Here is a 115,343-nt window from a genome sequence, read left to right as displayed (position 1 = left end):
TTTAAGCTTTTGCCGCTGTTTTTGATTGTGGTTGTTTATAGGCCCAAATAAGTAAGCCTAACCCGCCAATTATCATTGGTAACGATAGAATTTGCCCCATAGAGATAAAGTCGGCAAATAACCCCAATTGCGCATCTGGTTGGCGAAAATATTCAATACAAAATCTAAATACGCCGTAACCCAGTAAAAACAAACCCGACACACTTCCCGCAGGACGTGGACGCTTAATAAACCACAGTAATATGACAAACAATACAAGCCCTTCAAAAAAAGCTTCGTAAAGTTGTGAAGGGTGGCGTGCAAGCGGGCCTCCAGTTGGAAACACCATTGCCCACGGAACATCAGTGGTACGCCCCCATAATTCGCCATTAATAAAGTTACCTATACGCCCAGCCAGTAAACCAACAGGCACTAAAGGTGCTACAAAATCACCGACTTGTAATAACGATTTTTTACGCTTGTAAGCAAAAATAGCAATTGCAGTGATCACCCCCAGTGTTCCACCATGAAACGACATGCCTCCTTGGTCTATTCTAAACAAATATAAGGGGTTTTCGATAAAATAGCTAAATTGATAAAACAGAACATAACCAATACGCCCACCTAATATAACGCCCAGCATGCCGTAAAAGAGTAAATCGCTGACTTCGTCTTTAGTCCAACCTGAACCGGACTTACTAGCTTGGCGATTAGCAAACCACATCGCAAACGCAAAACCAATTAAGTACATTAATCCATACCAACGAACGCTAAGTGGTCCAATAGAAAAAATTATTGGATCAATTTGAGGAAACTCCAGTGCCATAAAAATAAACCTTTAGCTAAAAACCATTTTAATAGCGATGATAACAAGTAACATCGCGAAAACTTTCTTAATTGTATTTACAGGTAAGTAATGTGTTGCTTTGGCGCCTATTGGCGCTATAAACCATGAGGTAACAACAATCCCTAACAATGCAGGTAAATAAACAAATCCCATAAAACCATGCGCTAAGTCTGTTACTCGCCAACCGGCGCTGATATAACCAATAGAGCCAAAAAAGGCGATTACAATACCACATGCAGCAGCGCAACCAATTGCCTTTTTAATATCAACCGAAAAATAGTGCAGCATAGGCACAAGTAATGCGCCACCGCCAATCCCAATCAACCCAGATAGTGCCCCCATTATCGCACTAATACTTCCTAGCACGGGGCCTGCAGGCATCCGGTGACCTACGCTCACTTTATTACGGGCAGAAAGCACCATTCTCATAGCAATAAAAACCACACTCACCGCAAACACGGTTCGTAACATTTTCTCAGGTATAAAGCTGGCAGCAAAGCCGCTAATCAAGGCACCAATGGCCACACCCGACATTACCCAAGGGGCAATTTTCCAAGGCACATTATCATTTTTATGATGAGCTAACGCTGAAGAGGTCGAGGTAAATAAAATAGAGGCTAAAGATGTCGCAATAGCGATAACTAATACATGATCGGCAGCGGCCACATTAAAACCCAGTAACAAGCTCGTTAGCACCGGCACAATGATTAAACCACCGCCTATGCCTAGAAGTCCTGCTAAAAAACCAACAATGCAACCTAATAACGCACAACTTGCAACTAGAAGTCCTAGTTCATACATAGTTATCTCTAATACATTTAAGAATATGTATATTTTAATTGATTATATAAACAATAACAGCTCTATCATTTATAACAGCCCTATCATTTAGGTGTATAAAATAAATTACCTAGCTGATGCTCTATCATAAAATTACGGGTTAAACGCAACACTTGTTTAGCATTGGGCTGTGCTAAACACTCGCTCAGTAATTGTTCCATATCACTAACATTTAAGCGCCTAAGCACCCATTTCACTTTATTTAACGACGATAAGTTCATACTTAAGCGTCTATAGCCCATGGCAATGAGTAATATTGCTCCCTCGGGATCGCCGCCAAGCTCACCACATAAACTAAAGGGCAATTCATAGTGCTCACATTCGCTGGCAATATTATTTAATACACGTAACACAGCTGGATGATAAGGATTGAATAAATCGGCCACACGGGCATTTGCTCTATCTACCGCTAATAAATACTGAGTTAAATCGTTACTACCCACTGAGCAAAAATCGACTTTTCTAGACCACTCTGGCAGCATAAATACACTTGAAGGTACCTCAAGCATAATGCCAATATCTGGCTTTTCTATTAGTTGCTCAGGAAATGTTTCGCTTAACTCATAATAGGCTTGGTTATACAATGCCAGCGACTCTTCAACTTCATCAGTGCCACTGATCATAGGCAGCATTATTTTTAAATTACCTAAGCCAACATTCGCTTTGAGCATGGCTTTGAGCTGATCTAAAAAAAGCTCAGGATGATCTAGGCTAATTCTAATACCACGCCATCCTAAAAACGGGTTTTCTTCGGTAATATTAAAATAATCTAAAACTTTGTCGCCACCAATATCTAACGTTCGCATAACTACGGGGTTAGGATAATAGCTACTGAGTACTTCTCGATACCATTTTTCTTGTTCTTGCTGCGATGGAAACTGCCCTTTTTGCATAAACCACGCTTCGGTTCTGTAAAGACCAACACCATCACAAATATGGGCACTATTTTGTTGCGTATTAAGTTCAAGCCCAGCGTTGAGCAATAAACTAATATGCTCCCCGTCCATGGTAATTGCAGGCAGCGATTGCTCTTCTAAAAAACGATTATTGAGTAAGTTATCTTGATGTTGTAACTCGGTATACTCATCAATAAGCATTTGCGAAGGCGAAATATATAAACGTCCAGCAAAAGCATCTAAAATCATTTCTTTGTTATCAAACTGCAATAACGGTAAATCTTCAATACCCCAAATTGCAGGCACCCCCATTGCTCGCGTTAAAATAGAGGCATGGCTATTAGCTGAACCATTAATGCTTACCACACCTGCTAAACGCTCATTTGGCACTTCGGCTAACATCGCAGGAGTTAATGTGTGAGCGATGAGGATTGTGTTTTCAGGGTAGTCTTTTATTGCATGCTCGGTATTCACTAAGTGATGAAGCACCCGTAAACCAATGTCTTTAACATCAACCGCACGCTCTTTAATGTAAGGGTCTTGCATTTCATTAAACTGCGCAACTAAACGTTCAATCACAATTTTTAATGCACTTTTTGCACACCAACCTTCTTGTAATTGTGCCTCAACATTATGACCTAAGCTTTTAGCATCCAATAATTGCTGATACACATCAAACACCGCCAACGCTTCTTGCGGTATGGTATCGCTTAATGTCATCGATAAGGTGCTAAATTCCTTGCGCGTTGCAGCAACCGCTTGCGTGAATAAACGGCGTTGTTCATTCACATCACTATTTTTAGTAAGCTCTATGGACTTAAAATTAAGTTTAGGAATAACAACAAAGGCTTTACCAATACTAATGCCTGGCGCACTAGACACCCCTTTTAAAACCGATGTTTGATGAGACGACTCATCTTGACGCAATACTTCTTTTATTTCGGCATGCGCAAGCTGTGAAGCTAACTGCGCTGAGAGCGTAATTAAAAACGACTCTTCATCTTGAGAAAATACTCGAGCCATTTTCTGTTGCACAACAATAACGCCTAATACCTTTTTTTGATGAACAACAGGCACAGACAAAAAAGCGTTGTAGCCTTCTTCGTTCACTTCTGGGGAGAGTTTAAAGCGAGGATGCGATTTAGCAAACGCAATGTTAATCGCCTCTTCGCGCTGAGCAACTAGCCCAACAAGTCCTTCAGTAAAGCCAATTCTAAATTTACCCACCGCATTGGGGTTTAACCCTTCGCTGGCCATTAGTACAAAGTTATCTTGACTGTAATCGGCAAAATAAATGGAGCAGCACTGGGTATTCATGGCATCTTTTACCATTTTCACAAAGCACACTAACGCATCGTCTAAATTCGCTTGTTGCGAAACAGACTCAGCTATCGATCTGAGTGTTGCCAGCATACACTGCTCCTTTTTATGTAAAACTACCTTTTGCTTCGCCAATTGTCTTTTTGTTGCTCTCGCTTATTGAAGGGCATAGCAAAAGGAGCAAACTCTTTCATAACACGTCGATAAACATCCCGTTTAAACGATACTACCTGCCTTACTGGATACCAATAACTCACCCACCGCCAATCATCAAATTCAGGATGGTGCGTTTTTAGTAAATTTACATCTTCATCTTTACAGCGTAACTTCAGTAAAAACCATTTTTGTTTTTGCCCAATACACACCGGACTTGAGTCGCGGCGGATTAATCGTTTGGGTAATTTATAGCGTAACCAATGTTTTGAGCTTGCAACTATTTCTACATCTTCTGGTCGCAAACCTACTTCTTCGTGTAATTCACGGTACATAGTTTGTTCTGGTGTTTCACCATCATCAACACCGCCTTGGGGAAATTGCCAAGAATGTTGACCATAGCGTCTGGCCCAAAACACTTGCCCCTGATTATTGCAAATTACAATTCCGACATTGGCACGAAAACCTTCGGCATCAATCACCTTAGTGCCTCATTTGTAAGTCGATTTTTTATGATTGTTCCACATTAGCTGCAATACGGCAAATACTATTACGTACAAGCCTCGTTAACGTCCTCGGTTAAGGCAAATTAATAGCAAAATCCATTGCATGTAAATAACAAATAACACTGCCATACATAAAAACCACACTGTTTGTGCTGGTTACTCACAGCTTGTGCATAACTTTTGTAAAACACGCTCATTTAGCAAACAAATCCACAATGCAAGATCTAAAAGGTGATGTTCTCCACAGAATCTGTGGATAAACATGTTTATACATCTGTATTTATCCTTACAACAAATATAGACCTTAATTAAAACTGAACACTAAAAACAAAAAAAATAATGCAGTTCAGTTACTTAGCTAAGCTTGGCGTTTTAAAACAGCGCATAAAATTGCACCACACACAATGCGAACAAAATTCAACCAACCGCTAAAGATATCCACTAACACCCTAATTTGCTATCATGGCGTTGGTATTTATTCAACTAAAATAAACAGTATGCAACCTTTAAAACCTCATTCAATCAAGCAATTAATGCAACGTGTCGATGCTATTGCAGGACTCACACTAGGACAACTAGCACAGCAGTACCACTTTAAAACGCCAGATGATTTATTGCGTGAAAAAGGCTGGACAGGTCAACTGATAGAGTATGTTTTAGGCGCAACGGCCGGTTCAAAACCGCTCCCCGACTTTGAAGATTTAGGTATAGAGCTCAAAACATTGCCCATTTCATATAAAGGTAAACCGCTAGAAACCACCTTTGTGTCGGTTACCCCACTAATGAATGTAACTGGCATGACCTGGCACACAAGTAGCGTACGTAAAAAGTTGAATCATGTTTTATGGTTACCTATTTTAAGTGAGCGCAATATCGCCCCGTTTGATAGAACCATAGGCAGTGGCTTTTTGTGGCAACCCTCCCCCGCGCAAGATGCGCAATTACAGCGTGATTGGGAAGAACAAATGGAGTTGATTGCGCTTGGTCGGGTAGATGAAATATCAGGGCATTTAGGCGACGCCATGCAAATACGGCCAAAAGCTGCTAATAGCAAAGTAGTTACCGATGCCATAGGCCCGAACGGACAAATTATACAAACCCTGCCCCGTGGCTTTTATTTAAAAACCAGTTTTACAAAAGAGATATTAAAACAGCAGTTTCAGTTGTAATTAGTCTTAGGTTCTCTACTGTAGCTTCACTATGGACAGCCCTTCCCATTACTTTATAACACGCATAAAAAATCCCCGCATAACATAGCGAGGATTTTTATAATTTTAAACAAATTAAAGAATTACTGACCTTTAACTTCTTTTAAACCATTGTACGGTGCTTTAGCGCCTAATTGCTCTTCAATACGAAGCAATTGGTTGTACTTAGCTACACGGTCAGAACGACTTAATGAACCTGTTTTGATTTGGCCTGCAGCAGTACCTACTGCTAAATCAGCAATGGTTGCATCTTCTGTTTCACCTGAACGGTGAGAGATAACAACAGTAAAACCAGCGTCTTTAGCCATTTTAATAGCCGCTAACGTTTCAGTTAGTGAACCGATTTGGTTAAACTTAATTAAGATTGAGTTAGCAATACCATTGTCGATACCACGTTTTAAAATCTTAGTATTGGTTACGAATAAGTCATCACCCACTAATTGAACTTTATCGCCCATTAGTTTAGTTTGATGTGCAAAGCCATCCCAATCAGACTCATCTAAGCCATCTTCAATTGATACAATTGGGTATTGCTCAGTTAAGTCTTTTAAGAAGTAGTTAAACTCTTCAGAGGTAAACTTTTTACCTTCACCTTTAAGGTCGTAGATATTTGCTTCTTTGTCATAAAACTCAGAGGCAGCACAATCAAGTGCAAGCGTAATATCTTTACCAAGCTCATAACCGGCATTTGCAATAGCCACTTTAATTGCTGCAAGTGCTGCTTCGTTTGATGCAAGGTTTGGTGCAAAACCGCCTTCGTCACCAACAGCTGTTGAATGACCATCCGCTTTAAGCACTTTTGCAAGGCTGTGAAATACTTCAGCACCCATACGCAATGCTTCACGGAAATTAGCAGCACCAACTGGCTGAACCATAAATTCTTGAATATCTACTGAGTTATCAGCGTGCTCACCGCCGTTGATGATGTTCATCATTGGTAGTGGCATAGAGTAAACACCTGGCGTGCCATTTAAGTCAGCAATGTGCTCGTATAGCTCTACTTTTTTAGATTGTGCAGCCGCTTTTGCGTTAGCAAGTGAAACCGCTAAAATAGCATTAGCACCTAGTTTTTCTTTATTTTCAGTACCATCTAAATCAAGCATTACTTGGTCTACATCACTTTGAGCAAGTGCATTTTGACCTTTTAAAGCCGCTGCAATTTCATTATTAATGAAACCTACCGCTTTTAATACGCCTTTACCTAAATAACGAGTTTTATCACCATCACGTAATTCTAATGCTTCGCGAGTTCCTGTAGATGCACCTGATGGTGCAGCAGCACGGCCCCATGAACCATCAGCTAAATATACCTCAGCTTCTACAGTTGGGTTACCACGCGAGTCCATAATTTCACGACCGATTACTTTTACGATTTCTGACATCTTGATTCCTCTATATTCCCAAAATGGTGAGTACGGCTAACCTTGGCCAGCCTTAGAAACAAAAAAGGCCGCGCAATATGCACAGCCTTTTTTAAATTACGAAGACGCTTTTTGGTAGGTATGAGCCGCAGCTACAAACCCTTCAAATAGCGGATGACCATCGCGTGGCGTTGAAGTGAATTCCGGGTGGAATTGCGCTGCAATAAACCAAGGGTGATCTTTATTTTCAATAATCTCTACTAGCTTTTTATCTTCAGATAAACCAGTAAAGCTTAAACCTGCTTGTTCAAGCTGTGCAACGAAGTTGTTATTAACTTCGTAACGGTGACGGTGACGCTCAACAATTTCGTCGCTGCCATACACTTCGTGCACTTTAGAGCCAGGCGTTAAATGGCATTTTTGTGCGCCTAAACGCATTGTGCCACCTAAATCAGACTTTTCATCACGTACTTCTACGTTACCCTCAGCGTCTAGCCACTCAGTGATTAAACCAACCACTGGAGCCTCTGAATTTGCATTAAATTCCGTTGAGTTTGCATCAGTTAAACCGGCAACATTTCGTGCGTATTCAATTAACGCAACCTGCATACCTAAACAAATACCTAAGTAAGGCACTTTGTTTTCACGAGCATATTTAGCCGCTAAAATCTTACCTTCAACACCACGACCACCAAAACCACCTGGCACTAAAATAGCATCTAAACGAGAAAGGATATCGGTTCCTTTAGTTTCTAAGTCTTGTGAATCAACGTATTGAATATTAATAGTTAAACGATTTTTTAGTCCCGCATGTTTTAATGCTTCGTTTACTGATTTGTATGCATCCGGTAATTCAATGTATTTACCAACCATACCAATTGTCACTTCACCCGTTGGGTTAGACTCTTGATACAATACTTGTTCCCACTCAGCTAAATCAGCCTCAGGCGCGTCTAAATGGAAACGACGACATACAAAGTTGTCTAACTCTTGCGACTTTAATAACGCAGGGATTTTATAAATACTGTCTACATCAGGCAGTGAAATAACGGCTTTTTCTTCAACATTTGTGAATAATGCAATTTTTGCACGCTCGTTATTTGGCAGCTTACGGTCTGAGCGACAAATAAGAATATCTGGTTGAATACCGACTGAGCGTAACTCTTTAACTGAGTGCTGAGTTGGTTTTGTTTTCACTTCACCGGCAGGGCCTAAGAATGGCACTAGCGTTAAGTGAATAAATAGCGCACGTTCACGACCAATCTCTGTGCCCATTTGACGAATAGCTTCGATAAATGGTTGTGACTCAATATCACCTACCGTACCACCAATTTCAACGATTGCTATATCATAGCCTTCTGCGCCATCATAAACACGTTGCTTAATATCATTAGTGATATGAGGAATAACCTGAATTGTTGCGCCAAGATATTCGCCACGTCTTTCACGACGTAGTACATCTTCATATACGCGCCCTTGCGTAAAGTTATTACGGCTGGTCATTTTGGTGCGAATAAAACGTTCGTAGTGACCTAAATCAAGGTCCGTTTCTGCGCCGTCTTCGGTAACGTATACTTCACCGTGTTGAATTGGGCTCATTGTGCCTGGGTCAACGTTGATGTAAGGATCCAGCTTTAAAATGGTAACATCTAAGCCACGGGCCTCTAAAATAGCGGCCAACGATGCTGCTGCAATACCTTTACCCAACGAAGAAACAACTCCGCCAGTAACGAAGATAAATTTTGTACTCATGCGAACCCTAGAATATCAGGAATTAAAAGGAATATAATACCCAAACAAGTGATTTTGGAATATAAACAAGACGGGGCGAAATTGTACCAAAACATAGCTAAGCAATCCAGCTAAAAATAGCAAATCTGTGCACAAAAAACAGACATTTTTTATGTCCCTATTTATTTAATTTTTTTTATCGCATCCCATGCTGCATCCATTTCCTCTAAAGACGCAGACTCAATACATTTACCCTGTGCAATTAAGTAGTTTTGCACCTTTTCAAATCGTGCAGAAAACTTATCGTTCGCACTGCGAAGCAATTGCTCTGGGTCACGTTTAACATGGCGCGCTACATTAACAGTAGCAAACAGCAAATCACCTAGCTCTTCTGCTGTATGATCTGAGTAAGGGTTATGAGCTAAGGCTTCTTTCACTTCTTCAACCTCTTCACTCACTTTGTCAATCGCGCCGTGATAAGTCGGCCAATCAAACCCTAACGCAGCGACACGTTGTTGAATTTTTTTAGCTTTTTTTAAGCTAGGTAAACTGTTTGGTATATCTTGCCAAAGTACTGAGCTTTGACCTTGGGGTTTAGCTGCACGCTCTTGTGCTTTTATTGCTTGCCACTGCGCAGCTAATTCGGCATCGGTTTTAGGTGTGTCTTGCGCTGAAAATACATGCGGATGACGACGCACCAGCTTTTCATTTAACTGTGCCACTACATCGTTAAAATTAAATAATTGCTGCTCTTGTGCTAATTGCGCATAAAACACAATTTGAAATAGTAAGTCGCCTAACTCATTTTTTAAATCGCTTAAATTATTCGTTTCAATACAATCAGCCACTTCATAGGCCTCTTCAAGAGTATGAGGCACGATTGACGCAAACGTTTGCTTGAGATCCCAAGGGCATCCGCTCTCAGGGTTTCTCAGTGTTTGCATTATTTCCAGCAGTTGGCTTAAAGCCTCATTATTAGCCTGATTACTGCCCTCGTTTTGCACTGTGCACCCCTTCTATCTGGTGTAACTTAGAAAGCACTTTATTGGTGCCCTGTAAGTCATGCACTTCTATTTGCATCACAAAAATAGCCGTTTGAGTGCTATCAACCGTGTTGACATTCATATTGAGCACATTGACTTTTTCATTCGCCAAAGCAGAACTAATATCACGAATTAACCCAGACCGATCGCTGGCTTCAATACGAATAGTTAAGGCATAAGAGCTATTAATATCATCTGACCAACTTACTGAAATAACGCGCTCTGGGTGCTTGTTTTTTAAATTACTAAACGAGTCACAATCCTCACGATGAACGGCAATGCCACGGCCTTGGGTAATATACCCAATAATTTCATCCCCAGGTACAGGGCGGCAACAGCGAGCAACATGGCTCATTAAGCTGCCTACTCCATCAACCACAATGCCGTTTTTATCGCCAGTCACTTTACTGGGCGATTTAAAGCGAATAACCGGCTCGTGTTCCGTTCTATCGGTAATAAAGTTAAGCATTTGGTTAAGGCGAATATCGCCTGCACCAATGGCGACCATTAAGTCATCAAGTTCTCTAAAATTAAAACGCTTTATCGCTGGGTCTAAATCTTTGTAAGTTAACTCTAACTTTTGTAATTCGTTATCAAGGATTTCTTTACCCGCACTTAAGTTTTTATCGCGGTCGAGCTGTTTAAACCAATGGTGGATTTTGGCTCTAGCGCGAGACGATTTAATATAACCTAACGACGGATTTAGCCAATCACGGCTTGGATTTGGCTGCTTTTGGGTCAGTATTTCAACCTGATCGCCGGTACTTAATTGATGAGTAAACGGCACTATTTTGCCAAATACTTTTGCACCAATACACCGATGCCCTACATTGGAGTGAATGTAGTAAGCAAAATCAAGAGGTGTTGCTCCTAGTGGTAAGTCAAAAATGTCTCCACGTGGAGTAAACACATAGACGCGGTCTTCAACCACTTGATTTTTAAGCTCTTGCGCTAAATCGCTGCCATCAACCACTTCTTCTTGCCATTGCAGTAACTTACGCAACCAGCTAATTTTTTGCTCATAACCTGAACCACGCCCTGGTAACGCACCTTCTTTATACATCCAATGTGCGGCAACGCCCAGCTCTGCATCTTGATGCATGTCGTGCGTTCGGATCTGAATCTCAACAGTTTTACCTTCGGGGCCAAATACTACGGTATGAATAGATTGATAGCCATTTTGTTTTGGGGTCGCAACGTAATCGTCAAATTCTTTATTTAAATGGCGCCAATTAGTGTGCACTATGCCTAGGGCACCGTAGCAATCTTGCAGGCGCTCAACCACAATTCGCATCGCGCGTATGTCAAACAGCTGATCAAACTCGTAGTTCTTTTTCACCATTTTTTTATAAATGCTGTAGATATGTTTTGGCCTGCCGTATACCTCGGCTTTAATACCCGCTTCATGTAGGCGCTGTTTTACTTGCTCAACCATATCAGCCATATACGCTTCACGGGCAAGGCGCTTATCATCAAGTTGTTTAGCTATATTTTTATAAATATCTGGGTGTAAATAGCGAAAGGCTAAATCCTCTAGCTCCCACTTTAATTGGCCAATACCAAGGCGATTAGCAAGCGGTGCAAATATATCCGCAGTCTCTTTGGCTGCAATCACTCGCTCTTCTTCAGCGGCATCTTTTACGTTGCGTAAATGGCACACCTGTTCGGCTAATTTAATCACCACGGCACGCACATCTTCCACCATAGCAAGCAACATACGGCGAATATTATCGACCTGCACGGTACCATTGCCTTGATGAGCTAACGTACTTATGGTGGCCATTTGCGACACACCCGTTAATAACACCGCAACATGATTTCCTAAATGCTCTTCGACAGCGTCAATGCTCACTACATCATTTAAATAATAAGGGGTTAAATAGGCGGTGGCTAACGAGTCAGCATCTAAATTTAGCTCAACCAAAATCTCCACCATCTCTATGGCGGTATTTTGGCGCTCGCTATTATCGCAAGTTTGGCAAAGTTGCTGTGCTTTATTGAGTAAGCTAATTTTTTCCTGAGACAAATCAAGAGATTCTACGCGTGAAAAAAAATCACCCGCTTTGTCATGTTGATGAGATTGACGTGTCGCTACCATAATGCGCTTTACCTCCGTTGAAATATCGCCATAGTTTCGATATGCCCTGTATGAGGGAACATATTCATTAGCCCTATTTTATTAAGTTCAAAGCCGGCTTGCGAAATAATAGCGCTGTCACGGGCTAAAGTAACAGGGTCGCAAGAGACATATAAAATCGCTCTAAACTGCGTTAATGGAAGCTGCTCTAAAACTGCCATAGCACCAGTGCGAGAGGGGTCGAGTACTAAAATATCTAACTCTTTATTAAACCACGGCGCTTTTTTAATACTCGTGGTTAAATCAAAACAATGAAATTGGGTATTTGTAATAGAGTTAGTGTGCGCATTTTGCGTCGCTAATGCAACCGCCGAAGTAACGCCTTCAATTCCTGTTACTGTTTTAGCCTGCTTTGCTAACACTAAAGAGAAGTTACCAATACCACAAAATAAATCCAGTACATTTTCATCACCTTGTAATGCTAACCAGCTCGCCGCTTGAATTAACATTGCCTGATTTACACTCGCATTGACCTGAATAAAGTTATTTAGTCCAAATTCAAATTTTATATCTAACTGATCAAGCTTATAAAATGGCATCGCTAAGTGGGCATGATCAATGGTATCGCTATCACTTTGCCACACTAATTGCCAATGATGCGCCGAGACACTTTGCTCAACAAACGCTTTATCTGTGGGCGAAATAGCTTTTGTATGACGAATAACAATAAAGTGTTGCTCATCTGCAGCGCATAACTGCAAATGACTTATACTGTGCAGCGCCTTATTATGATTAATTATGTTATCAAATACGCTAAATACCTCTGCAAATACGTCACTTAATACTGGGCAATGATTAATGCTAACAATACTTTTAGAGCCACGTGCTCTATAGCCTACCCGCATTTTTTTTGCTGCTTTGTCGAACATTACGGCAATGCGGGCACTACGTCGGTAATGCGTTGCTTGGCTTAGCAGCGGAGCTTGCCAGTTTAAATCAGTTAATTTTGCAAACTTGGCAAATAATTGATTTACCGCCGCTTGCTTTTCAACGACTTGTTGTGTGGCATCTAAATGCTGCAACTGACAACCACCGCATTGGCTGTAGTGTTCACAAATGGGTGTGGTGCGATATTCACTGGCTTTGAGTATTTTAAGCGTGTCAGCTTGGCTGTAACGTGCTTTATCATCAACTAACTTGGCTTTTACTCGCTCATCAGGTAATGCCCCACTGACAAAACACACTTTATTATTGTACTTAGCAATACCACGTCCGTGGTGATCCATAGCCGTTATATCAAGTTCAAGTGATTGCTGTTGAAGTGGTTTTTTCTTTGCTTTAAATATTTGTGCCATTAGGCATTACCTTAAAAGGTTGATGAATCACGTCTCTACCTAGATACTTTGAGAATAACTATGAGTATGTATATACTCACATTCAATAAAAAATGATAATAATGCTCAGATTATGACCAAACTAGGCTTGCGCGATTCTGTTTTAACACTCACCCTGATCCCCACAGTGATCATCGGGCTATTACTAGGTGGTTATTTTACAATAAATCGTTACATTGAGCTTGATGAAATTTTATATCAACAAGGCACAACGATTGCTGAACCTCTGGCTATTGCACTTGAACAGCCTTTACTGGAAAAAAATAAAAAACTGCTTAATCGCATAATTCGCTATACACACAACAAACACTCCCCTTCGATTAAATCGATTGCCATCTTTAATGATAACAACCAACTTATTATAACCAGTAATTATCATCGCTCATTCGACACTTTAATTGAGCAAACGCAATTAAATGGCTTTAAAGCCACCTATGTTCAGCAAAGTGAAGACTTAGTAACCTTTTTCACCCCTATCATTAACCATACAACCCTCAATAGCGACTGGAATACTTCTGAGTTCCAAACCTCGTTGGGCACCGTTGTGATTCAGCTTAACCGCGACAAAGCTGTTATTGGCCAACAACGTGCATTATTGGTCAGCGGTATTATTATTATTCTCGCCTTAGTATTAGCCGCTATTTTAGCGCTAAGACTTAGTCGGATGTTTATGACCCCACTTAATAAGTTAGTACTTGCTACCGACAGACTAATTGAAGGTAAAAGACAAACCGGATTAACTGAACCCATGAATGGCGAGTTTGAGTTATTACGTGAGGGGCTCAATACCATCTCGCATTCTATGGTGATGCAAAAAGATGAAATGCAAAAAAATATTGATCAAGCAACCAGCGATTACCGCGAAACGCTTGAACAATACGAAACACAAAATATCCAGCTCACCATGGCTAAAAAAGAAGCACAGGATGCTAACCGTGTTAAATCTGACTTTTTAGCTAAAATGAGTCATGAGTTACGCACCCCACTTAACGGGGTTATTGGATTTACCCGTCAGCTTTATAAAACGCCTCTGAATAAAAACCAAAAAGATTACCTTGATACCATAGAGCTTTCGGCTAACAGCTTAATGACTATTATTAGTGACATATTAGATTTCTCCAAGTTAGAAGCAGGAGCCATGGAGCTTGAGTCTATTCAGTTTCAACTGCGCGATAGCGTAAACGAAGTAATGACATTACTAGCACCTAGCGCACACGACAAACAACTTGAGCTTTCTATTTATATTAACCCTCAGGTGCCTGACCACTTAACCGGCGACCCCACACGGTTTAAACAAGTGCTGATTAACTTATTAAGTAACGCGATTAAATTTACTGAAAAAGGCGCGATAAAAGTTGATATTAGCCATCGTTTGCTTGATGAAGAGCGCACCTCTGTCTTAGTGTCAGTCGCAGATACTGGGGTAGGTATTCCAGCAGATAAACAAGACGCGCTATTCACCGCCTTTGGTCAAGCCGACTCCAGTATTACCCGCAAATTTGGCGGTACCGGCTTAGGGCTTATTATTACTAAACATATCGTTGAAGCAATGAGCGGCCGTATTACTTTAAATTCAGCCCCTGGTAGCGGAACTTGTTTTACCTTTAATGGTGTATTTAGATTACCAAATCATGTATTTATCAACGATTTGCCTACCCAGTCATTAATTGGTAAACGTGTTCTTTATTTTGAGTCGCATAAGCATACTCATCACGCCGTTGCCTCATTATTACAAGAGTGGAAAGTCAGTGTCACTCCTTGCTATAACGAAACCGAATTTTTAGAGTGCATAAAAAATTCAGAGATCAATTTTGATATTTGTCTTATTGGTCACATGGCATCAGTTGACGATATGCAGCGTTTAAAAAGCTATGTAAAAGCGGTTAGGGAATCAACCGATTATTTATATTTAATGCTTAATACTGTATCACACAACATGCGCGAAGCCTTCATCGGCAGCGGCGCTGACGCCTGTTTGAGTAAACCTCTTAATCACCGAAAGCTATGTGAGTTATTAGCTGCGCCTTATCGACTCGACCATCCGGCACATAATATAGAACAGCATGAACAAACCCTGCTGCCGCTAAAAGTGTTAGTGGTGGATGATAATGACGCTAATTTAAAATTAATTTACACCCTACTCAACGAGCAAGTTGAATTAATTGATACCGCACATAATGGGTCACAAGCGTATAGTTTAAGCAAAAGCCATAAATATGATGTGATTTTTATGGATATTCAAATGCCTATAATGGATGGTATTACAGCCTGTAAACTCATTAAAGAGTCATCTTTGAATGAAGATACGCCTATTATTGCCGTGACGGCGCATGCACTTAATAGTGAAAAAGAACAGTTATTAAAAGATGGTTTTGAAGGTTATTTAACTAAGCCCATCGATGAAGATATGCTAAACCAGATTATTTGCGATCATAGCCCGCAATTACCAGTGAGTCGTGATAAGTCAAAAAGCACATTTGAACATAGCCCTGCTCCTTTTGATAGTACTCGCCTTGACTGGACGCTGGCATTGCAACGTGCAGGCGGTAAAGCAGAATTAGCCAATGAAATGCTTAATATGTTACTGCTAAGCGTGCCCGAAACCCTGAACTTACTAAATCAAGCAATAAGCAGCGAAGATTGCCCTCAAGTACTTAGCGTTATCCATAAATTTCATGGCGCATGCTGCTATACAGGTGTACCAAAATTAAAAACATTGGCTGAAACGATCGAAACATCACTTAAAAATGAATGTACGCTTGAGAATATTGAGCCCGAGTTATTTGAGTTGCAAGACGAGCTTGAAAACTTACTTGTTGATGCCAACATTGATATCACTAATAAATAAGCTCGTCTTTAATATTGTTAATTATAACTCTACGCGCGAGCTTCAAGCATTAAGCGTTTCATGTCACGAACCGCTTTATCTAAACCGTCAATGGCTGCGCGGGCAATAATAGCGTGGCCAATGTTTAGCTCATAAATCTCTGGCATCGCTGCAATTGGTTTTACATTGTGATAATGCAGACCATGGCCAGCATTAACAATCAAACCAATACTGGCTGCATATTTCACGCCTTGGCGAATGTGCTCAAGCTCTTTAGCGGTGTCTTCATCGTTGGTGGCATCAGCATACGCCCCAGTATGAATTTCAACATAAGGCGCACCACAGGCTTTTGCAGCATCTAACTGCGCTTTATCGGCATCTATAAATAGTGACACTTTAATACCGGCTTGCGTTAAAGTTTTAGTCGCTGCGGCTATTTTATCAATATTACCCGCTACATCTAAGCCGCCTTCGGTAGTAAGCTCTTCACGTTTTTCAGGTACTAAACATACATATTCAGGCTTAACCTCAAGTGCAATAGCAATCATTTCATCGGTTACTGCGGTTTCAAGGTTCATACGTGTTTGAATGGTTTTAGCCATTACATACACATCGCGGTCTTGAATGTGTCTGCGGTCTTCGCGTAAATGAATAGTAATGCCATCAGCACCGGCATGCTCTGCAACACTGGCTGCATGAGCAGGATCAGGATAAGAAGTGCCTCGTGCTTGGCGAAGCGTTGCAATATGATCTACGTTCACGCCTAGAAGAATATCTTTCATTTTTGTACCTGTGAAATTTGTTTATTGAGAGGCCGTAAATAATTCACGACTTTTTAATGGCTTGTTGCCCAACAATGGTTTTAATAAATAACGACTTAATTGCTTTGCCATATATAACACATCCGCTTGGCTAAAGTCATGATTTGCTATGGCATTGAGTTGTGAACCAGTAAACCCAGAACGCGAGTCGTGTTGCACCGCAAAGCCCACTTCTGCAAAGTAGCTATACGTTTGCGTGTCATCAATTGGCTCACCATCCGCATCAAAACTAAAATCAACCCCATAACCTAGTAGCTCTAGCAATTGAAACTCATAAGAGCGCAGCACTGCTTGCATGTCAGTCCCGCTATTAAGGTTTTCTAAGTGAGTTTTATAAAGTTGAAAAACCTGATCAATGGGTTCATTAATCGGCACAATTCGGTTGGTTAATTCATTTAAATAAAAGCCACAGTAAAGCTTATCACCGGTTAAAAATAACGGATTACCATGAAGCTCAAATTTATTGATGTACTTTAAATCGTATTTGCCATTGTAATGGACGAGTAAGGCTTGAAATGGTTGGAGTTGGGCTTTGTATTTAGTGGCCTGGCGGCCACTAACTCGTGCGAGCATTCTAAGCTGGCCAACGCCTTCTACTAGCATATCGAGCATTACTTGCGAGTCGCTATATGGACGCCGATGTAATAAATAAGCTTTATAGAAATCGCTGTCCATAAACTATGCTGCGTATAAAATGTTAATCTTCACCGTAACCTAAGCTTCTTAAGGCACGCTCATCGTCAGCCCAGCCCGATTTAACTTTAACCCACAGTTCTAAAAACACTTTATTTTCAAGCATTTCCTCTAAGTCTTTACGCGCTTCACGGCCGATTACTTTTAGCTTTTCGCCTTTGTTACCAATTACCATGCGCTTTTGCGTTTCACGCTCAACTAGTATCAGGCCATTAATATGCCAAATACCGTTTTCTTGCCATTTAAACTGCTCTATTTCCACAGTCACTGAATACGGTAACTCTTCACCCATAAAGCGCATTAGCTTTTCACGGATAACTTCAGCCGCCATAAAGCGCATTGAGCGGTCAGTTACGTAGTCATCAGGAAAGTAAAATTCGCACGGTGGTAAGCGCTTAGTCACTTCTTCTTTGATCAGGTTAATGTTTTTACCCTGAGTCGCAGATACGGGCATAATACCGACAAAATCAAACTTATCGCCTAAAAACTTCATATGTGGAAGTACAAGGTCGCGATCTTTCACTTGGTCAATTTTATTAATAACTAACAATACCGGCTTGCCACTTTGGCTTACTTTGTTAAGTACCATGTCGTCATCGGCATTCCAATGAGTGCCTTCAACCACAAAAATGATCAGCTCAACATCACCAATTGAGCTAGACGCTGCACGGTTCATTAAACGGTTAATAGCACGCTTTTCTTCAACGTGCAGGCCTGGGGTATCGACGTACACCGCTTGGTGCTTACCCTCAGTATGAATACCCATAATACGGTGGCGCGTGGTTTGTGGCTTACGTGAGGTAATACTGACTTTTTGCTCAATAATTTCATTAAGCAGTGTTGATTTACCCACGTTAGGACGGCCAACAATCGCAACCATGCCACAAAATGTGTCTATCTCGCCTTCATGAGGCTGTATTAAGGTATCAAGATTCATTTTTAAGTATCTTCAATGCTTTTTCGGCCGCTTTTTGTTCGGCTTTACGCCGTGAGCTGCCAACAGAAATAATGCTATCCATTCCATCAACAATACATTCAACCGTGAATGTTTGATTGTGTGCCTGACCTTTAGTATCAACTACGGTGTAGCCTGGTAATGATAGCTTACGAGCTTGCAAATACTCTTGCAGCAGGGTCTTAGGATCTTTTTGGTTAAGCCCTGGTGAAATAGCATCTAAACGTGATTCATACCACGCTAAAATAAGCTCGCCGCAGCGATCAATGTCTGAATCTAAAAATACAGCGCCAATAATGGCTTCAACTGCATCCGCTAGGGTCGACTCACGTCTAAAACCACCACTTTTTAGCTCGCCAGGACCTAAGCGTAGGTAATCACCAAGCTCAAATTCAAGGCCAAATTCAGCTAACGTCTGGCCGCGAACTAAAGTCGAACGCATTCGGCTTAAATCACCTTCGCGTGCTTTAGGAAATTTAGCGTACAGTGCATTGGCAATGACAAAGCTCAAAATAGAGTCGCCCAAAAATTCGAGTCGCTCGTTATGTTGACCTTTGTGGCTGCGATGCGTCATTGCTTGCTCAAGTAACCCTTGATCAGCAAATGTATAGCCAATTCTTTTGTATAACTCTGTTACATTTTTTTTCATTGTTACTGAATATTACCTAGGCGTTCAAAACGAACACCAGTTGGAACCCATCCTGGTAAAATGTCATCTGGGCCATTATCAAATTCAAAACTCATCCATATAAAGACAGCTTTACCCACCAAGTTTTCTTTTGGTACAAAGCCCCAAAAGCGACTATCTTGGCTGTTATCGCGATTATCACCCATCATAAAGTAATGATCAGCTGGAACCACCCACTCATCCGCAGGTGTGCCCAATTGCTGGTAGTAACGCCCCTTACGTTCAGGCGATTTTGGGTTGATTAAAATGTCATGGTTAGTCGTGGTTAAATCTTCATTTAAACGCGCTAAATCCATTGGGCCTTGCTTAAATTCATTATCATTAATTAATTTAAAATCAATTTTATTGAATTCATTACAAAGAAGTGCGCCCTTTTGAACTTCACCTTCTTCGCATTTTGGTTGAATATATAAACGCTTATCACGATAAACAATTTTATCGCCAGGTAAACCTATAGCACGTTTAATATAGTCCACTCTCTCATCTAACGGGTATTTAAAAACAACAATATCGCCACGCTCTGGTTCGCTTACATCCACTAATTGGCTGCGCCATACTGGGTCTTTAATCCCATAAGAATACTTTTGCACTAAAATAAAATCACCCACTAATAAGGTGGGCATCATTGAACCCGATGGGATTTGAAACGGCTCAAAAATAAACGATCTAAAAATAGTGATAGCAGCAATCATCGGAAAAATCGACTTTGCTGTTTCAGTAATCATTGGCTCAGGCGCAATCAATGCTGCGGTTTCTTCATCAAGTTGACCACCGGCAGAGGTTTGAGCAATTGCTAAACGTTCCTGCCTTTTAGGGGCAAACATTAAGTGATCAATTAACCATATTAGACCTGAGCCTAAAGTTAATAACACCAATAAAACTGAAAAGTAGCCAGCCATTTATTATCCTTTATTTTTATTTACCAACTTTCAAAATGGCTAAGAACGCTTCTTGAGGCACTTCAACGTTACCAAGTTGCTTCATTCGCTTTTTACCATCTTTTTGTTTTTGAAGTAGTTTTTTCTTACGGCTCACGTCACCACCGTAACATTTAGCGATTACGTTTTTACGTAGTTGCTTAACAGTCGTTCGAGCGATTACGTGTTGTCCAATCGCTGCCTGAATCGCAATATCAAACATTTGACGTGGTATAAGGTCTTTTAACGCATCAGCAAGCTGACGACCGCGTGATTGCGCGCTGTCGCGGTGAACAATAATAGCCAACGCATCTACACGCTCGCCATTGATAAGTATATCTACACGCACCATGTCTGAGGTTTGGAAATGCTTAAAGTTATAATCAAGCGAAGCAAAACCACGGCTTGTTGATTTTAGCTTATCAAAGAAGTCCATTACCACTTCAGCCATTGGCAGTTCATACGTTACTGCAACTTGCTTACCGTGATAACTCATTTTAGTTTGCATACCGCGCTTATCAACACATAAAGTGATTACGCTGCCTAAGTACTCTTGTGGAACTAAAATATTAGCTTCTACAACCGGCTCACGTATCTCTAAAATATCGTTTACTGGCGGAAGATCAGACGGGTTATCTATTTGTGTCGTGCCTTCTTTAGTCACTACCTCGTAAATAACCGTCGGCGCGGTGGTGATTAAATCAATGTCGTATTCACGCTCTAAACGCTCTTGGATAATTTCCATGTGTAGCATGCCCAAGAATCCACAACGGAAACCAAACCCTAACGCAGTTGAATTTTCTGGTTCAAAGAATAACGAGGCATCGTTTAAACTAAGTTTGTTAAGGGCATCGCGGAATGACTCGTAATCATCAGAGGCTATTGGGAACATACCCGCATACACCTGCGGCTTAATTTTTTGAAAACCAGGTAAGCGCAGTGGTGCCGCATTTTTTTGATGAGTAATGGTATCACCCACCGGTGCACCATGTATTTCTTTGATACCAGCAATAACAAAGCCTACTTCACCAGTGTGTAAAACACCGGTGTTAGTTTGTTTAGGCGTAAAAATCCCCACATGATCTGCGGTATGTACGTTCTCGTTTGACATGATTTTAATTTTGTCACCCGCGCGAAGTTCACCATGTTTGATACGCACAAGCGATACAACGCCTTGGTACGGGTCAAACCAAGAATCGATAATTAGCGCCTGTAATGGCGCATCTTTATCACCAACTGGTGGCGGTACATCTTTAACGATCATTTCAAGTACTTCAGCAATACCTACACCTGTTTTGGCGCTACATTGCACAGCATCAAGGGCATCAATACCAATAATGTCTTCAATTTCTTCGGCTACACGTAATGGATCAGCTTGCGGTAAATCAATTTTATTAAGTACCGGTATAACTTCTAAGTCCATTTCAATCGCGGTGTAGCAGTTTGCTAATGTTTGCGCTTCTACGCCTTGACCAGCATCAACAACGAGCAGTGCCCCTTCACAAGCCGCTAACGAACGCGATACTTCATAGGTAAAGTCAACGTGCCCTGGGGTGTCGATAAAGTTAAGCTGGTAAGTTTCACCATCATTCGCTTTATAATTTAAGGTTACACTTTGTGCCTTGATGGTAATGCCACGTTCACGTTCAATATCCATTGAATCCAGAACTTGCTTCTGCATTTCACGGTCGGTTAAACCACCACAAACTTGGATCAAACGGTCAGAAAGGGTCGATTTACCATGGTCAATGTGGGCGATGATCGAAAAATTACGGATATGCTTCATAAACTGGATTCTAAACTTCTATTTTAAAGGACTAAGGTCATATGCCTAAATAACTTGAAAATACTTGCTGTGTATTTTCAAGTTACTGTGGCATAAAAACGCAATTTTACATTTAATTGGCGTCAATCACCATCTATTTGAGTTAAAGGGAGGCTAATTGGATGAATTTTTATCACTTTTATCTCATGTCTTAATGATTTCACCCATGTTTTAGCAATTAAAAAGCCGGTGATCCCACCCAATATCGCGGCTAAAATTTGCCAGCCTTCGGCTAACAATATCAATTCACTGGCTATTAAAGCGAATATTAAACTCAAAAACAAAGGCAGCATATAAACTGCAAAGGCATGCTTTACAACATGGCTATCATCCAATGACAAAGTTACTTTTTGGCCTATTTCTAACTGTGTTTCAAATTTATAAGGTAATGTTTTTTTGGCGGTACCAAATAACTTACTAAACACTTGTGAGCCACAACGTCCATTACAGCCTTCACAGGCCTGTTTTTGTTGGGCTTCTAAATGCGCAACGTGGCCACTAAGGGCCACGACGGTTAACGTTTGTTCAATCATAGTTTAGTTACTTATAATGCCCGCGATACAGACTCAGCAATGGCTTTGGCACTCATGGTTGGAATGTTTCCCACCACAGAGACATCAAAATTTCCGCCGTTGTGTACATAAATCGTAGTTGCCCCTGAGGTGAGGGCACCGCTTAAACGCTTACCCGGTAGTGGTCGTTGTACAAACACCGATACTTCAACAAACCCATCAGAAAATAAATAATAGTCTGTTAATTCATTATTTAAGTCGAGCTTATGCCTGTCTGACTTAAGTAATTCAAACCCCTCAGGTAACCAGCCAATAGTCCAGTTCATGGCATTCGCTTTAGTTTGTTCGTCAATTGAATTGGCAGGTAATGGGGTTGGAAAGTTACGATTAAGCACTTCTAATAATAAGTTTGCCGGTTGCTCAGTCACACTAATATGAGTGAGCTGTAATTGCTCAAGCGCTTCACCTTGATGATTAACATACGCCGCCTTTAATAATAACGACGACTCAGTATCAATCCATATCCAATAGTTGTATTTGTCTTCGTTTTTAGATTCAATTCGAACTAATTGCGCGGGACGCCCAGCAATACGGCCTTTACCACCAAGCACAAAATCATAATGCGCACTTAAGCGGTTAATATCTTTAAAAAGCACTTCAGGAATAGGGCCGGCAATTGAGTCGGTTGTTAACGAATACGGCTCTGATTGTGGCTCAAAATAGGTAACTTGGTTGTCAATGCGGATCATTTCAAGGCCAGCACCGTTGAGTAAACTCAAATGCTCAAGCTCAACGTCCCCCTGTTTAGCATGCACCCAACGGTAGGGCTCCATACTTTTGCCTTTAACAACAACAAAAGAGGCATCAAAATTACGTGTATGAACTGCACTGGCCATTTCAAGCAGTAAATCTTTAGCGGGGTTTGTGTCATTGGCAAAAGCATTAAAACTTAATACCAACGACATAACAAAAGTTATTACTTTCATCTAATTAGTTTTTTTCCTCTTGCGACGTTTCATCTGTTTTCGCAGTTTTCAACGAATGAGCCACACGTGCTTGACGCTGGTGTTCAAGTACTAGAGCGCCAATACGTTGCTGTTGAAGCTCTCGTAAGCCTTGCTCTGCGTTCTCTAGCGCCGGTGCTGATGAATAACTCACTGGCGATGCCATGCCGGTTAACGGCGTGGTTTGTAATAAAGGAATTTCGTTTTGCACAGCATCTTCACCTTGCGGCAAGGTGTTCACGCCAACAATAGTAAACATTGCCACGCTAGCTGCAATTGCTAACTGTGCAACCGGCTTGCGCCAATTAAACGCCACGACTTTGTTGTCGACTTCAGTGCTTACCGGCTTTGCCACACTTTCAGACTGGCTAAAGTCTGCATAAACCGGCTCACTATCAAGTGCTAATGAAATGCGATCGCTAATATCAAAATCCATATTTTTGTTGTTTTCTTTAGCTCGCATTGCATCACCGATTAACGCGTAACGGCCAAATGTAGCTACATCAGCAGATGCAATCTCGGCATCATTTAATGCTTGCTCACCGTCAAGTAATGCTGATAACGATTCGTTATCTAAGCGGTTAACGTGTGCTTTTGTCATACTAAGACTCGCCTATTAATGGGTTTAATTTGTTATCAATTGCTTCACGGGCACGAAAAATACGCGAACGCACCGTCCCGACAGGGCAATCCATCACCACGGCTATTTCTTCATAGCTCATCCCCTCAATTTCTCTAAGGGTAATCGCGGTTTTAAGCTCTTCAGGCAAACTATCAATCGTATTAAAAATAACAGCGCGTACTTCTTCGCTTAATAGTAAATTTTCAGGTGATGCGTTTGAACGCATTGAATCAGCACCCTCATAAAACTCGGCATCGTCAGCATCTATATCATTTGCTGGCGGTTTACGCCCTTGAGCCACTAAGTAATTTTTAGCACAATTAACGGCGATACGGTAAAGCCAAGTATAAAAAGCACTGTCACCACGAAAATTAGGAAGGGCACGATACGCTTTAATAAACGCCTCTTGTGCTACATCAGCAATGTCACCCTTATTTGATACATAACGTGAGATCAAACCGGCAATCTTGTTCTGATACTTCTTAACTAATAGGTTAAAGGCGTTTTTATCTCCCTGCTGAACCCTTTTCACTAACGCTAAATCTAATTCCTGCTCGCTCATTCGAGCCGGTACTCCTCTGATTGATTCTTGCTTATTATTCATAGTGTCGCCATTGTTCACACCTACTCTGACCCTTAGATGAATAAAAAGTTCTGCTTCATATTGTTTTTTTATAAAATAGCTAAAAAATTACGTATTTATACGCTAAAACCACTTCGTGGTAGTGCTACAAATATGGTACAACTATAAGTATTAAAAATAAATATTGCTCTATCTGAGCATTGTAACCGCAAAGTACCTCACAGATGAACCAAAATAAACATCACATTACCGATGTCGCTATTATTGGTAGCGGCGCAGCAGGCTTATCACTTGCTTTATCTTTGGCTAATTACTGTAACGTTACCGTAATTAGTAAAGGTGAATTAACCGAAGGTTCTACTCTTTATGCCCAAGGCGGAATTGCCGCTGTTTTTGATAAAAAAAATGACAGTATAGAGTCTCACGTTGAAGATACCTTAGACGCCGGTGGCGGTTTATGCGACAGAGAGGCGGTTCATTACACTGCCAGCAATGCTCATGACTGCCTGCAATGGCTGATTGACCAAGGCGTGCCTTTTGATATGGAGTTTGATAGCAAAGGTAAAGAGCGCTTTCATTTAACTCGTGAAGGCGGGCATAGCCACCGACGCATTTTGCATGCAGCCGATGCCACAGGCAAAGCTGTGCAAACAACCTTGATTAGCCAAGTTCAAGCACACAGCAATATCACCTTGTTAGAGCATTACAACGCGATTGATTTAATTACCGATAAAAGTATTGGCAAAATGGGTTCACATGTTCATGGCATGTATGTGTGGAATAAAAAAGCCAAAAAAGTAGAAACAATTGGCGCAAAATTTGTTGCCCTAGCAACGGGTGGCGCAAGTAAAGTATACCTTTATACCTCTAACCCTGATGTTTCTAGCGGTGATGGTATTGCCATGGCATGGCGTGCAGGGTGTCGCGTTGCTAATATGGAATTTAATCAATTTCATCCAACCAGTCTTTATCACCCTGAATTGCAAAACTTTTTAATTACCGAAGCAATGCGTGGTGAGGGAGCCTATTTAAAACGCCCAGATGGCACGCGATTCATGAAAGAGTTTGATGAGCGAGAAGAACTCGCCCCGCGCGATATAGTCGCGCGCGCTATCGATTTTGAAATGAAGCGCCTTGGTGCAAATTGCTTATATTTAGATATTAGCCACAAAGACAAAGATTTTATTATTGAACACTTCCCAACGATTTACGCCAAATGTTTAAGCGTAGGGCTTGATATCACCAAGGAGGCAATCCCTGTCGTTCCCGCAGCACATTATACCTGTGGCGGCGTTATGACCGACTTTAATGGTAAAACCGACTTAGCTAATTTATACGCTGTGGGTGAAGTGGCTTACACTGGGCTGCACGGTGCTAACCGTATGGCAAGTAACTCATTATTAGAGTGCGTTGTATTTGCCCATGCTGCAGCAAAAGACATTTTGAGTAAAATAAAGACCGCTCCTGCACTGGTTGATTTACCTAGTTGGGATGAAAGCCGCGTATCTAACTCAGATGAAGAAATCGTGATCACCCATAACTGGCATGAGCTGCGATTATTTATGTGGGACTATGTTGGGATTGTGCGCTCAACCAAACGACTTGAACGCGCGCTTCATCGTGTTGAACTATTACAGCAAGAAATCCACGATTACTACGCGAACTTTAGAGTGAGTAATAACTTGCTTGAGTTACGTAACTTAGTTCAAGTAGCTGAGCTTATAATTAGAAGTGCTATGGAACGTAAAGAAAGTCGCGGACTGCACTTTACCATTGACTACCCAGAGCAAAACGAAAATCCAACGCCCACTATTTTGACTCCAAAGCGCAATTAATTGCCGCAAGTGTTGCGCGTTTTAAACGCGCGTAGCTTTGCTCATCAACACTATTGGCTGAGATAATCAGCCAATAGTTTTCACTAAGGCCATTAATATACAACCACACACTGCGACCAAGTAATCGGCTTTGCTTACCAATAACCCCTTGAATTAGCAGCTTTTCACTCTCAAAACGAAATTGATTTGGCTCTAATAATATAACGCCCTGCTCTGGCTGAGCAGCCACGATTTTTCGCCAAACGATAATGCCAGCAACGATATTAAGTGCAATGCAAAAAAGAGTTGCCAAAATAGAAGTGGTAAATAAGCATAATATTAAAGTTAGCACACAAAAAAAGACCACAATCTGTTTGTGGTCCGTCTTATTATTTGTAACGATAAACCTATACACGAACTCGGTCTAAAATTAGCTCAACCATACTGTTTAGCTCAACGTCTTTACATTTTTCATGGCCCATAAACCAAGCAAATAAATCTGGGTCTTCTTGTGTTAATAAGCGCTGAAAAGTCGCCTGCTGTTTAGCATCTAACGAATCATAAGCTTCTTCAACAAACGGCATAAACAAAACATCTAGTTCTAACATGCCACGGCGGCAAGCCCAACGGATACGTGCTTTACTATGTATTTCAACCATCTTAAACCTCATATTTAATTAATTCGAGTTTAACAAATGCACGTTAATTTAACAGCACTAAATTATAAAAAACAACGCTTGTTGGTGGCTGTACCATCGGCTTTAACTACGTTATTATGTGGTTTCATTTGTTATTGCAAAGAAGGTGTTTATGTCTCTGGTTTATGCATGTCCTTTATCACATCAGGTTATTAGCCTCTCAGGCACAGATAAATTATCTTACCTACACGGACAAATCACTCAAGATCTCAATAAAATCAACAACAACAACTTTTTGTGGACAGGTCACTGTAACGCAAAAGGTAAGCTGTGGGGTGTATTTAAGCTATTTTCTTACCAGCAAAACTATTATTTAACCGGATCAAGTGCTGAAGTAGAACGCTCACTGGCTGAGTTAAAAAAATACGCTGTATTTGCAAAAGTTGAAATTAATAAAGCCCCAGAGCGATTAATTGGTTTATTAGGTGATGACCTAACTGATTTGCTTACGCAACTTGATATTCACTTTAGTGACGATGCCACAGCATGCGACTTTGCTAACGGCAAAGCCCTTAAACTTGCGCCAAACCGCGTTTTACTTATGGTTGATAGCCAATTTTGCTTACCTGATGAAGTATCTACCCTCGACAACGACGCTATGTGGCAACAGGCCTCACTGCTAGCTGGTGAGCCTCAGTTAAGCGTTGATGCAATTGATGAATATGTGCCGCAAATGGTTAACCTTCAAGCCATCAATGGCATCAGTTTTAAAAAGGGTTGCTACACCGGCCAAGAAACCGTCGCACGTATGAAATACTTAGGTAAAAATAAACGTGCCATGTATATCGTTACAGGGCAAAGTGAAGGATTGCTCGATGCACCCGATATCGAAACCCAGTTAGGTGAAAACTGGCGCCGCGCGGGCAAACTTATTGCGCAAAGCTTTAATGAAAAAACACACACTTTAACTGGCTTAGTTGTGTTGCCAAACGATACTGACACCGCTCAGGTTCTTCGTGCAAAACATACCCCTTCGGTAGAGCTAAACATTCTGCCTCTACCTTACTCTCTTGAAGATGAATAATAGGAATGACTATGATCGTTGCAGCAAATAAAGTGGTAAAAATGCATTACTCTGTACTAGATAATGACGGCAATACCATTGATAACTCATTTGGCGGTGAGCCATTAATTTTTATCGTTGGTACGGGTTACCTGATCTCAGGACTTGAAAACGCGCTGCAAGGCAAACAAGCTGGCGATACGCTAAGTGTAAAAGTTGAACCTGAAGAAGGTTACGGTGAGCGTCATGATCACCTAATGCAAGCAGTGCCAAAATCAATGTTTGAAGGCATGGACATTGAAGTGGGCATGCAATTTCGTGCAACCACCGATGACGGCGACCAGTCAGTCATGATCATCGATATTCAAGACGAAGAAGTGATTGTTGATGGTAACAACCCACTCGCTGGTATTACGCTCAATTTTGATGTAGAGATTTTAGAAGTACGCGATGCAACGGCTGAAGAGCTTGAACATGGCCATGTACATGGTGAAGGCGGTTGTGGTCACGACCACTAAACCCTAATCCAGTAATAAAAAAAGCGCCTCAGGCGCTTTTTTTATAGCATATTATTATGCGTACGTAATTTAACTTGAGGCTCTGCTGCAGGTGCTTCGCCAGGGGTTATTTTATCTTCAAGCGCAGCAACTAATCCTGCTTGGTCATTAGTGCCTAAGCGGTATTGGCTGCCATCTTTAAGCGTTAATTGCACGGCACTAAAGCCTGATACTGAATAAATCCAACCATCATGCGTAATGCGGATACCAATACCGTGACGGTAAGAGTTTTGTACTGCTTTTACGTCAACTATGTCCTTTAGTGCTAATTTTTGACCCGCAACGCCTGGACCAAATGCCCAGCTAATATGGGCTTCATCAACTTTAATGGTTAAACCATGAAATAAAAAACCCACCAGCAATAAAATACCTGCAAATACCATTAACGGCACATCGGCACCCATTAAATTCCATGCAAGTGCAACAAACCCACCTATCCATGCCAATACTACAAATATAAATACCGCATACTGCTTATGCTGATACATAACACTCTCAATTAAAAAGTTAAAAAATTAAAAACTGTATACTAACGTTGCGCTGAGCTCTGAATCATATTTAAGCTTATCTTCTTCAGGCTTAGAGTTATAACGGTACATATAAGCAAACTTGAGCGATACAGCCCCAACCACTTGGCTAATTAAGGCCGTTTCTGACTTTAACCGTGAGTTAAGCCCAGATAAAGACTGCTCTATACTAATGTCTTGATTAAATCGAGTACGCTTAGATACCAACCTCTCCCATTGCATGGCAATACGTAACAAGTAACCCATTTTGTCTTTATCGTCTTCGCTTATTGTCGACTCATCATCAGCAACGGAGCGATATAAACCAGGGCCAATATCTATATCTACTTTGTTTTTAACCCCTTGATAAATACGTGCACCATAGCCGGTCGCCACCGTACTTTTAAAATCAAGACCGCTAAATTCATCCTCTTCATAATCGCCATAAATAAAGAAAGACGAATTTTTAACGCCTACCTTGTAGTTACCCTGCGCAGAAACAAACACGCGATTAGCCGTAACATCCGACTGGCCCGTTTCTTCATTTTCGTCACGTTTGTATAAGGAATCTATTTTGAATTGATTACGCCAGTTTTCAAAATCTTGGTAAAGATTACCTTTGAGTTTAAAACTGGTTGAGTTGGTATTACCTTTACTTAAAATAAAACCAAACTCGGTATCACCATAAAGTACTTCGCCTTTGTGTAGCTCATGAATTTCTTCATCGGAGAGCTCCCCATATTGATGAAAATCTTCAAAGGGATCCACTGCCCAGCTGTAGGAGCTAAATAATAAAAGCAGTAATACAACGTACTTTCGCAAAATACATTCTCTTGCAAATGGTAATAATGAAAAGGGGCCGAAAAAGTTATTCACTTTCTTTCCATAAAATATGGCAAAAAGGCGCGTCTTTATCACGGCTAATTAAAATTTTCGCAAATAAGACGTCTTCGTTATCAAACTCAAGGCCCACTAATACTTGAATAAAATGCTCAGGCTCTATTTCTAGTGCAACAAAATCTTGCCACTGTTCATCGGGCTCATCTTCTTCAATAAAGCCAAGTTCTTCACGATGCAGGTTAAATTCTTCAACATCTTTATCACTCAGGTTGTTGGGAGCCAGCTCTAAAAAAATATCATAAGCTTGATGGGTTGCTTCTTCTACCGTAAATAAACGTGGACCTGACATGAGTGGTTAACCTCTGAGCTTTTAAGTTGGCGCCATAATATCAAAAGTTGTTAGTGTTTTGATAAAAAAAGACGTTAAATACTGACTTTTTTACTTTTACCTAATACTTATAGATATTAATGGATTGGTTAGCATTAGGGTCTGCTAGACCTTTCAAGATTAAATCTGCCTTGAAAGATAAAAGACCGCAATTGCATTAAAAAATTCACTTTGTTTTTATTCATCTTCACCCACTTTACTTAGCACGAATAAAAACATAAGCTCAAGTAACAGGTCAGAGGAGTGCGATATGATAAAACTAGAAAAAAAACAGGGCATTGCCACCGTCACATTAAATCGAGTAGAAAAACAAAATGCCTTAAGCTTTACTATGTTTATTGAGCTTAACAAGGTGATTAAAAATATTAAAAAAGATGCAAGTATTCGTGCGGTTGTATTAACCGGTAAAGGCGAACACTTTTGTGCAGGGCTTGATATTAACGCGGTTATGGCCTCGCCAATGAATATTATAAAACTCCTATTTAAATGGCTTCCTGGTAATCAAAATTTAGCGCAAAAAGTAGTACTTGGTTGGCAATCATTGAGTGTGCCTGTTATTGCCAAAATAAACGGAAATTGCCTTGGGGGTGGATTGCAAATAGCACTGGGTGCCGATTACCGGATTGTTCACCACGATGCCAAACTCGCCATTATGGAAGCGCGCTGGGGGTTATGCCCAGATATGGGCGCTAATGTTATGCTTTCAGGCTTAGTAAAACGCGACCAAGCGCTTTGGTTAGCAAGTCACGCAAATCCAATAAACGCACAACATGCTTTTGAACTAGGTTTAGTAACCAAAACAACCGACGATACAGATAAAGCCACTAAAGAGATGCTTGATACACTGCTAGCGCGCTCACCTGACACATTAGCTGCAATAAAGCGTGTAACTCAACAAAGCTATAAAGCCCCTGTTCGAAAAATACTCGCTAAAGAAACATGGAGCCAAATTCGCTTACTGATCAACCCTAATACTAAAAAAGCCATTGCTAAAGCTAAAGGGAAAGCTGATATTGAGTTTACAAACGCCAAGCGCTGGTAACATTAATGGTAATACTAAGGCACAATGCATATAACAGCATTATTTGTTAAAGTTAGGCTCTTCTATTCTAGTGAGCCAAATTAATGAAATACCTACTAAGTAGCGCAATTATTTTATTGTGCTTAGCAACAAGCAAATTCATTATGCATCTTCTTGATGCGAGTTTCCCTGCTCCTCTACTCGCCATGGTTTTGCTGCTAACGTTACTGTTATTAGGCATAGTTAAAGAACATCAACTCGCCCCCTGTGCATCACCTATTTTGAATGTAATGCCTATTTTCTTTATTCCTGCAGGCGTCGGTTTTATAGAACATTTAGGGCTAATTAAATCACATTGGCCTTTCTTAACTGCGGTCATCTTATTGGTCCCACTCAGTAGTTTAATTTTAGTGGCAAGCCTAGTGGGCTATTTTAAAGGTAGAGCTAATAATGACTAACTTAACCACCAGCATAACCCCCAGCCTATGGTGGTTAACCGTGCCATTTATTATTATTCTCTTTATTGCGCTAAGAGCGGTTAATCTTAAGATAAACCAGAGTATTTTAAAGTCATTAACCAACCCTGTTTTTTTAAGCATTGGCATTATTGCCCTACTGTTAGTTAACCTTAAATTACCTTATTCACAATTTGCCTCACATAGTCAGTTACTAAGTTGGCTATTAGAGCCGGCCATTGTTGCTTTAGCCTTGCCGCTTTATCAGCAATTTATGCACGTACGTAAAAACTTACTATTAATTGTCGCTACTTGCAGTATAGGTATTGTTAACGCCACACTAGTGGCTTTTGTATTAAGTATTTTATTTGCTGTGCCCTCACAATTGAGCGCCTCTGTTGCGGCACTCAGTGTAACAACCCCTATCACACTGCTGGTTACTGACTCATTAGGAGGAATTAGCTCACTTGCCGCTGCCATGGTTATTTTTATTGGTTTATTGGGGGCTTTGTTTGGCTTTATATTGCTCAAATTAGTTAAGATTTATAACTTTGAGGCACAAGGAATTGCAATCGGTACCGCGTGCCATGCAATTGGTACGGCGGCAGCTATTGCCGAACACCCAAAAATAGGCGCATTTTCATCAGTGGCTATGGCACTCAGTGCATTATTAACCGCAGTGATAGTACCACTATTATATCCAATTTTAGTTAACACTTTGTTATAGTAAGCGGATAACAGTATCGCTAAAAATAGAGCCCAACATGATCAGTTCCGAAATTCAGCAATTTGAAAAGTACTACGCCCTACTTACCGAGTATTTAGTTACCTACAGTATGCAAATAGTGGGCGCTATTTTTATTCTACTCGTTGGCCTGTGGGTCGCTAAAAAGCTCGCCGAAGTTGTCGCAAACTTAATGACCCGCCACAACATTGATATCACCCTGACTAATTTTGTCAGTAATGTTGTAAAAGTACTACTGATCATTATGGTGATCATTATTGCGCTTGGTAAAATTGGCATTAGTGTAACCCCATTTGTAGCTGCAATAGGTGCCGCCTCATTAGGCGCAGGCTTAGCGTTACAAGGTATGCTTTCTAATTATGGCGCGGGGCTTGCTATTATTGCTACGCGGCCATTTGTGGTTGGCGATACCATAGAAGTAAAAGGCGTTAGTGGCCAAGTAAAAGTAATTGAGCTGGGGCACACCATATTAATTAATGAAGAAAAAGTAGAAATAACCATTCCTAACAAGCATATTGTTGGCGAAATTCTGCATAACTCATTTAATTATTCACTGGTAAAAGGTGAAATAGACATAGCCTACAGTGCCTGTAGTGATACTGCGATAAGCCTTATTGAAAACGTATTAGTTAATCACGAACTCGTAGCTAAACACCCTAATGCACAAATTGGTATAGAACGTTTTGCTGATAGCGGCGTCACCATTAGTTATCGTTATTGGGTGCCCACCACTAAAATTATTGAAACTAAACTCGCTATAAATGGCGGTGTGTATAAAGCGATTAACGATGCCAATATTGAAATTCCGTTTCCACAACGCATTGTTACGCTTAATAAAAGCGACCTAAAATAAATAAAAGCCTTAATATGATTTAAAATCATATTAAATTAATTAAGCGTGCTTACAAATAAAATAATAACGAGTCCTTATGCATCAATCACCTTTTTATTTAGGCGACTGGCAAGAAAGTATTCAAAGCAAACAACCTCTAACCAGCATATTGATTGATGTAGATCACTTTAAAAAATTCAACGACACCTATGGGCATATTAAAGGTGATAAATGCTTACAAAAAATTGCAAAAATGCTTTTGCATTGTATTCCGTCAAGAGAGTGTTTGGCTGCGAGATATGGCGGTGAGGAGTTTGCTATTATTTTACCGCGTTGCGATATAAAAAGTGCAACGATTGTTGCCAAGCATGTACAACAACAAATTAATGCGATGACATTTACAGATATAGGCCTACCACCAGAGGTTAAAGTTAGTGTGAGCCAAGGGATTGCCTGTGAGCATAATAGTCAATATCGCACCTACGAGGCGCTGTTGTGCGCCGCAGACACAGCCTTGTACCGCGCAAAAACCGAAGGTAGAAATAAAACAAGTACTGTTGTTTAAAATATTCTAACGGGCTTGTAATGCTATTATTTTATATATTACTAAACGCCACTCCATGGAACTGGCGTTTAGCTTAAAAATTAGAGTAATAACAAACTACCTAACCCTAAAAAGGTTACAAAGCCGATAATATCAGTGACTGTGGTTAAAATCACTGAACCCGACAACGCAGGGTCAATTTTCATTTTATCTAAAATAGAGGGGATCACTACGCCCGCCAACGATGCAGCCACTAAATTCAGCAGTATTGCCACGGTAATGGTTATACTAAGCATAATATCGTTAAACCATACAAAGGTTAGCAAACCAATTACTAAAGCCCACACCAAGCCATTTACCGCCCCTACTCGCAGCTCTTTTTTAAGTAATGCGTTTCGGTTTGAGTCAGTAACCTGACCCAGAGCCAGTCCTCGTACAATAACCGTTAAGGTTTGACTACCGGCAATACCGCCCATTGATGCCACTACAGGCATTAATACCGCAAGTGCCACCACTTGCTCTATAGTTGCGCCAAACAAACCGATAAACCACGAGGCTAAAAATGCTGTTGCTAAGTTTATACCTAACCAAATACCACGGTTTTTAGCACTTTTACGAACACTGGCAAATAAGTCTTCGTCTTCTCGTAAACCACCGGCCTTTGCTGCCGCTTCGTCGGCTATTTCTTGACGTAACTCATAAGCTGATGCAATGGTTAAACGCCCTATTAATTTGTTATCGACATTAACCACGGGCATGGCCATTTTCTCGCTATGAATAACCACTTCAGCGGCTTCATATAAATCATGGTCTGCGTGCAATGAGGTAAAGTCATGATTAGCTAGCGTCATTAAACTCTCGTTATCATGCGCTTTTATCAGATCATTAACCGCAACTTCACCGATTAAGCTACCTTTACGGGTCACCAAATAAATAACTTCGCTGTATTGCGGTAAGCCTTTGTGTAGCAGCTTTTTAGCGCCACCCGCAGTGAGTTTGTCTGACACCTTTAAAAAATCAAACCCAATCCAGTGACCTAATTGCTCTGGCGTATATTGCTGAGCCAGTTCGTATTGCTTAGTTTGTGCTTCATCGAGTTGTTTTTTAGCGTAATCAATAAAACGTTGTGGAATAACTTCTTCTAACTCAAGTAGCTCTTCAACATTTACTTCGTCTAATAATTTAAATCCGGCACTGTCATCTAGTGTTTGTAGTAACCATAAACAGCTATCTTCACTTAAATTAACAAAAATTTCGTGCTGCGTGTCTTCATCTAATAAATGCCAAATTTCGAGACGCTGCTCTTTAGGGATCGCCTCAAACAATAAAGATAAGTGCTCAGTTGATAAAGTTTGCTGAGCATCTATTAGTAATTTATTTTTGCGCTCAGTGGTATCACACTGCAATAAGTCATTTATGAGTTGTGGTAACTGATCAACCGGATACTCTATCATTTAAAAACCCTAAAATAGTCGTTTCACTATAAATTTACTGTAATAAGTAAGTACTTATTAATGAGATTAGCTAGGATCTGTTTGTCTTTCGAGGTTGAACACGTTTCAATCCAAAAGGTCAACAGACCCTTATAGTGTACATTAGTCGCTAATAAAAATATTAAAAAAATCGCTGTGCTGTTAAATATTTATAGATGTAGCAGGCTATAAACTATTGCGCTTTAGCTAAAAATAAAGCAAAAAAAAAAAAAGCCGTAACTAAATAAGTCACGGCTTCTAAAAGCAATTAATAGCTAAATGTTATTTATATTTTAAACTGACCGACTAAATCACCTAAGTTTTGACCTCGTCCCGCTAAGTGCTGACTTACCGAAGAGGTCGTTTTACTCGATTGCGTTAATTCATTCACAATTTCTTGAATTGCATAAACGTTACGGTTTATCTCTTCTGTAACGCTACTTTGCTCAGTAGCTGCGGTGGCAATTTGTGTACTCATATCGTTAATTGTTGTTACCGATGTAGTAACCGCACCTAAACTTTCAGATATAGCGCGTGAAGACTCTACAGAGCGGTTACAGCTTTGTTGACTCGCTTGCATGGCTCCTACAGCCGCAGTAACTAAGTTATGTAATTCGCTAAGCATTTCATTAATTTCTAATGTGCTATCTTGGGTTCTGCTCGCTAAACTTCTAACTTCATCAGCCACCACCGCAAACCCACGACCTTGCTCACCTGCGCGTGCCGCTTCAATTGCCGCATTTAATGCCAGTAAGTTAGTTTGCTCAGCAATACCCCCAATGACACTCAATACGCTATTAATCTTTTTAGATTGTTCACTTAACGAGTTAACCTGCTCTGCGGCTTGGTTAATTTCGCCCATTAAGTTTGAAACTTCACTCAATGAAACATCCACACAATCTTGCGCATTAGCCACTTCTTTTGTTGCCGCCTGCGTTGATACCGCAACTTGTGTGGTATTTTGCGCAACTTCATGTGAGGTTGCTGACATTTCGGTAATCGCCGTTGCCACTAAATCGGTTTCATGGTTATGCTTTAATAACTTGTCTTCTATCAGTAATGTTTGCGTATTAATATCTGAGGAGGCTGTTTTAACGTCACTTGTTACATCAACCACGCCGGCAATAATACTGTGTAGCTTGCTCACAAATACATTGAAAGATTCACCTAACTGACCAATTTCATCATGGGTATCTATTTCTAAGCGTCGGGTTAAATCCCCCTCCCCTTTAGCAATATCATCTAAGCTTTGCACCATACGTTTGATCGGTTTTAGCATATTGTTAGAAGCATACAACGCACCGGCTGCAGCTAAACCAAGAAGCAGAAGTGATATTAAAACCAAAGTGGTCATTTTTTCGCTTAAATGGCGCTCCATAGTTGCTTGATACTTTACCAGCTCAGCTTCAATATCATCCATATAAGTGCCAGTTCCAATCATCCAATTAGTACCTGGGATCATGGCAGCATAGCCAATTTTTTCGACTAAGCCTGTGGTATTGGGCTTTTGAAAATGATAAGTAAACGAGCCACCGCCCTTACGCGCTTGTTCAAGTAGGCCAACCACTATTTTTTTACCGTTTGGGTCGGTCATCCCTATTTTATTTTGACCTTCTATTGCATCACCCAGTAATGCATGAAAAACACTAATACCATCGGTATCATAAATAAAGTAGTAACCATCTTCGCCAAAAGTTAAATCTCGCAACGCATTTTTTGCGTCTTGTTCATTACCTTGTGCTAATTGGTATTGCACTATTTGAGAACCAATTTCTATTTCTGTTTTTAATAGAGTCTGTTTATCAGCAATTAATTTAGTTTTGAACTCATTAAAGTTTTGCTGTTGATTCTGCTTCTCTAAAAAATAAGAGCCCGCCATAAAACTGATTAGTAATCCTATCAATGGTAAAACAGCCAACAATAGCAATTTGTTTTTTAAGCTTAAATTACCCATTATTTCTCCAATTAACATTATAAGCCATTAAGCTTTTTATTTTGCAGCCGCTTAGCAGCTAAGTTTCCATTGTTTATATTACTGACAACAGCGCCACACTTGTATACAAATTAAGCACAAACAGAGTTAATTCGCAATTTAATATACTCGTATGCTAGTAAAGCACACTAGAAACAACTTTTTAACTAGGCAATAGTATAAATATAGTAATAAACAACTTATTTAGTTCCTTGTTTTAAATCCCTACTAGAACACAATTTGTTAAACTTACTCAAAGCTAAATTAACCTTACTAACGCTATCTTAGCGTAAATTAAAATTAAACATTGGCCATCACACAAAGGTCTTGCTTTCTGAGTTAAAACACAAATAATGAAGCAACTAACCACTGGGTAAGAATGAGGAAAATGAGTTATATACTAACCACCCAATGCGCAGACGATATAGGCTTAATCGCCAAAATTACCGGACTGTGCAATCAGCATAATTTAAATATTATTCGTAACAACGAATTTGTTGATAAAGATGCACAACGCTTTTTTATGCGCACAGAGCTTACAGGCGAACCACATGCTGAGTTTTTGTCACAACTTAGTGACGTATTACCAGCTGGCGCAAAAGTGGCACTGCACGGTGAAGAAAAAACCAAAGTGGTACTATTAGCCACAAAAGAAGCTCATTGCTTGGGCGGCATGTTATTAAAGCAATTTGAACAAGCTCTAAACATAGAGATACTCGCCGTTATAGCTAACTACCCTACTCTAGAGCCTCTAGTGAAAGGGTTTAATATTCCTTTTCATGTGGTTTCTCATGAAGGACTTACGCGCAGTGAGCACGACGAAAAAGTCGGTGACTTAATTGCCAGCTATAACCCTGACATTATTGGCCTAGCTAAATACATGCGTATTTTAAGCCCTGAATTTGTGGGTCGTTTTGAGGGTAAAATCATTAATATTCATCACTCATTTTTACCTGCTTTTATTGGTGCAAAACCGTATCACCAAGCATTTGAACGTGGTGTGAAAATTATTGGTGCCACGGCTCACTTTGTTAATAATGAGCTAGACGAAGGCCCGATTATTTTACAAGACGTATCGAGTGTGACTCATGCGAATACAGCTGAGATGATGGCTAAAATGGGTAAAGATGTAGAGAAAACGGTGTTTTGTAAAGCACTGCAACTAGCATCAGAGCATAAGCTGTTTATTAATGGCAATAAAACCGTCGTATTTTCATAATTAGCTTTATATAACTATTAAAAATGCCAGCTAACAAGCTGGCATTTGTTTATCCAATATAACTAAACCTGAACATTGATTAAGAGACTTTATTAAAACAAAGTAAATTTACGTATCAGCTGTTTTCTATTGCAAGTAAATTCAACCTAATAGAACCGAAAATAGAGCCTTTTTTTAGATTTATATCATTACTTTCCTCGACCTTTACTATCAACTTCCACGGCCAAAATATGCAATTTTCCTCTTGGCAAAACCATTCACTTTATGGATTAGCTGAAATACCAGGTTATTTACTATACTCCCTTTTAAGCAATAACAACTTTTAAGAGATTTAACTTATCATATTCAAGTAACCTTAAGCTGAACAATATTATTGATATATAATCAGAAATTAAGCAATAATGTATGCATTATTTTAGCTATGCTGATATTCCCTTTTTAGGGTTACTATTTATAAGGAGCATTTGATGGCTTTTGATTACGGATCAATCGATCTTGGACTAAAAAACCCTTTCAAACTGGAAGGTAAAGTAAAAGCAATAAGAGGGCTTATTGAATCTGTTGTTGGCATCAGCTTGCTTGTTATCGCATCTAGCTCTGTAAAAGAAGATGCAACAGCAGGTTGGATCTTAATGATATTTGGCATGTTAATACTCGCCCTAGGAATTCGGACTTTATCAGGTGGTATTTATGCAACGCTTAAGTACTTCGTAGGTAGAAACCACCCGACATCGTTGGCGTTTAATTTTAGTAAGTCACAAACCTCAACTGCACAAGAAGAAAAAAACGAGGTAGCCTACACTGCGCAAACATTAGAAGAAATGCTTGTTGGTCGCAAAAACAGTACTTTTAAAGAACCGAATGGCTTTTTATCGCGTTTGCTACATAGTTTAGTACCAAAACTATTATTTTTACCCTACCCAATACGTAATGTTGCCCAACGTTTATTTGGCTCATGGATAAGCACACTGGTTGCTCTTATCGCTTACGCATTGGTCGCCTTTGTGTCACTGTCTGGTTTTACCGGTGAAGCTGGCGAACTAGCTTTTCCAATATATAGTGCCATATTAATGTTTTATGTGCTATTTTCTTGGCGCTCTTCTGGCAAACCTATTTCACGTAATGCAGAGAAAAATATTGAAGCCTTAGGTACTGGTGCTCTTGCTAAAATCATTTCTTTATCCTTTATATTGCCCATTGCTATAGGCCTGTCTATGTCGTGGATAATGCAGGAACAGCGCATAAGCAAACAACAAATAGACAATTGGCTTGAGCAATTACCCAACCTTAACGCGGGCCTCTATTTAACTGCCATTATTATTTTAGCTGCATTTAGTTGTGCACTTGTTTTTGTGATGATTAAAGCGCGTTTAAACGAAGTGACACCAAGCGCTGAAGTATCAGAACTACGTGAAAATTGGCAAGAGTCTGTTCATCCAGATGAAATTTTTATAAATCTTGATAACTTAGTAATGGCTAATCGCCGTTATAAAGAAGTACCTAATAGGGTTTATCGTGAGCTAGATCCTAAACTACAAGAGCAAATTGAAGGAAAAGGCGGGTTTAAAGGCGAAATGATTCAAGAGATTCAGCCTAAACTACACACAATGGATTTAGGTAAGCACTTTAACCTTTCTCGTTTAGTTGCGTTAATTAGTGGTAACTTACTCTACATTGTAGCGCTTACCTTTACTGTGTTGCTTGCTTACTCTTTTATTAATATTTACCACTATATTGACGCTGCTAATATAAATAGTATTGAACAAGCCTTTAATAATAAAAATATTATTGAGTTTAGCGAGCTGTTAATGGCAAGTGTTCATTTATTGCTTATCGGCATATTAGTTAAAGCATTTGCTCAGCTGCTGAGCAATAGTGCCCATTTATTTTTTGCTGAAATGCAATTTGAATCTTTACTCGTGTACTTCAAGTGCGAGGGTACATTTACTGAGTCAAAAATATCAACGGGCACCGGTATTCATGATAGCACACGCTCGGAAAATACCTTGGTACGTAGCAGCATAACGCCTTGGGTGATTGTTTCGCGCATTGTTTCTACAACCTTTGCAGCTACAGGCATGAAAAACCTCGAGCATCCTCGACATATTATGGAAATGCATAAAGATGAAGGTCAATTACAAGCAATCAAAAAAGATGTAATTGCATTTTTGAAAGATCGAGAATCAATTGCCTCTATCACTAGCGAACGCGATTTAGGCAATGCATCTCAACTGCACCAGTTAAACCAGCAAACACGGGCTATGCCTATGCAGCCAGCTTTAACCAAAGATGATGAGGAAGCCGCTGGTTTTTTACGTCAGGAAGACGATTTAGCGTCCGAGCCAAAAACCTAGCTTATCTATATGCCACCTTATTACTAGGTGGCATCTTTCCACACTAAATCCCCCTCTCTACACATTGATGTAAATGTAATTCCCCCCTGCAAGCGCATCAAAGACAGGGAGGGGATGAGGAAAATAAGTAATACACTAACCAATTAATACGCAGACGATATAGGCTTAGCCAAAATTACCAAACTCTGTAATCAGCATAATTTAGATATTATTAGGCCTTGTTGATAAAGATGCACAACGCTTTGTATGAGAGCAGAACTCACAGGCTAATCTCGCAGCGATTTTTATCATAACTTTGCGAAGGGTTTCCTGCTAACGTCAAAGAGGCACTGCACGGCGAAGAAAAAACCAAAGTTGTATTATTCACTCCAAAAGAAGCCTTTGTTTAGGCGGCATGTTATTAAACCAATTTTGTAATACTCTAGCTGTTTATTAATGGCAATAAAACCGTCGTATTTTCATAATTAGCTTTATATAGCTATTAAAAATGCCAGCTAATAAGCTGGCATTTTTATAAGTAAATAATTAACCTTACTTAACTAGGGTGTGTAATACGTTGGTGCTCCAGGGCCTACTGGCATACCTAAAACAAATACCCATAAGTAAAACAGTACCACCCAGCCAACAAAGAAGATTAAGCTGTATGGCAACATAGTGGCTACCAAAGTACCTATTCCCATGTCTTTTTTGTATTTAGTGGCAACCGCAAGGATTAAACCAAAGTAACTCATCATCGGGGTAATTAAGTTAGTTACTGAATCACCAATACGATAAGCCGCTTGAATTGTTTCTGGTGCATAACCAATTAACATCAGCATAGGAACAAAAATAGGGGCTGTTACTGCCCACTGCGCTGACGATGAGCCTAGCGTTAAGTTCACTAAAGCACACATCAAAATAAACAGTACAAATACTTCCGGCCCAGTTAAGCTAAGAGCTTGTAGTAACGCGGCACCGTTAATCGCTAAAATTGTGCCTAAGTTAGTCCATTTAAAAAATGCCACAAACTGCGCAGCAAAAAACACTAATACAATGTACATGCCCATAGAGCTCATACTTTTGCTCATGGCATTGATCACGTCTTTATCATTTTTCATGGTGCCAACCACTCGACCATACACAAAACCCGGAATACCAAAGGTAACAAAAATAAAAACAACAATCCCTTTTAAAAACGGCGAGTGAGCAACTAGACCTGTTTCAGGGTTACGTAAAATACCGTCTGCGGGTACAATCGTCCAAGCGAGCAACAACGAAACAACAAGTAATGAAACTCCAGCCCATTTCAAACCTGACTTTTCTTTGGCAGTTAAACCGGCAATATTATTTTGAGCTAAATCTTCACTGGCTTCATCTGGGTTATATTTACCTAAACGTGGCTCAACAATTTTCTCAGTAACAAGCGTACCTAAAACAGCAATTAGCAATACTGAAATCATCATAAAATACCAGTTCGCTTCAGCGCCTACTTGGTAAGTTGGGTCAATCATTTGTGCTGCAGGCGTCGTAATACCCGCTAATAACGGATCGATAGTACCCAGTAATAAGTTAGCACTATAGCCACCCGATACACCAGCAAACGCTGCAGCAAGGCCTGCAAGCGGATGACGACCTAAACTATGAAATATCATTGCCGCTAGGGGGATCAATACTACATAACCCAGCTCAGATGCTGTGTTTGATAAAATAGCAGCGAATACCACCATAAAGGTAACTAAGCGTTTAGATGCACCCATAACCATGCCACGCATTGCCGCAGACAATAATCCTGAATGCTCGGCAACACTTACACCTAATAGCGCTACTAGCACCGTACCCAGTGGCGCAAAGCTGGTAAAGTTAGTTACCAATCCCGTTACAATACGCTGTAAGCCCTCGGCACTGAGTAAGCTAACTACTTCAATTACACCATCTGGATCGCGCCCAGCAGAGCCCTCAGGGCGAGGATCGATAGCACTAAGTCCAAACCAATCAGCAACGCCACTAAATAAAATAATGGCAATACAAAACAGCGCGAATAAGGTAATTGGATGGGGAAGCATATTCCCTAAAAATTCTACCGTGGCTAAAAATCGATTAAACCAACCGCCCTTTGCGGCCTGATTTTCATCTTGGGATGTGTGTGGTGAGTCCATTGAGTCTGACATACCATGCTCTCTTAATTACAAAATGCCCGTAACCTAGCATTATTTTCTGAGCAGGTCATGTAATAAAGATGAATGACTTGTTATCCCATGGTAATTAACTGATGGGTTTGTTGTGATGGGGTTACAAAAAAGAGGCTCTCGCCTCTTATTTAGTCTGCTTAAGCTTGCTCTATGGGTTCTAGTTGTAGTTTTGCAGCAATTAAAACAGCTTGAGTTCGATTATAAACACCGAGTTTTCTAAATATGGCAGTGATGTGAGCTTTGACTGTGGCTTCTGAAATGTGAAGTTCGTACGCAATTTGTTTATTCAGTAAACCTTCGTGCAAATATTGTAATACGCGGTATTGCTGTGGAGTGAGTGATGCCACTTGTGCAGCAATTTCTCTATCTGCGCCTTCTATTTCAGCCACTTTACTTTTTAGTTCGGTTGGCAGCCAAGTATCGCCCTCGAGTATTTGGTTAATTGCGTTGGCAATATCGTCAGATGATGATGACTTAGGAATAAACCCCATTGCCCCATAACCCATAACTTTCGAAACAATATTTACATCTTCACTACCCGAAACCACCGCAATAGGTAAGCTTGGGTAATCTTCACGTATACGGATCAAGCCGTATAAGTCACCGTTACCTGGCATGTGTAAATCTAGTAGTAATATATCAAGATCTTCTTGTTCGCTTAACACCTTCAATGTACTATCAAAATCCGCTGATTCAAATACTTCTAAACCTGCAAACTTTACACTCAAAGCGCCCTTTAGTGCTTCACGAAATAACGGATGATCGTCCGCTATTAAAAACTGACTCATTGTTCACTCCCAAAAATTCGGCTGCTATCCAACAGACAACAGCCGATATACTACGTTTAGAATCAACTTCTAATCAAGCTTTTAACGCGAAATTAACGATTTAATCGATTTTCTACTAGCTCATCAACCACTGACGGATCCGCAAGTGTTGAGGTATCACCAAGCTGTTGGTGCTCATTTGCCGCGATTTTACGTAAAATACGACGCATAATTTTGCCAGAACGTGTTTTTGGTAAACCTGGCGACCACTGAATCATATCTGGTGATGCTATTGGGCTTAGTTCTTTACGTACCCAATTACGGATCTCTTTTGTTAGCTCATCACTCACCGTTACACCCTCGTTAGGAGTTATGTAAACGTAAATACCCTGGCCTTTAATATCATGCGGGTAGCCTACTACTGCCGCTTCAGCTACAGCTTCATGAGCAACTAACGCGCTTTCAATTTCCGCAGTACCTAAACGGTGCCCAGATACATTAAGTACGTCATCAACGCGTCCTGTGATCCAATAATCACCGTCTTCATCACGACGACAACCGTCACCAGTAAAGTACACACCAGGATAAGCGCTAAAGTAGGTTTGTTCAAAGCGCTCGTGATCGCCATACACAGTTCGTGCTTGTGAAGGCCAGCTATCTAAAATAACTAGGTTTCCTTCAACAGCGCCCTCTAATGTATTACCTCCAGCATCAAATAATGCCGGTGCAATACCAAAGAATGGGCGAGTTGCAGAGCCAGGTTTCATATCGGTTGCACCTGGTAATGGCGCAATCATGATGCCACCGGTTTCGGTTTGCCACCACGTATCTACAATTGGGCAGTTAGATTTACCAATTTTCTCAAAGTACCAAGTCCACGCTTCTGGATTGATTGGCTCACCCACAGAACCTAAAATGCGCAAGCTATCGCGATGTGAGCTGGCAATCGGCTCTTCGCCTTTGGCCATCAATGCACGAATGGCAGTAGGTGCTGTGTATAAAATTGTCACGTTATGTTTATCAACCACTTCACCCATACGACCTGCTGTTGGGTAAGTCGGTACGCCTTCAAATACGACTTGCGTACACCCATTAACGAGCGGCCCGTAAGCAATATAACTATGACCTGTGATCCAGCCAACGTCAGCACTACACCAAAAAATATCATCGTCTTTTAAATCAAAAATGTATTCGTGGGTCATAGATGAATAGACTAAATAGCCACCGGTGGTATGTACCACACCTTTAGGCTGACCTGTAGAACCCGATGTATACAGAATAAACAGCGGGTCTTCAGCATTCATGTGTTCAGGTTCGCACTCTGGCGCTTGATCTGCAACTAAGTCATGCCACCAAATATCATGGTCGTGCCAATCAACATCGCCTGATGTTAGTTTATGTACCACTACATGTTCAACAGTGGTGACTGAATCTTGTAATACGGCTTCATCTACATTGGCTTTGAGCGGCACACAGTTACCTGCACGTCGGCCTTCATCTGACGTGATCACCACTTTAGCGCCCGAGTCGTTAATACGATCCGCAATAGCTGACGGTGAAAAACCACCAAAAATAACTGAATGAATTGCGCCTATACGGGCACAAGCTTGCATTGCGTATATAGCTTGCGGGCTCATTGGCATATAAATGGCTACACGGTCACCTTTTTTAACACCTAATTTTTTTAAACCATTGGCAAACTTTGCCACTTCATCATGTAGCTGTTGATAGGTGATATTTTCGCTTTGTGAAGGATCATCACCTTCCCAAATTAATGCTACTTTATCCGCTTTTGTTTTTAAGTGACGATCAATACAGTTATAAGAGGCATTAAGGTAGCCATCTTCATACCATTTAATATTGATATGGCCTTTGTCAAATGAAGTGTTTTTTACTTTTGAATATGGAGTAAACCAGTCAAGACGCTTACCGTGCTCAGCCCAAAAACCTTCAGGGTCCTCAATAGACTGTTTATACATCGTATTATATTTTTCATTATCGACGAACGCTGCGTTTTTAATATGCGCAGGAACTGGATAGATACTTTGTGACATATTAGTCTCCAATTTATATTACTTGCCTTAGGCTTTTCATCAAGGATTACTCAGCAGTGCACTATTAAATATTAGACATTAGTTGTATCTGAGTTCAAACAACGATTATCTTATCTACAACCCTTATGGCTACACTCTATTTACATAAAAAACATACTATTAAATAAAAGTATATGAACACTCAATAATTATTAAACCTTAGTCTAATAGACTAATGGTTGATTGAGTAAATTGTGTACATATACAACAGTAGTTTAAATATTTAAAAACTTTGATTGTTTATTAATAATTCGTATTTACTAACAAATTAGATTAAAGATAATTAAATTCAATCTGTTAGTACTATATAAGTAACACACATTAATACATATCATAAGCAAACAACATACAACAAGTAGCCTATAAAAGGACGCAACAATGAAATTTACTCCAATTAAAACACTGGCAGCCAGTGCTGTATTATGTGCTTTAACAAGCACGGCTTATGCCGCAACAGCTGCAAAAATAGGTGATACCGAATTCACCTACGGTGGATACATTAAACTCGACGCAATGTGGAGTGACTACTCAGCAGGTGCGCCTGCAGGCACCAGTGTTGGCCGTGACTTTTATGTACCAAGTACATTAACCGTTGGCAGCGATAATAACTCAGATGCTGTATTTGATATGCACGCGCGTGAATCTCGCTTTAACTTTGGTACGTCTACACTTTTAGATAATGGCAAAACGGTTAAAACTAAAATAGAACTAGACTTTTTAGCTTCAGCCCCAGGCGGTAACGAGCGTGTGTCCAATTCATATTCTCCGCGTATTCGCCATGCATTTATCTCATATGATGGCTGGTTATTTGGTCAAACATGGTCAAACTTTCAAAACGTCGGTGCATTACCAGAAGCGCTTGATTTTGTTGGCCCAGCTGAGGGCACTGTATTTGTGCGCCAAACTCAAGTTAAATACACTACGGGCGCATGGTCATTCTCGTTAGAGAACCCAGAGAGCACTATTACAACAGCTGCCGGTGGCATGGCCGTGACTGATGATGCCTCATTACCTGACTTTACCGCACGCTACACCCATAATGCTGATTGGGGTAACTTTGTAGTAACAGCCCTTGCTCGTCAACTGACCTACAAAGTAGCCGGTGTTGATGCCGATGAAACCTCATTTGGTGTTAGTGCATCGGGTATGGTGAAGCTTGGTGAAGACAATCTAAAATTTATGCTTACCCAAGGTAAAGGGCTAGGTCGTTATGTTGGTCTAAACGTAGCTCATGGTGCGGTTCTCAATGGTGATGACCTAGATGCGATTGATTCAACCTCTGGCTTTGTAGCGTATCAGCATAAATGGAATAGCCAATGGCGTTCAACTTTCTTATATTCATTTTTCAGTGCTGATAACAACACTGACTTACTCGCCCTTACAGGCGATCCAACTAAATCAAGCCAAAGCTACAGTGCTAACATTTTATACTCACCAGTTAAACGCTTAACTTTTGGTGCTGAGTTTAAGCATGCCGAGCGCGAGCTTGAAAGTGGCGTAGATGGCGATCTAGATCGTTTACAATTTTCTGTAAAGTATGCGTTTTAATTTCCTAACCAATTAAAATACTGATTTACTTCCTGAGCGGCTTCGGCCGCTTTTTTTGTTTTTAACCAGAACTCAAGTTAACCAAACCCATGCGCTTTACTTAAAAAATATCAAAGACGTGTAAAACACCCATTAAACGCAATTGCAAATCACTCTCATTTAGATTAAATTACTTCCACATTTAATCTTATGGGAAACATAATGCTGCACAAACAAAAAGGCTTTGTATTTAAACTAAGTCTACTTACTTCACTGGTTTTATCTGGATATGCTGTTGCAAACGACACGCAAGACGACCTACCTTTAGAAAAAATTGCTGTTTATGGGCAACATCATAAAAACTATATTACTGAAGAAGCGCAGTCTGCGACTAAGCTAGGCTTAACAATTAAAGAAACTCCGCAATCAATTTCTGTTGTTTCACGCGCGTTGATGGATGATTTTTCACTTGATGATATTAATGCGGTATTAGAAAGCACCCCAGGCGTAACAGTAGAGCAAATAGAAACCGATCGTACTTACTTTAAAGCCCGTGGGTTTGACATAACCAACTTTTTGATTGATGGCTTAGGGACACCGCAAAATTCCGGTTCAATTCAAGGTACACTAGATACTGCAATTTATGATCGCGTTGAAATTGTACGTGGTGCCAATGGCATGATGACTGGTGCAGGTAACCCATCTGCGACTATTAATATGGTGCTAAAAAAACCAACCTACACAACGCAAGCTAATGCATCGGCTTCTTATGGTTCGTGGAATAACAAACGTGTAGATATTGATGTTTCCACACCGATTAACGATGAACACGCTGTTCGTGCTGTATTTACTAAGCAAGATAAAGAGTCGTACCTAGATCGTTACGAAACCGATAAGACCATTGCCTACCTTGCCTATGAGGGTAAGCTAACTGACGATACACTACTAAGCATTAACTATGTAAACCAGCAAAAAGATGCCGATAGCCCTCTATGGGGCGCGTTACCGCTTTATTACACTGATGGTTCACCAACTGATTATGATGAGTCAACTAGTACAGCTGCAGATTGGTCGTATTGGGATAATAGCGCTGAACGTATCTATGTAACACTTGAGCAAAACTTATCAGCGACTTGGGTTGCTAAAGCCCGTTATGCCCATATAAAAAATGAACAAAATTCTGAGTTATTTTATGTATATGGCACCCCAGATAAAGAAACTGGTTTAGGTTTAACCGGCTATGCGAGTCGTTATGATTACAAAGACACACAAGATTTGTTTGATTTATATGCCAGCGGAAAGTTTGAGCTATTTTCTTTAGAGCACGACTTATCATTCGGTATTAGCCAAGCAAACATGGACTTTAATGACCAATCGCTTTATGACTACAGCACAGGAAATGGTTTCCCTGCGATGCCTGATTTAGCGACTTGGGATGGGATAGCACCAGAAGCAACACTGGTTGATAAACCTAACGGCAGTGATGTACAAAATACACAAAGATCGGCCTATGTTTCAACTCGTATAAAACTAGCAGAACCATTAAGCATTTTGGCTGGCGTACGCTATACCGACTGGGAAACTAAAGGTACTGCTTATAGTGTAGTGCAAACCCGCGATGACTCAGAGGTTATTCCTTACATTGGTACTGTGTACGATTTTACCGAGTCATTATCAGCTTACGCTAGCTACACAGAAACGTTTGTGCCACAAAAAGAATTAGACATTAACGCTGAACAACTGGCTCCTGTTATTGGTAAAAGTGCTGAAGTTGGTTTAAAAGCACAACTTTTAGATGAACAAGTATTTGTAACACTGGCCTATTTTGATGCTAAGCAAGATGGACTTGCTGTTGCACTTCCGGGCTCCCTTCCAAGCGATACGCGTTATTACGCTGCAGATGGTATTAACAGTGATGGTTTCGAAATTGAATTAAGCGGTCGCTTAACTGATGATTTAAGTGCCAGCATCAGCTTTAGTAATTTAAGTATTGATGGTGATGAACTCGTTAAAGATTACACCCCAGAAAACCAATTAAAAATGGCAGCCACTTATCAAGTGCCATTTATTGATGGTTTAACCTTAGGTGCTAATTACCGCTGGCAAGATTCTATTAGCCGTGTGCAAGTAAAAGATCCAGCAGGCAACGCATTGGCAACTACAAAACAAGATGCTTATGGCTTATTAGATTTAATGGCCACCTACGAAATTACTCAAAACGTCGGTGTTACCTTTAATGTTAATAACAGTACTGATGAAAAGTACATAAACAGCCTTTATTGGGAGCAAGGTTACTACGGGGCACCGCGTAACTACTCATTGTCAGTTAACTGGCAGCTATAAAGCTAACTAGGCTTTAAGTCACTTTATAGCAAACAATAAAAAAGCGCTAACCTAATGGTTAGCGCTTTTTTTTAAGCTCGGGTCAAATCAAGCTTTAAAACAAATGGGCTTAAAGGTCGCCTTCATCACCTAATACGTCTTCGCCATCTTCTGGCTCAACCGTTGTTTTTAGCAATAGCATTTCACGTAATTTACCTTCTATTTCATCTGCAATTTCAGGGTTTTCTTTAAGGAACTTAATTGAATTAGACTTACCTTGGCCAACTTTGTTGCCATTATAACTGTACCAAGCACCTGCTTTTTCAACAATTTTATGCTTAACACCTAAATCAATCAGCTCCCCCTGCTTAGAAATACCTTCACCATACATAATGATAAATTCAGCTTGTTTAAACGGCGGTGCCACTTTGTTCTTCACAACTTTAACACGCGTTTCATTACCAACAACCTCGTCGCCTTCTTTTACCGAACCAATACGACGAATATCAATACGTACAGAGGCGTAAAATTTCAGGGCATTACCACCAGTTGTTGTTTCAGGGTTACCAAACATTACACCAATTTTCATACGGATTTGGTTAATGAAAATACATAGCGTGTTTGAGCGCTTAATGTTACCTGTAAGCTTACGTAATGCTTGTGACATTAAACGTGCTTGTAAGCCCATGTGTGAATCACCCATGTCGCCTTCAATCTCAGCTTTTGGTGTTAATGCAGCAACCGAATCGACAATCACTACATCAACCGCGCTTGAGCGCACTAACATGTCACAAATTTCCAGTGCTTGTTCACCCGTATCTGGTTGAGATACCAGTAACTCATCAATGTTAACGCCTAGTTTTTGTGCATAAACCGGATCAAGAGCATGCTCAGCATCAACAAAGGCACAGGTTTTACCTTCTTTTTGAGCTTGCGCGATAACTTGTAATGTTAGCGTTGTTTTACCTGATGACTCTGGGCCATATACTTCAACAATACGCCCCATTGGCAAGCCGCCTATACCTAAAGCAATATCAATACCTAGCGAGCCTGTTGATACAGCGTCAATGTTTAACGCCTTATTGTCACCCAATTTCATGATTGAGCCTTTACCAAATTGACGTTCAATTTGTGATAAAGCTGCGTCCAATGCCTTTTGTTTGTTATCGTTCATTTTACTCTCCAAATCCAGCTAATGCAGACAAGTATACTGTATGAAATCACAGTATCAAGCTAATTTTATTATTTTATCTTCTCTATTATAGTTTTTAAAGAAAATACAATAACTTGCAGCCTAACTTGTGCCCTATCTCCATCAAATACTTGCTCAAACGCCCAGTGTTTACCGTTAATTTGTAGGCCAAACCACACAAGCCCTACCGGTTTGCCCTCAGTGGCACCACCGGGACCTGCAATTCCTGAAATAGCAATGCCAATATCAGCATTAGCCGCCTTACATGCGCCTGCTGCCATCTCAATGACTGTTTGTTCGCTCACCGCGCCAAATTCCTCTAGGGTATCACGCTTCACATTGAGTAATTCATGCTTGGCGTTATTGCTATAAGTGACAAATGCACGGTCAATATATGCTGAGCTGCCTGGGGTATCGGTAAGCGAATAACTCACTCCACCACCAGTACATGATTCAGCGGTAGTGATCCATAAGCGTTTATCCGTTAAAATAGCGCCTAATTGCGCAGCAAGTGTCTTAATCTCTTGATGTAATTCCATATTCAGCCTTTGGGTAAATACATGTCGTTTGATCTTTATGCACCGCACACTATAAAACAACAAACCCCTATGATGCAGCAGTATCTAAAAATAAAATCAGAGCATCGCGATATTTTATTGTTTTATCGGATGGGGGATTTTTACGAACTCTTTTTTGACGACGCAAAACGCGCCGCGCAATTGCTTGATATTTCACAAACACATCGTGGCAAAGCCGGCGGCGATCCTATTCCTATGGCGGGCGTGCCTTATCATGCAGTAGAAAACTATTTAGCCCGCTTAGTACAAATGGGCGAGTCGGTGGCTATTTGTGAACAAGTGGGCGACCCAGCCACCAGCAAAGGTCCTGTTGAGCGCAAGGTAGTCCGTATTGTCACCCCGGGTACTATTTCTGACGAAGCCTTACTGCAAGAACGCCAAGACAACCTTTTAACCAGTGTTTGGCAAAATAAAAAAGGCCAATACGGTGTTGCGTATCTTGATATCAACTCTGGGCGCTTCAACATTGTTGAAGTTAGTACCGATGAAGCATTTAGCTCAACGCTACAACGCTTAGCGCCTGCTGAATTACTATATAGTGAACACTTTGAAAACACTCATTTAATTGAACATATTAAGGGAGCGCGTCGTCGCCCTGATTGGGAGTTTGACCTTGATACCGCGCAACACTTACTATGCGAGCAGTTTGGCACCAAAGATTTAGTCGGTTTTGGGGTCGACAAAGCACATAGCGCCTTGGTGGCAGCAGGCTGTTTAATGCAGTACGTAAAAGATACCCAACGTATTGCATTACCGCACATTCGTGCAATTACCCTTGAGCATAATGAACACGCAGTAATTTTGGATGCGCCAACTCGCAAAAACCTTGAACTTACCGTTAATCTATCAGGTGGCTTTGAAAATACCCTTGCCCAAGTGCTTGATAAAACAGCAACAGCGATGGGCTCGCGATTACTTAAGCGTCGTATTCATACCCCTATTCGTAATAAAGACGAGTTAAACTCTCGTCTAAATGCCATTAGTGCTATTTTAGATGTGCAATTATGCAGTGAGCTGCATGACGCGCTCAAAGAGATTGGTGATATAGAACGTGTAATTGCTCGCTTGGCATTACACACGGCTCGCCCACGCGATTTAACAAGGCTTCGTAGTGCGCTTCAAGCATTAGCACCGCTGCATAGCTTATTAAACGATGCCACAGATGCGCGTATTTCTCATATTATAGCCCACTCTAAAGAGCTTCCTGAGCTTCAAGCATTACTTGAACGTGCAGTGATTGATAACCCACCGGTGTTAATTCGTGATGGCGGTGTTATTGCGCCAGGATATAACAGCGAACTTGATGAGTGGCGTAATTTAAGCCAAGGTGCCACCGATGTGCTTGAACAGCTAGAGCAGCGCGAACGTGAACGTACAGGTATTAGTACACTTAAGATTGGTTATAACCGAGTGCATGGCTTTTTTATTGAAGTGAGCCGCGCCAACTCGCACTTAGTGCCTGCAGATTACATTCGTCGTCAAACATTAAAAAATAACGAGCGCTATATAATCCCAGAACTAAAAGAACACGAAGACAAAGTTCTCGGCAGTCAATCAAAAGCGCTGGCCCTTGAAAAACAATTATACGAACAGTTATTTGAGTTTATTGCTCCGCATATTGAGCAACTACAAATAATGGCCTCGGTCATTGCCGATTTAGATGTACTGAACAATTTAGCAGAGCGTGCCCAAACACTTAATTATGCCAAACCTGAGCTTTGCGATAACGATAATATCAGCATTAAACAAGGCCGCCACCCTGTGGTAGAGCAGGTAATGAAAGACCCGTTTATTGCCAACCCTGTGGAACTCAATAACCAGCGTAAAATGTTGATTATTACCGGCCCTAACATGGGCGGTAAATCAACCTACATGCGCCAAACTGCCCTTATTGTGCTTATGGCACATATTGGCTGTTACGTTCCTGCCGATAGCGCTAAAATTGGTAATATAGATAGAATATTTACCCGTATTGGCGCCAGTGACGACTTAGCATCTGGGCGTTCAACCTTCATGGTTGAAATGACCGAAACCGCGGCAATTTTAAATAATGCCACTGCACAATCATTGGTATTAATGGATGAAATAGGCCGAGGAACCAGTACTTACGATGGTTTATCACTGGCGTACGCTACGGCTGATCACCTCGCTTCAAAAATCGCGGCTAAAACTTTGTTCGCAACCCATTACTTTGAACTCACTGAGCTTGCAGAACAAACGCCTGGGCTGGTTAATGTGCACCTAGATGCCATTGAACACAACGATACCATTGCCTTTATGCACACGGTATTAGATGGTGCCGCAAGTAAAAGTTTTGGTTTGCAAGTAGCGGCACTGGCCGGGGTGCCTAAAGCAGTTATTGCCCAAGCTAAACAAAAGCTAAGCTTGCTTGAAAACCATCAAAGTGTCACCACAGTCACTACAGAGCAACAGGTTTTACCGTTTGATAGTGAACCGCAAATAATTCAGCCTAGTGAGCTTGAGCAACAAATGAGCGCAATAGACCCTGATAACCTATCACCGCGTCAGGCGCATGAACTGCTTTATAAATTAAAAGCACTGCTTTATACGTAAATAGCCCGGCTTAAAAAGCCGGGCTGTATTCATTTTTCTGTGTGTTTAGATTAAGCGAACTGTTCAAATAAGCTTTTGGTACTTAAGCCTTCTTGTTGCAAAATATCTTTTAACCGACGTAGCGCCTCAACCTGTATTTGGCGAACTCGCTCACGGGTTAAGCCTATTTCACGGCCAACATCTTCAAGGGTTGAGGGTTCATAGCCTAGTAAACCAAACCGACGTGCCAGTACTTCGCGTTGCTTAGGGTTTAACTCACCTAACCAGTCAATAATATGCGTATTCATATCGTTGTTTTGTACTTCACCTTCAGGGCCTACATTTTTTTCATCGGCTATCACATCTAATAATGCACTGTCATTCTCGCTACCAATGGGCATATCTACAGAGGCTATTTTTTCATTTAGGCGTAGCATTTTAGTAACGTCTTCGACCGGTCTATCTAAGCTTTCTGCAATTTCTTCTGCGGTAGGCTCATGATCAAGCTTTTGCGTTAGCTCACGTGCTGTACGTAAATAAACGTTAAGCTCTTTAACAACATGAATAGGCAAACGAATAGTACGCGTTTGATTCATTATCGCCCGCTCAATGGTTTGACGTATCCACCATGTAGCATAAGTAGAAAATCGAAAACCACGTTCAGGATCAAACTTTTCAACCGCTCTAATGAGTCCTAAGTTACCTTCTTCAATTAAATCGAGTAGAGCAAGCCCACGATTGTTATACCTGCGCGCAATTTTCACAACCAAGCGTAAGTTACTTTCAATCATGCGTTTACGGGAAGCTTCACAACCTTTAAGCGATTTTCGTGCAAAAAAGACTTCTTCTTCGGCACTTAATAGAGGGGAAAAACCAATTTCGCCTAGGTATAACTGAGTGGCGTCGAGGTTTTTAGTGACTTCTTCTTTAACAAATACGTCTTCATCTTCCACGTCATCAAGTAGTTGCGTTGGATCTTCAACTTTTGAATCGTCAAACTTATCATCAGTGGGGGTTTTCTCAGCTTTTGCTACATCAGCCATAAGACTTCTCCTGAGCAAGCTATCAATAACTTTATGATTAAGGTCTGTAGTCGTTTTATTAGCTTTTGCTGTATTAGCCATGAGCCTTCTCCAGAACAATCAATCAACACCTTTAGTTCAGGGTAGGTATTTAGCAGGGTTAACAGCTTTTCCTCGATAACGAATTTCAAAACGAAGTGCCGTTACTGAAGACTCTGAATTACCAATTTCTGCTATTTTTTGTCCCGCCTTCACTATTTGCTTTTCTTTAACAAGTAACTTTGAGTTATGTGCATAAGCACTTAGGTAATCATCATTATGTTTCAATATAATTAAATTACCGTAACCTCTTAGTGCACTACCCGCATAGACTACCGTTCCTTGAGCAGCGGCGAATACTGCCGACCCCTTTTTATTAGCAATCTGTAGGCCTTTATAACCATTTTCCTTGTTAGAAAAGCGTTGGATTATTTTACCTTTAGCAGGCCAAAACCAACTCAACTTTCTGTTTGCAGAACCTTGAGACTTGCTAATTTTTTGGTTAGCTTGTTTTTGAACATACCTTCGTTTTTTCGGCTTATCAAGCTCTTTCTTTGATTTTTTGTTACTTTTTTGTAAATTAGATGACTTTTTAGCTGGGTGTTTTTGATTCGTTTTTGCTGTAACTCTTGGCTTGCTTGGTTCTAAAAGAGAAACAACCTGACCAGGAACAATAATGTAAGGTGATGCAATTGAATTGTTTTTTGCAAGCTCCCTGAAATCTTTTCCGGCACTAAAAGCAATCGAGTAAAGTGTATCGCCTTTTTGTACTGTGTATTTTCCGCCGTTAATATTAATCCGTGAGGGATAGTCATTAATATTATTATTTAAACTGCTTACCGGTGCGGGAACATGGCGAGACGAGCATGCACAGAGAAAAACACTAATAAATAAAGCAACATAACAGCGTATTTGTTTATTCAATGCGTTTTGCCCTCTGCGTTAATAACATTAATATATAGTACTTAACGTAATAAAATGTACGCAACAACAATTAAAGCAACCACAGCCCAGCCAAGCACTTCAATATATTGACGTAATTTTTGCTCCATTTTAACTCCGCCCCATTTCATTAAAGCAGATACTAAAAAGAAACGCGCCCCTCGTCCAACCGCCGATGCAACAATAAAGGGTAAAAACGCCATTTGTAATACCCCTGCACCAATAGTAAATACCTTATAAGGAATAGGCGAAAACCCGGCTAAAAATACCACCCATACGCCATAATCTTTAAACCATGCAAGTGCCGTATTAAATTTATCTTGCCATTGCATTTGTGCAATAAAAGGCTCTACAACAGGTTCAAATAACCAAAACCCTAGTAGATAACCTAGCACGCCGCCAAGCACAGAAGCTACGGTAGCAAAGCTTGCAAATCGCCATGCTTTACTCGGTTGTGCCAGCGACATAGGCGCTAACATTACATCGGGTGGCACCGGAAAAAAAACCGATTCGGCAAAGCTCATCCCTGCTAAATAACGTTCTGCATGGCGATGCTTAGCCCACACTAAGGCCATATCATATAACTTGGTAAACAACTTCAAAATGAATTCCTATTCAATATCGCCAGGGACCAAAGGTACAAATCTTACTGGCGCAATTACATGCTCTGTAAAGCTATCGCCTTGGCGAATAACCATGGTTAATTTTTGTTCTACCTCACCAATGGGGGCGAGTAATACGCCTCCATCTGCAAGTTGTGCGAGTAGTTCTGGAGGGATAATCGTTGCCGCAGCGGTCACAATAATGCCATTAAATGGCGCTTGCGATTGCCATCCTTGCCAACCGTCACCGTGTTTCATAGTGACATTATATAAATCGAGCTGATGTAATCGACGCTTTGCTTGCCATTGCAAAGCTTTTATACGCTCAACCGAATACACCTTATCAAAGGTTTTAGCCAGTACCGCGGTTTGATAGCCGGATCCGGTACCAATTTCTAACACTTTACTTTTCACGCCGGCTAAACGCATCAATTCGGTCATACGGGCAACAATGTAAGGCTGAGAAATAGTTTGTCCTTGCCCTATCGGTAGCGCCGTATTTTGATACGCTTTGTGCTTTAGTACATCATCAATAAAAATATGCCGAGGAATTTGCGCAATCGCCTTTAAAACCTCCTTATCTTCTACGCCCTCTCGTTGTAATAGGTCTGAAAGCGCTTGTGCACTGCGGGTATAATTAGCCAGCACGGTTGATCTCCAACTCGGCTAACCACTCTCCCACAGCTTTGATACTGTCTTTAGCGGTCATATCAACGCTCAATGGGGTGACTGATGCATAGCCATTATTTACAGCATAAAAATCGGTGCCTTCACCGGCATCGCTTTCTGTACCCAAAGAACCATACCAAAAAATATCGCGTCCCCAAGGATCGCTTTGCTTGGTCATGGTTTCTGCTTTGTGTCGCGCGCCTAAGCGAGTTACCTGAACCCCTTTTAGCTCACTTAAAGGAATATCTGGCACATTAATATTGATGATCTGATCTTTAGGCAGCGGATGCGAAGCAAGCCCTTTAATAATATTGACCGTAACGGCTGCTGCCGTTTCAAAGTGTTCACCATGGTGAGAGCACAAAGACACCGCAATTGCTGGTAAGCCCAGATGACGACCTTCAGTCGCCGCAGCAACCGTACCAGAGTAAAGTGTATCGTCACCTAAATTGCCGCCGTGGTTAATACCGGCTACCACTAAATCGGGCTTTTCATCCATTAATTGATTCACACCTAAATGCACACAATCCGTTGGCGTGCCATTAACCGACATAAAGCCATTGTCGAGTGTCGTTGCACGCAAAGGATTCATTAACGTCAGTGAATTACTTGCGCCACTGCAATTTCTATCTGGCGCAACCAGCGTTACCTCAGCAATTTGTGTTAATGCTTGGTATAAAACAGCAATACCTTTGGCATTAACACCATCATCATTACTTAATAGAATCTTCATCTGCGTTATCCTTTTCTTTTCGCTCGCGAGGACTGGCGTCAGTATAATCAACCAGTTCGCGCAGTAAAGCCGTTGCAAAGCAGCCTTTGGGTAAACCAAAGCTGAGTTTTAATGTGCGTTCATCAAGTGTTTCTACACTTAGATCTTGAGGGATTAAACGCAGCATTCTGCGCTCGTTTTTAAGCCCTAAATCCCCTAAGCCATCACACCATGCTTGATACGGTGCCAACCATGTTTTTTCTTGTTCGGTAAGGCCTTTTTCACTTTTGCCAACCATGGGCGCCGACATCATAATATCGCCAGAGGCAAGACGTGCAATATTTTCATCACTTATCGCATCTTCAAAAAATGCATTGCTACCACTTAGCATAAATACTTCGCGATGCATGGTTTTAGCAAGGCCATGCTCTGCCACGCGTAAACTAACAATTTGATTAAACACATGTGAACGCGCAGCAGAAATAATAATGCCTCGCAGCTTTTTATCGCGTATGCGCTCACCGGCAAACATTTTTTCAGCCATGACTAAGTTATGCCCATCACGGCCAAAACGCTGCTCACCAAAGTAGTTAGGCACACCTGCGCGTACTGCGTTTATACGGCATAAAATATCAAGCGGCTCGGTTACATTGCGCAAGGTAATAGTAAATCTATTTCCTTTATGGCAACCAGTGCGCAATTTTCGCTCATGGCGCTGCTGCGAAACCACAAACACGCTTTCGCTGTTGAGCTCAGTAAAATCAATATGCTTTTTAATCGGTACTTTTACGCTAAACCACTGCGAACATACTCCATGGCGGTCTTTCATACCGGCATAGCTTACATCACGTGGCGATACCCCCGCTTTTTGTGCAATCAGCTTGGCAACATATTGAGTGTTTTCGCCTTTTTTAACCACTTGCAAACACACGTGTTCACCACTGCCGGTAAACTCTATACCGAGCTCCTCATCAACCATAAAGTCTTCTGCGGTGGTTTTAAAGTCGGCTTTGGAAAGCGGCGCGCCATATAAATAATTTAATTCGCTCATGCGTTTTGTTTGCTCATAATGACCACGGCATGGCTTGAAATGCCTTCTTTTCGCCCCTCAAACCCGAGCTTTTCAGTGGTTGTGGCTTTAACATTTATCTGTGAAAGCTCAGCATTTAAATCACTGGCAAGATTGGTTCGCATTGCTTGAATGTGTGGCAGCATTTTTGGTGCTTGTGCCACAATAGTGATATCCGCATTGCCTAATACATAGCCCTGTTGCTTGGCTAGACTCACTACATGGCGAAGTAAAATACGGCTATCGATATTTTCATACTCACTGGCTGTATCTGGAAAGTGCTTACCAATATCGCCCAGCGCTAATGAGCCTAAAATAGCGTCACATAATGCATGAATAGCTACATCTCCATCTGAGTGTGCTAAAAAGCCTTGCGGGTAATCAATTTTTTCGCCGCAGATAGTTAAAGGCCCTTGGCCTCCAAATTTATGCACGTCAAAACCATGGCCTATTCGTATCATGTTGCACTCTCATTATTTTGTTTTTGCAGTAAAAAGCCTGCTAAATCTAAATCTTCTGGGGTGGTAATTTTAATATTATCACTGCGCCCCGCCACCAGCTTTACCGGCTTATTTGCCCATTCCATGGCACTGGCTTCATCAGTAATAATTGCCCCATTGGCTAACGCATTTTGCAGTGCTGTTTTGAGCTCGTCGTATTTAAACAGTTGCGGAGTAAGCGCTTGCCATAAATCATCACGAGGCACTGTTTGTTGCGCATGGCTTTGCCCTCGTTTTATAGTGTCTTTTACTTGGCTGGCTAAAATGCCGCCTTCATCAGCCTGCATGCACTGTGCTATTAGGCGCTCTATATCAGCAATATCTACTAAAGGTCTTGCAGCGTCGTGCACCAAAACCCAAGCAGGTGGGTTGGCAGCTAAAAACAATAAACTGTTTAACACTGAATCTGCACGCTCTTTGCCACCAGTGGCACGCACAATGCGAGGGTCAGATAGCGTAAGGTCGTTAAAGTAGGGGTCGGTTTCGCTCAGAGCCACCACTATAGAGTTTAACTGCGGTAACTGCGATAACTTAGCGAGCGTGTGCTCTAAAATGGTTTTCCCTGCTAAGGAAATATATTGCTTTGGTGTTGTATGTTGCATTCTGCTGCCAACACCTGCGGCAGGAACAATAGCAGCAATGGTTTGTTTATTTGTCATGGTGTTGAGCCGGTAAAACACGAATAAAGGTTTCGTCCGGTTTAATCATTCCTAATTCGTTGCGGGCACGCTCTTCAATACCTTCAAGGCCGAGCTTTAAATCTTCTATATCCGCTTTTAATACTTTATTACGCTTGATCAGCTTTTCGTTTGTTTGTTGATGCGATGCTACCGCATTTTTTAAACGGGTGTAGTCTTGCACCCCGTTATGCCCAAACCAAAGTCTGTACTGAATAAAAAGTGCTAAGCACAACAAGCCAAATTGAAAAAATCGCATTAAACACTCCTTATTTTAATTTTTAATTATCTACTTATGCTAGCGGCCGCTTAACATTGCGCCAATTAATATTGGCAGCTAGTAACATTTCCCGTAATGACAAAACCCGTGGCGTGCTACGCTTTGAAAACTGCCACTGGTGGCCACAACACGCCGCTGCAAGGCTCGTTTTACTAGGTTTAAGCAATTGCGCACTTTGTTGCTCAAGTCCTTGGCCTAAAAAATCAAACCAGCCAAGTTCATTACAATGCAGTTGCGTATCAGCTACTTGATCAATGCTATCTATTCTAACCCGAATTTGACCGTGACTTTGTAATAATACAGGAATTATTAGCCCTACTTTGGCATACGCTTGATAAAAAAGTTCATTCGCTGAAGGATTAGCCTCTGGCGGTGTTGGTTTTTGTTTTTCAAGCCAGCCTCCATTTTGCGCATCAAGCGTAAAAGGCAATGGTGCATTAGCTACACGTGTTGCGGCACGTTCAATATAATAAGGCAGGCTTTTTAATTGCCTGCGTAAACGGTCACCATTAGGTTCAGCCACTAAGCGCTGAACTTCACGCTGATAAAAAGCATTGCATAATTGTGCGTAAAGCACTTTTTGTGCATCAGTTTGCCATATTTCAACTTGCTGGCTTGTGTTAAACTGCTTATTTTTAGCAACCAATCGCTGTACTCAAAAAAACATTTTAATACTGTTTTATAACACAGTAATGCACAGTTTTTAAGCACTTGTAGTAATTTAAGCGCTTGGCTTTTCGCCTAATTTTGCAATGCCTGATTCTAAAAATTGCACAACAGTATTACGTTTTTTTCCAATTAATAAACTGCCATCGGCTAAAAACATAAAGTTTTGCCAGTTGCGTTTAAACACATCAAAGCTCGTTTCAATAATATTATCGCGCGCCATACAAAAATAAACGGTGGTGTTAGCCTGCCAGTCTAGGTGGTTTAAAATAGCGTCAGGAAATTGGGGTTCTTCGCTTTCCCACGCATCTTCCCAATTAATTTCTTGGCTAAAGTTTTGCTCTTGCGCGCACCAATCGGTTTTATCAAAAAAGTCTGGATGGTCATGTTCACGACTCACCATGGTTGTCCACAGTACGGCCGCACGCTCGCTGGTCATCGGTTTAATATTGGCTGCATCAATATCTGAAACCGGAATATCTTTGTGGCGAAATACCCAGGCTTTTTTGTAATCATCAAGAGAAATATAATTCATAGTATTGCTGTATTCTTTGGCATAATAAAAAGCGAAGGCAAATTATACAAGATAACAGACTATGACTACAGCACTAAAACTGGGTTTATATCAACACTACAAAGGTCCACAATATAAAGTTATGCATGTGGCGACCCACAGCGAAACCAACGAGCAGTTGGTTATTTACCAAGCCTTATACGGTGAATACGGTATATGGGCACGCCCACTAAGTATGTTTACTGAAACCGTAGAAAAAGACGGTAAAACTATCGCCCGTTTTGCCTACCTTGGTGAAGCCGATTAACTATGGCATTATAACGCATAACAATTACTGCTCAGACCAGATAAAGGATAACCCGTGCAATTTAACTCTACTGATAATTACATCGCAAGCTCAGCATTAAAACAGGCAGTAAACGCCGCTATTATGCTGCAAAAACCGCTTTTAATTAAAGGCGAGCCAGGCACAGGTAAAACCATGCTGGCCGAAGAGTTAGCGAAAAGTTTAGATACTGAGCTTATTCAGTGGCATATAAAATCAACCACTAAAGCGCAGCAAGGTTTGTACGAGTACGATGCGGTATCGCGTTTGCGCGACAGCCAGCTAGGTGATGAGCGCGTTCACAATATTAGCAACTACATAGTTAAAGGTAAGCTGTGGCAAGCCTTCATGTACGCTGAATTAAACGGCAAACGCCCAGTACTGCTTATTGACGAAATAGACAAAGCCGATATTGAGTTTCCAAACGATTTACTACTCGAACTCGATAAAATGGAATTTCATGTATACGAAACCGGTGAGCGCATTGTGGCTAAAGAGCGCCCTATTGTGATCATCACCTCAAACAATGAAAAAGAGCTGCCTGATGCGTTTTTACGTCGCTGTTTTTTCCATTATATTGATTTTCCAAATAGCGACGAAATGCAGCAAATTATTGATGTGCACTACCCGCATGTTAAACAAGATTTAGTTCGCCAAGCGCTAGAAGTATTTTTTAACTTACGCGAAGCCAACGGCCTTAAAAAGAAGCCATCCACCAGCGAGTTACTGGATTGGTTAAAACTATTAATGGCTGAAGATATAGACGCAAAAACCCTGCACGACAAAGCGCAAAAAGGCGGTTTAATGCCGATGTTTGGCGCGCTGCTTAAAAACGAGCAAGACATAAGCCTAATCGAAAAACTCGCGTTTATGAGCCGTCGCTAACATGTTGGTACAGCTTTTTTTCACGCTACGTAAATACCGCTTGCCTGTGAGCCTGCGCGAACTACTCGATTTAATTAACGCTTTAAAACAAGGCGTTATATTTGCTGATGTAGACGCGTTTTATCATTTAGCACGCACTATTATGGTAAAGGACGAAACGCATTTTGATCGATTCGATAAAGCCTTTAGCGATTACTTTAGCGGTATTGCCGACTTAGACCTACTCGAGAGCTTAAAACAGCAACACAACTTACCTGAAGATTGGTTGCGTAAAGAGTTTGAAAAGCACCTAAGCGATGAAGAAAAAGCCCAACTAAAAGCCATGGGCGGGCTAGACGAGCTGATGAAAACTCTTAAGGAGCGTTTAGAAGAACAGCAAAAACGCCACGCAGGCGGCAATAAATGGGTAGGTACCGGTGGCACCTCGCCTTTTGGTGCGTATGGTTATAACCCTGAGGGCGTTCGCATTGGTCAAGATGGCAACCGCAATCGCCAAGCGGTAAAAGTGTGGGATAAGCGCGAATACCGCAATTTAGACTCCGACAGAGAAATTGGCTCACGCACTATAAAGCTCGCCCTTAAAAAGCTACGTAAATTTGCCCGCACTGGCGCAAGCGACACCCTTGATTTAAATGAGACTATTCGCGCGACTGCCAAGCAAGGCGGCATGCTCGATGTAAAAATGGCACCCGAGCGCCACAATGCCGTAAAAGTATTGATGCTGTTTGATATTGGCGGTTCAATGGATGACTACATTCATACCTGTGAAGAGCTATTTAGCGCCGCCCACAGCGAATTTAAACACCTTGAGTTTTACTACTTTCATAACTGTTTATACGAACACGTGTGGCAAGATAACCAACGCCGCCATTCAAACGTTATCGACACTATGACGCTGATTAATAAGTTCACCAGCGACTACAAAGTTATATTTGTGGGTGATGCCACTATGGGCCCGTATGAAATCGCCTACCCTGGTGGATCGGTAGAGCATTGGAATGAAGAGCCCGGCAGTGCGTGGCTGGCACGAATCACCAATCACTTTGATAAAGTCGCGTGGCTCAACCCACAACCGGTTGAGCATTGGCCGTACTACCAATCAATTGATTTTATCAAGCAGCTGATGGATAACAGAATGTACCCGTTGAGTTTAGATGGGATAAGTAAAGCGATAAAAGAGTTGAGTTAGAATATTAATTTAAGACGACTCAGCGCTAGCAGCGGAGCTTTAGGCATGAATCTATAACTTTGTTGGGTGGCGCCTTCGGCTTAACCAACCTACCTTTAACGTAGGTCGGATAAGTGGTGAAGCCACGCCATCCGACGAACAGAGATGAATTCAACAGAAACAATCCGATGCACCGCGTTAATGAACAACCGTATGTAGCCACTTAGTTTAAATGAGATAAGTAAAGCGATAAAAAAAATTAGTTAATACATTTTAAGTAGCTCATACACCATATTTTGATGGTATTCACTGAGCATGAGTTCTAATTGCTTCTCGAAGACTTCAATGGATGGTGTTTTTCCACTTAACCGCTGTTGCTTTAGCCATTCAAGTAATTCAACCCTTACTAAATAAACGTTTTCAATACAGTAGCTTGGATCTGAAAGCCAAATTTTTGGAGCTCCTAGTGAAGCTCCTGAATACCAGTGACAAATGGAATAGCCTTTCACTTTCAAGCTTATCACTAAGTTGCCAGCTATAAATCCATCAGGTAATCAGAAATAGAGGGAAGCATCCTATAACAACAAATAGCCCCCTTCGCATCGATTTCTCTGATATATCACCATGCATTCTTTGATAAATTCCGTAGATGAGTACAAAAAAAGCGAGCATCATAACTATCAAAGGAATTACTGCAGGTTTAATTTTTAACGAAATTACATTTTCAGCAATAAGACTTAATGCGCTAATTTCTAATTTAAAGCTGTAGGCATAGAGAGTAATGATTAAACATAAAACGCCTATAGACCCCCTTTTTTTAGGGTTGGTAGGTGAGAGTTGATTAGCCGGACTTGCCATTTTAGTATCGTCTTCCTGAGTAAGGAATACCAAATAAGCGCTGTATAAACTCAATTGGATTATTATCGTACATTCACTCAGCCCTATCTAATTCATATTTTAACTAATTTGGATAGATATCATAATTTTTAATCGTCGCCCCTTGTTCGTTGCAGCCTATCGCGGTCTGCAACAGTCGGTATTTATGCAAAGGTCGTTTGATTTGCACCTTTAACCTTTAACCTTTAACCTTTAACCTTTAACCTTTAACCTTTAACCTTTAACCTTTAACCTTTAACCTTTAACCTTTCACCTCGAACCTCGAACCTCGAAAATAAAATCACATCAACTTCCAAACCACAAACGCAACTGCAAAACCAACTAAGTACACCAAGCCCAACCAAGTTAAGCTACGCAAAAGTAGGCTGTGTTTAATCTCGGGCTCTGAGCGTACTAGGCTAAAATTAAGCCATGCAAAAACAGGGGTAGTAACAAACGCAAGCGTCATAGCAAAGGTAAGCATGGGGCCAAGGGCTGATTTAAAAAATAAAATAACGGCCATACCGGCAAGTGCTTGCAGTATAAGCCAGGTATTTAAGCTGTGTTTAGATTGCTTAAAACCCAGTAATTTATGCGATTCGTTAAGTGTGCGGGCGTAGCCGTCAAGCACGGTGAGTGTGGTGCCAAACATACACAAAAACGCGATGGCTGATACCAAAGGCCTTGCCCACTCGCCAATAGTAAGTGCATACATATCAATCAGCTGTTTAGCAAAGGCTACACCGCCAAGCTCTATATTACTGCTTTGCCCATATTGCACTAACGCACCTAAACTAAAAAATACCAGCGCAAGCCCGGCGGTTAACCAATAGCCTACATTAAAGTCGAATAAGCCTTGGGTTTTAGTCACACTTTGCTGAGCTTGTTTTTCTTTAAGCCACAACGAGCTCAGTGCCGATATTTCAATAGGCGCTGGCATCCAGCCCATTAAGGCAACCATAAAGCCTAACATGGCAAGTTCATACGGTGAGGGGCCAACATAGTTTACAGGCGCTACAGGGCCGTTATTTATAGCAATAACTAATGCCGTTATGGTTGCTATAGTAAGTAGCCCCATAATAGCTTTTGCAACGTTATCGAGCGCTTTAAAGTGCCCTAGTAATAATATAATTAAACATACAGCCAATATTAACCAGCACAATAAGGTAACGGGAATACTAATAGGTAATGCGTAGTGTAATAAGCTCGCAGTAAGCAACAATACGCCCGCGGTATTTACCACAGCGGCAATAATATTGAGAGCAATAAAACTGTAAAAATAGCCAGGCCCTTGGTTTTTATACCCTTGCACTAAACTATTTTTAGTAGCGAGTGTGTATTCCATGCCAAAACGAAAAAACGGGTACTTTAAAACGTTAACCACCACAATAAGCCAAAATAGCTGCCAGCCAAATAATGCACCTGCTTGAGTAGAGGCCACTAAGTGTGAGCCACCAATGGCAGCGGTGGCCATTAAAATACCTGGGCCGAGCGCCCCTAACCGAGACTTCCATGTGCTTTGTGTGTACTGCATTAACTTCTCAAATTTGGTGTATTAAGTGCTTTTATTATTAATTTTTATCATTAATAAACTGTGTGAATGCATAACTTACCTAATTTACAGGCAATAAAAAAGAGCCCTTAGGCTCTTTTTAAAAATAACACATTGTTAGTTATTAATTTAAATCCATCTCTTGGATGATTTCGTGTGCTATTTCAGGTGTGGTACTTACAGGCTTTTCATGTAAGTTCGCTTTTATTTGCCCTTTACGATGCTTTAGTGCGGCATCGAGTTTTTTAGCTGCGCTAGAAATAGCAGGATACATAACTTCGTTTTCCCCTTTTACCGATATACGCGCACCTTCATAATTTGTGCTAATTTCCGCTTGGAACTTATGATGCTCTTTTGAAAGAATAATATCTAGAGATATCAATGATGGAAAATGGCTCGCGACTTTTGAGAACTTTTCGTTAATGTGTTCTTTAATAGAATCAGTAACGTCAACATGGTGACCAGAAAGATTAATTTTCATAGGGTATCCTTTTATTTGTTACCTCATAGTTAGTATTGGGGGCTAAACGAATTAACACAAGAGAAAAAATGAAAATTACGCAATTATTTATTACCCCACTGATTTAGATCATTCATTTAGCATTAAGTATGCAAAAAGCCGCTTTGTAGCGGCCTTTAGAGGTGTTGACAATTTAATCAACCTACAAATTAATCGGTGTATGAACAACAATAATCTGCAAAATCACTTACTTTTACATGAAAGCTAACATTAGCATCAACGTTAAATGACTCGCCCGCGTTAAATGTTTGCCATTCGCTTTCACCAGGTAGTAATACATCCCACTGCCCTGCTAACAATTCCATGCACTCTTTTTGGTTGGTATTAAACTCAAATTCACCGGGTTGCATAAAACCCAAGGTTTTTGCTTCACCGTTACCTAAAAGCACAGTACGACTTGATACTTTGCCATCGAAATACACATTGGCTTTTTTAACCACACTAACGTTATCGAACTTTGGCATGTTAACTCCTGTTGTTAATTTATAATTTTGTTACCTCCACAGTGCCTGATACATATAAACCTTGCAAGTTAAGTGCTGTGAAAATTACTCACTTAGAAGCCAAAAGGTTAAAAATGAACGACTTTATAGAGAGATATGCTTCGAGCAACGGGCTACGAGTTTCGAACAGTACTTTTAGTGATTTATGCACAAGAGAGCTATGAGACGCTGAGCTTTAGAGGAAGTGATAAAAGTACAACTCATAAAAAAGCCCGCCCTGTTACACACAGCGCGGGCTTTTAAACGTTAAAGCAGTCGCTTAAAACAATGCGTTTGCTTTGTTAACTACATTTTCTACCGTAAAGCCGAAGAACTCAAATAGCTCGTTTGCCGGTGCCGACTCACCAAAGGTGGTCATACCAACTACGGCACCATTTAGGCCTACATACTTGTACCAGTAATCAGCAATACCCGCTTCAATCGCTACGCGACGTGAAACGCTTGCTGGTAATACACTTTCTTTGTACTCAGCCGATTGGTCTTCAAACGCATCAGTACATGGCATAGATACAACACGTACCTTTTTACCCTGCGCACGTAGCTCTTTCGCAGAGTCTTGCGCTAGCTGTACTTCAGAACCCGTTGCAATCAAAATAAGCTCTGGATTGCCGTCACAACTTAGGATGTAACCACCCTTTTTAACGTCGCTTAATTGCTGGGCATCACGAGCTTGCTGCTCTAAGCCTTGGCGAGTAAAGATTAATGATGTAGGACCGTCTTTACGTTCAATAGCTTGTTGCCATGCAATTGCTGACTCAACTTGGTCACATGGCCGCCAGTTGTAAAGGTTAGGCGTTAAACGCATGCTGGCAATTTGCTCTACTGGTTGGTGAGTTGGACCATCTTCACCTAAACCAATTGAATCGTGCGTGTATACAAAAATGCTTGGTTGCTTCATTAATGCAGCCATACGTACCGCGTTGCGTGCGTATTCCATAAACATTAAGAACGTTGCGCCGTAAGGAATAAAGCCTTTATGCAGTGCAATACCGTTCATAATGGCCGACATACCAAACTCACGTACACCGTAGTATATGTAGTTACCACTTGCATCATCAGCAGTTAAGCCTTTAGAGCCATCCCAAATTGTTAAGTTTGAACCCGCTAAATCGGCAGAGCCACCCATAAATTCAGGTAGTAACGGGCCAAACGCATTTAATGCATTTTGCGACGCTTTACGTGATGCTGGGTTTGCTGGGTTTGCTTGCAGCTCTTCAATGTACGCTTGTGATTTTTCAGCCCAGTCAGCGGGTAATTCTGAATGTGTACGGCGTTTGTATTCAGCAGCGAGCTCTGGGTATGCTTGCTCGTAGGCGGCAAATTTTTCGTCCCAGCTTGCTTCAAGCTGTTGGCCTTTTTCTTTGTTATCCCACTGTGCATAAATATCTTCAGGGATTTCAAATGCATCGCCCGTCCAACCTAAAAACTCGCGAGACGCTTTAATTTCGTCATCACCAAGCGGTGCACCGTGACAATCGTGGCTACCTGACTTATTAGGTGAGCCGTAACCAATAATAGTTTTACAACAAATTAATGTTGGCTTATCAGTCACGCTTTTAGCTTCTGCAATTGCTGCACTTACTGCATCGCTATCATGGCCATCAACGTCACTAATTACATGCCAGCCGTATGCTTTAAAACGTGCTGGGGTATCATCACTAAACCAACCTTCAACTTCACCGTCGATTGAAATGCCGTTGTCATCCCAAAATGCCACTAACTTGCCTAGGCCTAATGTACCGGCTAGTGAGCATGCTTCATGAGAAATGCCTTCCATTAAACAGCCATCACCCATAAACGCATACGTGTGGTGATCAACAATGTCGTGGCCTTCACGGTTAAACTGCGCTGCTAATGCTTTTTCAGCAATCGCCATACCTACCGCATTTGTGATCCCTTGACCTAATGGGCCCGTAGTGGTCTCAATTCCTGGCGCGTATCCATATTCTGGATGGCCTGGTGTTTTAGAATGCATTTGGCGGAAGTTTTTAATTTCGTCCAGTGACAAGTCATAACCACTTAAATGCAGTAGAGAATAAATTAGCATTGAACCGTGACCATTTGAGAGTATAAATCGATCTCGGTCAGCCCACTCTGGATTTGTTGGGTTATGTTTTAGATAATCGCGCCATAATACTTCTGCGATATCAGCCATGCCCATAGGGGCTCCAGGGTGACCAGATTTGGCCTTTTGTACTGCGTCCATTGACAAGACGCGAATAGCATTTGCAAGTTCTTTGCGAGATGGCATGAATTCTCCTACCTTTATATGTATTTGCGCGGGTATTTATTTATCCCCATTCTTACTTATTGTGGGGGCTGTGTGCAATTAAAAACCCATAAAAATAGGGCATTATGAATATTTTTTAAGAACCATTTACTATTAGATATTTTATTTAGACGTCTAGGCGTAAAAAAACTATGCAAGTTCATTTGTTTTAGATAAAATACGCGCCTTAATTTTTTAGCGCTAATACCGACGTTTGTGAAGCGCAATATTTGTGAGCATAATTACAATGGCAAAACATTTATTTACTTCTGAATCTGTTTCTGAAGGTCATCCGGATAAAATCGCCGATCAAATTTCTGATGCGGTACTTGATGCTATCCTAGAGCAAGACTCTCATGCCCGTGTAGCGTGTGAAACTTACGTTAAAACCGGTATGGTTATGGTTGGTGGTGAAATAACGACTAGCGCATGGGTTGATATCGAAGAAATTACACGTAAAACAGTACGTGAAATTGGTTACACACACTCAGATATGGGCTTTGATGCCGATTCGTGTGCAATTTTAAACACGATTGGTAAACAGTCTCCTGACATTAACCAAGGTGTTGACCGTACAAGTCCAGAAGAGCAAGGCGCTGGCGACCAAGGCCTAATGTTTGGTTACGCATGTAACGAAACTGAAGTATTAATGCCTGCTCCAATTACTTATTCTCACCGTTTAGTACAACGCCAAGCTGAGGTTCGTAAAAGTGGCGAGCTTAACTGGTTACGTCCAGATGCAAAATCACAAGTTACATTTGCATACGAAAATGGCAAGCCAGTAGGTATTGATGCCGTTGTACTTTCTACTCAGCACAGCGAAGATGTATCGCAAAATGACTTAGTAGAAGCAGTAATGGAAACCATCATTAAGCCAGTACTTCCTGCTGAGCTTATTACTAGTGCAACTAAATTTTTCATTAACCCAACAGGTCGCTTTGTTATTGGTGGCCCAATGGGTGACTGTGGTTTAACTGGTCGTAAAATCATTGTAGATACTTACGGTGGCATGGCTCGTCACGGTGGTGGTGCTTTCTCTGGTAAAGATCCATCAAAAGTTGACCGCTCAGCGGCTTATGCTGCACGTTATGTTGCTAAAAACATTGTTGCTGCTGGCCTTGCTGACAAGTGTGAACTTCAGGTGTCTTATGCTATTGGTGTTGCAGAGCCAACATCTATCAGTGTTGAAACATTTGGCACAGGTAAATTAGAAGAAGCGCGTTTAATCGGACTTATTCGTGAACACTTTGACTTACGCCCTTACGGCCTAATTCAAATGCTTGATCTTGAGCGCCCTATTTATCTTCCAACAGCGGCTTACGGCCACTTTGGCCGTGATGAATTCCCATGGGAACGCACAGATAAAGCAGACGCACTTCGCGCAGCAGCTGGCCTGTAAGCCACCTAGCTAATATTAAAACGGCCCTTTTTAGGGCCGTTTTGCTATGTGTATTAAGTTAGTCATAAAACAGTCTCGAACTGTTTAACATTTTAGGTATATACTCTACTTATACAATAAAGCGTGTTAGGGATAAAAATGGCCGACAATTTTCGTGTTATATTTGTAGGACTTGCAGAAGGCGCAGACAGCCAAGCAGTGACCAATGCACTGACAGAAAAACTAAAAACCTCACCTGAAAAGGTGGCGGCATTTTTTAATGGCAAGCTGCTGTTTGCTCCTAGCAACAAAGAGAAAGCCCTTAAGCAAGCCAAGTTACTTTCAACGCTGGGGATCAAAAGCAAACTTCAGCAAACAGCCCCTACACAAGCTACTTCTCAAAAAGCGCACGACAGCCAGCGAGATCAGCGCTTATTTGATGCCCTAGATTACATTACTAGTAGCTTAATTCGTCTTGAAGAGAAACTTGAGGATCTTGAGCAACGTCTCCCCGAGGTTGAGTTATCTCTGTCTGATGAAAATGACGAACCATGGCAAGATGACGATTTAATGCTAGATGAGCCACTCTCTACAACACCTAAAAAACGCAGTAACCTTGTTTTATATTCACTGATTACCACAGTTGTAATATTACTTATTGTGCTTGCTGTGTATTTAATGTTTCCGAACTTATTCTCTTTTTAATTATGGTTTAGATATTTAATGAGCAATAATCGCGCACAAATAAGACACGATATTCGTAAAGCACGTAATAACCTATCAAAAAACCAGCAAGAAATAGCGGCCCACTCGCTTAAAGTGAATTTTATTCAATATTTAAAAAGCATGAACTCGGCCAAAAAAAGCCATATCGCTCTTTATTTAAGCAATGATGGTGAATTAGATACCTCATTGTTAATTAATGAATTATGGAGCATTGAACAGCATGTTTACTTACCTGTAATTCACCCTTTCAACGGGGCTAATTTACTATTTCAACGATATGAAAAAAACTCACCCATGAGGGCAAATCGCTATGGTATCTTGGAGCCTAAGCTGAACTGCTCTCAAATATGCCCATTGCCAGCGCTTGATTATCTACTTATGCCACTTGTTGCATTTGATAAATTTGGTAATCGCCTTGGAATGGGGGGTGGGTTTTACGATAGAACCTTGGCACGTTTATACGAACAAGATTGGCAACAACCACAACTTATTGGCCTAGCACACGAATGCCAACAAGTGGATAAGCTCCCAATTGAATCGTGGGATGTGCCTCTTAAAACTATTATTACACCCAATAAAACCTACTGTTGGTAACAATTAATCTTGTAAACTAACAGTCTATTTTTGACATAAATGAGCACATAGCAATGACACAAGATGAATTAAAAAAAGCAGCTGCATGGGCTGCACTCGAGTTTGTAAAAGAAAACACCATAGTGGGTGTTGGTACAGGCTCAACCGTTAATCATTTTATTGATGCTTTAGGCACAGTAAAAGACACCATCGTTGGTGCAGTATCTAGTTCAGAAGCGTCTACAGCACGTTTAAAAGAACTTGGTATAGAAGTATTTGAGCTAAATGATGTTGATGCTCTGGATGTGTACGTTGATGGCGCAGATGAAATTAACGCTCTAAACGAAATGATTAAAGGCGGTGGTGCAGCGCTCACCCGTGAAAAAATAGTAGCGGCAGTGGCTAAACAGTTTGTGTGTATTGTTGATGACACCAAACTAGTCGATACCTTAGGGGATTTCCCTCTTCCGGTTGAAGTTATTCCGATGGCGCGCAGCTATGTTGCCCGCGAATTATTAAAACTTGGTGGCGACCCTGTGTATCGCCAAGGTGTTGTAACCGATAACGGCAACGTTATTTTAGATGTACATAATTTAAAAATTACCCATGCTAAACAGCTTGAAACACAAATAAATCAAATTGTTGGCGTAGTCACCAACGGCCTATTTGCAGAGCGCGGTGCTGATAAAGTGGTTATCGGCACAAAAAATGGGCCACAAATTAAATAGGATATGGTTATGAGTAAGGTATCGTTAGCAAAAGACAAAATTAAAATTCTCTTGCTTGAAGGTGTTCATCAAAGCGCTGTTGAAACGCTAAAACGTAACGGTTATAGCAATATCGACTACGTTAAAACATCGCTACCTGAGGACGAGCTTATTGAGCGCATTAAAGATGTGCACTTTGTGGGGCTGCGTTCTCGTACTCATATTAATGAATCGGTATTAAATGCAGCTGAAAAACTGGTTGCTATCGGTTGTTTTTGTATTGGCACCAACCAAGTAGATTTAAACGCAGCACGTGAACGCGGTATTGCCGTATTTAACGCTCCATTTTCTAATACTCGCTCTGTAGCTGAGCTTGTACTTGGCGAAATACTACTTTTATTACGTGGTATTCCACAGCGAAATGCCGCTGCGCACCGTGGTGGCTGGTTAAAAACAGCCAATGGCTCGTTTGAAGCGCGCGGTAAAACCTTAGGTATTATTGGCTACGGTCACATTGGTACTCAGTTGGGCATTATGGCTGAAAATATTGGTATGAACGTGGAGTATTACGACATTGAAGACAAACTGTCTTTAGGTAATGCGACACAAGTACATAACTTAACGCAGCTATTGCAACGCGCTGATATTATTAGCTTGCACGTACCTGAAACACCGCAAACTAAAAACCTGATTGGCACGGCTGAATTGGCGGTAATGAAGCAAGGCTCTATTTTAATTAACGCTTCACGTGGTACTGTCGTTGATATTGACGCCCTAGCAGAAGCGCTAACAGAGAAAAAACTCAGCGGCGCAGCAATTGACGTATTCCCAGTTGAACCTAAATCTAACGATGAAGAATTTATCTCGCCACTGCGTGAATTCGACAACGTTATTTTAACGCCGCATATAGGTGGCTCTACTCAAGAAGCACAAGAGAACATTGGTATTGAAGTAGCGGGTAAACTCGCTAAGTACTCAGATAACGGCTCAACTATTACTGCGGTTAACTTTCCTGAAGTATCATTGCCAGAGCTTGCTAATCGCAGCCGCTTGTTACACGTGCATCACAACCGCCCTGGCGTGCTAACGCAAATTAACCAAGCGTTTGCTCAGCACGGTATTAACATTGCCGCACAGTACTTACAAACCGATGAAGCAATTGGTTACGTGGTTATTGATGTAGACACAGATCACTCAGAAGTCGCACTTAAAGAGCTCAGTGCAGTTGAAGGTACAATTAGAGCGCGTATTCTTCACTAACTATCAGCTAAAATAATAAAGGCCGTACTTGAATAATCAAGTACGGCTTTTTTGTTTTAAATTGAATCCTGACGGCTTATAACTTACCGCTGTTATTTGCCTTTAACTTCTAAATTTATAAACTTAACCAGCTCTTCGGGTTGCCCTGCTAACATCATTAGTTGCTGATTCACTTCCATCATAGTTTTACCTTCAGGCAGTTTTGCAGACACACTAAACGAATTTAGTCCTTTAGCAAAATCAGTTAACGCCTTGGCTATTTCTTCGGTCACAGGTGCTTGTTGAAGCTGTTGATCAAGCATTGTTTGCATTTGCTCTAACGTCATACCTTGCTTTGCCAACTCGCTTTCTAATAAGCCTTTAAGATCACCTTGGTTATTAACAACTAAGCTAACATTACGTGGCTCTAGCTTACTCATTGCTTGCATAATCATTGTTTGCTGCTGTAACTCTTGCTCATAAGTAAATGGCGTACTGCCTGCAGCTTGTTGAGCCTTACTGATTTCAAGTGAAGCGTCCATAAGCGCTTTAGAATTAGCAAGCCCCATGTCCATATCAATACTAGCAATATCATTAGCTTGCAGCTTAACAATAATATCACTGTTACCTGATTGCTCATCGTAATCTAATGAAGAGTGTAAATCATAACTGGCTGAGGCAAGTTGTGTATTTGTATCTGCAGGCAGTGTAGCGACAAAGCTTTTATCAAATTGAAAGTTTTTTAACGTAAAAGCAGTATGTGGCGATATTTTATCGGTTTCGTAGCCTGTCACTTCAACATGCTCAACCGTGGCAATTTTATCGCCCTCAGGGCTAGTCACTTCAATATTACTAATGGCAACACTGTTTGAAATAACACTCGCCGATAGCTCTGCGTAGTTAAAACTAGCACCTGTTTGTTCGCTGACCAAGGCCAACTGTTTATCAACCTCAGCACGTACCTCTTGTGTTGCAACATAGTTTGCATAGCTCACGCCACCCACACCTGCAGCAATAATCGCGGCTGCAATCACTAATTTTTTCATGTCATTTCCTTATTAAACTCTTTATATAAGTGGCTTTAAGCAAGACTAACATTGAGAACATGCATCGTTAAGCACTTTTTGTTTGCTAGTTAATTAAACTCAGTAGCTCGTGCACTGTTTTAACTGGCGTTATTTTAGCACCCAGCCCTTCCATCGATTTATGGTAGTTACGAAATGGGATAAATATTTCAGTAAACCCATGTTGCGCCGCTTCTTTAACACGGGGTACACCACTGTCGATTGGACGCACATCACCGTTTAAACTTAGCTCCCCCATAATACAGGTGGTTCGAGGTACAACAAACTCGTTCAAACTACTTAAAAGTGCAGTAACAAGCGCTAAATCAATACAGGTTTCTGATTCATCAATTTTTAGACCACCCACAATATTAAAAAACGTATCGTGGAATATTTTAGTTTTGGTGTGTTTACGTAAAATACCGGTGAGCATTTTAATCCGGTTCATATTTAAACCAACACATACTCGCTGTGGAAATTCTGCTTCTGTTTCAGTGGTTAAACATTGAATTTCAAGTAGTAAATTACGATTACCTTTACGAATACAGGTAATCGTCGACCCCGGTGATTCAGTGGTTGAACCGGATAAGAAAATTTCGCTGGGGTTATCCACACTGAGCATACCGCGTTCACACATTTTAAAAATGCCCACAGTATCTATATCACCAAAGCGATTTTTATTAGCACGTAGCGTACGCACTTGACCATCGTTGGTATCAATATGTAACAGTGCATCAACAATATGCACTAATGTTTGCGGGCCAGCTATTTCATTATTTTTATTTACGTGAGCAATAATGAACATAGTGACATCGTTTTGCTTACAATATTGGGTTAGCGCTTGAGCGGCACTTTTTACTTGCGAGGGTGAGCCAGGGCTACCATTAGCGGTGTCGGTGACCACGGCTTGAATAGAGTCGATAACGGCAAACTTAATTTTGTTTTTATCCAGCTCTTCAATAATGGTTTCAACACTGGTTTCAGAAAGTAAATAGAGCTCATCTTCGTTATAGTTAAGTTTTAAACGGTTTACTCGGTTTTTAAACTGCGACAAAGACTCCTCAGCAGTACAATAAAGCGATGGCATGCGCTGAGACATTCTTGCCACTAAATCCGATAGTAGCGTGGTTTTACCCGCCCCCGGATCGCCAGAAATAATATTAACCGAGCCGGTGGTTACACCGCCGCTTAAAACACGGTCAAGTTCGCCAATTTCAGTAAGCTGTTTTTCTGCCTCTGAGGTTGCTACTTCATTAATTTTTTTAGAGCCACCGCCAATACCACCGGCGTAGCCACCGACACTTGCACGAGCTGCTACTTTTTTGCTTTGCCCTGCAGAAGGTTTAAACTCTGCTAATGTGTTCCACGCACCGCAGCGACACTGACCTTGCCAGCGTTGATAGTTCATGCCACATTCTGTACAAACAAACTCTACTTTTGCCGCTTTAGCCATTTAAAACCTTACCTACTATTCTTTATTTTGAAATATTGACTGTTAAGCACTTATTTTGCCATTGCTGGCTTTACCTTAGCAACAACGCCTTGTGGAATAGCGCATTTAGTATCACACTATACTGATGTAGTTTCATTTAACCTGCTTTAGGGCATGCTTCTTGCTTTAAAGTACTAATAAAAACGTGCCAACTAATTGGCTCATAACGAATAACAATAAACACAAAGTATAGTTACGCATAATATCGTGGTCGCATTTAACTACTTTTCGATATTAGATTCATTTAATTCTCTAATAAATGATTGCAACAGTATACCTACTTTTAAATTAGACGGTGATGATTTATAAATGGCTGAAGACGTATTGCTCAAGCATGAAGCGCTTGTAAATGAATTAAAACAGTATTTGGGAAATGCTAAGTTTGATCTCATTTTCAAGTCAAAAACCGCCGAGTTAAGCAAACCCGAGCAGTTTTTAATAAAAATGGAAATGTCGCGTTTATCTCAGCCGATAGACCGCTTTATTGATCTACGTGGTTTAGTTACCGGTCAAGTAAAACCATATGAGCATAACGGTAAACAACACTTTATGGATGACACCGCCATTGAAGTATTCGAAGCGGCAATAAAACAACATAAAGGCTACACCCTTGCCGTGTACGAAGCGGTGATGAACACCGAAAATAATTTTCGTGTTTTACAGCAAAAATCAACGACCACCCCGCCTAAAATAATTGAACCACAACACGAACTGACCACCAACGTTATTAAATTTGCGGCTTATGAAAGTCGTAGCGAAGAGCGAATGAATTACTCAATTAAAATTACTATTGAGTACGATGAGCAAACAAAAATTGAAGCAAGTACTTCTGATATTTCACTCAGTGGCTGTAAAATTAAGTTGGCATCCCGCTATAATTTAAAAAAAGGTCAGCTTATTGTTATGCACTTAGTTGGCCTTGAACAAGATTTTGAGCTTGGGTTAAAAAATGGGATTGAATACGAAGTGGTTGCGATAGAAAATACCTCGGATGAATTTAATCATATTCGCTTAAAACGCACATTTAAAGAAAACAACACCGCGTTTGACCATTTTTTAGAAAGCTTTATCCACGGCAATAAACGCCGCTACAAAGTGAACTTAGATAACACCCTCGATGCAGTTATTTCTAAAGGCTACGAGCAATATTACATTCCTAGGGTCAATTCGCTATACGTTTTTATAAGTCAAAAAAACGGTGTTTATTATCCAAGCTTAAATTTAACTACTGAAAACAGCCTGTTTATTCAACGTTACTTTACCGATGAGCGCAAAATATCCTGCCTATACAGTGTGTTAAACCATGAGCGTATTCGTAACTTGGCACTAAAACCTGTGGCTGTAAAAGAGGAATATTTATATACCTTTACCCATGTCTCTGCAGGAAAAATTTACTACTATTCAGCCACTCGTTCAGAGCTTGAGCAACATACACAATTAAAAGCGTTATTTTTTGGTTTTGGTAGCCGAAGAGACAGTTGGCGCTGCTTTAAATTACAATTGATGCCAAGCCATACTGAAGATGCTTATATTCCTTTATCTTTACCTAACTCTTTGGGTAAAGATATTGAGAAACTTAATAAACCGCCTTCACCACGTGTTGAAGGCGCCATAAAAGACGTAAAATATTTAATGCTACTTACTCAAGTAGGTAATAAGCATGAACAACAGCATTATCAACAGTATGAATTTGATAAAGCCTTGGCCAATAAATTGAAATTGTTTGGCCACAGTAAGCATGCATCACCGCCGGAGCTAAATACCGTGCCGTTAGAGTACGTGAACCTTCGTTCTAATAAGCGTTACCTTTATAAAACCAGCGTCGTTATTAACACCCGCGACTCAGTGCTGCATGGCCACACTCGGGACTTTTCAGTCTTTGGTTTGCAACTAGAGTGTAATCAAGAAGTAAACTTTAAAAAAGGCGATATCGTGTCGCTGTCATTCCCTGATTTACAAAAAATCACCAAAAGTTATTCATTAAGTCTTATTCAATATGAAGTAATGGCGGTGAGTAAATCGTTAACCACGATTAATTTAAAAGCACATGTAGAGAAAAAGTCGCCTCATACTGGGGTCGATTTTTTTACTCTTTTAATTGACAGCAATAAACAAAAATTAAAAATAGCAGAAGAGTCACCTAAAGTACCAGGGCTTTCTACTGCACTTAGAAATATGGTAACCAAAACACTTTGCCAGTTCCCAATATATTTACATAAATCAATGGCTCACTTTGAAATTGGCGCCATGGGACTTGGTTTATATCCAAGCCCTCTGCATGTTATTTTACAAAATTTTTCGCTGCTAAATACTAAAACAGACTTATCAAATATTATTACTAAAGCGCACATTGCTGATGTGATCACCCCGAATATTAAAGAGCGCTCTCGCCAAGACTCGCCATTAGAATTTAGTTTGGTGATTAACTTCGATCCTAAAAAAGAAAATATAGCCGATGCAATTACCAGTCAGTGTATTTTAGGCACCGACTGCAGCGAGTTTAAACAGCAAGTAAGTAAAGGGCTAAAGTCTGAGCTGGTTTTTATAATGCGTTTATATATTTCACGTACTGGTCGACTCGATACTGACTACTTAGCAAGTGAGCTAAAATACGTTAGCCAATACGCAATTCACAAGGCTAAAGACTTAGAGGATGCCTTGTGGTCAGTATCGGGAGTTGGCGATATTATTGATGTAAGTGACGAAGCCCTTGTACATTTATCGCTCAACCAACAACAGGTTGAGCAAATGTCTAGGCGAAAACTAATTTGGTTAAACCGTTTACGTTAACCCTGAGATGGATTTAGCGGAACCGCCAACATATACAGCAATTGTAATAACGAGCCTTGGCAAATAGCCGCTTGGGCTTGTTCAACTACTTTAGGTTTGCCATGCACAGCAACGCCTAATCCTGCTTGAGCCATCATTTTTAAATCATTTGCGCCATCACCAATGGCAACTGTTTGCGTTTTTTCAAGGCCTAGTTTTCGTTGAAGCGATTCTAAAATAACCGCTTTTTGCTCAGCATCAACAATACCACCTAACACTTTACCTGTTAGTTTATCGTCTTTAAATTCTAATACATTGGCATGCACTTCATCTAAATTAATTAACTCTTGTACACGCTCTGCAAACGGCACAAACCCGCCTGATGCAATGGCTAAATACCATTGGTGGCGCTTTAAAATTTGACACAACGCTTTAATACCCGGCATTAAAGGCAGTGCACTTTTAAGATCATCAATTAAGCTCTTTTCAATGCCTTCAAGCTTGGCAACGCGTTGGTTTAAACTCTCACTAAAATCAAGCTTACCTGCCATTGCCTGCGCAGTCACGCTGGCAACCTCGTCATATACATTAGCTAAACGCGCAATTTCATCAATACACTCAAAAGTAATGGCTGTTGAATCCATATCCATTACCAATAATCCTGGTTTTTTTAAATTAGGGGGATTGGTTACTTGCACTAACTGACACGTCAAGGTATTTGCAAAAGCTTGAAGTTCAAGTGGGTTTATTGCCTGCTCTGTATTCTCTATATAAAAACATAATGCCGGAGATAACCCTAAATCTGGCTGATATTGACAAATAGCCGTTACTTTTTGCTGGTGAGCCGCAAAGAACTCAATCATGCTATTAATATGCTGAATATTAAAATCACCGCCAAATGCAATACTAAATAACCCTTGGTTTCTGTTTGGTGTTGTATTTAGTGGTGCAAATACGCCCTTTTGATAGCTGAACCATTTATTTAGGGTAAGTTGTGATAATGGTTGCTCAGCGCTGTGCTGTGCCATGTTCGCGTTCGACATGGGATCTCCGTTTATATTTCCTGACATTTAGCGCATTGATGATAAGGATATAAGATACAAAATTCGCCATCAGGGTGGATTTAAGGTTATAGTGTAGTTGTAACATCAAATCAAAATGCTGTCAGCAGCATATACGGTGACTATGAAAAATAACCATCTTAAAAATCCACTTACAGCCTCGCAAAAAAAGCGTTTAGTCCGTTTGCTATTGGCCGCTGGCTGCTTTGTATTATTAAGCTGGGTGGGTATAAATAGTAGCTTTCAAAGTCATCAACTGCTTTACGATAATGCCAATAGCGCAGCTAAATCTCTCACTCAGTTTATGGCACTGAATGCTAAAAATCCGCTGATAGAAAAAAACAAGCAGCAACTGACCACCTTATGCAACAATATCAGTAAAGATGAATTTGTACTCTCGGCCACTATTTATGACAAACAAGGTGTGGTACTTGCGAGCAGCGATAATTGGCAATCGCATCATGTGTATGGCTTATTACCTGACTCATCACCGGGTATTAGTAAGTTAAAAACGCCTTTTGTTGAGCAAGTTATTTCAGACGACAACCGCCCGATTGGCTTTGTATCTATTACCTATTTAACCCGTGCTGCGGTATCGGCTAGCCATAATCACTTTCATGATTTAGGTCGCCAAGTGCTACTTATGTTAGTGATTGCCTGTATTTTTACTTGGCAATTAGGCCGAGGATTAAAGCGCTGGCAAGTAAATCGTTATATACAAAAAACGTCTGAGCATGAATCATAAAGCTGCTCAGCTAATTGAAATTTATCGCTATTTGGTTTTAAACCATAAAGCGCATCAAATACGTTAGGAATATGCAGTGGGGTATTTACCTCCCCTTGATAGCCACTTAGCGGCATTGAAGGTGAGTCAGTTTCAAGCACCAAATGCTGCGGCTCAAGCTTTGCTATAACTGCACGTGTTTTAGCTGCACGCTCGTAAGTTATAACCCCACCGACTCCAAGTTTAAAACCCTGCTTTATATAATAGTGCGCTTGTTGAATTGAGCCTGAAAAAGCATGGATCACACCGCCGTTTTTTGGCCTACAACGCTTAAACGACTGCGCAATTAAATCATGGCTTTGCCTGTGATGAACAATTAGCGGTAAATCAAGCTCATTAGCAAGCGCTGTTTGCTGCTCAAACAAAAAGGTTTGTTTTTCAAGATTTTCGATACTGCGATCGAGACCGCACTCACCAATAGCCACCAACTGCGCTTTATTTGCTTTAGCAAAATTAAATAATGACTCTAAATGTGATTGTTGGTGTTGCTCTAAAAAATAAGGATGCAGCCCTGCCGCTATGCTGACTTGTGGGTAGGTTGCTTTAAACCCTAGTAGGTTTTGAGATTGCGCCAAGCTAATACCTGGCACAATAAATTGGCTAACGCCCTTTGCTACACAAGCATTAATAAGTGCTTCGCGGTTTGCGTCAAACTCACTAAAATCAAGATGGCAATGCGAGTCTATAAACTTCAAAAAACTAGCCCACTACGGATTTAAGCGCGTTATTTGCCAGCTATTATCGGCCTGACGCTGATACATAAAGCGATCATGTAGACGGTGCGCTCCGCCTTGCCAAAACTCGATTTTTTGCGGCACAACACAATATCCGCCCCAAAAATCAGGGAGTGGTATTTCACCTTTGGCAAACTTGTTTTTCATATTGGCAAAGGTTTCCATTAACACTTTGCGCGACGACACCGGGCGGCTTTGTTGCGACGCCCAAGCGGCTAATTGACTTTCTTTTGGACGTGATAAAAAGTACTTAGCCACGGCTGACGTTGGAAGCGGCTGCGCCTCACCATACACAATCACTTGGCGCTCCATGTGGTGCCATGGAAAGTGCAAGGAAATTTTATTATTGCCTTTAAGCTCTTGTGCTTTTCGTGAACCGGTATTAGTAAAAAACACAAAACCGTTATCATCTAAATGCTTTAGCAGCACAATACGCTGTGAGGGCTGACCAGTGTCATCAACCGTAGCGACCACCATTGCTGTAGGGTCGGGTAAATTACTGGCAACAGCATGCTCAAGCCAGGTTTCAAACTGCTTAAACGGATCATCAAGCAAGTTGTCTTCACTGAGCGCATCTTGCAGGTATTCACGGCGGATGTCTTCGAGTTTCATAAACAAATCCTTCTCTGTTTATTAAAGCGTATGTGGGTAAGTTAAGGTCAGGCTGTTAATCGTTATAAGAGCAAAAATAAAAATGTTTTGTTTAATGTTAGTTTAGTGTTGGGTTTCGTTTCACTCAACCCAACCTACGGTGCTATCAGCTACAAAATTGATTAATATACAAAAGTTCGTCAAGTAAAGCCTAAAATCATCTGCAAGTGTAGGAGTGCTAGCAAGGCGGTAAAACTATTTATGTCAAGGAGCATACGGCTTGTATGTGACTTAGGCTAAATAGTTTTACCAACGCAGCTAAAGCGAACTACACGAAGCAGACGTTCACCTATGTAGTTTAGCCTAAGACAAGGCATTCACCCCTACTTATCCCTATGAGCATACGATTTGTATGTGATTAGGGTAAGTCGGGGTGGATAACGCTGTATTAGGTTAAAATACGACGGTGATTACATTTGCTCCATGACTTCAATGCCTAACAGATCCAATCCTGTTTTTAGCGTATCTGCCACTAAATTACACAGCACTAAACGGCTATCACGTACGCTTGGCTCTACCCCTTCTTTAAGTACTGGGCAAGCTTCATAGAATGTCATGTATAAACTAGCTAATTCGTATAAGTAACCACATAATACGTGCGGTGTGGCTTCATTGATCATCAGATCAAGGACTTCTTCTAACTGTAATAATTTAAGCGCGAGGGTTTTCTCTTGCGGCTCAATAATACTTACATCGGCTTTTAAGCTTACAGCATCAACGCCAGATTTACGGAAAATACTGCGAACACGCGTATAAGCATATTGTAAGTAAGGGGCTGTTGCGCCTTCAAAGCTTAGCATGCTGTCCCAGTTGAAGATGTAATCGCTGGTACGATGCTTAGAAAGGTCAGCATATTTAACTGCGCCAATACCTACTTTACGCGCAATTTCACTGCGCTCATGTTCTGATAAGTCAGATTCACGCTCTGCAAGTTTTGTTGCTGCACGGCTAATCGACTCTTCAAGTAAATCAGCAAGTTTTACTGTACCACCTGTACGAGTTTTAAATGGTTTACCATCAGCGCCCATCATGGTGCCAAATGGACAAAACTCATAGCTTGTTTCATCACGTAATAAACCGGCTTTACGCGCAGTTAGCTCTACTTGATTAAAGTGAAGACTCTGGCGTGCATCAACAAATATTAAAATACGATCTGCGCCTAGTTTGTTGGAACGGTAATCACACGCTGCTAAGTCGGTAGTTGCATATAAAAACCCGCCACCTGATTTTTGCACGATAAACGCCGATGGCTCACCATCTTTATTGGCAAGTTCATCTAAAAATACGACTTGTGCGCCTTGCGACTCTACAGCTATGTTTTTATCTTTTAATAAGCTAATAATATCGTTAAGCTCACTGTTGTAAGCACTTTCTGCCATAATATCGTCTTGCGTAAGTGTTACGTTTAGACGCTTGTAAACTTCTTCAGAGTGCTTTACAGACGTGGCGATGAATAACTTCCACAGTTTTTCACAGTGTGCATCGCCACCTTGTAATTTAACAACGTAATCACGGGCTTTATCAGCAAAGCCTTCTTCATCATCAAAGCGCTTTTTCGCATCACGGTAGAAGATTTCTAAATCAGCAAGCGCTACCGACTCTAAGTCTACGCCTTGGCTAATTTGATCTTCTAAATGCGCAATTAGCATACCAAACTGTGTGCCCCAATCGCCCATGTGGTTTTGGCGAATGACTTTATCGCCTCTAAATTCAAGCGCACGTACAATGGCATCACCGATAATGGTTGAACGCAAATGGCCTACGTGCATTTCTTTTGCAAGGTTAGGCGATGAATAATCTACCACAACAGTTTGCGGTTCAGTGTGCTCGTTTACAGACAGTTTTGCATCGCTATTTGCTGCTTTTACACTGTTGGCCAAAAACTCAGGCTTTAAATGAATATTAATAAAACCTGGGCCGGCAATTTCTGTTTTTTCTGCAATGTCAGTTACATCTAGATTATCAATAATTTTTTGTGCAAGCTCGCGTGGGTTGCTTTTCATTTTTTTAGCGGCGCCCATTGCACCATTAATTTGATAATCACCAAATTGTGGACGTGTGCTTTGTGTAACTGCTGGGTTTGTGTCTTCAGGCAAGCCTGCTGCAATCATAGCGGCAATGGCTTTTTCTACTAAGATAGTACGAATGTTCATTATATTATTTACCTTTGTAAGCCCGCTAAAGCAGGCTTTCAGTTAACTTTAGTCAGTCAATTCTAGTTTTCGCGCGTATGGCTAAATGTTACGTCTGGGTAACGTTCTACCGATAGATTAAGGTTTACACGGCTCGGCGCTATGTAAGTTAGGTTATCGCCACCATCGAGTGCTAGGTTGCTTTCGCACTTGCGTTTAAACTCTTCAAACTTTTTAACATCATCACAGTGTACCCAACGCGCAGTATTTACGTTTACGCCTTCATAAATTGCATCTACGTTGTACTCTGCTTTTAAACGCGCTACAACCACGTCAAACTGAAGCACACCTACCGCACCCACTATCAAATCGTTATTAATAAGTGGTCTAAATACCTGAACTGCACCCTCTTCAGATAGCTGTACCAGTCCTTTTAATAGCTGTTTTTGTTTTAATGGATCGCGCAGACGAATACGACGAAATAGCTCAGGGGCAAAGTTAGGAATACCACTAAATTTTAGCTTTTCGCCTTGCGTAAAGGTATCACCAATTTGGATTGTGCCGTGGTTGTGTAAACCAATAATGTCGCCCGCGTATGCATCAGCTGCGCGCTCACGATCGCCCGCCATAAAGGTTACCGCATCAGAAATACTTATTTGTTTACCTATACGCACATGGTTCATTTTCATGCCTTGGCTGTATTTACCTGATACGATACGCATGAAGGCAATACGGTCGCGGTGTTTAGGGTCCATATTGGCCTGAATTTTAAACACAAAGCCGGTAAAATTTTCTTCTGTTGCAACAACTTGGCGATCATCTGTTTCGCGCGGCAATGGTGTTGGTGCCCACTGCGTTAAACCATCAAGTACATGGTCTACACCAAAGTTACCAAGGGCTGTGCCAAAGTACACAGGCGATAACTCACCCGCTAAAAACAGCTCAAGATCAAACTCGTTAGAGGCACCTATTACTAGCTCCAGTTCTTCACGTAATTGTTCAGCGAGCTCTTCACCAATGGCAGTATCAAGCTCTGGGTTGTCAAGGCCTTTAACTGTACGTACTTCTTGAATAGTATGACCTTGGCCTGTTTTGTATAAAATCGCCTCGTCATTATGAATGTGATAAACACCTTTAAACTCTTTACCACAACCAATTGGCCACGTAATAGGCGCACAAGCAATATTTAGCTCTGTTTCTACTTCATCTAGTAGCTCCATTGGGTCACGAATATCACGGTCACACTTATTCATAAAGGTAACAATAGGCGTGGTTCGTAGACGGGTAACTTCCATTAGTTTACGGGTACGGTCTTCTACACCTTTGGCGGCATCAATAACCATTAAACACGAGTCTACCGCGGTCAATGTACGGTAAGTATCTTCAGAGAAGTCCTCGTGCCCAGGGGTATCAAGTAAATTAACTAGCGCATTGTTATATGGAAACTGCATTACAGAAGTAGTAACCGATATACCACGCTCTTTTTCCATTTCCATCCAGTCAGACTTTGCATGCTGATTAGAGCCACGGCCTTTTACAGTACCGGCTTTTTGAATCGCCTGTCCGAACAAAAGTACTTTTTCGGTGATGGTTGTTTTACCAGCATCCGGGTGCGAGATGATAGCAAAGGTCCTTCGCTTATTGATTTCATTAAGAAAATCTTGGTTTGCCATGTATAAATTCTTTTAGTTTGTACACGGATTTGTACACACTTTTGGAAGTACTCTCTTTCAGTTCTTCGCTTGTCAAATCCGTCGTGTTAATCGTAATTGGCCACTATTTTCGCTGATCTTGACTTTATAAACAATCAATGGTTATCTAATCGGTTACCATTTACTCTCAGCGTGCGCCAATGCTCAGTTGTAGCTGTTTGCAATCGTTGCTTCTTCAGCTCATGAACAACTGTGGCTAAACCACAAATTCCTTCGCTACCAAAAATCGATGATAGCTTGTCGTACTACACCAATGATAGTGCAGTTGCCGTTGATCGGTATTGCAGGGTATTGAGGGTTCAAAGGTTTTAGGTACTTCTGTTCACCGTCAATGACCAACTGCTTAAAGGTTGCTTCTTTCGAATCATCCAAACGCGCAACAACCAATGAACCTGAAGTGCAAAGTAACTCAGGATCAACAACGATCACTGCCCCCTCAGGTATGGATTTTTTCCCGCTTGGACTTTCCATACTGTCGCCTTTTACGCGAAGTGCGAAACAACCCTCATGTGCTTTTCCAGTGACTTCACGCCACTCTTCAGCATCTTCATGGGCAAATCCCTCCGCTATTTCAGTCCAATCACCGGCCTGAACCCAGTTAATGAGAGGAATTCTTCCCTTAATGTCAGGCCCAACTTCTACATTACCGACCCCCAAGCCAATCTCGCCATCACCTGTGGCGAGCCAATGAGCATTCACGCGAAGCGCCTCCGCGATCTGCATGGTGTAACGCGACCTAGCCGATTTACCAGAGCAAATCTGGCTGATCGACTGCTGTTTGATACCAATGCGACGAGCCAACTCAGACTGAGTCACCCCAGTAAGCTGCAAGGCATGGTTTAGTCGTTCGGATAAAGTTTTCATAAGCCCGTATTCTACAAATAAAACTGTAGATTGGTCAACAATTTTAACTGTTGACCAATCTACAGTTTAAACTGTAATACTCAATCTTGTAACAGTTATTATTGTAACAGGTGACGGTATGGAAGTGTTCAACACGACACAAAAACATCTCCGCCGTGCCATTGACTTGTTCGGCGGGCAATCAGCATTAGCACTAGCCATCAACTCAAAACAGCAAAATGTCTGGTTTTAGTTGAATAAATCAGGGCGTGTTCCCGCTGAATTCGTTTTACCCATCGAACAAGCTACGCAAGGACAGGTAATGTAAATACCCATTTAGAACACAGTCATCTCGTAGAATATTTATGCCGCATTTCGGTACTCAAACAGCGTCATATCATTGAGTGAATCGTGCAGTCGTTGATGTATAACTCAATCCAATCTTCGGCTATTTGCTTCACTTCATTTAGGTTGTTGAAGATGTAGCCGTCGAGTACATCGTCACGATAAGTTAGGTTGAACCGATCAATGTATGCGTTCTGATATGGGCAGCCGGGCTTGATGTAATCAATCATAATGTCATGTGCTTTTGCCCAATTCACAAACACTTCCGAGGTGAATTCGCTGCCATTATCAACTCGAATTTTCTCAGGGTAAGCGTGTCACTCAGCAAGTTGGTCAAGATAGCGTATGACGCGCAGCGACGACATGCTGGTCGCTATATCGATACCTAAAACTTCGCGATTAAAGTCGTCAATAACGTTAAATGTGCGGAACCTGACTTTGTTGTGCAAGCTGTCGCTCATAAAGTTCATTGACCAGGACTTACTCCAGTGCATTTGGAGCAGCTCTGGAATGCGTTTGCTCATCGTAAAACTCCTTTGTTTTAGTTGAAAAGAAATTCTACGAGTGAGCTGTATTATTATACGGGGTAGTTACACTAACTATCGGTGTAAAAACTCCGATAAAAAGTATGATTGAGCCGATTAAGCAGAACACTTGTTTTGTGTTCATGAGTTCTCCTTTTTGTATCGCTAACGCCTGAGTTAAGCCGCGCCGCGAACCGACGTCGGCTTGAACGAATTGTTAGGCTTGCTAGCCAGGTAGCTTTGCCGCAAGTACATCAACGTTTTCGATGGACGGGGGCTCAGATAACAACTCACCTGCCTTTGCCATCAACGCGGCTGCGACCTTGCCGGAGAGATGGGCCTGGCGACCCGCTTCATCCGGGAAAGCATCAAAGATTCCGAAAGTGCTTGGTCCAAGGCGAATGCCAAACCACGCAGTGGTGGCAGGCTCCTCATTGACGATGGGAAGGCCACTCATAAGGAAGCTCTCAACCTCTTTCTCTTTTCCGGGTTTCGCTTCAAGGCGAACGAACAAGGCTACTTTGACCATGGAATGTCTCCTGTTGTTAAAACGACATCACGATATGCGACGTTCTCTTGTAAACTTAGCTGGTAATGCCTGATTTTTCCAGACACCTTCTACCCTTTTAAAATCTTCACGCTCAAAGTTGTTTGGCGATACTCTGTCATTTTTCGTATGACGCCGAGTTGGATTGTAAACCATCTCAATATAATGAAACACTGCCTGTTTGGCTTCAGCCCGGTTTGGATAAATACGACGGCGTATTTTTTCCTTCTTTAAATTGCTGAAGAAGCTCTCAGCAACCGCATTATCATGACAGTTACCACGTCGACTCATACTGGCTTTAATATTGTATACATCGAGTAATTTTCTGAACTGCCTACTGGAATATTGAGAGCCCTGGTCGGAGTGCAAACTGACTTGTTGCTGCGGTTTTCGTCACCAATAAGCGGCTGCAATGGCTTACATAGCCAAGTCTTCGAGCATTCGTTCGTTCATCGACCAACCAACGATATTACGTGCGAATAAATCCATGACGACGGCTAAAAAAAGAAAGCCTTCATGTGTTTTAATGTAAGTGATGTCGGTCACCCACCATTGATTAGGGTGCTCGACGTTAAATGCGCGATTTAACTCGTTATCGGCAACAATATCGGTCTTACCTCCGTAGTAGCCTCGGGGCGTGTTATAACCCCGCTGCGCACGAATGCCTTCTTTTTGCATTAAGCGTAAGATCCGATCACGGCCACAATATTGGTTGAAGTCACGAAAGTCCATGTAGATATTGCGGTAACCATGAAAGCCACCGCTTTCTATCCAAAACTGCTTAATTTTTTGCGCGAGTTTTTGGTCTTCACGCTCTCGCTTGCTGACTGGCGATTTCAGCCAATCATAATAACCGCTAGGGTGAACGTCTAACGTTCGGCACAAAACTCTCACGGGATAACGTGAACTACAAGATTTTATGAACCGGTACCGTTCTTTGACTCACCGACAAAGAACACCGCGGCTTCCTTTAACAGGTTCCTTTCTTGTTCAACACGTTTCAACTCACGTTTCAGCCGGGCATTTTCAGCTCGTAAGTCTTGTTCTTCTTCACGCGCTTTTGTTGGCTTTGAAATTTTTTAAGCCATCCATACAGCGTTTTAGTGCTTATACCTAGACGTTCAGCAACATCATTCACACTGTAGCCATGCACTGCGACTTGATTCACTACTTCTTGTTTAAATTCGTCCGAATATCGGATACCTTTACCCATGATTTACTTCTTATGGTCATAGTTACATTTTTACCATAAAAGGGGAACATTATTGGCTCAGCTATTTTAGAAGGGGCATGCCATGCGGGAGGACGCACGGCGAACTGAGGACGAAGCGCCGGCGTGGACAGCGCCGACGGACAATCACTGATCACGAAAACAAAAAGGCCGGCTTGATGAATGCTTCCGAAAAGAATGTGGTTCTACGGCTTAATGAGCATAAGAAGAGCGCATAAAATCCCTGACGGCTATCTGTCAAATTGCATGGGCGTAGCCATGTTCCATCACAGCATTTTATCAGACCGGCGCGCATCTCTTAGCGCCAGAAAAATCGGCACACCAATCTGCGAGAACAGCGCCAGGCCCCAAAGGGCGTTGCTGACAATCGACGGTATGAGGGGATGAACGGCTAGCACAACCAGCGCCATGACAATGCCGAACAGCCTCAGACCGGCGTTATGGTATTTGTCGGTGGCATCAGCCACGGTTCGACGCAGCGCCCATAGCGAAGCTAAAAAAACCGCAAGGCCGATCGAGCCAAGCGCGGCGTAGCCGGGCGGATAAGGCTCCCACAGGCCGACGTAGACTTCTCCGGCCAGCGCAACGCCAATCGTCACCGCACTCCACAAAATCACGATGTGAGCAAACCAGTATCTCAGCAGCACGGCAGTGGCGCGGCTCTTCGGTTTTTCATTGCCGGCGCAGTCGAAATAAGTCCAGGCCAGCGCGAAGAGGGACAAGCCGCCCATGGTCACATTGAACAGCGTACCCGCGCTGACGTTGTAGACGCCCTTGTCGGCCAGCGTGACCACCAGCTTAAAGAAGCCTTCACCCAGCAAAATCAACATCAGAAGGCCGAAGCGCTCCGAGATGTGTCCGAGCCGAGGCACAAAGCGTTCGAAGCGGAGCGTGCCCACGCGCGGCAGCATGTACTGCAGCTGGATTGCTGCCACGCCGGCGGCAAAGACCCAGTAGGCGACCGGTGTGGGCAAAAAAGCCGACAGCGCGAACACTCCGGCCAACACGAAAAAATTCCGCCCCTGTTCCTGCGCCAGCCTATTGGCCGCGTTGTCGGTACAGCGCGCCCGCCAGTAAAGATAGGCCGTCAGCGCCCGATTCAACGCATAGCCCAGCGCGAAATACGTCCAGCCTTCACCGCCCACGTCGGGAATCGCCGCCGCGATGGTCATCATCGAGACAATCTTAAGTGCCATCACCACGCGATGCGGCATGTCCGTGGAGATATACAGTGAGTTATAGACCGAGCTGTCTGCCCAGGCATAGAAAATCGCCAGGAACAGTCCCGTAAACACCCAGAATCCTTGCCACCCCAGATGATGGGACAGGTAATTCCCCAGAATGAAAATTGTCACTACATGGACCAAATCGAAGAAAAGTTCCACCCAGTGCACGTGGTCGTGGGTTTCATCGACATCCATGTGATGGCGCGGTCGCCGCCAGAGAAGCTCGTTAATTACCATACACACCCCCTTTGTCTTATTGTTCTGGCGGGGGTTCTACCCCGTTTCTACGGACAGTTTAAAACGTTTGTAAACTACCTGTCTTTATTCGCTACTCTACGTCGTATTCTTAGATTATGAAACCGCTCGATATAAAAAAATATATCGGCACAATGACCGACAGCACTCATGCTCCCCAAAAGCGCCATAAACTGTCAGGTACTGCATCCAAGCTGCTGCGCCTTCAGCAAAGGTTAGCCCTGCTGGTTTGAGTGCTACATATTCACTTGGTACGACAATCTCTTCTGCGTAGCAGCCATTCTGAGAAAGCCCCATCTGAGGGACAATACAAACCTCTTCCCCAAGGCGTAAATGATTTACCTCTTCCCCGACTTCAATGACTACCCCGGATGCTTCATAGCCGATTCGTAAAGGGAAGTCGGCCTTTTCTATAGTGGCCTCGCCTAAACATGGCATCAGCACGATTGAGCCTAACAACTTTGACCGCAATACGTACATCAGTGGCCTGCAAACTTGGACTCGCCAGCGAGTCAATAGTTAATACCTCGGGACCACCTAATCCATGGAAACGAACAGTTCGAATTAGTTTTCTTGGGCTCTTATGCATCCTCAACAATAATCTTTTAAGCGGAGTCAAGCTTTCAGAGAGTTAATTATTTTTAATATTCTCACTTCGTTCCGATGTATAGGGCGGTATAGAGTATGTACCCACAACATGTGCTACTAAATCACTCACCCCTTCAGAGTACAGAGAAACCTCCCCAACCACGAGAGTACGGCCGACTTTTATCAGAGAACATTCCGCAATGATTCGCTCATTTGCCGATGGCTTACGTAAGAAATTGATGTTAAGGCTAGTTGTTACTGCCAATGGCACGATGCCAATTTTACCAAGTATCGCCACATAAAGTGCCACATCAGCCACACTCATTAAAACAGGCCCCGAAACCGTTCCGCCAGGACGTAATTCATCCTGACCTACATGATGAGATACAGTCGCTCCACCGTTGCCCACTGCTTCCACAACGCATTTGCTTTGTGGAAACTCCGATTTCATGAAAGCGATAACTTCTTCTTTTGTAGCTGTCATTGAGACTCCTTAAATATTTATTCACGTTTATAGGCACCTGGTGAAGCGTTGCTCCAAGACTTCTATACCCCTTTGTGAGCCTAGCTTCTCTTCCACCAATGCAAAGCCCTGACTTTCGTAAAGATATCGAGCTGCATTAAGCCCTGAAAAAGTCCATAAGTTGATTTGGACGAAACCCTGAGCATCGGCAAAAGCTAATACAGAATTGAGAAGCTGTTTACCTAGTCCGAAACCTCTTAAAGAGTCGTCCACAATGAACCATTGTAAATGTGCTCGATTATGCCCAAGATCTTCACCATCAATGGCAACAGAAGCTGGAATTTTATCGTCCCGTTTGATAGTCCAAATCTCATTGCTTGGGTTATCAAGCCTTTCAATAAATTCCGCCATGCTACTCGCCACTGAACATGCAAATTCCCGACCAAAATCAGCCACTGTCGCGTAATAATGGGCATGCATCTGCGTAACACGTGCAATCAAAATGAATGTCCCTGATCTGATCGTAAGATTCTGATTTAGTTCATTCGATTTCCGCAACAAAGCCAGCGCTAATTGTAATCAGGCACTGACTGAGTTGAGAGACTAGCGGAAGCTACGAACTGTTAATCAAGTTCGACCACTATTTTACCAATCTGCTGATTTGACTCCAGATAATGATGCGCTGCTACTATCTCTTCAAATTTAAAGCTGCGATCGATGACAGGCTTGAGTGCTCCCTCGGATAAACCCGAGAGGATAAATTGCTTTGCTCTGCGAAAACGCTCGATGTCTTTTATAACTTCAGTAAACACATATCCCCTAACTGTTAGACTTTTACGAAGTGCTATTTTTAAGGGAAAAGGAGTTGTTTCGGGACTTAATGCTCCGTGAACTATTATTGTTCCTTCAGGGCTCATTGCTTCAGCAATTTCAGCTATCTGCGGCCCACCGACAGCATCAAATGCGATGTTTAAATTGTTTGCTCCCAAGATGCTTATCAAGCTATCCAGCAGCGGTTCTTCTTGGGTTGCAATCACATGGGCCGCGCCAGCCTTGAGCACAGCAGCCTTTTTAGCTCCTGTTTGAGTTGTAGCGATAGGGATACCCCCTAGAGCATTCACAATTTGAATCGCAGCCAATCCAACACTGCTCGATGCGGCGGTTATCAGTACTGCATCGCCTTTTTGCACGTTAGCAATTTCGACCAAAGCGCCATAAACTGTCAGGTACTGCATCCAAGCTGCTGCGCCTTCAGCAAAGGTTAGCCCTGCTGGTTTGAGTGCTACATATTCACTTGGTACGACAATCTCTTCTGCGTAGCAGCCATTCTGAGAAAGCCCCATCTGAGGGACAATACAAACCTCTTCCCCAAGGCGTAAATGATTTACCTCTTCCCCGACTTCAATGACTATCCCGGATGCTTCATAGCCGATTCGTGAAGGGAAGTCAGCCTTTTCTATATAGCTGCCTCGCCTAAACATGGCATCAGCACGATTGAGCCCAACAACCTTGACCGCAATACGTACATCAGTGGCCTGCAAACTTGGACTCGCCAGCGAGTCAATAGTTAATACCTCGGGGCCACCTAGTTCATGGAAACGAACAGTTCGAATTAGTTTTCTTGGGCTCATATGCATCCTCAACAATGACTTTTTAAGTAATTACAACAATGATTTTTTAAGCAATTACATCAATAACTACTTTACCCATGGACCCCAACTCTACAGCATTATGTGCATCCATTGCCGTGTCAAGGGAGAAGCGTAACGGATCGAGTATTGGCTTAATTTGTCCAGCTTCAACTAGAGCCGTAATTTGCCGCAGAATGTCACCATGATGTTTGCGCCCCTCTCCGCTGAGCTGTGGGTGTAACACAAAAATCGCTGACAATGTTGCAGAGCGTAATGACGACGGTGCCAGGTTATGTGAGCTGAATGCAGCACAACTTAAAATATGTCCATAATGTGCAATGATACCTAATGAGGCATCGAGTACAGAGCCACCGACAGTGTCGTAAATGATATCGAATCCTTTGCCTTGGGTGTATGTGTCCACGTAGTCAGCAGGGCTTACAGTGTGATAATCAATCGGCGTGGCACCAAGCGCCTTGACCAGTTCTTGTTTTCCAGTCGATGCAGTGGCATAAACGTCGGCACCTAAGGCCTTAGCAATTTGCACAGCTACATGCCCAACTCCGCCAGCTCCACCTTGGATAAGGACTTTCTGGCCCGCTTTAACATTCGCCTTGTCAACCAAACCTTCCCAAGCGGTAAGTGTAACCAGAGGTAAAGCCGCAGCTTCACGCATGGACAAATTTTTCGGTTTGAGAGCAAGTAACTCAGCATCTACGTTGGCATATTCAGCCAATGATCCTTGCAATCCTCGCACTCCGCCAGTCAGACCATAAACTGCATCGCCTACTGCAAAGTCGGTGACGCTGTCGCCGATAGCAACAATTTCTCCAGCTAAATCGGTGCCAAGTACTGCGGGTAATTCCGGCATGGCATAAGGAGCGATACCTTGGCGGATCTTGTAATCAATAGGATTGACGCCACTTGCAAATATTTTTACTTGCACCTGACCTGCTGATGGAGAGGGTAAGTTAATCAGGGCATTCCGGAATACTGTACCCTCTTCATAGCTATCTAATACCAAAGCACGCATTTGTCTGTTTAACGCTGTCATCAATAACCTCACAAACTGAATATTCAGCGGGTGGTTAAAATCACCCGCTGGTTAATAGGTCTTTTATTAAACGAATTAAAACTCTTGAACAGTTGGGCGCAGAACAATCTCGTTTATATCCACATCCGCAGGCTGCTCAATTGCGTATGCGATAGCACGAGCAACAGAGTCAGATGGAATTTCATTTTGCTGATAAAAATCTTTTACAAAGGCTGCACCCTGAGTATCTGAGCTTCCATGTTTTAAATCAGATTCGATTGCACCTGGTGAAATGATTGTTGAACGAATTTTACCCCCAACTTCATGGCGTAAGCCTTCGGCAATAGCGCGAACAGCGAATTTGGTTCCGCTATAAACCGTGCCGCCGGGACTAAATACTTTGACACCCGCTACGGATGAAATATTGATAAAGTGGCCTGTTCCCTGAGCCTGAAAAATCGGAAGCGCTGCGGCTACTCCATACAGCAGACCTTTAACGTTGATGTCAATCATGCGATCCCATTCGTCAACTCGAGTCTCAGCTAACGGTGCAATCGCCATTAACCCTGCATTATTGATAACCACATCAACTTTACCGAAGCGCTCTTGTGCAAGATTTACAAGGGCCTTCACTTCGTCCTGGCGAGTCACATCTGTCGCTTGAACCGCAACTTTTCCGCCTGCTGAGCGAATGTCAGCAGCAATAGCTTCAAGCTTCTCGATACGGCGGGCACCTAACACTACTGACGCACCAAGACTAGCCAGATATCTTGCTGTTGTTTCGCCTAAACCGCTGCTACCACCGGTGATAACAACGACTTTACTGCTGATGTTGTTTGCTAAAACACTGCTCATAGTTAATATCCTCAAATCAGTTGAATGAATGACTCTGTCTAAATAACAAACAAATTATTACTTACCTTCAGAAATTAATAAATGGAAAAGTTTTAATTTCACAATTCCTAAAAATGGAATAGTATTAATGTATTCATATCAAAACTGAATGTGACTGTGATGCTTAACAGATTAGAAATGCTCCGGATATTTTGTACTGCTGCTGAGTCTAGCAGCTTTAAAGAAGCGGCTAACCGTCTGGGAATTTCTCCTCAGGCAGTGACACGAGCAGTGAAGGAGTTAGAGCGATTGCAAGGGGAGCTTTTATTTCATCGAAATACTCGACACATACAAGTGACTCTAGTTGGAGAAAAATTTGCTGTGATAGCAAAAGAACGCCTGCGCGCTGTAGATGAATTGTTTCAAACAAGCGCCCCTAACTCGGGTAATGAATTACAAGGGCGGGTTCGTATCGCAGCGCCTGTTGGTTTTGGTCATAAATGCTTAATGCCAGTATTACTGGAACTCTCAACAATACATCCTCAACTGGATATAGACCTGACACTCAGTGACGAGCGCGTGGATGTAGTTGACGAAAAAATAGATATTGGGATTCGTATCGGCTTCATGAGAGATAGCCGATTTATTGCCCGCCAGCTCACCAAAATTAATATGTATGTCGTGGCTTCGCGTGAGTTAATAAATAAAGTGGGAAAGCCTGCGTCTATTGAAGATCTAAACCACTTGCCGGCTACAGGGTTAGTAGATCGCAATACGGGAAAGCTTTGGCCATGGATTTTTTCCATGGACAGACAGTGGACCCCATCCATAACACGTTTTCGAAGTGCCGACACCGAAGCTGAATTAATGGCTATACAAAATGGACTGGGGTTTGCTCAAATTCCTGACTTTTTGGTCCAAGACTTATTACGCCAAGAGAAACTGGTGAGAGTGTTAGAAGAAGTCGAGCCTGTGCCTTGGGATTTATATATTTATCGCCCTCAACGTGGTCCAGTACCACTACGTATTCGATTGGTTTTTGATCACTTGGTGTCAAGATTGAGTGGCCGCTAATGGCACATAAGTAATATTCATAAAGTGCGAATACTACATTAGCTCACTTTACTGCAAAAACCGTAACCAATGTCTTCATTGAGTCACCAGGAATCATAACAAAGTGCATTTTGCTACCAACATGCTGCCATGTTCTGAATCGTCGGAACAGGATTCACATCAAATGCGCCTGCCAAGCCCTGAACTTACTTGTTTTTCGCGAACGGACAAGAAGAGCTTGCCACAAACGGCTTTGATACCACTATTGAGCCATCACTTCGTAAGATGTTAGAAAAGGGGTTACCTGGTGCGCTACTGCTGTCATCTGCATTCTCCTGAAAATCAATGTAAAGCTATCATCGCCTGATTCATCACTTGTTGATGGTCAGAAAGATGCATGATTTGTTCAGAAGATCAGCCTTATCAAGACACCGGTATCATTGTGCGGTTTACCAAATTTCCAGTTTACGGCGAAAAGCGCCGTAAAATCGCACAAAGTTAAACCATCTTTATCGATATGTATGCTTTAGCTACTAGTAATTCAACGTAGCGGTATGCTTCGTAAGTGCGTTTCGATGGCTTCAATCACTGTCTTAGTGAGGGGTAAATGCGTTTTTTCTTTCGCCCATACCTCATGGAAGCCTGCTACAGTTTGCTTTGCGGTATCTAACACCAATTTTTCTGGCAACATGGCTTTAGCCGCGAGGTGTGATAACTCATCCAACGTGAAATCACTGAATTTCTTGCTACGGCTCACCTTAAGCGATGCACTATCATCTGGGATATAGGGAATGGTTGAAACAAAGTCATAAGCAGGTGCAATAGACGCGGTGCGCTTATCTTTGTAGATCACAGACCAATTCTTCAAATGCATATCAGCATTACCAATTAGAGTATTGAACACCAATCGGCGAGTAAATTCTGCAATGTCTTCGTCTTGGCCTTCAATACCGATAACCTGAGCAATATTCCGCATACTAGCTTTTTTGTATTTATCTTGAGGATAAACGCCAAACACTTGCGCAAAGTCCTCAATGTGCACAGCTTGACCATCTGCACGGTCAAAACGCTTAATCACAAACGCACTGTCACCAAATTTGCCAATGCCATTGGGGATATTAGCAATCCGATTAATAGGGAGTAGCTGCGTTTCTGGCACGTCCATTCCCAACATTCGAGCCAGTTCCATCATCGAATATTCATTTTCTGGCACAGCTTCAAATCGAGACGACGGCAATTTTACAATCCAAGAACCACCTTGACCGGTTGCTGGGATCGTCAAACCGCCATTTGCCTGCTGCACAGCTGAAAACTTCAATTGCACTCCCGCTAATGAAAAACGCATTGGCCCATCTGTTTTCGTTTCATCTTCTATGTCTTGATGCACATTAGGTGGTAAGGCTTCACCATCCGCAGGCTCAACCGTGATCGCGCCTGCCAAATCCTGTCCCAGTACCCACAATAGAAAAAACTCCCGCGCTGGATTTACACCGGCACGCTCTGCCAGGTAATTTCGCATGGTTTCTTCTGGCAAAAGGTTAGAGAAAAACGGGGTTAACTTGGTTTGGGTCGGTTTGAAGCTAGTCAGCAAGCCACCTAGCGAATCTTTAAAGCCAAGCCCTAACACAGGCCGTGATTCGTCATTAATGTACGAATCCATAAAGGAAAAAATCGTTCTGTCATTGCCCACGTTGGTGATCGTTGCAATGGGTTCACCGTAAAGCAAAACGTTGAGCGTAGAGACATGGTTAGTCATCGTCGTCTTCCTCTAACTGATAGGCGGGCGACATTGGCTCACCCTCGTCGCTGATGCCGTTAATACCTTGTCCACTTCGAATGATCGACTTGATGGCAGGTACAGATTTTTTAGGCGCAACCAATAGCTCTAGGTCTAGTACACGGGCAAGTGCAATCAAACTGGATATTCTTAAATCAACACTGCCAGACTCGATTTTCGAAATATGGCTTTGAGGCACCCCCGAACGAGCACTTAACTCTCTCTGGCTAAACCCCTTTCGTACCCGAGCTTCTCGAAGACTTTCTAGTATCTGCTCTGTTACATAGCTCATTTCGATACGCCTTAATGCATCACTTAAGAATAATTATATACAAAAACATATCACAGTAACTCAAATAACACAAATTCGATTAGCCATTACATATCAAAAGCCATGAACTGATACATAATTATATATAAGTAGAAGGAGATTTTTGTCATCGACAAAAGAGCGATACTCTCGCTGATAATCGCGAACTGACGCATCAAACTCCCTAAGTACTTTTGTCGCTCAGCTCATATACAGCAAGGTCTAAAGAAGAACTCGCGTCAACCCCAGTAACGACAAGGCCTACAGCCAGGTTTGTGTCATGGAATTTTCGCCAAAGACCTCTAAAACGGAATTTGTACTCAAGTTTGTACACACTTTCCGAGGTTACGCTTGAACATCATTGAAAAGCAAAGAAACGAGAAAAAGACAAAAAGCCTTTAAATTCAGTACGTAGAGATGTGATTGTGGTGTGCAATGAAAGGTGGTTTTAAGCGTTGAAAGGCTGGGCGGCATCAGGGTGCGAGATGATCGCAAAGGTACGGCGTTTATTAATTTCGCTAAGGAAATTTTGGTCTGCCATTAAAAAGGCTCTTTTTGTTGATATACGGATGTATTTGTATTTTAGTATGCTGAGCTTTCAAGGCTAAAAACAAGCTAACCTAGAAAGCGCAACATACCCCAACAAGAACCCAAATTAGCTCTTGTGACGCTATCCGTAAAGTTAATCGTAATTGAAGACTACCTTCGCTGATCTTGGCGCTATAAACAATCAATGGTTAGTTATTAACGGATCTTTTTAAGTTTGGTGTTTTCAGCGATTATTAACAATAACGCTATAAATTGCCCACTAACTTAACACCAAGCTTGAGTAATAGTGCTGTAAATCATACTATTGGTCGATTAAATGGAGGATTTGATGTTGGGTAATGAAAACCAGTAAGCTAAGTATTCGATTATTATGGTATATAACTCCACTGGTTATACTGCCGTTGTTATTTTTAGGTGGGTTTACGCTCACTAATGTAACTAACTCTACGCAAAAACAAGCTGACTTGATCATGAGTCGCTTTGTAGAACAACAACAGCAAAAAGTATTCAACTATATAGACTCTTTTCATGCAACGGCTAAGTTACTCTCTGCTTCACCGGTACTAAGTGACTTTTTAGCTAAAGATTTATTTGAAGACGCCAGCTATACATATCGCCTTGGCGCGTTAATGGACGTATTTGCCAGTTACAGTGAAGCCTACCCTGACATTATTAGTATTAACTTAGTCTCAAAAACCGGTGAAAGTGATGCCTATTACTCCAGTAATTTAACCGTAGCGCCCAAATCCTACCCATTTTTTGATCAAGTAAAACAAAGTAATTTAAGCCAGCAGCAGTTTATGGTGCAAAAAGAAGATGGCACCACTAACTTATACTTTGTGCAGCGCATATATAGCGTCGACTATTATTTAAAACGCCCACAACAATTAGGCTTTATTATTCTTAAAGTCGACCCCTCTATTTTAAACACCAGCATTTTAGAAGCGCCTTATAACAACACCTTAAATTTGTTACTGGCCAACGATGGTAAAATTTTATTTAGCTCCGATTATAAAATGCGTGGCCACTATGTTAGTGAATATGAACTAAATAAAATTAACGATTTAGCGGATATAGGTAGCTTATCAACCATTGAACTTTCAAGTGTGGATAAAATAGAGCGACTGATTTTTGCAGCCCAAATGAGTGGCGGCTACTATTATGTGTCGACCATTCCAAAAGCAGTATTGTATCAGTCAGGCAAAGCAATTAGTGTGATCACCGGGCTAATTGTTATTATTTCTGTGATCACCCTACCAATCTTAATTTTTATTGTGGTGCGTAATTTACTGCTTAACCCAATAGAGTTATTAGGTGAGGCAAGTCATCGCGTTGGTGATGGCGACCTCTCAGTCACACTGCCTGCTTATACTACCGATGAGGTAGGCATACTGTTTAACGACTTTAATCACATGATTAACCAAATTAAGCATTATCAGCAGCAACTAGAAGAATATAAGCATCATTTAGAAGATAAAGTAGAGAGTCGTACTAAGGCACTTGAATCAATGAATAGTAAGCTTGAAACCGCCATCGGCCAAGCAGAACAAGCAAACCAGCTTAAAAGCCGCTTTTTAGCCAATATGAGTCATGAAATTCGCACTCCGCTTACAGCTATTATGGGATTTACAGAGCAACTACTGCATAGCGAAAAAGCAACTAATGACAAACATCATTTAGGCACTATTCTACGTAATTCAAAACATTTGTTAGAGCTTATTAATAACATCCTCGATTTATCAAAAATTGAAGCCGAAAAACTGGCGGTTGAGCAAACGCCGTTAAATGTTGTACAACTTATTCATGATGTTGAATCAATCATTAAACCTTTAGCGCAAGAGAAACAGCTGTCATTTACGATTAATTATTCGCTACCTTTGCCGCATACGATAAATAGTGACGTTACTCGTTTAAAACAAATACTGATTAATATTGCCAGTAACGCAGTTAAATTTACTGAGCAAGGCCAAGTAACAATTACGGCAAAGTTTCAAGCACCAAAAATTCTTACATTTATAGTTGAAGACACCGGTATAGGCATGTCGGCAAACCAAATAAGTCGATTATTTACGCCATTTGAACAAGCTGATGCCACAACCACACGCCGATTTGGTGGTACAGGATTAGGGCTATGTATTTCAAAAAATTTGGCTCAACTGCTCGGTGGCGATGTCAGCGTAACCAGTGAAGTGGGTGTGGGTAGTTGCTTTACTATCGATATAGATTGCCATTTAGGTAATGGGCTTAGTAGTAACCTTTTTTTGACTGAACACTCTCAGCTATCACCCGAAAAAGACCCGCAACTTTCTTTTGCAACCAATAACTTTGATGCGCATATTTTAGTGGCAGAAGATAACCCCGATAATCAGTTGCTGATAAAATTACTCCTTCAAACATGGGGGTTAGAGCCTGATATAGCCAATAATGGCGCACAAGCAGTAGAAATGGCACTAGTGAACGACTATCAGCTTATAATCATGGATATGCAAATGCCGGTTATGGGCGGCTTAGACGCAACTAAAATGCTCAGAGATGCCGCCTACGATGGCCCAATTATCGCCCTGACCGCAAATGTCATGAACCATGATATAGATACTTACCTTAAAGCAGGCTGTAACAAAGCGCTGGCTAAACCCATTGATAAAGACGCACTAGAAAATGTATTAGTCAGCTATTTACACCTTGAACGCGATAATCAAAATAAGTGGGATAGCTTATTAAAAAGTGAGAAATTTCAGCAAATAAATGCTAATTATTTGGCAAGTTTACCTGATTACTTAAAGCAGATAAAAACCCTTTATAACAACCAAGATTGCGAAACACTACGCGCACTTGCCCACAGTATTAAGGGCAGTGCTGGTTGCTTTAACTTTGATGATATTTACCATAGCGCATCAGCGCTTGAGCAAAGTTTAAAAGGCAATGATATGACTCAAAGAGAAAAACGCGTTGTAGAACTCATTACAGCAATAGAACAAGCCATCGCTAATAAGTAATCATTAAAAATTTAAACCCAGTGCCATGCCCATTAAAATCGCATCTTCAAAGCCATTTTTATTGGGCGCATCGCTGGGGTAATAATTTTTACGCACAGACATTTCAGTAAAGCCTGCGCGTTCATACAAAGCAATCGCCCGCGTATTAGACTCTCTCACTTCTAAAAATAAGTTTTCGGCACTATGTTGCTCGCCATACGCTATAAACTGCGTTAATAACTGCTTAGCAAATCCTTGTCCCTGAAAGCTCGGGGCGACACAAATGTCCATTAAGGTAAAATCGGGCCCTGCTTTTTCACCAATGTAAAAGCCTATCATTTGCTCATCATCGAACGCAGCTAAATTAAAATAGCGGCCCTGCAAACACGACTGCATTGTTTTTAACGTCCAAGGGTGTGTATGACAGGCATTTTCAATGGCCATCAGCTCATTGATATTATCATCACTAACCGACTTAAAGTGTATCAAGGTGTTCACTCATTAAAGCCCATAACGCACGTTTTTGCGCACAGGTTAGGTTTGAATCAGGCAGGCCTAATTGTTGCTCACTAAACTCAATGATTGGCGATTTAACAATTGAGTTTATTGTTACAGGCGCAAAGGCACGCTCAATATCATTTTTTAATGTATCACAGAGTATTAACGATGAAGTCGCTGACAACTCAGCTTGAGCTGGGCGAAAGTGTTGATTAAGTTCAAGCTTTTCTATACCAAAAACAGATGCGTAACGTGAATGCATAACAACTCGATGGACTAGTAAGAGAATAATATAGGAAGTAATCAAAACAATGTAAAGAAGAGATGGCAGGGGCGGAGAGATTCGAACTCCCAACCGTCGGTTTTGGAGACCGCTGTTCTACCAATTGGAACTACGCCCCTGCAATGACGATGAATTATAAAGACCTTTTGACAAAGGTAAAGTAAAAAATCAACTTTTTGGTTTGTTTGCTTTTTAAATAAACAAAACGGCGAATTAGCATGCTAATTCGCCGTTAGTTATTACGAAATTACAGTAACAGGAGGATTATTCCCATTCGATAGTGGCAGGTGGTTTACCTGAAATATCGTAAACAACACGAGAGATACCGTCGATTTCGTTAATGATACGGTTTGAAACCACACCTAAGAATTCATACGGTAAATGTGACCAACGCGCAGTCATAAAGTCGATGGTTTCTACACAACGAAGTGAAACAACCCAATCATACTTACGTGCATCGCCCATAACCCCTACCGACTTAACCGGTAAGAATACAGTAAACGCTTGGCTTACTTTATGATAAAGCTCTGCTTTGTGAAGCTCTTCAATGAAGATAGCATCAGCGCGGCGAAGTAAGTCACAGTACTCTTTTTTGATTTCGCCAAGTACACGCACACCTAAACCTGGCCCTGGGAATGGGTGACGGTAAAGCATGTCGTACGGTAAACCTAGCTCTAAACCAATTTTACGTACTTCATCTTTAAATAACTCACGTAATGGCTCTACTAAACCCATTTGCATATCATCTGGTAAGCCGCCCACATTATGGTGCGATTTAATTACGTGTGCTTTACCTGTCGCTGAAGCTGCTGATTCGATTACGTCAGGGTAAATTGTACCTTGACCTAACCATTTTGCGTTTTTAAGCTTTTTGGCTTGCTCATCAAATACATTAATAAACGTGTGGCCAATGGCTTTACGCTTATCTTCTGGGTCTGATTTACCTGCTAAGTCATTTAAAAATTGGTCTTCGGCATCTACTTTAACAATGTTTAAACCAAACTTATTGCCAAACATGTCCATTACTTGCTGGCCTTCGTTTAAACGAAGTAGCCCGTTATCAACAAATACACAGGTTAGTCGCTCACCAATAGCACGGTGAATAAGCATAGCCACAACCGATGAATCTACACCGCCTGATAAGCCTAAAATAACTTCGTCTTCACCTACAGTTTCTTTGATACGTTCAATGGCGTCATCAATTATTTTTGCTGGCGTCCATAATTTTTCACAACCACAAATATCAATAACAAAACGCTCTAGTAAACGTTGACCTTGATGTGTGTGCGTTACTTCTGGGTGAAATTGTACACCGTAAAAGCGTTTTTCTTCGTTAGACATTGCCGCATGCGGGCAGGTAGATGTTTTAGCTGTGGTTTTAAACGTATCTGGAATTTCCATTACTTTATCACCGTGGCTCATCCACACATCTAGTACGCCATTGCCGCCATCAGTAATATGATCTTCAATGGCATCAAATAATGCACAGTTACCCACTTTTTCAACTTGTGCGTAACCAAATTCTTTTTTATCTGAACTATGTACACTGCCGCCAAGCTGCGTTGCCATAGTTTGCATGCCGTAACAAATACCAAGTACTGGAACGCCTGCATTGAATACATACTCAGGAGCACGCGGGCTATTTTCAAGCGTGGTTGATTCTGGGCCACCAGAAAGGATAATACCTTGTGGGTTAAACTCGCGAATTTGCTCTTCGGTTACATCCCAAGCCCAAAGCTCACAATAAACACCAATTTCGCGCACGCGACGGGCGATTAACTGCGTGTATTGTGAACCAAAATCTAAAATGAGGATTCGTGAATCGTGAATGTCTTTGCTCATGAAGTATCTCGTAAAGTCAGGTGCTAAACGCCACCAGCTAAAGCTGCGTGACTATATTAGGGCTAACAAAGGTTAGCCCACTTTTTTCAAATTGTTAAAGGCTGATTAGCCTAAACGGTAGTTCGGTGCTTCTTTAGTGATTTGCACATCATGAACATGCGACTCACCCATACCAGCAGAAGTTACACGTACAAACTGTGGTTTAGTGTTTAGCTCTTCGATTGTGGCACAACCGGTTAAGCCCATTGCACTGCGAAGACCACCCACTTGTTGGTGAATAATGGTTGCAATTGGCCCTTTGTAAGCTACACGACCTTCAATACCTTCTGGTACTAACTTGTCAGCTTGGTTTGATTTTTGGAAGTAGCGATCTGATGACCCTTCTTTTTGATCCATCGCACCTAGGCTACCCATACCACGGTAAGACTTGTAGTAACGACCTTGATAAAGCTCCACTTCACCTGGCGCTTCTTCAGTACCCGCTAGCATAGAGCCAACCATTACACACGATGCACCCGCAACCAATGCTTTTACAATATCACCAGAAAAACGAATACCGCCATCAGCAATCACTGGAATATCACGGCCTTTAAGGCCTTCAACCGCATCAGAAATAGCTGTTATTTGTGGTACACCACAACCGGTAACAATACGTGTAGTACAAATAGAACCTGGGCCGATACCTACTTTAACAGCATCAACACCGGCATCTGCAAGCGCAATAGCACCTTCGGCAGTTGCCACGTTACCCGCAACAATTTGTAAATCAGGGTAAGCTTGACGAGTCGCTGCAACACGGTCAATAACACCTTGTGAGTGACCATGAGAAGTATCGATTAGTAGTACATCAACACCGGCTTCAACTAATGCAGCAATACGCTCATCAGTACCTGCGCCAACACCTACTGCAGCACCTACACGTAAACGACCTTGCTCGTCTTTACACGCGTCTGGTTTGTCTTGTGCTTTTTGGTAATCTTTTACGGTGATCATGCCTTTAAGTTTAAACGCATCATCAACCACAAGAATCTTCTCAATGCGGTGTTCGTGCATTAAGCTTAAGATATCTTCGCGAGCCGCTCCCTCTTTAACCGTTACTAGGTTTTCTTTTTTCGTCATCACTGTTGAAACCGGCTGTTCAAGCTTAGTTTCAAAGCGCATATCACGACTAGTTACAATACCTACAAGGTTATTTTCGCTATCGGTGACCGGAAAACCTGAGAATCCCTTTTCCTGAGACAGCTCAACGGCATCTGCAATTGTCAGATCGGCAGTTACTGTAACAGGGTATGAAACAATACCCGCTTCATAGGTTTTAACTTTACGAACATTTTTCGCTTGTTCTGCAATGGTCATATTTTTATGAATAAAACCAAGACCACCTTCCTGCGCGAGGGCAATAGCTAAACGAGCTTCTGTAACAGTATCCATAGATGCTGAAATGAGCGGCAAGTTAAGTTTGATACCACGCGTTAAGCGAGTTGAAATATTTGCCGTATGTGGCAAAACAGTAGAATGACCAGGTACTAAAAGTACGTCATCAAAGGTAAGAGCTTCTTTAGCGATTCTAAGCATTTTGGCAACTTCTCACATGTGGATCTAAGATAAGGAATTGCGGCCAAATTTTAACAGCGTTGTGGGCACTAGTAAATAATATTTTGTATTTATTTATGATAAGCTAGATTTATAAATGTTTTTTGGTAGTTTTTATGTTTTCTAAGCCCTCGCAAACGGTTTATACCGTATCTCGCCTTAATCGTGAAATACGTGCCTTACTTGAACAAGGTTTTGCGTCTTTAGTACTCACTGGTGAAATTTCTAACTTTATTGCGCCTGCTTCTGGGCATTGGTATTTTTCGTTAAAAGACGATAAAGCGCAAATTAAAGCCGCCATGTGGCGAGGCAATAATCGCAACCAAAGTTACCGACTAATTAACGGCGCACAAGTAACCGTTAAAGCACGTGTATCTTTGTACGAACCCCGTGGTGACTACCAGCTTATTGTTGAACATATGGAGCCTGCCGGCGAAGGGCAACTTAAGCAAGAGTTTGACGCGCTAAAAATGCGTTTGGCTGCAGAGGGCTTATTTAGCTCCGCCTATAAAAAACCCCTACCCCAAAACATAAATCGCATAGGGGTTATCACCTCACCTACAGGCGCCGCAATCAAAGATATTTTAACCGTACTAAAACGTCGTGCTCCGCAATTAGAAATCGTTATTTACCCTGCGATGGTGCAAGGCAAAGAAGCGCATGGCCATTTAATCAAGCAAATAGAGCTGGCAAATTTACGTAATGAAGTCGACGTTATCATTCTCGGACGCGGTGGTGGTTCATTAGAAGATTTATGGTGCTTTAACCATGAACAACTTGCTCGTGCTATTTATCAAAGCTCGCTGCCCATTGTGAGCGCTGTTGGCCATGAAATAGATACCACAATTAGCGATTATGTCGCTGATGTACGCGCCGCAACCCCTTCTGCAGCCGCAGAGCTCGTAAGCCCCAATACACAAGAGCTACATAATAGGGTTAATCAGTTAATTAATCGTTTAGCGAATGCATTTAAACACGACATTGCCGATAAACGCGCACAAGCCATACAGTTGCAGCATCGCTTAAATTTATGTCACCCGCGCAATCAGCTAAACCAAAAATCACAACGCTTAGATGAGTTGAGTATTGCACTGCAACAGGCAATTCGTCAGCGTTTATATCAACAAGAACGCGTGTTAGCTAATTTAACACCCAGACTAATGCGCCAATCACCAGATAAAAAGCTAGCAAATGCAAACCATCAGTTAGCCCAGCTCCATGCAAGGTTACACCAAGCGATGCAGCATCAACTGCAACAAGCAAATAACACCCTTGCCTTACAGGCGAGTCGGCTTGATTCGGTTAGCCCCCTTAATGTATTAGCGCGCGGTTACAGCATAACGAAAACGGCGCAAAATAAAGTGGTTAAATCAGTGGAAGATGTAAAAGTGGGTGATGTGTTGACCACTGAGTTAGTAGATGGTCAGGTTATTTCAAAGGTAGAAGCTTAGCCATATTGCTAAGCGCTAGCCTTGTGTACTAACAGTAAACTCAATACGGGCATCGTTAGATTGAGATGCACTGAGTTTAAATTGCTGCCACCAAGGTTCAAGGTGAAGCTTATCGTTTAGCTCGCGCCATAATTTAGCTCCATAATTAACGGCATGTTGGTTTATGGTAAGCTCAAACTTACAAATTGTTTGCTTACACTTTAGCGCTGTAAGCTCAGCGCTATCTGCAAACTCATTAATAATTAAAAAGTCAGTTAACGCGACTTCAAGCTCGTAACTCCATTCGAGATTATCAGCCTCATGCTCAAACTGTATTGCGAGCTCATCATCAAGCTCTACACTTTCTAATTGATTTAGCTTTAGCTGTTGTTGAGATTGCTTAAGCTGGATTGATTTTTTTTCAAGCCGCTGATTAAGCTCAACCACATGTTGTGCTAGCTGAGTTTGTTGATCAGCCGCATGGGCTTTATTAACCTGCACTAAACCTTGCAAAGTAGTTGCTTGATTATTGACTTGAGTGCTAGCCGAAGAGATTACTGGTTGTTTGGGCGCTAAGGAAACACGTGTGGAATCTTTAAAAAACAAAAAGTAACCACTTGCTAACGCCACGCCTGAAGAAAAACAGAGCAGCATAGCCACAATGTTACTTTTATATATCATTTCTAGGTACTCAAAAATTAAAGCATTGCACTGGTGTGCGATTCGTTTTCTGGCTCGGGGTACTCTAAAAAGTTTTGGTTCATACTCTCTGCCGGACACTCGCAATCAGGACGACCAATAATTTTTGCAGGTACACCAACAGCGGTAGTATGAGGTGGCACAGGGCTTAGTACCACAGAGCCTGCACCAATACGTGCGCCCTCGCCCACTTCAATATTACCCAACACTTTAGCGCCCGCACCAATAAGTACGCCCGCTCTAATTTTAGGATGGCGATCGCCTTGCTCGTTACCCGTACCACCTAATGTAACCGATTGTAATATAGATACATTATCTTCAATCACGGCAGTTTCGCCAATTACAATACCGGTAGCATGGTCAAACATAATGCCTTGGCCGACTTTACAGGCAGGGTGAATATCAACCCCAAACACCTCTGAGGTACGGCTTTGAATAAAGCGCGCAAGCTCTTTACGATTTTGTTGCCATAAGCAGTTTGCTAAACGGTGTGCTTGTATCGCGTGAAACCCTTTTAAATTTAAAATCACGGTAAGATAGGTTTCGGCCGCAGGGTCACGATCTTTTACCGCTTTAATATCATGAGCAACATGTGTCAGCATCCGGTCACACTTTACAAAAGCTTGGTCAAACAGCTCACGGATTGTAAAAGCAGAAACCACAGCATCAGCTAGTTTATTAGCAACAATAAAACTCAATGCCGACCCTAAGCACTCATGATTTAAAATACACGAATACACATGGCTCGCTAAAAGGGGTTCACGAGTTACTACTTCATTTGCTTCGCTACGAAGCTGTTGCCAAATTTCATGACGCATAATAATGCCTTAAGATTAGTACAAAGAGCCTAAGGCCAATTCTAACGGATTTAGCCGCCTAGGTGTTAATCCCTTCGTTATTTGTTCTGGTTATTAGATATAACCAGTTAAATTTCAGGCTTATATTACTTTTTTCAAGTCATGTCATATGACAGCTATGCAGATTTAACCATTTATAAAATGCCCCAATGCTTACGACACAGGGGCATTTTTTTATATTTAAGAACTTAAATTATTGAAATACTTTATCCACCTTTACTACTTCAATATTTTTTGCAGGAATTGCCAGTTTATAATCAGCAATTACCTTATCTTCAGCCACTAACTCGGCAGGCTTATCGGTGTTATACACCATAGGCGAGGTTTGCATAGTTGCTAAACGTTTTTGCATATCTTCACCATCACCGGTAACAAACACATAGTGAATATTCTCAGTTTGTAGGTTGTCTTTAATCACTCGATTTACATCGCCAACAGTCAATGTTTTCAGTTTGCTTGTGACGTAGTTTACAAAACTATCGGTGTTATAAAACTCGCTATCTAGCGCATAACCTAACTGGCGATTTTGACTAGCAACCATTTGTGGCACAAAGTTAATTAAAAAGTTACGTGTGGCTTCAAAATCTGCCTCGGTCATACCATTTTTAATTAGCTTATCTAGCTCAAATAGTGCGGTACGGGTAGCAAAATGCGCATCGTTGTTTGAGCGCAGTGGACGCAACCACACTTGGAATATTTGCTCAGAGCGCCCTAAGTTTGCATCCGGTTTAGTTTGAAACATACCTCTAGGGAAGTATTCAATATAGGCGTAATCACCGTAATTCATACCACGTGTTTGACGAATACGTTCGTACAAGTAACTGTTAGAACTGCGATGCTCACCAAAGTACGAACGCACTAGCCACAATGCGGTCCAGTCTTCGCTGCTACGAATGGTATCAATAGGAAACCCGAACGACACAGCCGTTGATTGCGCTGACTTTTCAACAATTGTTGCATGATGACCTTTAAGCACTGGCGCATCAGGGATTGTTAAGCGGCTTTGTTCGCCTTTTGGAAGTGTCGCCAAGTCAGCTAACATTTGTGCTTTAAGTTTTTCAGGCACAGCACCAATTAAACCCACAGTAAGTTTAGCTTGTGTAAGTTCAGCATTATAAAACGCTTTAACATCATCAAGAGTGAGCGCTTCTAAGTCAGATAAGTCACCGTAGTTATAGCTTTCATAAGGGTGGCCTTTATAAAGCACACTGTAGAGCACTTCTTTACCCAACTCTTCGTCGTTAGAAGCTTTTAAACCCGATTTAATGCCATCGATCATTTCTTTTTTCAGACGTTTAAAGTCATCTTCTCTAAAGCCTGGGCTTAACAGCTGCTCACTCACTAAAGCATACCACTGAGCTGCATTATCTTTATGAATACGCCCTTGGAACGACAGCATTTCTTTATCTATTTGATAACCAAAACTACCCGCCAGCGGGTACATTGCCTTTTTAATTTCTTTGTAACTCATTGAGGTTGAGCCACCTTGCGCCAGCATTGCGGCAGTGAGTGCTGCCACGCCTTTTTTACCCTGCGGATCGGCAGCCGCACCGGTATTAAATAATAAGTTAATATCGATTAACGGCGAGCTATTAGTTTTATCAAGCACGTTAAAGATAGGCTTACTCGGTGCTTGCTGATATTTTGCTACCAAGGCATCTAAATCGCTTTCTTGTTCAAAACCAGGGGCTTTATCAAGTGCCGACATAGTAATTGTGGTGCGCGCATTATCAACAAAGTACTTATTGGCAATGGCTCTAATATCTTCGCTAGTGATATTGTCTGCCGATTTATACAGTTGGTTAATCACCTCAGGATCGCGCTCAAAATGCATATAGCTGGCAAGGGTAGAGGCAATTGCTTGCGATGAATCTAAACCATTTATAAAGCTGTATTTAAGATTAGACTTTAAATCGCTGAGTTTTTGGCTATCAACCAACTCGGTACGCGCTTTGGCATACGTACGGTTTATAGCATCACGCACTGTGGCTAAATCATCGGCATTTTCAACTTTTACAAATACATGCAGTAACCCTGGATCTTTAGTTTCAGGGTTATAGGTAAACATTTGACTCGCGATTTGTTTTTCTACTACCAGCTCTTGGTAAATATCTGAATTGCTCGAAAAATAAAGCTGCGACAGTAAATCTAATGCGGCTCTGTCTTTTTTCTGAGGCTCCCATGCAGCGCCTTTATACGACACAAGTAGCCAGTGTCCAGGTAACCCCTCGTTTTGCTCATGCACATATTTTGGCGCTTGCTGAGTTGGCTCTTTTGGAATATCAGCAACATAGTCGCCTTTTTGCCAGTTACCCCAGTGTTTTTTAACCATCGCCATGGTCTGTTTTGGATCAACATCACCAACAATTACAAGCGATACATATTCAGGCTTATAAAACTTATCAAAAAACTCTTTACCGTAGGCCATTTGATCTGGCATGGCTTCAATATCTTCAAAAAAGCCCATAGTAGTGTGTTTATAGGTATGTTTATCGAACGCTTCTTGGCGTACCGCACTTAATAATTTACGAATTGGACTGGCATTATTTTTTAAGTACTCGCCTTTAACCGTTAGCGCTTCCGTTCTAAATTGCTCTTCGGTGTAGCTTAAGTTTTGAAAAATATCCGCTTCAATCTCAAGTACTTTATCAAGATGCTGTTTTGAAAAATTTAAGTGGTAGTTAGTGTAATCGTTAGTTGTGTAGGCGCGGTTATCAACTCCAGAATTTTTTAAAATATCTGAATACACATCTTGCGGAAACTTTTCAGAGCCTTTAAACATCATGTGTTCAAAAAAGTGAGCAAAACCAGTTTTACCTGCTTCCACTTCATTACGCGAGCCAACAGACACAGGTATTTGTAGCGATACTACATCTGGGTAATCGGTTTTAACTACCATCACACGTAGGCCGTTATCTAGCTCTTCTATTAGGTAATCTTGTGAAAAAACACGCTCATCTGCTTTATTAACTTGTTCTTGTTGAGCTGCTGTTTGCGTGTTTTGACTTTGCTGCATAGCACAACCTGTTAAGGCCAGCGATACCGCTAGGCTAGTTGCCAATAATTTAAATTTCATTGTTATCCCTTTTTAAATTGAGCAATTTTTAAAACATTTACCAAACTAAGTATGCCGTAAAGTAATTAAATATAAGAGCCCTAAGCCTATTAATTATGTAAACAACTGTGTCAGTTATTTAATTTAACGATGAAAATAATTCACGTTAGTTGAGAAATTTTCAATAAACAAATCTATCTAGACGTCTAAATGGCTGCTATATTAAATCCATCATCACAAATTAAGCTGGAATGGGGATTATGGCTTTATCACTTCAAGAAAAAATACAGGACACCAACCAAGGTGTTTACCTAATTGGCACAACACCGCCAAAAATTGGGACTGATAAAGCGCAATTAAAAGTCATTGCCGAAAAGTTATTAGGCCGTTTACACGAAATTGAATATGACGGTGTGATTATTTATGACATTCAAGATGAAAGCAGTCGTACAGAGCAAGCGCGTCCATTTGCATTTAAGCAAACAGTTGATCCGCGCGAGTACAGTCAACTCTTACGAGGCTTGTCTGAGCTTGATGTAATTACTTATAAAAGTGTAGCTCAGCGCGGTGTGAGTGAGTTTAAAGCGTGGTTAGATGAAACTAAAAATGACTACGATTTAAAAAACGTGGTGTTGGTGGGCAGCCCATCATCAGCAGGTGATATAAAGCTGAGCTTACCGAATGCCTACAAAACTCTGGCAGAGCAGTCTGAAGATTTCTTTTTAGGTGGTGTAACCATTGCTGAGCGCCATGCCAATAAGCGCAACGAGCACCAACGCTTAATAGAAAAAACAGCACAAGGATGCCAGTTTTTTATCTCTCAAGCCGTGTACAACGCACAAGCAACCATAGATTTAATAACCAGTTATGCGCGTACATGCAAAGCACAAGGCCTGACACCTAATCGGATCATATTGACCTTTACGCCTTGTGGTGGTGAAAAAACCTTGGAGTTTATGCAGTGGCTAGGCATCTCAGTGCCAGAGGCAACTAAATGGCGCATGCTTGATTCGGAAAATACACTAAGCGAATCGGTGCGTATTTGTCGCGAAAACCTCGACTCAATTTTAAAAAGCTGCGCTCACTTAGGTGTGCCACTGGGTTTAAATATTGAAAGCTTAACCAATCGTAAAGAAGAAATTGACGCGTCAATTAACTTATACCGTTTACTAAAAGCAATAATGGAACTCAACCTTGCGGAGAAACTAATAGCTTAATTGCGGGGTTCGGGGTTCGGGGTTCGGGGTTCGGGGTTCGGGGTTCGGGGTTCGGGGTTCGGGGTTCGGGGTTCGGGCAACAATAATAAGCGACATCGAATAAGCCAGTTCAAGTCGTTAGCTTCGTTTATTTTAATAAGTACTAACTTGAACTGTCAGATTTCAACTGTAGGACTTTATCAAAGCTGATGGTCGCATTTGTGCCAACAGCGTATAAAAAGTGAATTTGAAAGCCTTTTGGGTGGCGCCTTCGGCTTAACCAACCTACATTTTGACGTAGGTCGGATAAGTGGCGGAGCCACGCCATCCGACAAAAATAATGAATTTACCAGAAACAGTCCAACTTACCGCGTTAACGTTACCAGTGACTGATTTGTGCCCAGACTGTGTGAAAACTCTGATCACCTTTTGGTCTAAGTATGTTCTGCTTATGATCTATTAATCTATACAT

101 protein-coding genes, 1 tRNA gene and 4 pseudogenes are annotated in these 115,343 nt (G+C 41.5%); 30 read left to right on the top strand and 76 right to left on the bottom strand.

Translation table 11 applies throughout. The annotated features are described in order from the left end of the window. Position 1: 1 nt before the first annotated feature. The 4 genes from lgt to rppH form a co-directional block, all read right to left on the bottom strand. On the bottom strand, positions 2–805 hold the full coding sequence (lgt, locus tag MTN96_RS24715; RefSeq protein WP_064663050.1) for a prolipoprotein diacylglyceryl transferase: 804 nt from the start codon (positions 803–805) through the stop codon (positions 2–4). Between the two features lie 12 nt (positions 806–817). Next, a complete protein-coding gene (locus MTN96_RS24710; protein WP_248532975.1) occupies positions 818–1,627 on the bottom strand; it encodes a sulfite exporter TauE/SafE family protein in 810 nt (269 codons plus the stop codon). 83 nt (positions 1,628–1,710) lie between these two features. Further along, positions 1,711–3,975 (bottom strand): phosphoenolpyruvate--protein phosphotransferase, encoded by a 2,265-nt coding sequence (gene ptsP / locus MTN96_RS24705; protein ID WP_036981653.1) that lies wholly within the window; start codon positions 3,973–3,975, stop codon positions 1,711–1,713. Between the two features lie 23 nt (positions 3,976–3,998). Beyond that, a complete protein-coding gene (rppH, locus tag MTN96_RS24700; protein WP_013465620.1) occupies positions 3,999–4,517 on the bottom strand; it encodes an RNA pyrophosphohydrolase in 519 nt (172 codons plus the stop codon). A 521-nt stretch (positions 4,518–5,038) separates the two neighbouring features. Between rppH and mutH the strand changes: the two genes are divergently transcribed. Further along, positions 5,039–5,710 (top strand): DNA mismatch repair endonuclease MutH, encoded by a 672-nt coding sequence (mutH, locus tag MTN96_RS24695; protein WP_069440016.1) that lies wholly within the window; start codon positions 5,039–5,041, stop codon positions 5,708–5,710. A 122-nt stretch (positions 5,711–5,832) separates the two neighbouring features. On the opposite strand, the gene eno is transcribed toward mutH, so the two are convergent. The 5 genes from eno to rlmD all read right to left on the bottom strand — a co-directional run bounded on the left by eno (position 5,833) and on the right by rlmD (position 13,316). Next, on the bottom strand, positions 5,833–7,131 hold the full coding sequence (gene eno / locus MTN96_RS24690; RefSeq protein ID WP_069440017.1) for a phosphopyruvate hydratase: 1,299 nt from the start codon (positions 7,129–7,131) through the stop codon (positions 5,833–5,835). 96 nt (positions 7,132–7,227) lie between these two features. Further along, the gene (locus MTN96_RS24685) at positions 7,228–8,862 is read right to left on the bottom strand and encodes a CTP synthase (protein WP_036981643.1); all 1,635 of its coding nucleotides are present in this window, start codon (positions 8,860–8,862) and stop codon (positions 7,228–7,230) included. A gap of 161 nt (positions 8,863–9,023) precedes the next feature. Further along, positions 9,024–9,845, bottom strand: a complete 822-nt coding sequence (gene mazG / locus MTN96_RS24680) for a nucleoside triphosphate pyrophosphohydrolase (RefSeq protein WP_248532973.1) — start codon at positions 9,843–9,845, stop codon at positions 9,024–9,026. Further along, the gene (relA, locus tag MTN96_RS24675) at positions 9,826–11,982 is read right to left on the bottom strand and encodes a GTP diphosphokinase (RefSeq protein WP_248532971.1); all 2,157 of its coding nucleotides are present in this window, start codon (positions 11,980–11,982) and stop codon (positions 9,826–9,828) included. The genes mazG and relA overlap by 20 nt, the downstream gene beginning before the upstream one ends. A gap of 8 nt (positions 11,983–11,990) precedes the next feature. Then, positions 11,991–13,316 carry a 23S rRNA (uracil(1939)-C(5))-methyltransferase RlmD gene (gene rlmD, locus MTN96_RS24670; RefSeq protein ID WP_248532969.1) on the bottom strand — a complete coding sequence of 442 codons (1,326 nt, stop codon included), beginning with the start codon at positions 13,314–13,316 and terminating at the stop codon, positions 11,991–11,993. A gap of 112 nt (positions 13,317–13,428) precedes the next feature. On the opposite strand from rlmD, the gene barA reads away from it, so the two are divergent. Beyond that, on the top strand, positions 13,429–16,203 hold the full coding sequence (gene barA / locus MTN96_RS24665) for a two-component sensor histidine kinase BarA (RefSeq protein WP_248532967.1): 2,775 nt from the start codon (positions 13,429–13,431) through the stop codon (positions 16,201–16,203). Between the two features lie 29 nt (positions 16,204–16,232). Here barA and pdxJ read toward each other — a convergent pair whose 3' ends face one another. From pdxJ to rpoE, 10 genes are all read right to left on the bottom strand, one after another. Then, on the bottom strand, positions 16,233–16,964 hold the full coding sequence (gene pdxJ, locus MTN96_RS24660; protein WP_010387803.1) for a pyridoxine 5'-phosphate synthase: 732 nt from the start codon (positions 16,962–16,964) through the stop codon (positions 16,233–16,235). A gap of 21 nt (positions 16,965–16,985) precedes the next feature. Next, positions 16,986–17,678, bottom strand: coding sequence for a DNA repair protein RecO (recO, locus tag MTN96_RS24655; protein ID WP_013465631.1), 693 nt, complete (start codon positions 17,676–17,678; stop codon positions 16,986–16,988). Between the two features lie 22 nt (positions 17,679–17,700). After that, on the bottom strand, positions 17,701–18,633 hold the full coding sequence (gene era / locus MTN96_RS24650) for a GTPase Era (RefSeq protein WP_013465632.1): 933 nt from the start codon (positions 18,631–18,633) through the stop codon (positions 17,701–17,703). Further along, positions 18,623–19,300 (bottom strand): ribonuclease III, encoded by a 678-nt coding sequence (gene rnc / locus MTN96_RS24645; protein ID WP_008466504.1) that lies wholly within the window; start codon positions 19,298–19,300, stop codon positions 18,623–18,625. The genes era and rnc overlap by 11 nt, the downstream gene beginning before the upstream one ends. 2 nt (positions 19,301–19,302) lie before the next feature. Beyond that, positions 19,303–20,238 (bottom strand): signal peptidase I, encoded by a 936-nt coding sequence (lepB, locus tag MTN96_RS24640; RefSeq protein WP_013465633.1) that lies wholly within the window; start codon positions 20,236–20,238, stop codon positions 19,303–19,305. Between the two features lie 16 nt (positions 20,239–20,254). Next, complete coding sequence (gene lepA, locus MTN96_RS24635; protein ID WP_036981632.1) at positions 20,255–22,042, bottom strand: translation elongation factor 4; 1,788 nt, start codon at positions 22,040–22,042, stop codon at positions 20,255–20,257. Between the two features lie 122 nt (positions 22,043–22,164). Further along, on the bottom strand, positions 22,165–22,614 hold the full coding sequence (locus MTN96_RS24630; protein WP_013465635.1) for a SoxR reducing system RseC family protein: 450 nt from the start codon (positions 22,612–22,614) through the stop codon (positions 22,165–22,167). Positions 22,615–22,625: 11 nt separating this feature from the next. Next, entirely contained in the window at positions 22,626–23,579 is a 954-nt protein-coding gene (locus MTN96_RS24625; protein WP_016899682.1) for a MucB/RseB C-terminal domain-containing protein, read from the bottom strand. 4 nt (positions 23,580–23,583) lie between these two features. Next, positions 23,584–24,198, bottom strand: coding sequence for a sigma-E factor negative regulatory protein (locus MTN96_RS24620; RefSeq protein WP_248532964.1), 615 nt, complete (start codon positions 24,196–24,198; stop codon positions 23,584–23,586). Between the two features lies 1 nt (position 24,199). After that, positions 24,200–24,781, bottom strand: coding sequence for an RNA polymerase sigma factor RpoE (gene rpoE / locus MTN96_RS24615; RefSeq protein WP_036983401.1), 582 nt, complete (start codon positions 24,779–24,781; stop codon positions 24,200–24,202). Between the two features lie 245 nt (positions 24,782–25,026). Here rpoE and nadB point away from each other — a divergent pair, with 245 nt between their 5' ends. After that, the gene (nadB, locus tag MTN96_RS24610; RefSeq protein WP_069440023.1) at positions 25,027–26,637 is read left to right on the top strand and encodes an L-aspartate oxidase; all 1,611 of its coding nucleotides are present in this window, start codon (positions 25,027–25,029) and stop codon (positions 26,635–26,637) included. On the opposite strand, the gene MTN96_RS24605 is transcribed toward nadB, so the two are convergent. Both MTN96_RS24605 and MTN96_RS24600 read right to left on the bottom strand, forming a co-directional pair. After that, positions 26,612–26,968: a hypothetical protein gene (locus MTN96_RS24605; protein WP_036981623.1), complete on the bottom strand. Its 357-nt coding sequence runs from the start codon at positions 26,966–26,968 to the stop codon at positions 26,612–26,614. The two genes, nadB and MTN96_RS24605, sit on opposite strands and share 26 nt — an antisense overlap. Positions 26,969–27,023: 55 nt before the next feature. Further along, entirely contained in the window at positions 27,024–27,275 is a 252-nt protein-coding gene (locus MTN96_RS24600) for a succinate dehydrogenase assembly factor 2 (RefSeq protein WP_013465640.1), read from the bottom strand. Positions 27,276–27,426: 151 nt separating this feature from the next. Here MTN96_RS24600 and MTN96_RS24595 point away from each other — a divergent pair, with 151 nt between their 5' ends. Together MTN96_RS24595 and MTN96_RS24590 are read left to right on the top strand one after the other, a co-directional pair. After that, complete coding sequence (locus MTN96_RS24595; protein WP_036981620.1) at positions 27,427–28,338, top strand: folate-binding protein YgfZ; 912 nt, start codon at positions 27,427–27,429, stop codon at positions 28,336–28,338. 11 nt (positions 28,339–28,349) lie between these two features. Further along, positions 28,350–28,835 (top strand): peptidylprolyl isomerase, encoded by a 486-nt coding sequence (locus tag MTN96_RS24590; RefSeq protein WP_013465643.1) that lies wholly within the window; start codon positions 28,350–28,352, stop codon positions 28,833–28,835. 41 nt (positions 28,836–28,876) lie between these two features. Here the strand turns inward: MTN96_RS24590 and MTN96_RS24585 are convergent, their stop codons facing one another. The 3 genes from MTN96_RS24585 to MTN96_RS24575 are packed head-to-tail and all read right to left on the bottom strand — an operon-like array spanning position 28,877 to position 30,569. Then, positions 28,877–29,362, bottom strand: a complete 486-nt coding sequence (locus MTN96_RS24585) for a hypothetical protein (RefSeq protein ID WP_248532963.1) — start codon at positions 29,360–29,362, stop codon at positions 28,877–28,879. A gap of 27 nt (positions 29,363–29,389) precedes the next feature. After that, on the bottom strand, positions 29,390–30,202 hold the full coding sequence (locus MTN96_RS24580) for a DUF481 domain-containing protein (RefSeq protein ID WP_013465645.1): 813 nt from the start codon (positions 30,200–30,202) through the stop codon (positions 29,390–29,392). 46 nt (positions 30,203–30,248) lie between these two features. Beyond that, positions 30,249–30,569, bottom strand: coding sequence for an HI1450 family dsDNA-mimic protein (locus tag MTN96_RS24575; protein ID WP_013465646.1), 321 nt, complete (start codon positions 30,567–30,569; stop codon positions 30,249–30,251). 289 nt (positions 30,570–30,858) lie between these two features. On the opposite strand from MTN96_RS24575, the gene MTN96_RS24570 reads away from it, so the two are divergent. From MTN96_RS24570 to MTN96_RS24550, 5 genes and pseudogenes are all read left to right on the top strand, one after another. After that, a complete protein-coding gene (locus MTN96_RS24570; protein ID WP_036981617.1) occupies positions 30,859–31,650 on the top strand; it encodes a crotonase/enoyl-CoA hydratase family protein in 792 nt (263 codons plus the stop codon). Between the two features lie 83 nt (positions 31,651–31,733). Beyond that, a complete protein-coding gene (locus MTN96_RS24565) occupies positions 31,734–32,087 on the top strand; it encodes a CidA/LrgA family protein (RefSeq protein WP_013465649.1) in 354 nt (117 codons plus the stop codon). After that, on the top strand, positions 32,080–32,811 hold the full coding sequence (locus MTN96_RS24560) for an LrgB family protein (protein WP_033102807.1): 732 nt from the start codon (positions 32,080–32,082) through the stop codon (positions 32,809–32,811). The genes MTN96_RS24565 and MTN96_RS24560 overlap by 8 nt, the downstream gene beginning before the upstream one ends. A gap of 37 nt (positions 32,812–32,848) precedes the next feature. Then, positions 32,849–33,682 (top strand): mechanosensitive ion channel family protein, encoded by an 834-nt coding sequence (locus MTN96_RS24555; protein ID WP_016899673.1) that lies wholly within the window; start codon positions 32,849–32,851, stop codon positions 33,680–33,682. A 106-nt stretch (positions 33,683–33,788) separates the two neighbouring features. Then, a pseudogene (locus MTN96_RS24550) lies at positions 33,789–34,226 on the top strand (GGDEF domain-containing protein); the annotation flags it as partial. 80 nt (positions 34,227–34,306) lie between these two features. Here the strand turns inward: MTN96_RS24550 and MTN96_RS24545 are convergent. Then, entirely contained in the window at positions 34,307–35,659 is a 1,353-nt protein-coding gene (locus MTN96_RS24545) for a magnesium transporter (protein ID WP_069440026.1), read from the bottom strand. A gap of 304 nt (positions 35,660–35,963) precedes the next feature. Continuing rightward, positions 35,964–37,631: a methyl-accepting chemotaxis protein gene (locus MTN96_RS24540; protein WP_069440027.1), complete on the bottom strand. Its 1,668-nt coding sequence runs from the start codon at positions 37,629–37,631 to the stop codon at positions 35,964–35,966. Between the two features lie 406 nt (positions 37,632–38,037). Here MTN96_RS24540 and purU point away from each other — a divergent pair, with 406 nt between their 5' ends. Further along, positions 38,038–38,868, top strand: a complete 831-nt coding sequence (gene purU / locus MTN96_RS24535; RefSeq protein WP_069440028.1) for a formyltetrahydrofolate deformylase — start codon at positions 38,038–38,040, stop codon at positions 38,866–38,868. 467 nt (positions 38,869–39,335) lie between these two features. Beyond that, positions 39,336–41,222 carry a hypothetical protein gene (locus tag MTN96_RS24530; RefSeq protein ID WP_069440029.1) on the top strand — a complete coding sequence of 629 codons (1,887 nt, stop codon included), beginning with the start codon at positions 39,336–39,338 and terminating at the stop codon, positions 41,220–41,222. A 539-nt stretch (positions 41,223–41,761) separates the two neighbouring features. On the opposite strand, the gene MTN96_RS24525 is transcribed toward MTN96_RS24530, so the two are convergent. The 3 genes from MTN96_RS24525 to acs all read right to left on the bottom strand — a co-directional run bounded on the left by MTN96_RS24525 (position 41,762) and on the right by acs (position 46,211). Beyond that, positions 41,762–43,369: an AbgT family transporter gene (locus tag MTN96_RS24525; protein WP_008111547.1), complete on the bottom strand. Its 1,608-nt coding sequence runs from the start codon at positions 43,367–43,369 to the stop codon at positions 41,762–41,764. A gap of 158 nt (positions 43,370–43,527) precedes the next feature. After that, positions 43,528–44,178, bottom strand: a complete 651-nt coding sequence (locus MTN96_RS24520; protein WP_036981612.1) for a response regulator transcription factor — start codon at positions 44,176–44,178, stop codon at positions 43,528–43,530. Positions 44,179–44,270: 92 nt separating this feature from the next. After that, entirely contained in the window at positions 44,271–46,211 is a 1,941-nt protein-coding gene (gene acs / locus MTN96_RS24515) for an acetate--CoA ligase (protein ID WP_036981610.1), read from the bottom strand. 417 nt (positions 46,212–46,628) lie between these two features. Here acs and MTN96_RS24510 point away from each other — a divergent pair, with 417 nt between their 5' ends. Both MTN96_RS24510 and MTN96_RS24505 read left to right on the top strand, forming a co-directional pair. Beyond that, the gene (locus tag MTN96_RS24510) at positions 46,629–47,798 is read left to right on the top strand and encodes a DcaP family trimeric outer membrane transporter (protein ID WP_069440030.1); all 1,170 of its coding nucleotides are present in this window, start codon (positions 46,629–46,631) and stop codon (positions 47,796–47,798) included. Between the two features lie 189 nt (positions 47,799–47,987). After that, on the top strand, positions 47,988–50,120 hold the full coding sequence (locus MTN96_RS24505; protein WP_139129365.1) for a TonB-dependent siderophore receptor: 2,133 nt from the start codon (positions 47,988–47,990) through the stop codon (positions 50,118–50,120). Between the two features lie 109 nt (positions 50,121–50,229). Here the strand turns inward: MTN96_RS24505 and recA are convergent, their stop codons facing one another. Further along, positions 50,230–51,273 (bottom strand): recombinase RecA, encoded by a 1,044-nt coding sequence (gene recA, locus MTN96_RS24500; RefSeq protein WP_036981604.1) that lies wholly within the window; start codon positions 51,271–51,273, stop codon positions 50,230–50,232. A gap of 68 nt (positions 51,274–51,341) precedes the next feature. After that, positions 51,342–51,830 carry a CinA family protein gene (locus MTN96_RS24495; protein ID WP_248532961.1) on the bottom strand — a complete coding sequence of 163 codons (489 nt, stop codon included), beginning with the start codon at positions 51,828–51,830 and terminating at the stop codon, positions 51,342–51,344. A gap of 21 nt (positions 51,831–51,851) precedes the next feature. Between MTN96_RS24495 and mutS the strand changes: the two genes are divergently transcribed. Beyond that, positions 51,852–54,443, top strand: coding sequence for a DNA mismatch repair protein MutS (gene mutS / locus MTN96_RS24490; protein ID WP_036981599.1), 2,592 nt, complete (start codon positions 51,852–51,854; stop codon positions 54,441–54,443). A gap of 50 nt (positions 54,444–54,493) precedes the next feature. Here mutS and rpoS read toward each other — a convergent pair whose 3' ends face one another. From rpoS to MTN96_RS24435, 11 genes are all read right to left on the bottom strand, one after another. Then, a complete protein-coding gene (gene rpoS, locus MTN96_RS24485; protein ID WP_008110338.1) occupies positions 54,494–55,465 on the bottom strand; it encodes an RNA polymerase sigma factor RpoS in 972 nt (323 codons plus the stop codon). Between the two features lie 117 nt (positions 55,466–55,582). Next, complete coding sequence (locus MTN96_RS24480) at positions 55,583–56,407, bottom strand: peptidoglycan DD-metalloendopeptidase family protein (protein WP_214552496.1); 825 nt, start codon at positions 56,405–56,407, stop codon at positions 55,583–55,585. Positions 56,408–56,448: 41 nt separating this feature from the next. Then, on the bottom strand, positions 56,449–57,027 hold the full coding sequence (locus tag MTN96_RS24475; RefSeq protein ID WP_008110336.1) for a YqaA family protein: 579 nt from the start codon (positions 57,025–57,027) through the stop codon (positions 56,449–56,451). A gap of 9 nt (positions 57,028–57,036) precedes the next feature. Next, the gene (locus tag MTN96_RS24470; protein WP_138626661.1) at positions 57,037–57,675 is read right to left on the bottom strand and encodes a protein-L-isoaspartate(D-aspartate) O-methyltransferase; all 639 of its coding nucleotides are present in this window, start codon (positions 57,673–57,675) and stop codon (positions 57,037–57,039) included. Further along, the gene (gene surE / locus MTN96_RS24465; protein ID WP_028833935.1) at positions 57,665–58,429 is read right to left on the bottom strand and encodes a 5'/3'-nucleotidase SurE; all 765 of its coding nucleotides are present in this window, start codon (positions 58,427–58,429) and stop codon (positions 57,665–57,667) included. Before surE ends, MTN96_RS24470 begins: the two co-directional genes overlap by 11 nt. Continuing rightward, complete coding sequence (gene truD / locus MTN96_RS24460; RefSeq protein ID WP_036981589.1) at positions 58,410–59,459, bottom strand: tRNA pseudouridine(13) synthase TruD; 1,050 nt, start codon at positions 59,457–59,459, stop codon at positions 58,410–58,412. The genes surE and truD overlap by 20 nt, the downstream gene beginning before the upstream one ends. Then, positions 59,456–59,938: a 2-C-methyl-D-erythritol 2,4-cyclodiphosphate synthase gene (gene ispF, locus MTN96_RS24455; protein ID WP_036981586.1), complete on the bottom strand. Its 483-nt coding sequence runs from the start codon at positions 59,936–59,938 to the stop codon at positions 59,456–59,458. Before ispF ends, truD begins: the two co-directional genes overlap by 4 nt. After that, a complete protein-coding gene (gene ispD / locus MTN96_RS24450; RefSeq protein WP_248532959.1) occupies positions 59,935–60,636 on the bottom strand; it encodes a 2-C-methyl-D-erythritol 4-phosphate cytidylyltransferase in 702 nt (233 codons plus the stop codon). Before ispD ends, ispF begins: the two co-directional genes overlap by 4 nt. Then, positions 60,626–60,913 (bottom strand): cell division protein FtsB, encoded by a 288-nt coding sequence (gene ftsB, locus MTN96_RS24445; RefSeq protein WP_013465673.1) that lies wholly within the window; start codon positions 60,911–60,913, stop codon positions 60,626–60,628. Before ftsB ends, ispD begins: the two co-directional genes overlap by 11 nt. 34 nt (positions 60,914–60,947) lie before the next feature. Continuing rightward, positions 60,948–61,580 (bottom strand): hypothetical protein, encoded by a 633-nt coding sequence (locus MTN96_RS24440; protein ID WP_248532957.1) that lies wholly within the window; start codon positions 61,578–61,580, stop codon positions 60,948–60,950. A gap of 75 nt (positions 61,581–61,655) precedes the next feature. Continuing rightward, positions 61,656–62,135, bottom strand: a complete 480-nt coding sequence (locus tag MTN96_RS24435; RefSeq protein WP_248532955.1) for a DUF2947 domain-containing protein — start codon at positions 62,133–62,135, stop codon at positions 61,656–61,658. Between the two features lie 61 nt (positions 62,136–62,196). On the opposite strand from MTN96_RS24435, the gene MTN96_RS24430 reads away from it, so the two are divergent. The 3 genes from MTN96_RS24430 to MTN96_RS24420 are packed head-to-tail and all read left to right on the top strand — an operon-like array spanning position 62,197 to position 64,513. Then, a complete protein-coding gene (locus MTN96_RS24430) occupies positions 62,197–62,421 on the top strand; it encodes a DUF1653 domain-containing protein (RefSeq protein WP_008110327.1) in 225 nt (74 codons plus the stop codon). A gap of 54 nt (positions 62,422–62,475) precedes the next feature. Then, positions 62,476–63,324 (top strand): MoxR family ATPase, encoded by an 849-nt coding sequence (locus MTN96_RS24425; protein WP_008464234.1) that lies wholly within the window; start codon positions 62,476–62,478, stop codon positions 63,322–63,324. Position 63,325: 1 nt separating this feature from the next. Beyond that, entirely contained in the window at positions 63,326–64,513 is a 1,188-nt protein-coding gene (locus MTN96_RS24420; protein ID WP_248532953.1) for a VWA domain-containing protein, read from the top strand. 242 nt (positions 64,514–64,755) lie between these two features. Here the strand turns inward: MTN96_RS24420 and MTN96_RS24415 are convergent, their stop codons facing one another. The 5 genes from MTN96_RS24415 to tkt all read right to left on the bottom strand — a co-directional run bounded on the left by MTN96_RS24415 (position 64,756) and on the right by tkt (position 70,194). Beyond that, a complete protein-coding gene (locus MTN96_RS24415; protein ID WP_248532951.1) occupies positions 64,756–65,007 on the bottom strand; it encodes a hypothetical protein in 252 nt (83 codons plus the stop codon). A 662-nt stretch (positions 65,008–65,669) separates the two neighbouring features. Beyond that, positions 65,670–66,902 carry an NRAMP family divalent metal transporter gene (locus MTN96_RS24410; RefSeq protein WP_069440038.1) on the bottom strand — a complete coding sequence of 411 codons (1,233 nt, stop codon included), beginning with the start codon at positions 66,900–66,902 and terminating at the stop codon, positions 65,670–65,672. A 142-nt stretch (positions 66,903–67,044) separates the two neighbouring features. Further along, positions 67,045–67,401, bottom strand: coding sequence for a ribosome hibernation-promoting factor, HPF/YfiA family (gene hpf, locus MTN96_RS24405; protein WP_013465684.1), 357 nt, complete (start codon positions 67,399–67,401; stop codon positions 67,045–67,047). Positions 67,402–67,589: 188 nt separating this feature from the next. Next, positions 67,590–67,904 (bottom strand): pyrimidine/purine nucleoside phosphorylase, encoded by a 315-nt coding sequence (locus MTN96_RS24400; protein ID WP_013465685.1) that lies wholly within the window; start codon positions 67,902–67,904, stop codon positions 67,590–67,592. 298 nt (positions 67,905–68,202) lie between these two features. Continuing rightward, positions 68,203–70,194, bottom strand: a complete 1,992-nt coding sequence (tkt, locus tag MTN96_RS24395) for a transketolase (RefSeq protein WP_069440039.1) — start codon at positions 70,192–70,194, stop codon at positions 68,203–68,205. A gap of 265 nt (positions 70,195–70,459) precedes the next feature. Here tkt and metK point away from each other — a divergent pair, with 265 nt between their 5' ends. The 5 genes from metK (at position 70,460) to serA (ending at position 74,856) form a co-directional block, all read left to right on the top strand. After that, the gene (gene metK / locus MTN96_RS24390) at positions 70,460–71,611 is read left to right on the top strand and encodes a methionine adenosyltransferase (RefSeq protein WP_036981564.1); all 1,152 of its coding nucleotides are present in this window, start codon (positions 70,460–70,462) and stop codon (positions 71,609–71,611) included. Between the two features lie 138 nt (positions 71,612–71,749). Next, positions 71,750–72,295 (top strand): hypothetical protein, encoded by a 546-nt coding sequence (locus MTN96_RS24385; protein ID WP_069440040.1) that lies wholly within the window; start codon positions 71,750–71,752, stop codon positions 72,293–72,295. 18 nt (positions 72,296–72,313) lie between these two features. Beyond that, positions 72,314–72,910: a 5-formyltetrahydrofolate cyclo-ligase gene (locus MTN96_RS24380; protein ID WP_069440041.1), complete on the top strand. Its 597-nt coding sequence runs from the start codon at positions 72,314–72,316 to the stop codon at positions 72,908–72,910. A 53-nt stretch (positions 72,911–72,963) separates the two neighbouring features. Next, positions 72,964–73,617, top strand: a complete 654-nt coding sequence (rpiA, locus tag MTN96_RS24375; RefSeq protein ID WP_069440042.1) for a ribose-5-phosphate isomerase RpiA — start codon at positions 72,964–72,966, stop codon at positions 73,615–73,617. A gap of 9 nt (positions 73,618–73,626) precedes the next feature. After that, positions 73,627–74,856: a phosphoglycerate dehydrogenase gene (serA, locus tag MTN96_RS24370; protein WP_028833921.1), complete on the top strand. Its 1,230-nt coding sequence runs from the start codon at positions 73,627–73,629 to the stop codon at positions 74,854–74,856. 92 nt (positions 74,857–74,948) lie between these two features. Here the strand turns inward: serA and MTN96_RS24365 are convergent, their stop codons facing one another. Both MTN96_RS24365 and radA read right to left on the bottom strand, forming a co-directional pair. Then, on the bottom strand, positions 74,949–75,881 hold the full coding sequence (locus tag MTN96_RS24365; RefSeq protein ID WP_069440043.1) for a hypothetical protein: 933 nt from the start codon (positions 75,879–75,881) through the stop codon (positions 74,949–74,951). Positions 75,882–75,966: 85 nt separating this feature from the next. Next, complete coding sequence (radA, locus tag MTN96_RS24360) at positions 75,967–77,352, bottom strand: DNA repair protein RadA (protein ID WP_013465693.1); 1,386 nt, start codon at positions 77,350–77,352, stop codon at positions 75,967–75,969. Between the two features lie 348 nt (positions 77,353–77,700). Between radA and MTN96_RS24355 the strand changes: the two genes are divergently transcribed. Continuing rightward, positions 77,701–80,181 (top strand): PilZ domain-containing protein, encoded by a 2,481-nt coding sequence (locus tag MTN96_RS24355; protein WP_069440044.1) that lies wholly within the window; start codon positions 77,701–77,703, stop codon positions 80,179–80,181. On the opposite strand, the gene serB is transcribed toward MTN96_RS24355, so the two are convergent. Continuing rightward, on the bottom strand, positions 80,178–81,203 hold the full coding sequence (serB, locus tag MTN96_RS24350; RefSeq protein ID WP_248532949.1) for a phosphoserine phosphatase SerB: 1,026 nt from the start codon (positions 81,201–81,203) through the stop codon (positions 80,178–80,180). The two genes, MTN96_RS24355 and serB, sit on opposite strands and share 4 nt — an antisense overlap. A 142-nt stretch (positions 81,204–81,345) precedes the next feature. Here serB and MTN96_RS24345 point away from each other — a divergent pair, with 142 nt between their 5' ends. Next, positions 81,346–81,966, top strand: a complete 621-nt coding sequence (locus tag MTN96_RS24345; RefSeq protein WP_013465696.1) for an AhpA/YtjB family protein — start codon at positions 81,346–81,348, stop codon at positions 81,964–81,966. Here MTN96_RS24345 and MTN96_RS24340 read toward each other — a convergent pair. The 5 genes from MTN96_RS24340 to MTN96_RS24320 all read right to left on the bottom strand — a co-directional run bounded on the left by MTN96_RS24340 (position 81,933) and on the right by MTN96_RS24320 (position 88,098). After that, positions 81,933–82,700, bottom strand: coding sequence for a TatD family hydrolase (locus tag MTN96_RS24340; RefSeq protein WP_069440046.1), 768 nt, complete (start codon positions 82,698–82,700; stop codon positions 81,933–81,935). The genes MTN96_RS24345 and MTN96_RS24340 overlap by 34 nt on opposite strands. A gap of 12 nt (positions 82,701–82,712) precedes the next feature. Continuing rightward, entirely contained in the window at positions 82,713–83,351 is a 639-nt protein-coding gene (pdxH, locus tag MTN96_RS24335; RefSeq protein WP_024602100.1) for a pyridoxamine 5'-phosphate oxidase, read from the bottom strand. 449 nt (positions 83,352–83,800) lie between these two features. After that, entirely contained in the window at positions 83,801–85,543 is a 1,743-nt protein-coding gene (gene argS / locus MTN96_RS24330; RefSeq protein WP_248532947.1) for an arginine--tRNA ligase, read from the bottom strand. Between the two features lie 62 nt (positions 85,544–85,605). Then, entirely contained in the window at positions 85,606–87,195 is a 1,590-nt protein-coding gene (gene prfC / locus MTN96_RS24325; protein ID WP_036981551.1) for a peptide chain release factor 3, read from the bottom strand. 255 nt (positions 87,196–87,450) lie between these two features. After that, positions 87,451–88,098 (bottom strand): LexA family transcriptional regulator, encoded by a 648-nt coding sequence (locus tag MTN96_RS24320; protein ID WP_214552514.1) that lies wholly within the window; start codon positions 88,096–88,098, stop codon positions 87,451–87,453. A 118-nt stretch (positions 88,099–88,216) separates the two neighbouring features. On the opposite strand from MTN96_RS24320, the pseudogene MTN96_RS24315 reads away from it, so the two are divergent. Then, a pseudogene (locus tag MTN96_RS24315) lies at positions 88,217–88,399 on the top strand (transcriptional regulator); the annotation flags it as partial. Between the two features lie 70 nt (positions 88,400–88,469). On the opposite strand, the gene MTN96_RS37335 reads toward MTN96_RS24315, so the two are convergent. The 11 genes and pseudogenes from MTN96_RS37335 to MTN96_RS24265 form a co-directional block, all read right to left on the bottom strand. After that, positions 88,470–88,652 (bottom strand): integrase core domain-containing protein, encoded by a 183-nt coding sequence (locus MTN96_RS37335; protein ID WP_374275881.1) that lies wholly within the window; start codon positions 88,650–88,652, stop codon positions 88,470–88,472. Positions 88,653–88,739: 87 nt separating this feature from the next. Then, entirely contained in the window at positions 88,740–88,946 is a 207-nt protein-coding gene (locus MTN96_RS24310; RefSeq protein WP_248532945.1) for a hypothetical protein, read from the bottom strand. 226 nt (positions 88,947–89,172) lie between these two features. Then, positions 89,173–89,475 carry a putative quinol monooxygenase gene (locus MTN96_RS24305; RefSeq protein WP_248532944.1) on the bottom strand — a complete coding sequence of 101 codons (303 nt, stop codon included), beginning with the start codon at positions 89,473–89,475 and terminating at the stop codon, positions 89,173–89,175. A 27-nt stretch (positions 89,476–89,502) separates the two neighbouring features. Next, positions 89,503–90,706 (bottom strand): annotated as a pseudogene (locus MTN96_RS24300) (IS3 family transposase). Between the two features lie 284 nt (positions 90,707–90,990). Then, entirely contained in the window at positions 90,991–92,187 is a 1,197-nt protein-coding gene (locus MTN96_RS24295) for a low temperature requirement protein A (protein ID WP_248532942.1), read from the bottom strand. A gap of 303 nt (positions 92,188–92,490) precedes the next feature. Continuing rightward, a pseudogene (locus MTN96_RS37330) lies at positions 92,491–92,643 on the bottom strand (alcohol dehydrogenase catalytic domain-containing protein); the annotation flags it as partial. Between the two features lie 193 nt (positions 92,644–92,836). After that, positions 92,837–93,277 (bottom strand): PaaI family thioesterase, encoded by a 441-nt coding sequence (locus tag MTN96_RS24285; protein ID WP_036984080.1) that lies wholly within the window; start codon positions 93,275–93,277, stop codon positions 92,837–92,839. Between the two features lie 27 nt (positions 93,278–93,304). Continuing rightward, the gene (locus MTN96_RS24280) at positions 93,305–93,757 is read right to left on the bottom strand and encodes a GNAT family N-acetyltransferase (RefSeq protein ID WP_248532941.1); all 453 of its coding nucleotides are present in this window, start codon (positions 93,755–93,757) and stop codon (positions 93,305–93,307) included. A 122-nt stretch (positions 93,758–93,879) separates the two neighbouring features. Continuing rightward, positions 93,880–94,887, bottom strand: coding sequence for a zinc-dependent alcohol dehydrogenase family protein (locus MTN96_RS24275; RefSeq protein WP_248532940.1), 1,008 nt, complete (start codon positions 94,885–94,887; stop codon positions 93,880–93,882). A gap of 46 nt (positions 94,888–94,933) precedes the next feature. Then, on the bottom strand, positions 94,934–95,941 hold the full coding sequence (locus MTN96_RS24270; RefSeq protein WP_248532939.1) for a zinc-dependent alcohol dehydrogenase family protein: 1,008 nt from the start codon (positions 95,939–95,941) through the stop codon (positions 94,934–94,936). 75 nt (positions 95,942–96,016) lie between these two features. Continuing rightward, positions 96,017–96,775 carry an SDR family oxidoreductase gene (locus tag MTN96_RS24265; protein WP_248532938.1) on the bottom strand — a complete coding sequence of 253 codons (759 nt, stop codon included), beginning with the start codon at positions 96,773–96,775 and terminating at the stop codon, positions 96,017–96,019. A gap of 159 nt (positions 96,776–96,934) precedes the next feature. On the opposite strand from MTN96_RS24265, the gene MTN96_RS24260 reads away from it, so the two are divergent. Beyond that, the gene (locus MTN96_RS24260; RefSeq protein WP_248532937.1) at positions 96,935–97,828 is read left to right on the top strand and encodes a LysR family transcriptional regulator; all 894 of its coding nucleotides are present in this window, start codon (positions 96,935–96,937) and stop codon (positions 97,826–97,828) included. 520 nt (positions 97,829–98,348) lie between these two features. Here the strand turns inward: MTN96_RS24260 and MTN96_RS24255 are convergent. Together MTN96_RS24255 and MTN96_RS24250 are read right to left on the bottom strand one after the other, a co-directional pair. Next, on the bottom strand, positions 98,349–99,563 hold the full coding sequence (locus tag MTN96_RS24255) for a type II toxin-antitoxin system HipA family toxin (protein ID WP_248532936.1): 1,215 nt from the start codon (positions 99,561–99,563) through the stop codon (positions 98,349–98,351). Then, on the bottom strand, positions 99,556–99,876 hold the full coding sequence (locus MTN96_RS24250; RefSeq protein ID WP_000122829.1) for a helix-turn-helix domain-containing protein: 321 nt from the start codon (positions 99,874–99,876) through the stop codon (positions 99,556–99,558). Before MTN96_RS24250 ends, MTN96_RS24255 begins: the two co-directional genes overlap by 8 nt. Before the next feature lie 905 nt (positions 99,877–100,781). On the opposite strand from MTN96_RS24250, the gene MTN96_RS24245 reads away from it, so the two are divergent. Beyond that, complete coding sequence (locus MTN96_RS24245; protein WP_248532935.1) at positions 100,782–103,439, top strand: ATP-binding protein; 2,658 nt, start codon at positions 100,782–100,784, stop codon at positions 103,437–103,439. Between the two features lie 3 nt (positions 103,440–103,442). On the opposite strand, the gene rimI is transcribed toward MTN96_RS24245, so the two are convergent. From rimI to guaB, 5 genes are all read right to left on the bottom strand, one after another. Beyond that, positions 103,443–103,907 carry a ribosomal protein S18-alanine N-acetyltransferase gene (gene rimI / locus MTN96_RS24240; protein ID WP_069439774.1) on the bottom strand — a complete coding sequence of 155 codons (465 nt, stop codon included), beginning with the start codon at positions 103,905–103,907 and terminating at the stop codon, positions 103,443–103,445. Next, positions 103,894–104,178 (bottom strand): hypothetical protein, encoded by a 285-nt coding sequence (locus tag MTN96_RS24235; protein WP_138627174.1) that lies wholly within the window; start codon positions 104,176–104,178, stop codon positions 103,894–103,896. Before MTN96_RS24235 ends, rimI begins: the two co-directional genes overlap by 14 nt. A 63-nt stretch (positions 104,179–104,241) precedes the next feature. Beyond that, positions 104,242–104,318 (bottom strand) — tRNA-Trp (locus tag MTN96_RS24230). 145 nt (positions 104,319–104,463) lie between these two features. After that, entirely contained in the window at positions 104,464–106,041 is a 1,578-nt protein-coding gene (gene guaA / locus MTN96_RS24225) for a glutamine-hydrolyzing GMP synthase (protein ID WP_248474079.1), read from the bottom strand. Positions 106,042–106,146: 105 nt separating this feature from the next. Then, on the bottom strand, positions 106,147–107,616 hold the full coding sequence (guaB, locus tag MTN96_RS24220; protein ID WP_036981532.1) for an IMP dehydrogenase: 1,470 nt from the start codon (positions 107,614–107,616) through the stop codon (positions 106,147–106,149). 134 nt (positions 107,617–107,750) lie between these two features. Here guaB and xseA point away from each other — a divergent pair, with 134 nt between their 5' ends. Further along, positions 107,751–109,085 carry an exodeoxyribonuclease VII large subunit gene (gene xseA, locus MTN96_RS24215; protein ID WP_069439769.1) on the top strand — a complete coding sequence of 445 codons (1,335 nt, stop codon included), beginning with the start codon at positions 107,751–107,753 and terminating at the stop codon, positions 109,083–109,085. A 15-nt stretch (positions 109,086–109,100) separates the two neighbouring features. Here xseA and MTN96_RS24210 read toward each other — a convergent pair whose 3' ends face one another. The 3 genes from MTN96_RS24210 to MTN96_RS24200 all read right to left on the bottom strand — a co-directional run bounded on the left by MTN96_RS24210 (position 109,101) and on the right by MTN96_RS24200 (position 113,696). Continuing rightward, positions 109,101–109,745: a hypothetical protein gene (locus tag MTN96_RS24210; RefSeq protein WP_069439768.1), complete on the bottom strand. Its 645-nt coding sequence runs from the start codon at positions 109,743–109,745 to the stop codon at positions 109,101–109,103. Between the two features lie 17 nt (positions 109,746–109,762). Beyond that, the gene (cysE, locus tag MTN96_RS24205; RefSeq protein ID WP_010387694.1) at positions 109,763–110,581 is read right to left on the bottom strand and encodes a serine O-acetyltransferase; all 819 of its coding nucleotides are present in this window, start codon (positions 110,579–110,581) and stop codon (positions 109,763–109,765) included. Between the two features lie 232 nt (positions 110,582–110,813). Next, entirely contained in the window at positions 110,814–113,696 is a 2,883-nt protein-coding gene (locus tag MTN96_RS24200; RefSeq protein ID WP_248474080.1) for a pitrilysin family protein, read from the bottom strand. A gap of 239 nt (positions 113,697–113,935) precedes the next feature. On the opposite strand from MTN96_RS24200, the gene MTN96_RS24195 reads away from it, so the two are divergent. Next, entirely contained in the window at positions 113,936–114,892 is a 957-nt protein-coding gene (locus MTN96_RS24195; RefSeq protein ID WP_069439773.1) for a methylenetetrahydrofolate reductase, read from the top strand. Positions 114,893–115,343: the final 451 nt, after the last annotated feature.

This window comes from Pseudoalteromonas sp. 2CM28B (assembly GCF_023161935.1).
The sequence above is the reverse complement of the archived record's forward strand: the minus strand, read 5'-3'. Positions and strand labels throughout refer to the sequence as shown.

Excerpts from the sequence above, each read along its gene's own strand:
- MTN96_RS24525 (WP_008111547.1), bottom strand. The coding sequence starts at position 43,369 with ATGTCAGACTCAATGGACTCACCACACACATCCCAAGATGAAAATCAG.
- MTN96_RS24685 (WP_036981643.1), bottom strand. The coding sequence starts at position 8,862 with ATGAGTACAAAATTTATCTTCGTTACTGGCGGAGTTGTTTCTTCGTTG.
- rnc (WP_008466504.1), bottom strand. The coding sequence starts at position 19,300 with ATGAAAAAAAATGTAACAGAGTTATACAAAAGAATTGGCTATACATTT.
- rlmD (WP_248532969.1), bottom strand. The coding sequence starts at position 13,316 with ATGGCACAAATATTTAAAGCAAAGAAAAAACCACTTCAACAGCAATCA.
- MTN96_RS24495 (WP_248532961.1), bottom strand. The coding sequence starts at position 51,830 with ATGGAATTACATCAAGAGATTAAGACACTTGCTGCGCAATTAGGCGCT.
- prfC (WP_036981551.1), bottom strand. The coding sequence starts at position 87,195 with ATGGCAAACCAAGATTTTCTTAATGAAATCAATAAGCGAAGGACCTTT.
- MTN96_RS24195 (WP_069439773.1), top strand. The coding sequence starts at position 113,936 with ATGGCTTTATCACTTCAAGAAAAAATACAGGACACCAACCAAGGTGTT.
- rpiA (WP_069440042.1), top strand. The coding sequence starts at position 72,964 with ATGACACAAGATGAATTAAAAAAAGCAGCTGCATGGGCTGCACTCGAG.
- ptsP (WP_036981653.1), bottom strand. The coding sequence starts at position 3,975 with ATGCTGGCAACACTCAGATCGATAGCTGAGTCTGTTTCGCAACAAGCG.
- MTN96_RS24295 (WP_248532942.1), bottom strand. The coding sequence starts at position 92,187 with ATGGTAATTAACGAGCTTCTCTGGCGGCGACCGCGCCATCACATGGAT.
- MTN96_RS24310 (WP_248532945.1), bottom strand. The coding sequence starts at position 88,946 with ATGAGCAAACGCATTCCAGAGCTGCTCCAAATGCACTGGAGTAAGTCC.
- MTN96_RS24420 (WP_248532953.1), top strand. The coding sequence starts at position 63,326 with ATGTTGGTACAGCTTTTTTTCACGCTACGTAAATACCGCTTGCCTGTG.
- radA (WP_013465693.1), bottom strand. The coding sequence starts at position 77,352 with ATGGCTAAAGCGGCAAAAGTAGAGTTTGTTTGTACAGAATGTGGCATG.
- MTN96_RS24435 (WP_248532955.1), bottom strand. The coding sequence starts at position 62,135 with ATGAATTATATTTCTCTTGATGATTACAAAAAAGCCTGGGTATTTCGC.
- guaB (WP_036981532.1), bottom strand. The coding sequence starts at position 107,616 with ATGCTTAGAATCGCTAAAGAAGCTCTTACCTTTGATGACGTACTTTTA.
- MTN96_RS24545 (WP_069440026.1), bottom strand. The coding sequence starts at position 35,659 with ATGATAGAGTATCCGGTTGATCAGTTACCACAACTCATAAATGACTTA.
- MTN96_RS24270 (WP_248532939.1), bottom strand. The coding sequence starts at position 95,941 with ATGACAGCGTTAAACAGACAAATGCGTGCTTTGGTATTAGATAGCTAT.
- MTN96_RS24505 (WP_139129365.1), top strand. The coding sequence starts at position 47,988 with ATGGGAAACATAATGCTGCACAAACAAAAAGGCTTTGTATTTAAACTA.
- nadB (WP_069440023.1), top strand. The coding sequence starts at position 25,027 with ATGAACCAAAATAAACATCACATTACCGATGTCGCTATTATTGGTAGC.
- rpoE (WP_036983401.1), bottom strand. The coding sequence starts at position 24,781 with ATGAGCGAGCAGGAATTAGATTTAGCGTTAGTGAAAAGGGTTCAGCAG.
- MTN96_RS24380 (WP_069440041.1), top strand. The coding sequence starts at position 72,314 with ATGAGCAATAATCGCGCACAAATAAGACACGATATTCGTAAAGCACGT.
- lgt (WP_064663050.1), bottom strand. The coding sequence starts at position 805 with ATGGCACTGGAGTTTCCTCAAATTGATCCAATAATTTTTTCTATTGGA.
- MTN96_RS24565 (WP_013465649.1), top strand. The coding sequence starts at position 31,734 with ATGAAATACCTACTAAGTAGCGCAATTATTTTATTGTGCTTAGCAACA.
- MTN96_RS24510 (WP_069440030.1), top strand. The coding sequence starts at position 46,629 with ATGAAATTTACTCCAATTAAAACACTGGCAGCCAGTGCTGTATTATGT.
- MTN96_RS37335 (WP_374275881.1), bottom strand. The coding sequence starts at position 88,652 with ATGATTGATTACATCAAGCCCGGCTGCCCATATCAGAACGCATACATT.
- MTN96_RS24235 (WP_138627174.1), bottom strand. The coding sequence starts at position 104,178 with ATGCATTCACGTTACGCATCTGTTTTTGGTATAGAAAAGCTTGAACTT.
- MTN96_RS24255 (WP_248532936.1), bottom strand. The coding sequence starts at position 99,563 with ATGACTAACCATGTCTCTACGCTCAACGTTTTGCTTTACGGTGAACCC.
- MTN96_RS24355 (WP_069440044.1), top strand. The coding sequence starts at position 77,701 with ATGGCTGAAGACGTATTGCTCAAGCATGAAGCGCTTGTAAATGAATTA.
- pdxJ (WP_010387803.1), bottom strand. The coding sequence starts at position 16,964 with ATGAAAGATATTCTTCTAGGCGTGAACGTAGATCATATTGCAACGCTT.
- hpf (WP_013465684.1), bottom strand. The coding sequence starts at position 67,401 with ATGAAAATTAATCTTTCTGGTCACCATGTTGACGTTACTGATTCTATT.
- tkt (WP_069440039.1), bottom strand. The coding sequence starts at position 70,194 with ATGCCATCTCGCAAAGAACTTGCAAATGCTATTCGCGTCTTGTCAATG.
- MTN96_RS24570 (WP_036981617.1), top strand. The coding sequence starts at position 30,859 with ATGATAAAACTAGAAAAAAAACAGGGCATTGCCACCGTCACATTAAAT.
- argS (WP_248532947.1), bottom strand. The coding sequence starts at position 85,543 with ATGAACATTCGTACTATCTTAGTAGAAAAAGCCATTGCCGCTATGATT.
- MTN96_RS24245 (WP_248532935.1), top strand. The coding sequence starts at position 100,782 with ATGAAAACCAGTAAGCTAAGTATTCGATTATTATGGTATATAACTCCA.
- xseA (WP_069439769.1), top strand. The coding sequence starts at position 107,751 with ATGTTTTCTAAGCCCTCGCAAACGGTTTATACCGTATCTCGCCTTAAT.
- barA (WP_248532967.1), top strand. The coding sequence starts at position 13,429 with ATGACCAAACTAGGCTTGCGCGATTCTGTTTTAACACTCACCCTGATC.
- lepB (WP_013465633.1), bottom strand. The coding sequence starts at position 20,238 with ATGGCTGGCTACTTTTCAGTTTTATTGGTGTTATTAACTTTAGGCTCA.
- MTN96_RS24275 (WP_248532940.1), bottom strand. The coding sequence starts at position 94,887 with ATGAGCCCAAGAAAACTAATTCGAACTGTTCGTTTCCATGAACTAGGT.
- lepA (WP_036981632.1), bottom strand. The coding sequence starts at position 22,042 with ATGAAGCATATCCGTAATTTTTCGATCATCGCCCACATTGACCATGGT.
- acs (WP_036981610.1), bottom strand. The coding sequence starts at position 46,211 with ATGTCACAAAGTATCTATCCAGTTCCTGCGCATATTAAAAACGCAGCG.
- MTN96_RS24585 (WP_248532963.1), bottom strand. The coding sequence starts at position 29,362 with ATGTATCAGCATAAGCAGTATGCGGTATTTATATTTGTAGTATTGGCA.
- MTN96_RS24365 (WP_069440043.1), bottom strand. The coding sequence starts at position 75,881 with ATGAAAAAATTAGTGATTGCAGCCGCGATTATTGCTGCAGGTGTGGGT.
- MTN96_RS24600 (WP_013465640.1), bottom strand. The coding sequence starts at position 27,275 with ATGGTTGAAATACATAGTAAAGCACGTATCCGTTGGGCTTGCCGCCGT.
- metK (WP_036981564.1), top strand. The coding sequence starts at position 70,460 with ATGGCAAAACATTTATTTACTTCTGAATCTGTTTCTGAAGGTCATCCG.
- MTN96_RS24595 (WP_036981620.1), top strand. The coding sequence starts at position 27,427 with ATGTCTCTGGTTTATGCATGTCCTTTATCACATCAGGTTATTAGCCTC.
- ftsB (WP_013465673.1), bottom strand. The coding sequence starts at position 60,913 with ATGCGATTTTTTCAATTTGGCTTGTTGTGCTTAGCACTTTTTATTCAG.
- MTN96_RS24410 (WP_069440038.1), bottom strand. The coding sequence starts at position 66,902 with ATGCAGTACACACAAAGCACATGGAAGTCTCGGTTAGGGGCGCTCGGC.
- MTN96_RS24575 (WP_013465646.1), bottom strand. The coding sequence starts at position 30,569 with ATGTCAGGTCCACGTTTATTTACGGTAGAAGAAGCAACCCATCAAGCT.
- MTN96_RS24625 (WP_016899682.1), bottom strand. The coding sequence starts at position 23,579 with ATGAAAGTAATAACTTTTGTTATGTCGTTGGTATTAAGTTTTAATGCT.
- MTN96_RS24630 (WP_013465635.1), bottom strand. The coding sequence starts at position 22,614 with ATGATTGAACAAACGTTAACCGTCGTGGCCCTTAGTGGCCACGTTGCG.
- ispD (WP_248532959.1), bottom strand. The coding sequence starts at position 60,636 with ATGACAAATAAACAAACCATTGCTGCTATTGTTCCTGCCGCAGGTGTT.
- purU (WP_069440028.1), top strand. The coding sequence starts at position 38,038 with ATGAGTTATATACTAACCACCCAATGCGCAGACGATATAGGCTTAATC.
- guaA (WP_248474079.1), bottom strand. The coding sequence starts at position 106,041 with ATGAGCAAAGACATTCACGATTCACGAATCCTCATTTTAGATTTTGGT.
- recO (WP_013465631.1), bottom strand. The coding sequence starts at position 17,678 with ATGGACAGCGATTTCTATAAAGCTTATTTATTACATCGGCGTCCATAT.
- MTN96_RS24590 (WP_013465643.1), top strand. The coding sequence starts at position 28,350 with ATGATCGTTGCAGCAAATAAAGTGGTAAAAATGCATTACTCTGTACTA.
- MTN96_RS24265 (WP_248532938.1), bottom strand. The coding sequence starts at position 96,775 with ATGAGCAGTGTTTTAGCAAACAACATCAGCAGTAAAGTCGTTGTTATC.
- MTN96_RS24620 (WP_248532964.1), bottom strand. The coding sequence starts at position 24,198 with ATGACAAAAGCACACGTTAACCGCTTAGATAACGAATCGTTATCAGCA.
- MTN96_RS24260 (WP_248532937.1), top strand. The coding sequence starts at position 96,935 with ATGCTTAACAGATTAGAAATGCTCCGGATATTTTGTACTGCTGCTGAG.
- MTN96_RS24540 (WP_069440027.1), bottom strand. The coding sequence starts at position 37,631 with ATGGGTAATTTAAGCTTAAAAAACAAATTGCTATTGTTGGCTGTTTTA.
- MTN96_RS24320 (WP_214552514.1), bottom strand. The coding sequence starts at position 88,098 with ATGAAAACTTTATCCGAACGACTAAACCATGCCTTGCAGCTTACTGGG.
- MTN96_RS24560 (WP_033102807.1), top strand. The coding sequence starts at position 32,080 with ATGACTAACTTAACCACCAGCATAACCCCCAGCCTATGGTGGTTAACC.
- recA (WP_036981604.1), bottom strand. The coding sequence starts at position 51,273 with ATGAACGATAACAAACAAAAGGCATTGGACGCAGCTTTATCACAAATT.
- MTN96_RS24555 (WP_016899673.1), top strand. The coding sequence starts at position 32,849 with ATGATCAGTTCCGAAATTCAGCAATTTGAAAAGTACTACGCCCTACTT.
- MTN96_RS24305 (WP_248532944.1), bottom strand. The coding sequence starts at position 89,475 with ATGGTCAAAGTAGCCTTGTTCGTTCGCCTTGAAGCGAAACCCGGAAAA.
- serB (WP_248532949.1), bottom strand. The coding sequence starts at position 81,203 with ATGTCGAACGCGAACATGGCACAGCACAGCGCTGAGCAACCATTATCA.
- mutS (WP_036981599.1), top strand. The coding sequence starts at position 51,852 with ATGTCGTTTGATCTTTATGCACCGCACACTATAAAACAACAAACCCCT.
- ispF (WP_036981586.1), bottom strand. The coding sequence starts at position 59,938 with ATGATACGAATAGGCCATGGTTTTGACGTGCATAAATTTGGAGGCCAA.
- truD (WP_036981589.1), bottom strand. The coding sequence starts at position 59,459 with ATGAGCGAATTAAATTATTTATATGGCGCGCCGCTTTCCAAAGCCGAC.
- cysE (WP_010387694.1), bottom strand. The coding sequence starts at position 110,581 with ATGCGTCATGAAATTTGGCAACAGCTTCGTAGCGAAGCAAATGAAGTA.
- MTN96_RS24530 (WP_069440029.1), top strand. The coding sequence starts at position 39,336 with ATGGCTTTTGATTACGGATCAATCGATCTTGGACTAAAAAACCCTTTC.
- MTN96_RS24200 (WP_248474080.1), bottom strand. The coding sequence starts at position 113,696 with ATGAAATTTAAATTATTGGCAACTAGCCTAGCGGTATCGCTGGCCTTA.
- MTN96_RS24520 (WP_036981612.1), bottom strand. The coding sequence starts at position 44,178 with ATGAGTCAGTTTTTAATAGCGGACGATCATCCGTTATTTCGTGAAGCA.
- era (WP_013465632.1), bottom strand. The coding sequence starts at position 18,633 with ATGAATCTTGATACCTTAATACAGCCTCATGAAGGCGAGATAGACACA.
- MTN96_RS24385 (WP_069440040.1), top strand. The coding sequence starts at position 71,750 with ATGGCCGACAATTTTCGTGTTATATTTGTAGGACTTGCAGAAGGCGCA.
- mutH (WP_069440016.1), top strand. The coding sequence starts at position 5,039 with ATGCAACCTTTAAAACCTCATTCAATCAAGCAATTAATGCAACGTGTC.
- pdxH (WP_024602100.1), bottom strand. The coding sequence starts at position 83,351 with ATGAAACTCGAAGACATCCGCCGTGAATACCTGCAAGATGCGCTCAGT.
- rpoS (WP_008110338.1), bottom strand. The coding sequence starts at position 55,465 with ATGGCTGATGTAGCAAAAGCTGAGAAAACCCCCACTGATGATAAGTTT.
- MTN96_RS24710 (WP_248532975.1), bottom strand. The coding sequence starts at position 1,627 with ATGTATGAACTAGGACTTCTAGTTGCAAGTTGTGCGTTATTAGGTTGC.
- surE (WP_028833935.1), bottom strand. The coding sequence starts at position 58,429 with ATGAAGATTCTATTAAGTAATGATGATGGTGTTAATGCCAAAGGTATT.
- MTN96_RS24430 (WP_008110327.1), top strand. The coding sequence starts at position 62,197 with ATGACTACAGCACTAAAACTGGGTTTATATCAACACTACAAAGGTCCA.
- MTN96_RS24250 (WP_000122829.1), bottom strand. The coding sequence starts at position 99,876 with ATGAGCTATGTAACAGAGCAGATACTAGAAAGTCTTCGAGAAGCTCGG.
- eno (WP_069440017.1), bottom strand. The coding sequence starts at position 7,131 with ATGTCAGAAATCGTAAAAGTAATCGGTCGTGAAATTATGGACTCGCGT.
- MTN96_RS24345 (WP_013465696.1), top strand. The coding sequence starts at position 81,346 with ATGAAAAATAACCATCTTAAAAATCCACTTACAGCCTCGCAAAAAAAG.
- MTN96_RS24210 (WP_069439768.1), bottom strand. The coding sequence starts at position 109,745 with ATGATATATAAAAGTAACATTGTGGCTATGCTGCTCTGTTTTTCTTCA.
- MTN96_RS24400 (WP_013465685.1), bottom strand. The coding sequence starts at position 67,904 with ATGCCAAAGTTCGATAACGTTAGTGTGGTTAAAAAAGCCAATGTGTAT.
- MTN96_RS24285 (WP_036984080.1), bottom strand. The coding sequence starts at position 93,277 with ATGACAGCTACAAAAGAAGAAGTTATCGCTTTCATGAAATCGGAGTTT.
- serA (WP_028833921.1), top strand. The coding sequence starts at position 73,627 with ATGAGTAAGGTATCGTTAGCAAAAGACAAAATTAAAATTCTCTTGCTT.
- relA (WP_248532971.1), bottom strand. The coding sequence starts at position 11,982 with ATGGTAGCGACACGTCAATCTCATCAACATGACAAAGCGGGTGATTTT.